We start from the raw sequence: 94,438 nt of genomic DNA, 5'->3' as shown, positions 1-94,438 counted from the left end.
AATTTGGCTGGTCTTCGTCACATGGCACTTAACATGCTGCGCGCCGAAACAACCAAGATCAGCGTGCCGATGAAGCAGAAACGCTGCATGATGAAAACCGACTTTCTGGAACGCGTGTTATTAGCCGCTTTTGCCTCTATGGCCAATTAATGCACACTCATGCGGATGCCCTGATCTTCCCCGTTTGTATCCTGTTGAGTCGACTGTTTCTGGGCTAAACCACTTCCCCAGGCTTGAGCACTCACTGAAAGTGCATTATGTTGTTGTTTTAATATGGCTGGCCTCATATATTTCATATATTTGGGCCTCATACATTTGGTTGTTTTAATATGGCTGGCCTCATACATTTGGCCTCATACATTTATCATACATTTCATGGCTGGCCTCATACATTTCATACATTCTCTGGAGTTTCGCCGCCAATACCGCGGCATCAGTGGCTGCTGGGATGCCAGGTGTTCCATGAAAGCCAAACACGGTGGCAAGTGGTGTCGTGGTAAACAACAGAGCCAAGCTCTGCACCCGCAGTAGTTAACCTCATTCTCGCCAACCTCTATCAGACCAAACTGCTGAATTTAACTCGGTGGGTAAGATGCATTCAGAAATCTTCTAACGGTGGCACAAAACACTCTTTATTACTCCCAATCCCTGTTCTGGGGAAATATCGGGTAAATGTGTCACAGTAAGAAGTACAGCACCCAGATTAGAATACTGTGAAACTATAAGTTAAGGCTATCTTCTTTATTGATTTACTCCTTATTTCTGCTACGGATTACTTAGTGAAAAATAAACTGTAGTTTATTATTTTGCATATTAGAATTGTTTGGGTGGTTAATGTGTGTGCATTTGTTGTTTATTTGTTGTTTATTTGTTTTTTTAGATGGGGTGTGTGATAGTTTGTTTCTCTGGTTATTTACTCAGTATTTAGCTATTATAAGAAGTAATGCAACTCTTTTAAAAATAAGCTTTTGCCTCCTCCGTATACCGTACAGGATGTTTTAATTTAGATGAAGATTTCAAAAATTTTTGGTGCAAGTGTGCTACTTGTTGCTGCTTTTTGGCTGTCAATTTTTAGTCAAACGGTAAGTGCATCAGTATTTCAACTGCCTAGCTCGAACAAGTCTACTAAGGTGATCAGCCAAAGTGATTCAAATGTAGACATTTTGGTACCAGCTCTAGGGAACAACGGAGTTTCATTCAATCTTTTCACTGATTTTAAAATTACAGGGAGAAAGCTTGTAATTTACAATGATTCCAGGAGGTTAGACTCCAGGGGGGAAAGTGAAATAGCAAGGGTCATTATAATTGAGTCGCCCAATATACAACTTTCAGAGCAAATTGAAATATTGGGTTCCCCGGCAGATATATTATTTGTCACAAGAGCAAGCAACAAGACACTCTCATGCAATGATTGCAGCTTTGGAAATGTGGGCCGCGTCACAATGGCGGTCGCTGGTTTCAATGTTGCATCGTCTATTGTAAGTGATGGGGTCGTTGGAAATTTAACCACATTACCCGGGGGGGTGATTGAAGTTAGCAATTTATCTGCTCCTGGAGCGCAATCATTGGAGTTTATTGGTGATTCGATTCTTACCTCTGGGAATATCGATATAAACCTTAGAGCAGATATTCATCAAAATGGCGGGTATATAGTCAGTCCCAAAGGGGCCAGCATCGTAGGAGCTGGTGGCATTAGCATATATAAAGGACGGATGTCTGTTCGCTACCAAGATCTTCAAGTTATTGATGTTGAGCCAACTACGGGCGAGTTGAGTATTGCGGGAAACCTGCGAGCGACAACGATAGGTATCGTGAGCTCAAATGCCATTAATATTGCAAAAAATGCTGGCTTGAGTACGCTTTCTGACATGATTGCAACCAGTAATAGAGAGTCGGGTCTGTATGTTCCTATTGAAGGCATATACATACAAACATTAAGCAGGGACACCAATAGTGGCCCAAGTGTGATTGTTAACGGAAAGTTGGCCTCTGATGGCAGCGTTTCAGTCAAGTCACTGAAAAATATAGATCTTCTATCTCCCGTGGTTACAAATGAACTTACTCTTATATCTAAGGGAGATATCCTCAATAAAGGGCATGTTCAAGCGGCACTGGTTGATATTTCGTCCAATAAACTGATTAATAATGGTGTGATTTCAGCAAGCAAGGTAAATGTTGATACGGATAAAAGTATCTTCAACAGTTTCGGTGGTCAGATTAAAGCGAATGATGTCGTACTCAAGTCCCGCAATGGTTTTGTAGTGAACGGCTCAAGAACTCAATACATGAGCTTTCCTGACTTACCAAGTGTCTTGCCAATTTCAACAAACATTACCTCCCTCACTCAAGGTGTATATTATGATTTAGCCGAATCAGGTTCTATCGGCAGTAATCTTTCTGCTCATATTTCCGCCAATCGCTTGTCAATAGATGCTAAGGCTTTTGAAAATATTAACCCATATTCTATTGTCAAACCTTCTTCGGCCGATTGGAGTTCGGGCATTATCGTAAACAACCAATTATCTAGCCAAGTCTCCATACAAGCTGAAAACAAACTTGAAATTAAAGCATCTAGCTACGTTCTTAATTCTTCCGCTATTATTGGGCTGAATCAAGGTGGAACCCTTGTGGTGAATTCACCTAAACTCAGTAATGAACGCTATCGGATGCAGATGGAGAGCTATGTATATAATCAGACTGTCATGAGTTCAAGCAAGAGTCGGGAATTTGATTCTGCCAAAGTAGGCACCACAACCAAGGTTATTGCATACTCCCCGCCAGCTAGATTTTATTCATTTGGCGAATTCAGGTTTAGCGATGGTAATGATGCAGATGTGATTGATGAGGAATTCATCAACGAACTATCTTATTTTGAGGTATTCGCTGATGCACATTTTCATCAAACCGAAATTAAGACTATTGGTTTGGAAGTTTCAGAGGAATATGACTATAGCAGTTTGTATGACGTACGAAATTGTTTAATGTATCGAACCTGTGATGGTGAACATGTCACAACACTGGCTGAGGCTGAAACGTTATTCTCCGTGAGTGGGAATGTATACGGACTGGATAAGAGTATTGCTTCTCAAACTGATCTTGAAGTGGCGAACATCAATGTTCGACAAGCCAAAGAGATCGAAGTCATTCAGCGATATCTTGCTCCATTTTTCTACCAGAATGATGACCATGATTATGGCACTGTCAAACATTCAGAGGTGCAGGGAGATATGCTGACCGGTGAACGTGTCATCTGCAAGAAGAAGGTTTATAAAGGATGGGGGGCGAACGCGGTATACAGTGATTGTGAAGTGAAAGCTTTTCAAGTCAGCATTACTTGGTTGCTGAGCGAAGAGGCTAAAGATCGTGAGCTCGGTAATACTGGATACACGCCGGCTCAATTCGACGAAGCGAGTAGAAAATATGTCGATTCACTGCCAACAAAAGCCGTCATTTGGACAGATCCGCAAAAGCAGTCTTTTTATAATGTAAGCAGTGTGCTTGAATATATATCTTATTCTGTCGATGGCTGTTACGTTGTCGTTGGTTACCAACAAGACAATACTTTTTATGGTTACAACCATGTACCTTATAGTTATACCGAGGCCAAAAGTTACAGTAGCCGAATACCAATAAACACGCTGATGGCATATCTGTCAGACGTACAAGAATCCAATGCTTGTTCATTAGAAACTGAGAATCCAGTCCCCAAAACCTATACTGACACTCAGTATAATGATGCCGCTAGGGTATATATTTCAACCTTGCCCGTGGATTCCAGTCTGTGGAGTATAAGCTTTAAGCAAGTAAAAAATGGTGATGTCGGTGGTACAACTTCAAACAAAATTACCTATATATCTTACTCGCTCAATGGTACTGAGGTGTTAGTTAATTATGAACAGGTTGATTATTATACCGTGAATATACCCTATGTTGGGACTCGGTCCTTTTCTGAACCCCATGCTTTAACCAAGCGCATTTCTGTTACTGAATTAATGAACTACTTGCCAAACTGAAGTGATAGGAAAAGATAATGAGTAATAAAGTTAAAGGTGATGCAGCCTACAGGGCACCATTTTGGCAAAGGGCTACAGCTTATTTAATGTCCTGTCTAATGTTGTTGCAGATTTGTCTGCCAACAACAGTGCAGGCTATTGAGTTGATTTCTGATGCATTTATTGCCTCGGAAATGAATTCGAGCGCGCAATTCGAGCGTGTTTATAATCATGAACGTCAGTTTGAAAAGGCATTCTTTGTAGAAGATGTAATAGGAGTCAATACTCAGACAATTGAATCATTCCATCAGAAGTTATTGGGTTTCAGAAAGAGTGCATTGCCTTCCCCTGTCATGATTCCTATCCTCAATGATGGTATCACGCTCTTCATTCCCTATTACCCATTAGAGAAACGCCTGGGCGATCAATATGTGCAGGCTCGTTTTGTAAGGTCTCAAATATTCAATTTGTTAAACAGGAGCTTGCTTAATGACTCCTATGCGACAGAAGCCGCGCAGATTAATGACCTATATAATAACGCCTATCAATTTAGTGCAACTTCGAGTGCTAAATTTGGCGACAGGCTCACCCGAGCACAAGTTAATACTTTCGGTCATAACTTAATCTGGCCAGAAACTTGGCTGGTCAATAATGAAGCCGTACTGGTGCCTGTGGTCCATCTGACCGATGCCACGGTTGCTGAGTTGCTGGTCAATGGCCATAGAGTGGAGTTTTCCGGTGCCGAAGCCAAGTTTAACAACATTACTGTTAATGCCGGTACTATCTATACGCGCAGAAATACCTTTCTCACTACTGCTGGTAACTTTACCGTAAACGAAGGCGCCAGTGTTATCGCACAAGGCGACTTAAACTTGTTGGTTGGTGGCACGCTGCAGAATATGTCGGGAAGACTATCTGCAAAGGACAACGTCAATATTATTGCCAAACAATACAGTCAGAAAACAATGGTTCACAGGTATGCGACCCGGTATGAACAAGGCTCGCGTCTTGGACAAATTGCCAGTGTCGATGCCCTCAATGGTAATGTGTCTATACGTACCTATGGCGACATAGTTGTTCAAGGTGGTACCGTTTCCGGCAATACCATAGTCTTGAGTGCCGATGGCAACATACAGCTGACGGCCCAGCAAACGACCTATGTGCATAATGAACGGGTAGGTGGTTTTGACATTGCCGAATCTATTCTTGAGCACGCAGCAACCACACTGACGGCACAAGACAGCATTTACCTAATGGCATCAGGCGCCATAGAACTCAACGCGGCCTCCTTGACTGCCGATCAAGGGGTAATTCAACTCCTGGCTGAACAGGGCATTTATATAGCCAATGCCTTTAATCAATTTCAATCATCCCGAAGCGGAAAAATTGGAAAAGTCACAGAGCAAGAGCAAGAATTCCAAACCATAGCCATACGTTCTGCCTTGGAAGCAGGTAAAGGTGTCCTCATTGCCTCTGATTTTGGCGACATTACCCTACAGGCTACCAGGATAAAGTCGGGGGAAGGGACTCAGATAAATGCGGCAAACGGCAAGGTCAATTTGTTGTTAGCTAAAGAGCAAGATCACTATTATCTGAATCGGGTCACGGAAGGCTTCTGGACGATAAAGACCGAGACCCAAACCGACCAGGAAGAAACTGCCGTCTATAACAGCATCATAGGTGGGTTGCAGGCTCATGCCACTCATGGTTTAACGGTCGAGTTTGCTCAGGAAGAAGGCGTCACACTGCAAGATAGTCTGGCCATGTTTGAGCAATCAGAAGATCTTGCTTGGATGGCAGAGTTCTATAACGATCCTGAATATGCCAGCAATATCGAAATTGCCTATCAGGAGCTGTTAAAGCTGCACGAGTATGACAAATCCAGCAGTTTGAGCCCGGCGGCCATGGCCATTATAGCCATAGCTATGGCCGTTGCCATGGGGCCAGCTGGTTTTGGTGCTATTGGCGGCAGTGCTGCAGGCACTATTGGCACTGGAACTATTGGTAGCACTATCGTCGGCATAGGTATTCCGGCGGCCAGCCTTCAGGCCGGAGCCTTGGCTCTTGCCACTCAGGCGGCTACCAGCTTAGCCTCTGGTAATAATGTCGGTGAAACACTGCAGGGTTTAACCTCAAAACAAAGTATTACCTCGTTAGCGACTTCGATGGTGACGGCGGGTGTGTTGTCCGAAGTAGGGAATTATGGATCCGATTTCTTTGGCTCAGTCGATCCCAATGCACCTCTGTTGAGTGCCGATACCATGACATCCATTGGTAATCAGGCGACCCAGGCCGTTATCAAGACTACCGTGTCTGCGGGTATTTCGACTGTCATCAACGGCGGTGATTTTTCGGAATTTACCGATGCTTTCACTGCATCCCTTAAACAGGCCGGCATCCAAGCCGTAGGCCAATATCTAGCGACTTCCATCGGGAAAGCTTATAAGAGCAATGAAGCGGGCGCCGCCAACGAAATCATCAGGTACCTTTCCCATGCGGGTGCGGGTTGTGTACTCGGTTTAGCGTCGGGCGCAGCAGGCCTTGCCAGTGGCAGTGATAAAGAAATCTGTGTCACAGGTGCCGGTGGCGCTGTTGTTGGTGAACTGGTAGCCGATGCCTATAAAGCGAATAAGCTTGACGAGTTATTTCAGCAACAACAAGCCTTTGTCAATGACTTGTACTCAGGTGGTGCGACACAGGAACAAATAACGGCGATCTTACTCTCCGATGCGTCGCAGAATTACTTCAATAATGAAGTCGCAAAGCTGACTGCCGCGGGGGTGGATTTAGCAAAATTCGCAGGAGGATTGTCGGCACTGGTTGCCGGTACGGATGTCAATCTGGCGGCCATGACGGCGGAAAACGCCGCCCAGAATAATTGCTTTTTCTTAATCCCGATCGCCTTGATGATGCTGAAAGCCATCGACATAAGCTTAACGGCGAAAGAGCTGTACGACATTTATGAAGTAATGCAGACAGATCCGGAAAAAGGCCAGGAACTCTTTAAAGATTGGATGTTTGAACAAGCCGTGGGCGGTGCCCTCACCAAGGTAATCCCCGGGTTTAAAACCTTCGACGAGCTGTTGGACTGGTTAAGGCGCAATGATGTGCTGTCACCAACCATGCTTAAGCAAATCCAGGAGAATATTCTCGCAGGCATGCACAATGCGCCATCCGGCAGCATTACAGTGCATAATGCCGTCACGACGCCCCTGGATTTAAAAGACGTTTCCGGCGAGTTCGGATTTATCGCCAAAGTAGACGGTCTGCACGACGCAGTAAAAAATGACGGCTTCTATGGCGAGCAGATTGCCGCTAAACTCTTCAAGGATTCGACCGGCTTCGAGTTTACCGACATAGTCAAGAACAAGTCCAACAATGGCGCCGATCTCTTGGGGGTCGATGACAAGAACAAGACCATCTGGCTAATCGAAGTCAAATCCAGCCAAAGGGACCGTTTCCCCAACCCCAATAGTTTGGATTTATCCAGGCGCGGTCAAGATTGGATAGATCAAGTCGCTACGGGCACACTCTGGGGGCAAGCGGTGACCCAGGAGGCCAAGGCTTACGCAACCAATCTGATAAATTTACAAAAGGCGGGTTATACCCTGAAGCCGCTGCTGGCCAAGGTCAGCGTACCGGCGCCGGGCCAAAGCGGCATAGCCACAGTCACAGTCACACCAGCGAGTTAAATCTATGAGCCAGATACTGGAAAAATTTTTACGCAAGCGCAAGCTTGCCAGGAATAACCCCGACAAGTACCAAGCGGTGTTCGATGACAACCAAACTGCATTAGAGTTTTATATCGACCATGGTAATACTCAGAGCCCAGTGACGCAGGATCCGGCGCTGAACTTCCTGCCTTGGGAATGGTTCGATAGCGAACTGGTGATAAATCAAAAGTACTGGGAGATGCAGTCGGAGCGGGAACTGATCCTGGAGGACAGGCTCAATACCGCCCTGCTGGCGCAGGCATTAGGCTACGGCTACTGCCATAGCGCCATCGCCTTCAAGCGCCAGTCCCTGTACCCGAGCCGTTTTGGCCGGGAGTTTGAAAATGGGGTAAGGCCTGAGTCCGTCTTCAATCTCTGTATCGCCGAGCTCCTCGGCTTGACGGCTCATGCGCAAAATCTCGGCCGCTTCTATCGCATCGGCTATCCGAGGAACTGGTTGCTGCGCTCCAAGAGTCACCTGAGTGATTTTGTGGTTCTGCTGCACTCAGCCTATGTGGGCGCCCCCTTGGCGCCCACAGTGGACAAGTTTGCCTATGCAGATATTGTGACCCACTGGGATACCCGGGATTTGGCCCAAGTACACGCTTTCCTGCAGCAAGTGTGCGACGACCAGATGCAGCAGGTGGTGTCACCTCCCAGCAAGTTTTTCGTTGAGCTGGGAAACATGAATTGGCAATTCATCCCCTATTCCGCCTTGCTGCTGCTTAAGCTGCGGCAGAACCGTGGCTTGGCCAATCCTGAGTTTGAGCATCCGGCCTTTGGTCTCATCAATCGCCTGTTGCCGCAGGAACCGCAGCCCCTGGTGGTGGATGAGACCCTGTCGGCCTGGCTCGCCCGGGCCCGTGAACAGGGTTTCGATGAAGATGCCTTGTTTTCATCCTGTGAGTAGCAGGTGTTCTGCAGCTACCATGATATTGGCAGGTAACGGCGCCATGGCAAGCCGTATGAATATAAAAGAGTACAAAATGCAAATGATGAATAGACTATTTATATTGGGATTGATGTTCTGCATCTCTGCCTGCACGGCGCCGAGTTACCAGGCTTATGGCTTGCGTGGTGGCTATCAGGACAAGTTTCTGGCAGCTGATACTTATCGCGTCACTTACAATGGCAATGGTAAGGTCAGCCTGGCCATGGCGCGGGACTTTGCATTGCTTCGCTGTGCCGTGCTGACCAAACAGCATGGCTATAGCCATTTTTGGATAAAAATGGACAGAGTCAGGGTATCCCGAACCACAGTTTCAGCAACGCCGTTACCCATTGAAAAGCCTTATGCTTTCATTGAAATACAGTTTGTTGACAGTGATTTTAATCCTAAATACCGGGTGCGTAATGCCGATGAGGTGATTGCTGCGAAACAGTCACAATATAAGCTCTCGGATAGGCAAATAGCCACAGGTAGCCGCGATTAGTAACTGGGCTGTGCGGGAAAGTCGTTGCAGATATGGATGATAAAGATGGGTCAGCCACATCTTTATGGATTGTGTCGTATTGGCTAGCCGGCACTGTTATAGAGCTTTACAGCATTAATATCATAATGGCTTTTGATCTGATGGTTTCTCTGCTTTAAGTCCGTTGGCTGGATGTTGTCGGGAAGATCACCTCTGTCACCACTTATAGTCATCGTAATACCATACTCGTTTCATTGAATTCACCGGGCACATTTGTTGCCGAGTGTAGCGATGGCTCAGTTTTCGCTGTGTCGCAGGGGCTGGAACCAGAGGCGAAGGCAAGAATATATGCCACATTATTGGCAGTGAAAACGACCGGCAATACTGTGCACTGTCTTACAATGATGTCGGTGGCAGTGAGTCATGGGATAGTAATCCGAGTGCATACAGAAGCATTGTAAGACTTAGAAGTTGAGGCATTATTTATGATGCAGTGATGCAGTGATGTTGGCTGTTAATGTAGAAATACTTCATCTGTATACCTACTCTGATATTCATGTCATAAAACACCAGGGTAATAACTATAATATATTGTATTCTAAGTGGTTTATTTTTCAACGGGAGAGCTACCATGAGGATAGTTAATAGATTATTTGTTTTAATGTTTTTTTGGATGGCATCATCTGCATTGGCTGCAGATATCGGTTGTACAGGAACAATAGCTTATGTGATGGCTGACCATGTAATTTGTAAAGATGCCACAGGAAAAAAACAGTTCGCCTTCAAACTGTCTGGTAGCAGTAATTGGATATGCAGTAACAGTGACTCGGCTTCATCTTTAGTTATAAGCGCCAAAGTCATGAAGGCTGAGGTAAGTGTGTATCTAAATGATGCGAATAATGCTACTTGCCAATCTCATATTAACTATATCAAGCCAAGTTATCTTATTATGATGTGAATTCAAATATATTAACTCAGTGTCGAGGAGCTAGGGAGGCCGCCTATGAGTTTAATTTTTATTTTTATGGTCCGACTGAGGAGGAAGAAAGTGAGAGTAGAGTTTAAGGCGGGGACAGTGTTTTTATTGATGCTGATGTGTTTTTCTATACCGCGGTTGCAAGCCGGTGAATTGGTGCGCAATGCCATAATTACAGAAATTGCCAGCAGTTCGAATAACCAAGATGTCTTCTATCTCAGCCTGTCGGGGGGTACTGGACCCTGTGCCAATGCCTCGATCTTGTTTCCTGCAGCCAAGTCTCAGTCCAAGGAGTCTTATGCACAGGCATTCGCGATTGCATTGGCCGCTGCTGCCTCGGGGAAAAAGATCCGTATTCACAACTATGAAAATGACAGCTGTGTCGGTGCCAACTTTATTGGCATGTCTACTAATTGAACGCTATTTTGGAAAGTTTGGTGGCGAAGGAGGCTTTTTCACCTCCATTGAATATAGCTTTAAACTACATGGATATTTGAATATTATGAATAGATTTTTTATTTTTTGCTCATCTTTTCTCTTAGTTTTGTGCAGCAACAGCACAGTTGCCGGTGGCGGTTTGCCGGCGAATAAGATCGATGCGGTGGCTTTTCAAACGGGTGGCTTCTTCTTGTATGCCAAGAACTGGCCCAACCCTAATGGTTGCAGTCGAAGCGATGCCGTGGTTTTATTGGATAGTGACAAAAATTATGACAAGGCGTATAGCCTGGTGCTCATGGCTTATGCTGCGGGTAAGAGCGTCAGCGGCTATTCAGATGGCTGTATAGAATTTGATGAACAAACTTACAATACTATCAGGGGCTTCAAATACTTGCAGGTGAGATGAACAGGGACATATTTGATTATTTAAAAGTCTATTCGTGACCTTGGTGTCGATTACGTGAGTATCGGCTGTGCTTGAATTTTATGGAGTGTAATTTTTATTATGAATATAATACCTAAATGGCTGGCGTTGCCATTATGTTTGATAGCCATGGTTTCATGTTTTAATGTATATGCCGCAGTGCCAACGTGCAGCAGTGCGTCCGGTGGTTATTGTGGTTACACGGGAAAGGTAAGAAGTCTTTATGTTAATGCGGGTGATATCATTCTCCTGTACTTCGATACCCCTATGGATCCGGCTAATGCCGGTGTCGCGGGCTTTACCGTGACCAATGGCGGCGCGGCGGCAATTAGCATTTCGGCCGATTCTGAGTTTGCCAAGCTGTTTTATTCGACTGCACTGGCTGCCCAGGCGAGCAACAGAGACGTCACCATTCAGATGCGCGGCAATATTGGCTCTTATCTCAAGATAGACAGGATATGGCTTGACGAGTAGCCACCTCCATGTATCTCCTGAAGGTGGTGTAAAAGCTTTTTACCGCGGATCAACGGCGACTATCTTAAGCTGAAAAAGGGTTAGCTAACGGTCAAAGGATAGTTGGATATACCAATGCTGGCTGTTCAGAAAAGATTATTAGTGTGCCTGTTTATGATGGTGGAGCAGCCTCACGGGGGACGCGTGGATTATGCTCATATATGCAATCTGAAAGATGAGTGTTTGGGTGTGGGCATTGCGACCCTTGCTTAAATTTAGGGCTAGATGGAGCAGCATCTTGCAATCAATAAACGGCACTGTTTAACGAACTTCTATTATGCAGGTGCTGGAAATTGTGCAAGGTGACCAACCTATGATGGGAGTCCTGCACCGTTTATATAGGGAATATAGAGTGAGCAAGTTTTCGGTGTTTTGTTCAAAATTACAGCTTACAAAAATACTTGTGAGTATGTTGGATGCCGCTATTGCTTCGGTAAAAAAATATCCAAGCATGAAGATTTTTAAAACAGGTTTCACACTATGTATTGTTTCAGCCTTTAGTATGCTGACGTCCTGTTCCTCTTTACCCGAAGGCGGGCGGGAGATAGCTGTGTCATATGAGGAGCCGGCCCGGCTCCAGTTTCAGGGCAAGGGAGCCGGTGCGGGTTTTGCGTTAATGTCAACTATGGGGGCCATGGGGATTGCATTGGGGGTCGCGATAGATGAGGGGATCGCCAAGGATATTCGCTCCGTGGTATTGAGCGATGGTTTTTCGCTTGATGGCTTAATCTCCAAGGCTTTGCGGCAGAAGTCGAAAGGGCGCCTTGTGGCCGTGTATGACAGGGAATTCCCGGCAGTTTCGATGCCAAGGTTGATTATCGAGCGATATGGCTTTAAAACCACGGGCGGCGAGAATGATGCCACTTCGGCCGACATACTCGTCTCTTTTGTTTTGCCTGATATCAAGCCCATACGTGTGCATTATCCTGATGACTTCAAAACTAATGAGGGTTTTACTCCGATGGCAGCGCCACTGGCAGCATTGAAACAAGATGGGGAGCGGGGGCGAACCTTGCTCGAGGCAGGCTTCAATTCTATTTTTGATGCTTTGGCTTTACGGCAGCCACAATATTTCTAATCATACTGATTTGGGTATGCATTATAAAATACGGCGTTGAAAGCTAAGGGGGCTGATGCTGAGTTATTTTTAACATTCTACATTTTTTTGGTACAGATTTTGCGAATAAATATGGGTATTATACTGCTCCCGTTATCTCTGCTGAGTTGTGGCAATAGTTTTGCGGCGCCAACCTGGCAGACTGGGTATATCACTTCGTTACAGGCTCATGGAACAGATCCTGTCATTCGCTTGACCGGCAACGCCTCCCCAGATAATTGCAACGGTGGCACCTATGGCTGGCTTTACTTTTCCGGGTCGGCCGAGGAGAAAAGCAGAGTTTATGCCAGCGCACTGGCATTGTCGTTAGCAGGCAAAGAGGTGACTGTATACACCAATGGTGATGGTGGGACCTGCAGGATTATAAATATTCAGGTGACCTCAGGTCTGAATTGAAACGTTGTTGAATTTTATTTCTTGGATGATTTTTTGGAGGCGGAATGTTAGGAAGCAGAATGTTGGATACCAGAGTGCCAGTTGTGAGAAAGTCAGCGGCGAGAGTGTTAGGTATGCTGGTGTTGTTATTGTTGCCATTCATGGCGCAATCTGCAATGGAGCAGACGGCCGTCACCAATGTGGTCAGGTTGATATCTTATAATCAATTTGGTTCAGGCGATGTGGTATTCACCGTAAAAAATCTTGGCAGTAATTGCATTGGATATTGGATTAATCGAGATGATGCAGGTTTTGAAGCAAACCTTAGCATGCTGCTTGCCGCTTATCATGCAAAAACTCGGGTTAAAGTGGCAGGTCTGGATGATCAGAAGTGGAGTGGCAGCAACAGTCTTTTTTGTAAGTTGTATGCGATTGAATATGCAGAATAGTTTTACGCTATTGGCCATGCTAGCTTGGTGTGGGCATATGGACGATGGTTCAGAAGTATTTTCCCATTGAGATCGCGGCTGCTTAATTTGAGATTGAGGGGGTTATGGTTGTCTAAATTAGTTATAGGTTTGATAGTATTTCTTTGGGGTATGTTGGTGGCGAATGCCAGCAGTCAGTCCGGCATAGTGACTTCAATTCAGGTGCGGGACGATGGCCTGCATTGGATCTATTTGAATGGCGCGCGCGATGAGAGGCCCGCATGCGCTAGCGGGCAGGTTTACTGGATGATAAAGGATGAAAACTCCCTCTATGGCAAGAGCCAATTCAGTCTCTTGCTAACAGCCTATGCGGCTAAATCACCCGTAAGCATTATAGGCAAGGGGAGTTGTACGCGTTGGGGCGATGGTGAAGATATAGGTACTGTGCAGTTGAGATAAGTTATTTTGGTTAGTGGAGCGTTATTTTTCAATGAAGCCACAGCTCACGCTGTGGCTTCATTGTTTTTAATTGACGGAGTTATCTAACAAATTGATGTGTAGTGATATTTACTTCATAACCCCAGAAGGTAAATTTAGCCAGATGTTTGAGGGTATCTATAGAGCGGACATCTAGGCCAACCGCCAGCAATAGGGTGAAACGGGTGGCAGATATGTATCTTGATGGGTTTTCTCTCCGGTCTCGGGATATTCGGGAATGCCATACTGCTGTTGTGCATATGTCTACTCAGGGTTGAAGCCGGCGACTTACTGCATCGGCGGTCTGCGAGTCCAACACTCGCCATCGGGGTGGTATAATGTGGCTCGCGGCGATATGCAGATGCTACCACTCTTGCCGCGGCCGGCCCTTCAATGCGTCACCCGCGTTAGTTTCTGCATTTTCCATGCACCCTTGCTATAATGCCGGCTCATTTTTTGGAGGCGAGAATGGACGTATCTACTTTACTGGACGGCCTGAACGATAAACAGCGCGAAGCCGTGGCGGCGCCGCAGTCGAGCATGCTGGTGTTGGCGGGCGCAGGCAGTGGCAAGACCCGGGTCTTGACCCATAGGATCGCCTGGCTGATGCAGGTCGAACAGCAGAGTCCCTATTCCATCCTGGCGGTGACCTTCACCAACAAGGCCGCGGCCGAGATGCGCGAGCGGGTCGAGAAAGTCGCCGGCAGCAACATGGGACGCATGTGGATAGGCACCTTCCATGGCCTGGCCCACCGCTTGCTGCGCACCCACTTCCAGGACGCCGGCCTGCCCCAGAGCTTCCAGATCATAGACTCGGACGATCAGCTGCGGCTGCTCAAACGTATCCTCAAGAGCCTGAACCTGGACGAGAAACAGTATCCACCGCGCCAGGCGGCGGGTTATATCAATGCCAAGAAAGATCAGGGCCTGAGACCCAAGCACATAGACGCCGGCGGCTTCCCCATAGAGCAGAACCTGCTGAAGATTTATCAGATCTACCAGGAGTCCTGCGATCGCGCCGGGCTGGTGGATTTTGCCGAAATTTTGCTGCGGGCCCACGAGCTGTGGCTCAACAAGCCGCACCTGCTGGCCCATTACCAGGACAGGTTCAAGCACATACTGGTGGACGAGTTCCAGGACACCAACGCCATCCAGTACGCCTGGATCCGGGTGCTGGCGGGCAACACGGCCAACGTCATGATAGTGGGCGACGACGATCAGTCCATCTACGGCTGGCGCGGTGCCCAGGTGGAGAACCTGCACAGATTCCTCAAGGACTTCCCTTCGGCCAGCACCATACGCCTGGAGCAGAACTACCGCTCAACCGGCAATATTCTCAAGGCTTCCAACGAGTTGATCGCCAACAACCCCGACCGTATGGGCAAGGAGCTGTGGACCGACGACAAGGATGGCGAGCCCATCTCCCTCTACTGCGCCTTCAACGAGATGGACGAGGCGCGCTTCATCGTCGGCCGCATCAACGACTGGCAGGACAAGGGCGGCGCCTTGAGCGACTGCGCCATCCTCTATCGTTCCAATGCCCAGTCGCGGGTGTTGGAAGAAGCCCTGCTGCATAAGGGCCTGGCCTATCGCATCTATGGCGGCCTGCGCTTCTTCGAGCGTCAGGAAATCAAGGACGCCATGGGCTATCTGCGCCTCATCAATAACAAGGATGACGACGCCGCCTTCGAGAGGGTGGTCAACACCCCGCCACGCGGCATAGGCGATCGCACCCTGGACATACTGCGCAGCACCGCCCGCCAGCAGGACCTGACCCTGTGGCAGGCCTGTTTGCGGCTGCTGGAAGAGAAAGTGCTCGCCGGCCGCGCGGCCAACGCGGTGCGCGGCTTCATGGACTTGATAGTCACACTGCGTCAGGACACCCAGGAGCTGCCTCTGTATCGCATGGCAGATTCTGTGATCCAGGCCTCCGGCCTCAAGGCCATGTACGAGGCGGAAAAAGGCGAGAAGGCCCACGCCCGTATTGAAAACCTCGAGGAATTGGTCACTGCGGCGCGCACCTTCGAGATGCCGGAGGAGCTGGAGGACATGGGCGAGCTCAACGCCTTCCTGTCCCACGCGGCGCTGGAAGCCGGCGAAGGCCAGGCCGACGCCTTCAGCGACGCGGTGCAGCTGATGACGCTGCATTCGGCCAAGGGACTGGAATTTCCCATGGTATTCATGGCCGGGGTGGAAGAGGGCATCTTCCCCAGCAAGATGGCGCTGGAAGAGGGCGACCGCCTCGATGAGGAACGCCGCCTCTGTTATGTGGGCATGACCCGCGCCATGCAGAAACTCTATATCACCTACGCCGAGTCGCGGCGCATCTATGGCCGCGAGGATTACGCCAGGCCATCGCGTTTCATCAAGGAGATCCCCGCCGAGTTTGTCGAGGAGATCCGCCTCAAGGCGCAGGTGTCTGTGCCCATGGCCAATAGCCGCTTCAGCAATCAGAGCAACGCCAGGAGTGCTGCCGGCAACGACACCGGGTTCAATGTCGGTCAGCGGGTGCGTCATCCCAAGTTCGGTGATGGCAAGGTCACCAATTTCGAGGGCAGCGGCGCCCAGGCCAGGGTGCAGGTGAGCTTCAGTGACTTCGGCAGCAAGTGGTTGATGGTGGCCTATGCCCGGCTGGAGGCCTGCTAGGCCCACGCCGCCGGCACGAAATCGACAGTAAGAAATCGACAGTAAGAAACTGGTGCTACTAGCTGATGTTTAGACAAGAAATATAATAAAGCCGCAGGGAGCCGAATGAATATGAATGCCAAGTTGAGCGCCAAACTGGACGCCTACGCCCGCCTGTCGCGCATCGACAGGCCCATAGGCACCTTGCTGCTGCTCTGGCCCTGCCTGATGGCGCTGCTGTTGGCGGCGGGCGGCATGCCGGATCTCAAGGTGTTGTTGATCTTTATCCTCGGCGTTTTCATCATGCGTGCCAATGGCTGCGTGATCAACGACTTTGCCGACCGTAACCTGGATGCCCATGTGGAGCGTACCAAATCGCGGCCATTGGCCAGCGGCGAAGTCGGCAGCAAGGAGGCGCTGCTATTGTTTCTGGTGCTCGGCCTGTTGGCACTGGGCCTGGTGTTGCTGCTCAACCCCCTGGTGCTCAAGTTGTCCGTGGTCGGCATCATACTCACCATAGCCTATCCCTTCACCAAGCGGGTGACCAGCATGCCGCAGATGTTCCTCGGCATTGTCTGGAGCTGGTCCATTCCCATGGCCTATGCGGCGCAGCTGGGCGAGGTGCCGCCCGAGGCCTGGTGGCTGTTTGCCGCCAACTGGTGCTGGACAGTGGCCTACGACACCATGTACGCCATAGTGGACCGGGATGATGACTTGAAGGTGGGCATCAAATCCACCGCCATACTGTTCGGCCGCTTCGACAGGCAGATCATCGGCGCCTTCCAGCTGGCCGCGCTCTTGTGCTTTGGCGCCGCAGGTTTCGCCGCCGACCGTGGCCTGACCTACGGCCTGGGATTGCTGGCCTTCACAGGCTTTGGCCTCTACCAGCAGCGGCTGATCTTCCGCCATGAGCGCGCCGCCTGCTTCAAGGCATTTCTGAATAACAACTGGGCCGGCATGGGGTTGTTTGTGGCGCTGGGCGCCGACTACCTCTTGGGCTGACAGCTGAGTCGGGTTCTGCATAAGCGGGTATGTGGCCTGAGAGTGTGTTTTCCAAACTGGATTTGGATAAAAAGCGCGGGCTTTCAGTGCTGGTTTTTAAAGAGCGTCGACCGAGAGGGGATCAGCCATCTCCTCTTGCCTCTTCGTTTACGTGAGTCCATATCGCCCAGACTAAGCTGTCTTCCCCGTACCTATGAGCACTGAGTCAGCGCTTATTGCTTCCCATCCCGGGTTTACCTGGGGATTACAGCGGCTGGTGACGAAAGACGCTGATGGCTATGACTTGTATTTGGAGCATGGTTGGACAGGTAAGCCAAGCCTTGAACTTCCCATTAAATTTAAGTAAAGGCTTGGAATTGAAGAAAGCCATGTAAAATGTGCTTAGGTAAGATAAACATAACAAGTTGCTTGCGATTGTTGCGAGTGTGAACTCATAAGGGAAAATAGTGAACAAACCTGATTACTCAACTTATTCGATGGAAGAGCTTCTCGACTGCCAGGAGATGATTGACAAAGAGGCGTGGCCTGAACGCTATCAAGAGATATTGGCTACAATCGAGTCAAAGGTTAGTGCAAGTCCATCGCAAGCCGCAGTGAATAAACGTATTCGCTTTGAGAATTTTTGTTATGAATTATCCAGAGAGTTATGCTGGAGCTTGAGTGATGAATTTTCATCTATTGCTTCACTCTTCTCTGCACATTACAGGAATAAGCTACCAAGTGTTTTAGCCTATGAACTGTGTCCAATTTGTAATGGGGCTATCTCCGGCAGCAAAGGGTTTATAGGCTGGAAGATTAAGTGTGATAATTGCAAAATTGTCGGTAGAGTTGCTCAAATCGTTCGAAGCTCACCTTCCACAACAGGGAGTGATTGTTAATGGCTGGCGGTCATATGAGTAATGGGAAAAGGTTAAGTTATTGATAGTGTAGTTATTTTTACTCCTTTGCTATTGAGTATTCTAACAAGCAATTCTATTTTTAAGCCAGTCCAAAAAACCGAAAGCGGTTTGGTTGTGCCTGCTTCTTTCGGGGATAATGCAGTAGTAATCAAGGCCTGTTAGGGTATTTGAAACTTCATCGAGTCCTTGTCGCAACCATCCTTGAGATAACGGCATTTTAACTAAAAGCTCACTAAGGATTGCAATGCCTTGTCCGGCAAGTGCCGCCTGTAAGATCTGATTTTCATCATTATAATATCGGATAGTAAAATGCTTGTTGTCAGGGACAACACCTTCTAGCAATTCTTGATAGTTTTGCTGGGTTAGCCTGGTATTTTTCCATTTTACACATAAAAACGTCCAGTCTTCTCGTTTGTTCAAATCCTGCCAATATCTTGGGGTTGCAAAACATCCCTGGGACTCGTTGATGAGTAATTCTGCCTCCGGCTGATTGGTGAATGTGCCATAGCGGATGACCATATCAATCCCTTTGTCAGCTTCTAGATTATTGAGCTCGTCATCGGCACGAATTTGGATATCAATCTTGGGCACCATATTGTGAAAATCCCCTAAATTAGGCACCAACCACATGGCCGCAAATGAATTTGTTGTGCTTATTCGTAATGTATCCGCTGTCTCTGTGATGACATTGACGGTAAGCATCAATTCTCGCAGTACTCTGGTTGCAGTATCTGCAAGTAGCTCACCCTCTGATGTCAGTGACACCGAACGCGTATGACGTAGAAATAGCTTTAAGTGCAATGCATCCTCAAGGCTTCTTATCTGATGAGAAATTGCTGTCGGTGATACATTCAGCTCTTCAGCTGCCAGCTTAAAGCTCTTCAACCTCGCCGAGGCCTCAAAAGCCTTGATACTGGTTAATGATGGGAGGTGCTTAAACATGTGAGATGACTATAGATGAATAAAATGAATCTATAGTAAAAATCTTATCCTTTGTCAATGGAGAGTAGTGAATAGACAATGCTCAATACCTTATGTTTAACAACAGAGAGCATGTATGAAAAACCTACTTAAAATAGATGCAAGCGCACGATGTTATGATAGCGATGAGAGACGTCATAATTCAATCTCAAAAGAACTTGGTCATTTGTTTGTTGATGAATGGATGAAAAATAATCATCAAGACAGGATTGGCCGGAGAGATTTAGGGTTAACTCCTCCAACCTTTATATCACAGAGCTGGATAGCGGCAGTGTTTACGCCTCTTGAAAAGCGAACATCAGAACAGCATGAGTTGTTGGCTGAATCTGATACTTATATTGATGAGGTTGCCCAGGCCGATGTCATCATCATAACGGCGCCTATGTATAACTACGGAATGCCAGCCGTACTCAAAGCTTGGTTTGATCAGATAATACGGGTCAACAAAACTTTTACCTTCGATCTGGCAAGAGGTGATTTCCCACTTGAGCCAATTATGTCGGGTAAAACACTCATTCTTTTGTCATCTTGCGGTGAGTTTGACTTTGGACCCGGTGGGATAAGAGAGCAGATGAACCATCTGGGTCCACACATACGTGTATTGAGCAAATATCTGGGAGTTGAACATTTCTATGAGATACGCTCTGAATATCAGGAGTTTGCCGATGAACGCCATGAACTATCGCTATTGAGCGCTAAAAATTCCATTATTGAACTCGTGGATAAGTTAAATGCGGAATGCCATCACAGGTATAAAGTTTCTTAGCCTCCTCCTATGTCGCCTTTGCTCAATACCGCAGTAGAGCAAAACAGGCACAGTTGCTTCAGTGGCCGTAGAGGCAATATCTTCTACATTTTTCTCCTGGACTCTAGGTTTTTCCAGAACTCTAGGTTTTCTCCGCGAACTGTGCCTCTTGGTACCATTATCTTCGGCGGGGCGTGTTCTCCCTTTGTATTCGGCAGATAAGCCGCAGCTTATTGGCCGTCTGGGCAGATTTATTCGCCTGGTATGGATTGGTGGAAGTTCAATCTGGATCCTATAGTGTGATGTCCGGGGCTGGGGCTTGGTCTGGCTCTTGGGAGTGCTCATTGGCATTTTACCGCCGATGAAAGTGTGAACATACCATAAGGAAATACAAATATGTCAGCTAGCGCAAAGTCCATGAACTACAAGCTTGAGCTTGATACCGGCGTCATCTCGGCTAAGATCTCGCTGCAACGGTATTCGACCGCTCAGCTATTGGTAGCGGGTAAGCCTGTTGAATCGGTTAAGCTGGATGCCCCTGCGACCAGTGTCGACTTCAGTGTCGAAGGGGGAGACTATGTCAGCGCCATAGTAGATGTGAATTATAATCTGAGTGGCGGCAAGACGACTCAGTCCCAATGCAACATTTGCTTTGTGATGGACCCGAGCAGTAGCTTTGTGTGGCAGGCCACAGGCGTCCCGGCACAGGGGGATAACCCCAGTATTTTTTTGCCCGGCACAGGGAGCAACGCCACTGAGCATAAAGTTGCCACAGTCAAGGTACGGGTGGCGACGCAGGCCAATCCGGATGTGCCTCCCAGCAGCGCCAAGGTATTGAGTCCTTCCCAGGTATTTCTGGTCGATTGGAATCCTGCCGATAAAAGCATTCTGGTACGCGGCAATGCTCCCTTGGGCCAGGAGCAGCCAGATGGCAGCCAGCCGATTGACTTCCTGAACTTACAATCGGCGATTGTTGAAGCCTGTGGGGCAGCAGGAGGGCCGACTCTGGCGGAGTTGGGTAACTATGTGCTGCACGATATCGCGCTGTTATCCGATGCCGAGGAATACATCTGGGGAGATGAGTTTATGTCCTTCAGTGGTAATACAGGCGCACCCAATGGGGCGACTCAAACCTGGTTCCCGGCAACGGCTACCGTCCTACCTGGGTTTGCGACAACCACACCCACTGGCAACATGGCTCGCTGGAACATAGAACCGGATAATGTAGGTACCTTGTTGGCCGACTTGGTGGACAAGTTACAGGGCTGGATGAACACTGCCGATGAGGTTTACCATATCTATTACATCCACTGTGCCAGCGGCCATGATCGCACCGGCATGGTGGCGGCGACCTACCTGGCGAATAAGAAATTGGGGTCCATAGTCCCAGGTGAGAGTGCTGCTCACCTGGTGGATAGTGCCTTTATCATGGGCACAACGCTGATGAAACAGTCCGTTAGCGGTGGTGACATAGTGGCCAGTTGTGTCGAACTGGGCACCCTGGCGACTATCAGTCCCAGCCGTTCCCGCTGCTTCCTGGCCGACGGTGATTATAATGATACCTTTCTCAAGGCCGTCGGTATTTTACAGCCGGCCAACACACCTTATGCATTGGGTGCGGATACAGGCCGTACCCCCAAGGCCTATGTGGCGACTCTCTATCCCTGGGAGGCAGCCTGTTAAGGCCGTTTGTCAGGCATAACCGCCGGGTCTTGGGGAAACTCCAGGCCTGGTGCTCATCCTGGTTCTTGCTATCTGGATTTGTATGCCGGCTCCCGCGACCAAGTTGTTTGGTGGGTGCAGTTCCTTCTGGGTACCGGAGAGGTACATGTTCGTGACTGGCTTTGTATTTTTAGCAGCATCAATTGAGTATTGATATTTTATGCCTGGGTCTATGCATCATATTGGCTGCACTTCCACCCTGTTGCGGCCGTTATTCTTGGCCTGATATAACAGGGCATCGGCCAGATGGATGGCATCAAATACATTGCGTTGCTGAGGCCGGTATTGCACCAGGCCAAAACTGGCGGTCATCTTCAATGCTTGTCCTTGAACATGGAAAGTCTCGGTTTCAATTACCGCCCTGAGATGATCTATCATGGCCGCGGCGCTTGGCAAATCCTCGGCTTGCAACACCAGGGCAAACTCCTCGCCGCCCAGCCGCCCGACCAGGTCCTGCTCTCTGGTATGCTGTTCCAGCACTCGAGCCACAGTTTTCAACGCCAGATCGCCGACTTCATGCCCATGGCTGTCGTTAATGGCTTTGAAGTGATCTATGTCGGCGACCGCAATGAAAGTTGTATCTGGCTGTTTTGCATTCTTGGACAAACGTCGACGAAAAGCCTCATTTAGCCCCCTGCGGTTCAACAGCTTAGTGAGATCATCCGTGTAAGCCAGCGAGCGCATCTTGGCTGCTAAATCGTCTGCCAGCATGAGTACAGAAAAAGCCCCCAAACCCGCGTAAGCCGCCGGCATGGTCAAATAATTAATCTTCTGATACAGCAAGGTATATGCTTGCTGCTGCTCGACACCATGCATCAAGGCGACACCGCAAACGGCCGTTTCTACCAGGGCAAACAGGCCCAGCATGGTGGCACAGCTCCATTCGGCGGGTCTTAACTTGCGCTGTGCCTGGCAGAGGGTATAGATGCAGGCGAGTGACATGAGCAGGGCACTGAAGGGCAACAAGGCGACCCGAATACCAAAATGGGGCTGCAAAACAGTGAAATAGAAGAGTACCACTTCTATGGTAAGCCCATATCCGAACAACCAGCCGGGGAAGGCCTTCCATCCTGCCCTCTGACGATAGCCGGCGAGGGCAAAGCCTTGTACCAGCAGCGACAGGCTGTTGACAAAGATCCAGTAGGTTTGATTGGAGCTGAACAACTCCCTTCCTGCATTGGTCAATACATTCAGTGTCGCCAGCCAAAAGGTAAGCGACCAGAGCAAGACATAGGTCTTGCGGGAGATAGACAGCCAAGACACAAGAAACACGCTGCCTAACATCAGATTCACCAACAACATGGTGACAAAAACATACTCGATTGCGGACATGAATAGCATTTTGCGGGCATTTCACAGGGTCCTCATCCTAGCATATAAACGCTGGCAGCGAGACTGAAGAATGGGCTTGCCGGCGCTTGTACGGCGGCACTCCTGGTGTTTATCCTCGGCGGACAGCTTAGCTGGTTGGCAGGTTTATCATGGCCGCAGGCCAATGGATAGCTACCGGATATGGCTAGGAGCCGTGTAGCTCAAAGGCAATAGGCTGGTTAACCCCATGCTGCTGGCCGTTTGCCTCATTCCTGTGGCCAAGATGCTGTACAGATCTGGCTTCGGCTGAAAGATTTGGCTATACATAAGCCTATGTAACCATTCATTTCCTCGACTGGTCTGCGGACTTTGGCTGGCACTCTAGTGATCTGCACCCTCCAGGTAGTACAATGCCGGGCGTGTTATTGGCTCATAGCTTTGTCGGCGGTCGGTTTGATCATAGCCTCTGTGAGTCGTGGAACTGTTGAATTAACAAGGAGTCGTTATGTATATTCCACCCGGTTATAGCTGTATTTCCCCCTATATGTTGGTCGAAGGTGCCGAGGGTTTGGTGGCTTTTCTAACCCAGGCCTTCGATGCGGTCGAGACCAGTCGTTCGCTGCGCGCCGACGGCAAGATTGCCAATGCCGAGATGCGCATAGGTGATTGCATCTTCATGCTGAGCGAGGCGACCGAGATCTGTGCCCCCATGCCGGCTTCCTATTATCTTTATGTCGAGAATGCCGATGCCAGCATGGCGAAGGCGTTGGCTGCCGGCGCGACCCAGATCCTGGGGGTGGCCGACAGGCCCTATGGTGACCGGCAGGGTGGGGTGCGGGACTGCTGCGGCAATCTCTGGTGGATCTCCCAGCACCTGCAGCCGGGTGCTTACTGACCCAACTTCAGGGCTTGGGACTGTCACGGCTATTGGCCAAGAGAAACGCGACGGCACGGACTCAGGCGTTGGCCAGGCCCGTAATAGGGAGATGAATCTATGATATTGCAGACATTGCTGGGGATAGAGCTCCCCATCATCCAGGCGCCCATGGCCGGGGTGCAGGGGGGAGCGCTGGCGTTGGCGGTTGCAAATGCAGGTGGCCTGGGGTCCTTGCCCTGCGCCATATTGTCCCCGGATGCGCTGAGGACGGCACTGGACCACTTTCGCGCCGCCACGGATAAGCCTTTGAATGTGAATTTCTTCTGCCATAGCATGCCCGAGGCTGATGAAACTCGGCTGTCGGCCTGGCGAGCGAGTCTGGCACCTTATTATCAGGAATTCGGTTTGGATGCTCAGGCTCGGGGCGGCGGCGCGCAGCGCCGTCCCTTCGATGCTCAAACCGCTGAGCTGCTGAGCGAGTATCGGCCCGAGGTGGTGAGTTTTCACTTCGGCCTGCCGTCGCTGGCACTCATGCTGCAGGTCAAGGCCTGGGGGGCCAAGGTGATGTCGACGGCCACCAGCGTCGCCGAGGCTTGCTGGCTCGAGGAGCATGGGGTGGATGTCATCATAGCCCAGGGATTGGAGGCCGGCGGCCATAGGGGGCACTTTCTGAGTGATGATCTCAGCGAGCAGAGCGGTATCTTCGCCCTGTTGCCGCAGATAAAGGCCGCCGTCTCTGTGCCTGTGGTCGCGGCCGGGGGCATATGTGACGCCGACTCAGTCAGGGCTGCCATGGCACTCGGCGCCGCCGGGGTGCAGGTCGGCACCGCATATCTCCTATGCCCTGAGGCCGACACCAGTGAGGTGCATAGACGGGCGCTGCAAAGCGAGGCCGCCCGCCATACGGCGCTGACAAGCCTATTCTCCGGCCGCCCCGCCCGCGGCATAGTCAATCGCCTGATGCGGGAGCTTGGGCATGGGCCTGAGGCAGTGCCGCCATTTCCCTTGGCCTCGGCCGCCTTGGCCCCCTTGAGGGCCGCGGCCGAAGCCAAGGGCAGGGGCGATTTCAGCCCCCTCTGGTGCGGTCAGAATGCCAGTGGCTGCAGGGCCATTGCCGCCGCCGATCTGACCCTGCAGCTGGCAGAAGGCTTGGTGGGTTGAGGTTGGTATGCGCCGGGTTTATCGTGTCCTGTGAATTCGGCTGTGCGCCCTTCTGTGGCATAGACTCAGGGGGCGAGACCATGGCGATGGCGGCGAATTGGGCTATGCTGTTTTAATCCTATTGTGACCAGGATGGATGGCAAATCATAACTAGAGTGGAATCTGTTTTTCTGCTTATCTTGATGTAATTTATGATTTTATGCGGATATGTTTTGTTTGAAACAGGAATAAGGAAATCCCATGAAAACAGCATTAACCTATACAGTGAATTCGGGTGACAGCATTTCCAATCTCGCCATGGCCCTGTCGGGCGCCGCGGGCGTGACGGTCGAGGAGGTGACGGCTGCCAATCCGGATATCAACCCCAATGCCTTGCAGATAGGCTCGGTATTGAGCATTCCGAGCCAGGGCGAGCGCCTCAACTATACAGTGCTGCACGGGGATACCCTTTCGGGTATTTGCGCCGGCTTAGCCGAATGCACGAATATGACGGCTGCGGCGATCGAGACCAGCAACCCGGCGGTGTCGCCGAACGCGATATTTCCCGGGCAGCAACTGAAGATCCCGCAAACCCATGGCGCAGCAGCCCCCATGCCGGTGACGGACGCCGAGTATCGGGGCTATTGGGCCTGGACCTACTCCCAGAGTGCGGTGCCGGCCAATGCCACCATGAGCATGGCGTTCAGTGGTTGGGCCGATGTGCAAACCGCATTACAGGACAGTGCACCCAAGCTGGCACATCTGGTGGGCACCAAGTTCCTCTGTGTCGGCGGTGGCAACCAGAGTGGCGCCTTTACCAGCGCAAACTTAACCGCCCTGACCGCGGCGATCCAGGCGGGGGAATGTGTGGGCTATGAGGGTATCGCCTACGACGTGGAAGAGGGCTACTCTGGGCTGGAGAGCCTGTTTACCGCTTCGTTCGCCACGGCGAAGAGCAAGGGTTTCAAGGTGCTGGTCACGGTCAGCCATTCGGCCCCTTACGGCATCACAGACAGTGCCGCGCTGATGAAGAGCTTCTTCGCCGATGCCAATATCGACTTTCTTTCGCCACAGCTCTATACCAGTGGCAAGGAAACCAGTAACGACTACAGCACCAGCCATGGTGTCAGTTGGTCCGACTATGCCGCTTGCAAGGCCAAAATAGTCCCCAGCCTAGTCAATGCCTCCATGTATGACGCCGCCAAAGACTATTTTGCCGGGCAAGGTGTCAGCATCCGAGGTTTCGTCCAGTGGGCCCAGAGCTAATGTGAGCCGGGGCTATTTGGCTCGGCTCCTGTCGACAGGGCTGGTATGCCGGCCCTGTCTTTGCGGCTTGCTGCCTTTATCCGGCTCGGTTAGCGGTTGAAGAAGCTAAATACCCTGGCCAGGCCCTCTGTGATTTGCGCCGGTTTCATACCGGCAAATCCCAGGCGAACATACCTGTTGCGATTGTTTTCTGGCTTGAGATGAAAATGGGCCTCTGCCAGCAAGTAGACATCCTGTGATTGACTGTATTGCTCCAGCTCGCTGGCATCCCGTTTCACATCCAGCCAGATTGCCATGCCGCCGGCGGGAATGTTGAAGTCGATATCCAGCCCACCTTGTTGGTATTGCTGCAGCTCGCTGACCAGGTGATCCCGGCGCTGCTGGTATAACTTGGTGGTCCTTCTCAGGTGGCGTTCAAATGCCCCCTCTTGCATCCAGCGGCCGATGGCCTCCTGCATCAATACATTCGGTTTATGGTTCATCACGCTGCGGTAGTTGATGAGCGCCGGGGCCAGCGAGGCATCCACGGCGATGAAGCCGATGCGACAGCCGGGAAACATGATTTTGGAGAAGGTCGACAGGTAAATCACCAGCCCGAGCGGATCGTCGGCGGCCAGGGGTGCCAGGGGCTGACTCGAATAGTGGAATTCATGATCATAGTCGTCTTCAACTATGGCCACATTATGCGCCGCCGCCAGGCGGTATATTCTGTTTCGCTCATGCACAGGCAGGGTCACAGTGGTGGGATATTGGTGCAGGGGGGTCAGGTAAATCAGCGAGATGCTGCGACTGCTGATGAGCTCAGTCAGGTGGTCCATGTCTATGCCGCCGGCGTGTTGCTTGATGGCGACCAGCTCGGCGCCTGCGGTCTCGAAGGCATTCCATGCCGGTCGATAGCCCAGGGATTCGACGGCCACCTTGGCCCCCGGCTGCAGCAGTACCCGGGAGATGATATACAGGGCTTCCTGGGAACCGTTGACGCTAATGATGTCTTTATTGGTGATGGAGCGGACCCGTCGCAGATAGGTCATTATCTGCTCTATGAACTTGGGGTTGCCGCTGTTGTTGCCATAGGACAGAGTTTTGGAGTCCGGTCGTGACAGGCAGTCACTCATGAAGGGCTTGAATTCATGGAAGGGAAAGGCGGCTATGTCCGGGTGACCACCGGCAAAATTGTATCGATATTCATGGGCCGCCTTGCCTGCCTTGGCTATGGCAGGCTGCGGAGCCAGTTGCCACTGGAATTTGGCCTGACTGACGGCGACAGGCGCCTGGGCATGACGACTCGACTCTATGGGGAAATGGTCGACGACCCGGTAGCCTTTGCGCTCCACGGATTCCAGCCAACCCTGCGCCACCAGCTCCTGGTAGGCCGCCATTATGGTATGGCGATTGACCTGCAACTGCCCTGCGAGTTGCCGGGCCGAAGGCAGCGGCTCTTTGGCCTTGAGCTGTCCCGTGTGGATGGCGGAGCGGATGGCCCGTGCAATCCGCAAGAATTGGGGTTTGAGTTGTGCATCCAAGGTCAGGGACAGGGTTTTCATTGCTGGTATAGGTACTTTTTGAAATCTGGAGGTTTAACTTATACCAGAAGCTGCAAGACTATCCCAGCAGAGAGCCCATGAATGCATCCCATCTGGGCGTCTCATTCGAGATTTCCATTCCCAAACTGTTGGAGCCATAAATTGAACCCCTTAACCCTTCCCTTCGACCCCCAACCCCTCAGCTTATCCACAGAGGATATCTGCTTGCGACCCCTAAGCCTGGATGATGCCGAAGGCTTCTATCATGCCGGCAATCATGCCTGCCTCTGGCAATGGGTCACGCCGAATCGTTGCCAGACTCTGGCAAGCGCCCAAGACTGGATTGAAGAGTCACTGGCGATGCAGCGTCAAGGTCTGCATCTGCCTTTCGTGATCCTGGATAATCCCAGTCAAGAGATCATCGGCAGTACCCGCTATTGCGCTACCAGAAAGGCCGACCGGATCATAGAGATTGGTTTCACCTTCATTACCCCAAAATTCCAGCGCACCCATGTGAATACCCAGGCCAAGTATCTGTTGCTGCAGCATGCTTTCGAGCGATTGGTGGCCGTCAGGGTCGAACTTAAAACCCACGAGAACAATCAACAATCGCGCCGCGCCATAGGCCGGATTGGCGGCCACTTCGAAGGCGTGTTGCGCAACTATCGCCTCCTGCCCGACGGCAGCAGCAGAAACACCGCCATGTTCAGCATCACGATGCAGGAATGGCCGCGGGTGAAGCTGGAATTGCAGGCAAAAATGGCGCCGGCCAGAGGCCAGGCCGAAGCATTACAGACACTTGAATAACGACAGAGGCTGCAATAGCGGCTAATAACATGAGGCATTAGCAGATGTATATTCCGGACGCAATGAAGATGGACTCCATGGAGAGCATTCACAACTTCATCGAAGAATTCAGTTTCGCCGCCTTGGTTTCAGACCGGCTCGAGGGGGAGCAGCTGCCCTTGCTGCTGAAGAAAACCGAGGGTGACCAAGGCACCCTCTATGGGCATTTTTCCAGGGCCAACAAGCACCTGAATTCCCTGGGTGGCAAGCAAGTGCTGGTGATATTCCAGGGGCCCCATGACTATATCTCTCCGCGCTGGTATGCATCCAGACCCGCGGTGCCCACCTGGAATTATGCGACCGCCCATGCGCTGGGGGAAATACACTTGTTATCCGCCGGGGAAACTGTGGCAGTCGTCGAAGAGGCGGTGCATCAATATGAGCCCTCGTTGACGGGGAACCAGGATATCATTCCGGATGAATACCGGGACATGTTAATCCGGGGGATTGTTGGTTTTAAAATTGTGATCACTCGGCTTGAGGGCAAACTGAAACTGGGCCAGCACAGGAAGGCTGCAGATCAGCTCGGTGTCGTCGACGGCCTGCAGGCATCCGCCTCGCCGCAGGCCAGGGCATTGCTCGGCTATATGCAAAAAATTGCCACCGGCATGGGGGGCTAGCGTGTGCGGCTCGGTTGGAAATGCTCAGGACAGCCTGACGGACAATCCTGAGCCGGGCAGGGCCTAGGCCTTGACCAATGGGCTGAGATCCGCCGGCCGATAGTAGACGGATTTCAGCACCTTGCCCTGGCGCACCGTCTTGCCGGCCATTTCCACGTCCCTGGCACACTTGGCTATGATGAAGTCGCCTTGTTTGCTGCCAACGATTTCCACCCCTTGTTTGGCGTAGAAGGCGACTGTCTCTGCCAGCTCGCTCTCGTTGCGGCATACCTTGCTCATGTTGCTCGAATGCACTTCATTCCAGCAGCCGATGAAGTCCAGGTCGCGGTTCCTGGCGACGCTCAACAGCAAGTCGACCAGGTAGCTGATTTCCAGTCTGTCGCCCACTCGCGCTGCGCCCAGGTGCACCAGGCGGCCCATCAGCACATAGACAGAGTCGACTATGGCATCTGCCTGTTCTATGCGGCTGTCGGCTTCGGCCAGCTCTGTCAGTTCTTCGATGATCAGCGAGCTGTGCAGGGTGTCGGCCCTGGCATCGAGCGAGTCCGGGTCATTCACCGGCAGATCGAAGGTGGTGCGGAATTCGCTGATGTCACGATAGAGGACGTCGTAGAGGGGTTGATCTAATACTGATAATTGCATCTGGCCTGACCTTGAGTCTTAGGAGTGTGGGGTGGATTGCTTTCGATTAGCGCCGGGCAATTTTAATGAAATGCCGCCAAGAATACAAAGCCGTCGCTGCCCGCCACCATTTCGCCCTCATCTTGGCTGTGCTGGGGCTCGCCCGACTCAGTCATTGCCCAGGCCTGCGGCCGTGCGCTGTTGCTGCCGCAGGGCCCGCATCTCAGTGATCAGACGCCTGAAGCCCGGGTCCTGCAGCATATGGGCGAAGCTCGGGTGCTTGAGGGTCAGCTCGACGGCTAACCAGCCCTGGTTTATCGCCTGAATGAGGTAGCGCCGGCTGGTTGCCGTCTCCCCCAGAGCGGCATAAATTTGTGCCAGTGCCCAACTGTCGCCGGGTTTGTCCGAGCCCTGACTTAGGGCGTTCAAGAAAGCCTTGGCCAGGGTTTGCACTTCAGCCTCGCCCGGCTCTGGCTGAGTGAGCAAGGCCAGCAGGGCCCCTTGGCGCACCGAATTGCTGTTGAGACTGCTGTTGAAACTGCTATTTAGACTGCCTGTGGCGGCACTGTCAGCGATAGCACTGTCAGCAATAGAACTGGCAGCGACAGCACTGGCAGAGGCGGCGTTGTGCAAGCCCAGGGCCAGGGCCCGGCTCTGCTGCAATCGCCCCAAATAGAAGAGGCTCTCGGCCAGCCCCAGGACGAACGCCGGCTGCTCGGGTTGTGCTGCCAAGAGCGTCTGATAGTGAGTGCCTGCTTCGGTGAATTTGCCCTGCCGCATATACCAGTGGCCCAAGGCCTCGTTGGCCAGCTGTGAGTCGGGCTGCAGCAACAGGGCCTTGTCGAGCAGGTCTCTGGCCCCAGGATAGTCGCCCAGGGCCGTCAGGGTTTGCGCCTTATGCACCATGCTGACGCTATAGTCTTTCTTGGCCTCAAGCGCCCTATTGGTCCAGTCGAGCGACAGTGCCAGCTGTCCCATTTCCCGATAGATATAGCCCAGGTTCGACATGGCCTCGTTGTAATCCGGCTGTTTCTGCAGCGCCCTGAGATTGGCGCTGGTGGCCTTGGCCAACCAGCCCTTGTTGTAGTAGGCCAGGCCCAGGGCCTTATAGCCCTGGGCGAGATCCGGCTCCAGCGAGATGGCCTTGTAGGCGCTGTCTATCGCCAGTTGCTGCCACTGCGGTGGGGCGTTGAATTGGAATACCCCCTGGCTGTAGGCATCGGCCAGGCCGGCATAAGCCCTGGCCATCTGTGGCTCTATCTCTATGGCGGAGTGAAACAAGTCTATGGCGTGGCGGTTATCCTCGGCCCTGTACCTGTGATAATACTCCAGGCCCTTGTCATACAGCTCATCGGCAAAGCTCTCACTCTGGAGCCGGGTGGTTTGCGTTGCCTTGGGCGGGGCGGCGAAATAACTGCTGAACAGGGCAATGGAGAGCATCAGCAGCAGCATGCCGAGCAACAGGGCCGAGGTGACGCGCCAATTGAGCGGATAGGCCCCGCCGCTGAGGTTGGGGATGTGGGAGTCTATCACCAGATCCAGGGGGCTGATGTTCTGCCCCTGGGCACGCTCCAGTGCCTGCGCCTGCACCTGTGGCAACATGCGATAGCCGCGGCCGCGGATCGCTTCCAGATATTTGGGCTCTGTGGCATTGTCGCCCAGGGACTTGCGCAACAACTTCACCCTCTGCTTGAGGGTCTCATCGCCTATCACAGCATCGGGCCAAACGGCTTCGATCAATTGCTGTTGGCTGACTATGGCCGGCGCCGCTTCGCATAAGACCCATAGCAGCCGATAGCTGAGCCATGGCAGTTTTATTTCTTCCCCGGTATTTCTGACCAGGGTGCCCAGACGCGTGTTGAGCACGAGATCGGCGAATTGGTAGCTGTAATTGATCTGCTTCATCCTGTTATTTTTTTGCTCTTCCTGTCGGGATCTCTATCCGCCTCAGACAAGCAGAACCACCCGTTTCACATTCACTTTACCGTCGATTCACCATTAAACAACTGCTTTCACCAAACTTCACCGACTATTACATGAGCTTTCACCGAAGCTTCAAGTAAGGCCGGCGCCTCGGGCGTAGCTTGAATGACTCAGGTTGTTGTCCTTAACCAGCCGCTGCGGTTAACGGGGACGGTCATTAGGCTTGGACCAAAACACTTAAGCCAAAACACTTAAACCAAAACACTTGGACTAAAACAATAACAAGAGGTTGATATGGAAAGCACAGTCACTATCCCAGACGTCATGGACTCGCCGGCGAGGGCCCACCCCAGAGGCCTGTACGTGTGTTTCTTCACCGAGATGTGGGAGCGTTTCAGCTTCTATGGTTTGAAGGCATTGTTGATCTTCTATCTGACGGAGCACTTCCTGTTCAGCGATACCCAGGCGACCAATATCTTCGGTAACTACTTCGCCCTTGTCTATGCCCTGCCCATAGTGGGTGGCGTGGTGGCCGACAAGTATCTGGGCAGCAAGCGGGCCGTGACCCTGGGGGCCATTTTGCTCTGTCTCGGGCATTTCGGCATGGCGTTCGAGGGGACGCCTGCCTACATAAATGCCGCAGGCGTCAAGGTAGAGAGTACGGGCCTGACGGCCTTCTACTTGTCCTTGTCGCTGATCATAGTGGGGGTCGGCCTGCTCAAGCCCAATATCTCCAGCATCGTCGGCAAGCTCTATGAGGTAAACGATCCGCGCAAAGATGCAGGCTTCACCATCTTCTACATGGGCATCAACCTGGGGGCCGCGCTGGCGGCGCTCCTCTGCGGCTATGTGGGCCAGACCTATGGCTGGCCCTATGGTTTCGGCTTGGCGGGTCTGGGGATGTTGCTCGGCCTGCTGGTGTTTCTCTCGGGCCAGTCCTGGTTGCAGGGCTATGCCGAAGCGCCGGACTCGGGGGCATTGAAGCTCAGAGTCTGGGTCTGCTTCACCCGCGAACAGCTCATCTATCTGGGTTGCCTGGTGATGGTCGGCCTGGTGTCGCTGATCATCGAAGATCATGCCCTGGTGGGAGGCTTGCTTGGGCTGACCTTCATAGGCATAGGACTCTGGCTGCTGTGGTATTGCCTGGCGGAAGTGTCCCAGTCGGTGAAGCAGAAACTGTATGCCGCCGTGAGCCTGACCCTGATGTCGACCGTGTTCTTCCTGTGTTTTCTGCAGTCCGGCAGTTCGATGAACCTGTTTGCCGACAGGATCACCGACAGGCTGGTGTTTGGCGTCGAAATTCCTGCGCCCATGCTGCAATCGCTCAATTCGATCTTCATCATCCTGCTGGCGCCGTTGTTCGCCAAGACCTGGCAGTGGCTCATTGCCCGGGGCAGGGCGCCGAGCACGCCGATGAAATTTAGCCTGGGGCTCTTGCAGGTGGGCCTGGGCTTCGCCGCCTTGGTGGCCGGGCTGCACTTTGCCAACGGCAACCAGCAGGTGGCGCTCGGCTGGTTGGTGCTCGCTTACTTGCTGCATACTTCGGGGGAGCTTTGCATCTCGCCCATAGGCTTATCCATGATCACCAAGCTGTCGCCGCCGCGGCTGGTGGGGCTGATGATGGGGCTCTGGTTTCTGGGATCGGCCATCGCCGAATATATCGCCGCGCTGCTCGCGGGCAATGCCGCCGCCAATGCCGCGCCGGCTGAGGTTGCCGCAGTCGGCGCGCCGCTGAGCCAACACCAGATTTTCATCTCCCTGTATCTGGACATAATGTGGATCGCCTTCGCCGGGGCGGCGCTGACCCTGGCGCTCACCCCCTTGCTGAAGCGCTGGATGCGGGATATCGACTAGGCCTGCAGCGGCCTGGGCCCGGATGTGGGTCCAGATCAGTCGTCGGCATGGCAAGCTTGGCTGTCATGCTGCTTGGCAGCTGCGCTGCGCTCTATGCTCAGTTGCCAAAACTGACTGGACAGCAGCTGCATCTCTGTGCTGAGACGGGACATGTGTTCGCCCCTGGATTCGGCATTGAGGGACAGCTCCAGGCTGTCGGAGGCCAGTTCGTTGATGGTTTGCAGGGAATGACTTATCTCATCCGCGACCAAGGCCTGCTCCCTCATGGCCAGCGCGCTATGCTCGCTCATGGTGTTGATGCTGTTGATCGTCTCCCGCAGCGCCTCGAATGCCTGTTCCGCCTGCTGGGCCAGCTCGACGGCCTTCTGGGCCTGGGATTGTCCTGCCCCCAGGGTGCTGGCGGCGCGGCTGGTGCTTTGCTGAAACTTGCGCACTATGGCTTCGATCTGGTTGGTGGACTCGCCGGTTCGCCCCGACAACTGGCGCACTTCATCTGCGACCACGGCGAAGCCCCGGCCGGACTCACCGGCCCTGGCGGCTTCTATGGCCGCATTGAGTGCCAGCAGGTTGGTCTGCTCGGCTATGGCGCTTATCACCTCGAGCACCTTGTTGATGGCTATGCTGTCCTCTTCTATCTCTTTGACCACGGCGGCGAAGTTGCCTACCTGGGTGTGCAGCGCATCTATGGCGCTGATCACCGCATCCAGGTGAGCGTATCCCGTCAGTGCCGCCGTCTGGCTGATTTCCACTTCGTTGGCCACGCTCTGTATGTTGCGACTGACGGCATTGAAGCTGGCCGTCATCTGTTCCACTGCGGCCGCCGCCTGGGCCGTCTGCTGGTGTTGGCTGTCGGTGCGATCCCGGGTGGCGGCTATGGCCCCCAGCAGGTTGCCGCTCTGGGTGGCTATGGTATTGGCCGAGTCCGCCATCCGCCCGACGACGCCGGCGGTCTCTGAGATCAGAAACTCCTGTGCCAGCCCTATGCTGCCCAGTTCATCCCGTCTGCCCGTGTATATGCCCTGGGCCAGGGGATCAGCCACTATCTCCCTGGCCCTGAGCCCGAGTAACCTCAGCGGCGCCAATGCCAGCCATAGGAGCCCGCCGCCAACCAGTCCCCCGGCCAGCCAGGCCAGCAGCGGCGACTGCTGCGACAGCGCCGCCGTCAGCGTGATGCCGCACACCAGGGGCAGCAGCAGCTTCTGGCCATAGCCTATGGGAAGGCGGAAGGTGCCGCCGGCTTTCTTGCCGGCATTGAGCCTGGCATAGGCGGCAGTGGCGTTGCGGACTTGGGCGCTGCTGCCCTTGCGGCGCACGGATTGGTACTCGTGGAGCACCCCCTGGCTATAGATGGGGGTGACATAGGCATTGACCCAGTAGTAGTCGCCGTTCTTGCAACGATTCTTCACCATGCCCATCCAGGGCTTGCCCTGTTTGAGTCGCTGCCACATGGCCTCGAAAGCGGCCGGGGGCATGTCAGGATGACGTATTATGTTATGGGGCTGACCTATGAGCTCCGCCTCGGTGAAGCCACAGATCTCACAGAAGTCGTCGTTGACGTATTTGATCCGTCCCCTAAGATCTGTGGTGGACAGCAGGATGGAATCTTCACGCAGGCGGATTTCATTGTCGGTAATAGGCAGATTGGTGCGCATAGGCTTGTGTTATCCAGTCCATTGAGTGGCGCAAGTCTGCCAGAAGCCTGAGCGGGTAAAATTGATTCAGTTCAATAAATGGGCTGAGTTTGGGTAAAATTGTTAAAAGTTTGCGCGACGTCAAATCTGTGCCGGCTTGTGCGCCTGGCTGCCGTTGCGGCAGCCAGGTCTGCATCCCCGAGGCCAGGCTAGTCTGTGGTTTTTTTGCCTGTGAACATGGCCTTGACCAGGTTCTCGTCATGGAGTTTGCTGGACACTAGGACTCCGGCGACATGGAGCAAGACCAGCAACAGGGTGAAGTTGGCGAAGAATTCGTGGATCTCTTCCCAGACACTCTCCTGCTTGTCTTCATGCCTGACGGTTTTTATCTCATGCGCGCCGGCCTGGGCTGACGCCTTGGGGATGGCGGGCGCGTCAGACTCGGCTTTGTTGAAGGCATTCTGGCCGATGAAAGCCAGTGGGCTGGGATTTTCCGTCGTGTACAGCAAGATGCCGCTGGCGGTGGTCATTGCCAGCGATCCCAGCAGGAGCACCACCATGAGGCCACCCAAGGGGTTATGGCCCAGATAGTGCGGCGGCTTCTTGCCAGCGCCGGAAACCAATGCCCGTGCATAGCGGATGATTTCCCTGGGTGGCTTGATGAAGTCGAGGAAGCGCGCATGTTTGCTGCCAACCAAGCCCCAAACCAGCCTGCATACCAGCAAGATCCCTATGTACCAGCCGGCGTAAAAGTGCAGCTGGTACTCGCCCTCGCTGAGGTAACTTGCGATGAAGGCCGCGACCAGGGTCCAATGAAAAAAACGGATGAAGAAATCCCAAACTTGGGTAGGTGAATGATTCATACATGTACTCCAAAACAGACTGTGCTAAGTTAGTGCCAGCGTATTGCACCTGGGGTTATGTATGAATGGGTATTCTGTCCTAACCTAGCAAATCCAGGGCAGTTTTTTAGTTTAGGACATTTGTCACTATGGCGTCGCGAACAGAGAAGATACTGCAATCTTGGTTGCCTGTAGGTTTTTTTATTTTGGTGGTGATGGCCAGTATCGCCGACATAGCAACGGATCTGAGCCAGGGGGCCAAGCTGCCTCATCTGCTGCAGGAAGCCATCATATTGCTCATGGCGCTGTTTATCCTGTATCGCCTGTATCTGGATGGGTTGAGGCATCGCAAACAGAATAAGCGATTGCGTGAGCAAGTCGCCGAGTATGCCGAGCTTTCCAAGCAAGCCTCGGCCGAGCTGAGCAGGGCCAAGAAAGAATTCGGCGAAGTGATTGCCAAGCAGTTTAGCGATTGGCAATTGACCGAGAGCGAGAAACAGGTCTCCTGGCTATTGCTCAAGGGGTTCAACAGCAAGGAAATTGCCAACTTACGGGAGCTATCCGATAAGACGGTGCGCAACCAACTCTCCAGCGTGTATAAGAAGTCGGCCTTGAGAGGCAAGCAGGCGTTCATCGCCTGGTTTATGGACGGCTTGTTTGAGTGAAGCATAAGCCCGGCATTCGACTCTGCACCATCCCTGGCGCAGCGGGCCTGCTCAGCGATACCCGCGCGTCCCGGCAAATGAGCTGGCATTCGGCACGGCTATTGAGATATGCCCAGCATGCGTTGGCCCGTCTGTTAGCCGAGCTGTTAGCTAACAGTCGATTAACCAACAGCCAGTTAACCACCAGCCTTAGCCGAGCAGCAGCGGGCTGTGGCTCTTGGCGATGATCAAGATGACGGCGAACAGGCCACAGGCGATACCGGCAAAAATATAGCGTTGTTTGGCCAGCGCATAGGGCTTGAAGGCCAGCATGGCGAAGCCGACATAGGCGGCCAGTAACAGGAGTTTCTCCGTGAGCCAGGCATCCGTTATCGGGTACTGGCCCACGGCAACGCATAGCGCCAGGGCACTGAGCAGCATCAGCAGGGTCACCAGCTTATGGGCCTTCAACGCAGGCACACTGGCGAGCATAGCCGAATGGGCCAGGCCCCAGTAAGTGCGCAGCAGGAAACTCAGGAAACAGAGCGATACCAGCCCCAGGTGCAGTTTGAGCAGAAGTGGGTACATATACATCCTCATGATATTAGTGTTAAAGGGTGTTTAAACGGCTGTTTAAATTAGCCGCTACCGGGGGGAGCTGCGTTGATCTGCATCAAGTGCGGGTCGGACACGGCGATTCGGCCATGGCGGTGCCATGGCGGTGCCATGGCGATGCGAAGTCTGGGGCGGTGCAAAGTCCGGGTCGTCCTGAGCCCAGGCAGACCGGGAACATGGCCGGCATGGCTCGGTTGCGATTTACTTATGCGCCCCTGGGCGGCTACACTGCTGTCAGGCTACTCGTCTTTAACTGCATGTTTTGAAAAACAACTCTCAAATGAGGCGCTTTCAATAGGGCCTTGTATAACAAGAAAAGGAGAACACCATGTCGGACCGTCTATTGCCCCTGCTGTTGCTGTCGGCCTCTGTGCTGACAGGGCTCAGCGCCTGCGGCGATCAATCCACCGAAGCCACAGGCGGCAAGCACGCCACCGCCAACCCGGAACAAGCCATGCCAAGCGCTGAGCCTGCCCAGGCCGGGATAGGCATCAATGTGGCGGGCATGAACCCAGCGGCCAAGCCGGGTGATGACTTCTATGCCTATGCCAACGGTCAGTGGATGAAGACCACAGAGATCCCCGCCGATCGCTCCAGCACAGGTGCCTTCCTGGTCGCATTCGAGGCGACCGAGAAACACAACAGGGAACTGATCGAAGATCTGCTGGCGTCGACTCACCCCGAAGGGTCGGATGAAGCCAGGATTGCCGACTTCTACAAGGCCTACATAGATGTCGCCGCCATAGATGCCGCCGGGATGCCGCCGGCCCAGGCGGATCTCGCCCGCTATGCGGCGATCAAGGACAAGCATGAGCTGTCGGCTGTGCTCGGCGCTAACCTGCGTGCCGATGTCGATCCCCTCAATGCCACCGACTTCTACACAGAGAACCTGTTCGGTATCTTCGTGACCCAAGGCCTGGCGACGCCCGGCACGGTATTGCCCTATATTCTCCAGGGCGGCCTCGGCATGCCGGAGCGGGAATACTATCTGTCAGACGATCCCAAGATGGTGGAGATCCGCACCCAGTACCGCGCCTTCATAGAGAAGCTGCTCGAGAGTGCAGGTATTGATGATGCCGCTGCCAAGGCAGAGCGTATCTTCGCCCTGGAAACCCAGATAGCCAAGGCCCACGCCAGCCGCGCCGACAGCGAGGATTTCTCCAAGTCGTCGGGCGTTTGGAGCCGTGAGGACCTGGAAGCCAAGGCGCCTGGCATAGACTGGGCATTATTCCTGGAGGCCGCGCACCTGGGGCAGCAGGATAAGTTTGCCGCCTACCATGCCAATGCCATCACAGGCCTGTCGGCATTGGTGGCCTCCGAGCCGCTGGACGCCTGGAAAGACTGGCTGGTGTTCCATCAGATCAACAGCCATGCCCATGTGCTGCCCTCCAAGGTGGATCAGACCGCCTTCGACTTCAACGGCACCACCTTGTCCGGAACCCCGGAGCAACGCAGTCGCGACAAGCGTGCCCTGAGCGCGCTGGATGAGTATCTGGGCGATGCCGTCGGCCGTGCCTATGTCGAGCACTATTTCCCGGCTTCGGCCAAGGCGGAAGTCAGCGCCATGGTCGATAACATAGTCACCGCCTTCGGCAAGCGCGTCGAAGCCATAGACTGGATGGCACCTGCGACCAAGAAGGAAGCCCTGGCCAAGGTCGATTCCATAGTGGTGGGAGTAGGTTATCCGGACAAGTGGCGTGACTACAGCAGCTATAGGGTCGACGCCCACAATGCCTACGCCAATGTAATCAACGGCGAGAAGGTTGAGTACGCCCATCAGCTCGCCAAGATAGGCAAGCCGATGGACAAGGGCGAGTGGTGGATGACGCCTCAGGTGGTCAACGCAGTGAACCTGCCGGTGCAGAATGCGCTCAACTTCCCCGCCGGCATACTGCAGCCGCCCTTCTTCGATGCCAAGTCGGATCCCGCCTATAACTATGGCGCCATAGGTGCCGTCATAGGCCATGAGATCAGCCACAGCTTCGACAACAATGGTGCGGCCTTCGATGCCACTGGTGCCATGCGCAACTGGTGGACGCCACAGGACTTCGCCCAGTTCGCCAAGCAGGGCGATGCCCTGGCGGCCCAGTTCGACGCCTATGCGCCTTTCCCCGACCTGCATGTCAACGGCAAGCTGACCCTGGGTGAAAACATCGCCGACGTCGCCGGCCTGTCGGCGGCCTATGATGCCTACCACGCCTCGCTCAATGGCAAACCTGCGCCTGTTATAGCTGGTTTCAGTGGCGATCAACGCTTCTTCATCGGCTTCGCCCAGACCTGGGCTACCAAGATGCGTGACGCGGCCCTGCGGGCCAGGGTCGCCACCGACGGCCATGCCCCCGGCATGTACCGTGCCCTGACGGTACGCAACCTGGATGCCTGGTATGAGGCGTTCAACGTCCAGCCAGGGGATAAGCTGTATCTGGCTCCCAATGAGCGGGTGAAGATCTGGTGATCTGCTATCAGCTCTAGCTGGCCCAAGGGGTGGGCCTAGATTCAACAGGCTCACCCCAAGGACTGGTTTCCAAACTAGGTTTGGGGTAAGACTTAACGTCGTGGGGCTTCAGCCCCTGATTTTAGATAGAGAGTCGACCAAGAGGAGGCACAAAGCCCCTCTTGGATCTCCCGTGCCCTCCCGAGCCGTCCCAGCGAAGTTACCTGCATTAGGTACTGGCCTCAGGCTTATGGATAAATTGCTAACGCTTTCGAAGTATGCGTCCATACACCTGCTAAAGCTAGTCAGCCATCCATGGCTGGGCTCGCACAATTTATTCCAACACCTTTTGGCAACTTCGAAGGGGATCCAGTAACCTGCGGCCGCGATTTTTATCGGCAAAATAGTTATGTCTGTTCTATTTTTCTGCCAATGAGCGGGTGAAGACCTGGTGATCTGCAATCACCTCTAAATGGCTGTTCCTGAATCCAGAGTACCAAGCCGACATCAAGCGCAGACACGCAGGCGCTTGATTTTAAAATCAGCCATCCATGGAGCTCCCCCGCGCCATCCATGGCGCGAAGGGTCTGCTTATTGAGGTCGGCTTGCTATGGTGGGGCAGCCTAACCTGGAACGCTTTTTTGCTTAGCCCTAGGGGGCAGCAGTTAATTAACCGGCTGCCCTTGGGGCTGATTTTCAAACTGCGTTTGGAAATGTTTGTGGGGGTAAAGATCACCTTAGATTTGCCTGCAATCCGCGGCCGAGCCGCAGGATTGCAGGGATAAGGTGAGGGATGTCGGCTTCTCAGGCTAAGCCGCCAGGTGACGGAAGGCCTCGCTGGCCAGAAACTGGCGGAACAGTTCCCTGTGTGCTGGGGGGACATCCGAGGCCCTCAGGGTGACGTCGAATTGCAGCCGTATGGCCTGGTAGAGCCAACTGGCTTGGGTGAAGTCCTCTTTGAGCAACAGCGCCATGAAATAGACGATAAAGGCCGTGGCATCTTGGGGTTGGGAGCGGGCATACTCCATGAAGGCGTCAAAGCTGCCACCCACATCGCCCAGTTCCAGCGCATTGATGGCGTAGTTCAGGGTCTGATAGGTCTGCAGGCCTCCGAGAGCGGCCAGACACAGTTTGTGCATACGTTGCATGTTGACGCTGTCCTTGCGGAAGTAATAGATATTGCGCCACAGACCGCAGCTGCTGACCGACTCGGTGGGCATGGCTTGCGACAGTTTGGCCAGCAGCTCGGGGTCCATTTCGTCCCGATTCTGACCGCTGTAACTGAAGATGTCGTTCAGCACTACCTGTTGCCGGCGCAGCGGCTTGGGCAACTTCTCGAGGAGCTGCAGTGCCTGCTTGTCATCTGTGTGCCTGCCCTGTCCCCAGGCGTCTAAAAAGGCCAACATGCCACTCTGGATCATCTCCTGGGTATTGTTCGTATAGGCGTCGAAATAGTCGCTGCTGCTGACTACAGTGTCCAAGCCACGCCAATCCAGCAGGCTGACATTGCCCATGGCGTCCCTTTGGTACTTGAACGCCAAGGTGTTGGGGCCCTCGTTGATGTAGCTGCTGAACAGCAGTTCATCGCCCCGTACCGCCTCAAAACGCCAGGCCTTGCTGCTGGCAAGGGCCTTGACAAAGCGGGCACGCATCAAGCGGAAATAGGCTTCATCCCTGGCCTCGGGCAGATCCGGATGACGCTTGTGGGCGTAGTCCAGCACGGCCTGACGCTCGAAGTGGGCCAGGATCTCATCCTGCTTCTTGTTATTGAAATTGCGGGCCAGGGTTTCCCCCAGGGCCGTCAGACCGGCCATGCGTGAGTGGCCGCTGTCGGGCTGACTCTTACCCGGGTTGGTTTGGGGCCTTGCGGCCTGTGAGTTCTGGGTGGATTGGCAACCGCCAAGCAGCACCAAGCCCAGCATCAGCGCAGTGGATATCTGTCTCATTGGTCGGCCTCCTTACGCACCTGTTCCAGGTAACTGAGTCCTGGATTGACCGGCTTGCTGAAGTCGCCGCTGAGGCTACCGTTGTAATACAAATCGTTGTCGATTTTGCGCAGTGTCTCAATAAAGTCGCGACTGCGTTCGGCTGCCACCACCCGTGACGGCAGGGTCAGCTCGTGGTGCCGGATCAGTTGTCCCTGGCTGTAGGACCCGGAGGAGCGATAGCTGATGTCTTGGGTCTCTATCTTGCTGTCTTCGCCGCTGAGCAGGAAGTTGATGTGTTCCGGGAAGGTTAAGCGCACCGTCTGCTCCACCTTGATGGGCCCCCGTGACAACAGAGGTTGGCTGCGGTTGATGATTTCGGGCAGTTCCACATAAGACTTGATATTGGTGGCAAACAGGCTGAAATCCAAACCATGGCCCGTGGACTTCCAGAAGTCACCTATGCGGTAATGCTCACGGATCAACATGCCTTCGCCGCTGTCGTTGTTATCGCGGATCAGTATGGATTCGGCCTGGTTGATGTCGTGATAAAACTTGGCGTAGTAGTTGAGATAGTGCTTCTCCACCTCCCAGTCGCTGGCACCGGCCAGCTGGAAGCGCATGTCCTCGGCCTGGCGACCGGCAAAACGGGTGGTGACGTACAGATCCACCGGGGCGTCGTAGTTGGCCGACACATAATGCATGTCGACGCTGATCCTGTCGGCCTCGGCGCTCGCCTGTGGCATGGGGCTCAGGGCCTGATTGCCGGGGCGCAGCACCAGGGCATTGCCGAAGTCGGCCTGTGACAGCTGCTGCAGCCCCTTGGCCTGGCTGTTGTTGGTGCCGTCGACCCAGTAATCCTGGCCGTCAAAACGCACCAGGTTTATTACATGGTCGAAGGCGATGGCGGCCGGGATGCGCTCCGGCAGGGCATCGCCAATGCGGCTGTTCACCAGTGCCGGATAGCTCTCCACGCCGATTTCGGCCAGCAGGTGTACCATCAGGGTCGCCTTGTCCTTGCAGTCGCCGTACCTGTGGTTGAAGACCTCATTGGGGCTGTGGGGCTGGTGGCTGTTCTGGCCGATTTCCACGCCGTAATAGCGGATGTCCTGTTGCACGAAGCGGATGATTTCCGCCAGCTGCTCAGACTTGCCGGTGTGCTGTTTGACCTCACGGACGAAGGCGGCCAGTTCGGGCGAGTCGGGCTGGTCGAATCGATACAGGGGCAGGGCCCAGTTCACTACATCGCCCCAGTTGGCGGCGCTGCTGTAATACAGGGTTGGTGCCCAAGTATAGCTCTGGGGGGCACCCTGTTCCCAAAGATATTTTGGCACAGCGCTCTGTTGCCACAGGTATTCATCGCCGAAGCGGTCATGACTCTGCACCGCCGGCGCCATTTGTTTGGGATCCAGATACAGCTTGCGGCCGCTGCTGTTGACCAGCCTCATGCTCAGGCTGTCGACGCCTTCGGTCCAGCCCATGCTGATGCCGGAGCTGAATTCCTTGCCGTAGACGGGATTGCGACCCTGGATGCTGAAGCTGTAGCTCAGGGTGTCACCTATGCGCACATCGTGGCTGATGACCACGGCCGTCGCCATCCCCTGGAACAGGTCGTTGCTGAGTTCAGGCTCTTCATTGATTATGTTGATCTTGGCGCCGGCAAGTCGATCGCTCCACTTGCCGTTGCGCTGCACTTCCAGGCTGTGGAGAACCAGGGTCTCGAATGCCGGGTTGAAGCTGAGTTCCAGCTTGGACAGCTGTTTCACCCCCTCCTGATTGAGGGCGATGGCGGCGAAACCCTGGAAGAAGCTGCTGCTGTCGGCTTCGATCCTGATTTGTCTGTCCAGCAGCCGGTAGTGGCTGGGACTGCGTTCCAATTGACCGGGCGCAGGCGGCATTGTTGTGGGCTTAACCCAGTTCGGGGCCGGTGCCAGCTCTATGCTGTAATCGCCGGAATTGATGGTCTTGGCCTGTGCCTGGCCGCCGAGCAGCAGACAACACAGGGCTAAAAAGTTAAAAGTTTTCAATCTTATGCTCCTTCCATAGACCCAGGCAGGTTAGCACGAAGGGAGGAGGCCGCAAAGCTTCAAGATAGTCGCAAGTGCAGTGGTTAACTGGCAGTCGCGACAGCCCTGTGGTAGCAATAAACCCGGTTGCCACCGATGGCCATGCCCTGACGGTACGCAACCTGGATGCCTGGTATGAGGCGTTCAACGTCCAGCCAGGGGATAAGCTGTATCTGGCTCCCAATGAGCGGGTGAAGATCTGGTGATCTGCTATCAACTCTAGCTGGCCCAAGGGGTGGGCCTTGATTCAACAGGCTCACCCCAAGGACTGGTTTCCAAACTAGGTTTGGGGTAAGACTTAACGTCGTGGGGCTTCAGCCCCTGATTTTAGATAGAGAGTCGACCAAGAGGGGGCTGGAGTGCAAGCCCTCTCTTACCCCTTTGTTAACAATAATCAGTGCCGTCGCACTAGAGTTGCAGTGAGCGCTCCTGAATCCAGTTCCTAATAGGGTTCAGTTAACCTGCGCCGAATTGGCGGCGATAAGGAATAATGACTCTGTTTCAACCTTAGTGAAACAAGAGTTCCAACAGACATAATAGGCAGCCGTCTGCCGGTCTACTATGACCCGGGTAGCAGATGGCCGTTTTTATTGAACCCTGTACGTCAGCTATTTGGAGAAATAGTAAATGAAAAAATGGATAAAAATACTGTTATTACTGCTGGTTTTGCTTTCGCTGACCCAGATAGATTTCAAAGGTTCCACAAATTTAAAAGAGGCGCATCCTATCATCTTCAAGACTGGTCTTAGTGTCGATGCAAACAGAGAATTTGCCGATAAGATTCTGAGTCTGGATAACGCATATATGGCCAAACGAATTAATCTTGAGGATAACACTAAATTAGCCGCTATTCAGATGTACCCAACTTCATTCGATAATGGAGAGGTTAAGTTTGTTGTGAAATTCAATATGAGCGAGTTTTCACGAGATGAAGTCGCGGAGCTTAAAAGAAGAATAGCTTATGAATTTGGTATTATGGCTAAGCTTCAGCTGGAAAAAACTGATGAATTGGCTGTTTATTTACAAGACAAGCTGAAGTTTGTAGAACAGTTGGTTGCAGGCGGCGAAGCACATGCGCTTTATGAGCAGCTGGATGATGCTACCAAGCAGAAGCTCACCTATGAAACTTTTTCCTCTGTCGCCGGAAAGACCCGGAATTCTTTGTCAGGCGCAATTTCTGTGGCACCGTTATACAGCCAGGCATATGAGAAATACAAAAATCTGCCAGACCATTACGATTTGTTCTACCGGGTTAACGCCGATGGGGAGCCTAAGCTGACAGTTAAATTGGTCGTTAATCCGGCAAATGGCAAGGTATTTGGCATTTTTTGATACCTGGTGTTGCTGCTTAATAGCCGGCATGTCTAGTGCCAACTGAGGGTAGGAATGGCACCCTATGTCATAGGGTGTTGCTTGCCAATATGAGCCGGCTGAAATTCAAATTGCAATGCTGGATATTGTGAATTAGGGATGAGATATGAAAAATTTCATTAAAGTGATAGATATCGGCAGGAAGTTCGATCCATACCACGAGATAGAGGGGCTGGTTGAAGGGGGGATCGATGAGGTTGCCAATGTATTCTCTGGGGCGTTAATTGGAAATTTAATGAAATATGACTGGTATACACAGCATAAGATCTCAAAAGATGTGGTTGCCATTGGATATGATGAAGTTGAGCGCTTTCCTTTAGATACATTATCTGTAGAAGACTATTTAGGTTTCTTAAATGATGTACTGGAGGCTGCCAGGGGAGTTAAAGAGAGACATTTAGCCATTTTTGAGCCTTCCACTGGTTATGTTATAGATCCAAGAAGAGTCGCCAGCATAAAAAAACTTGAAGAATATGGTGCTGCTGTGAGTGACACAGACAACATCTATGATGTGCTGATCGGTCTTCCGGAGGAGCATTCTGTCGAGGATGAAACCCAGTATTGGGAACCCAAGGAAGCGAAGAGTAAACCAACAGCAGCCAGGAAGTGGTGGCGGTTTTGGTGATGGCGTGACTTGCGTCTTGTTGAAACTGTAGGTTAATTTTGATTTGGATAGTTTGTCATCTTCGTATGGCATGAGTGCCGCTGAGGTGCACAAACAATAACCCGGCATTGGGGGTATTGTTTGTGGCTCATGCCTGTGCCCGCTTGCTATAGCGCCTCTGTGCCGGCACTTGGGACACTATTTCTTGTATGTCATGCCGGTGTTATGGTGCTCGCCCTTGTCCAGAACCTTGACCGTCAGCATGTCTTTCCCAGTGTCTGGTGATTTAACAATTTTGTACTCTGTCATATAGGTGTGGCCAGCCTTGGCTTCAATCGCAACATCGGCAGAATGCCAGCCAAGTCCGGATGGATTGATTTTCCTGAATTTCACCTTATGGTTGCCTGGTAATACATAGGCTTCAACGGCATAGCCCATGGCATCGGATGAGCTCTTATGATCTATCTCTGTTATCAGTAGCTCGGGGAAGTTCTCGCCGACATATTCGTGGTACCCGGATATCAGGGCGACGTTTTCCAGGGGTTCCTGTTGCTCATAGATTGTCACAGGGCCTGTACGCATGGCGCAAGCGGACAAAATGGTGGTGAGTGATGCGGCTAAGAGTAGTTTTTTATACACGAATATCTCCAGGGGTATAGAGCGCGAATTAAAGGGGGGCCTATCGGCGTTTACCCTATGTCGTGCCAGATGTCCATTTCTATTGGGTTGTTAATATAATGGTTTTAAGTTTGTTATTCAATGAGATATTTCCGGACATGCACACCTTCCCGGGTGTAGCTAAGCGGGCTTAGGTGCTTGCTGTGAGCCTGGGTATATGATGCCTTGCTGACAACACAGTGGTCAGTCTTAGTCGGCTACCACAAGCAGCGAGACTCGTAAAACAGCCACTGTTGCACCAATGACCTTCGACGAAAGGGATTTCGCCGCAGAGCATTCAGGGACGAACTTGCTGCGTGTCATTGGTGCAGCAGTGCGGGAGCCCACTCACCACTCACTATTCATCTCACACTCTCACACTCTCACAATCTCGCTCTGTACCTAAAGCGTTGAAAAAGGTGCGGTTCACCTAAACTTTGATCTGGATTAAGCGGCGGGCGCATCGGCTGATTTATGCTGTTACCCAGGTGTATTTCAAACATTTTGGCCTGTGGTGCATGTCTGGGGCGCCTCAGGGCGCAAATGACTGCCTGACAGTAGGGTAACGACAGATTTTATGGATAAATGCATAGTTGAACTGAGTCAGAGACTCAAGCATAGCGCCGGGGTGGAATACTTATCCGATCTCGTGCAATGGCTCAATAGCAGGCTCGATGCCTGTTATATCGCCATCTCTGTGGTGGACGAGGTGCTGCTGCAGGCAAAAGTGCTGGCAGGGGTGAGGCAAGGCCAGCCTATTGCCGAACTCGAGTACAGTTTGGTCGGCACCCCATGCGCCGTGGCCTTCGAGCACGAAGGCGTGTGCATCTTCCCGGAGCAGGTACAGGAGTTATTCCCCGACGACCCTGAACTGGTCACACTGGAGGCGAGCAGCTATTTGGGCTGCGCCATCTACAGCGAGCAAGGTCTGCGTCAGGGCCTGTTGACGCTGGTATTCACCCGGGAAGCATCGTTGCTCGAATTCCCCGAGTGGCGGCCCTTGATCGATTTTTGCGTCTTGCTGATCCGCAACGAACTCAGCCGGATCCGATCTGAGCAGCAACAACTTCAGGAGCGGGAGTTGCTGCTCGAGGCCCAGCGTCTGGGGAAGATGGGTAACTATCGCTGGGATCTGATCACCAACGAAGCCTATTGGTCGCCGCCCCTATGCCAGATTTTCGGGGTGGCGGAAACCTGCCAATTTAGCCATCAGGAATACAAGGCGCTGGTCCATCCCCAGGATTGGGAGAAAGTAGAGCGGGTGATAGCCGCTTGCCTGGCCAACCCGGGGCAGGCCCATGCGGTGCAGTACCGCATCCACACCCCGCAGGGAGAACTCAAGTACCTGAGCTCCAAAGGGGTGGTGACAGTGGATGGCAAGCAGCCGATCCGCATGGATGGGGTGACCCGGGACATCACGGATATTCAGCTGCAAAATGAACAGCTGGGACTCGCCAAGCTGGTGTTCGATAACACCTCTGAGTCGATACTCATCTGCGACAGACACAATAGGATCCTGGCGGTGAACCCGGCCTTCAGCGAACTCACTGGCTACAGCGAAGCTGAGGTGCTGGGAAAGAATCCGGCCATCCTGAGTTCGGGACGGCAATCGGCGAGCTTCTATCAGCAGATGTGGCAATGCATACGCCGGCAGGGGCATTGGTCGGGGGAGATCTGGAATAGGTGCAAGGATGGCGCCATCTATCCCGAGTTCCTGCGCATCAACATCATCTATGATGCGGACCACAACATAGACAAGTATGTGGCTATCTTTACCAACATCAGCAGCCAGAAAGAGGCCGAGGCCCAGATACGTTTTCAGGCCAGTTACGATGCCTTGACGGGTATCCCCAACCGCTTTCTGTTTCGGGACCGCTTGGGGCAGGCGATAGAGCAATGCCAGCGGCTGGAGCAGCATAGCGCCTTGTTTTTCATAGATCTCGATCTGTTCAAAGGGGTGAACGATTCCCTCGGCCACCTGCAAGGCGACAGCCTGCTGAAGGAAGTCGCCGCCCGTTTGAGCGGCTCGGTACGCCAGGGCGACACTGTGGCCAGGCTGGGCGGTGACGAGTTTGCCGTGATAGCCCATGGCATGCGGGATCATGACAGCGCCGGACTGATAGCCCATAAGATCCAGCAGGTGCTGAGCAAGCCCTTCGCGCTTGGGGAGCTGCGTTTGCATATGACCGCCAGCATAGGCATAGCCCTTTATCCGAATGACAGTGACACCACAGAAGGCCTGATGTCCCATGCGGATCAGGCATTGTATCTGGCCAAACACAGCGGCCGTAATACCTTTCGCTTCTTCACCCATAGCATGCAGCAAAGCGCAAACCGGCGTTTGCGGCTGAAGACGGCGCTGCATAAGGCCATAGACGAGCAAAAGATCGAGGTGCATTACCAGCCGATCGTCGACTGTCAAAGCGGCCGTATGGTCAAGTGTGAGGCCCTGGCGCGCTGGCATGACGAGGAGTTTGGCCAGGTGTCGCCGGCGGAGTTTATCGCAGTGGCGGAAGAGTTTGGCTTGATGCCCGAGTTGGGCAACCTCATCCTGCACAGGGCGTTGAACGATTGGAAGACACTGCAACAGCTGGGCTTTGGCGGCATAGGCCTGAGTATCAACCGTTCGACCCTGGAGTTCGTCAATGTCGAGTTCGGCGCCTTGAAAGTCCCTGAGTTGGTGTTGCTCTATGGCTTGGATCCCAAACTTATCACCATAGAGATCACCGAGTCGCTGTTGATGGAGGAGCATCAGGGCATGCGGCCGGCGCTGTATGAATTGAGCGAGCTGGGCATAGAGGTGGCGATCGATGATTTCGGCACAGGCTATTCATCCCTGTCCTACTTGCGCAACTTTCCGGTCAAGATATTGAAAATAGACAGATCCTTTGTCGATACCATGGTCGGGGAACTGGCCGACTATGCGCTGGTGCGTGGCATCATAGAGATGGCCAAGGCCCTGGGGATTGACGTGGTGGCAGAGGGAGTGGAAACCGAGCAGCAGTGGTCTCAGCTGCAGCAGCTGGGATGCCAGTATTGCCAGGGCTATTTATTTGCCAAGGCCATGAGCGTCGAGGACCTGCAGCTGCGGTTGGAGGCGGCCTGAGCTCGACAGGCACGATTCGACAAGCAAGGTCCGTTAAACATAGTTCGATAAATAGGGGGAATAAAAAATAGTCTTGGCTTGCTGTGACTATACTTTCAGGGACTTTTATAAAACAAAGGAATGATTATGAAAGCATCAACGTTTTTACTCAATCGATGGGCCTGCGCCGCTTTTTGGCTGACAGGCTCTTTCTGTTTTAGCTCCCCTGTATTGGCCGGCGACACCATAGAAGCCGGCTGTATGCAGGACTTGGCCGGTTTTGCTCTGAGTTGTACCGCCAATGATGTTGCCGTTGCCGGGGTCGCCACCAATCCGGACGGGACACCCCAGTTAACCATTCATGATGATGGCTGTGCTTATCAGGGAGACACGGTTAATTTCACTGCGACATTCGACCTGGAAGTGACGGCCAAGGAGCGTCATGACATAGGGATTTACTTCGTGACAGATGGCGATCTCAATGGGGATGGTGCCATATCGGGTGCCTGCAGCGTGTCGACCCTGGATTATCAACCGGATCCGCCCTGGTTGGATTTGGATGGCACCACAGATCCCTTTCCTGGCACCAATGTCATTTCCAACATCCAAGATACCTGCGGCGATATAGATAAACCCGGCCATAATCCATTACACCCAACCGTGACCCTGACCGCCGTATGTAAAGATGATGATAATGATGGTTTCTTGAACCTGCCCAATTGTACCAGTTGGCGACAAAGCGGTGCCAACGAGCTGTGTACTTCGCCGGAGAATGCGTTTCCCGGCTCCCCTTCCAAGTGTCGTTGTGATGATGGCTTCAATGTCCCCATCGCGGTACCGCCGGCGGAACTCAGGGTGGTAAAAACAGCCTCCCCAACGACCTTGGCTGAACCCGGAGGCACTGTGAATTTTTCTGTCAGTGTGACCAACATAGGGGTAGACCCCAATAATCCGGTAACACTGAATTCGCTGATAGACAGCATATACGGCGATATCAGCACGTCGGGCCATGACGGCATCATAAGTACCGGCTGCGTCGTACCGCAACAGATACCTGTGGACGATCAAAATGTCGGTGGCATAGATACTTACAGCTGCAGCTTCCAGGTGAGCCTGGTTGGCAACAGCGGTGACTCGGAAACGGATGTTGTCACCGCAACAGGTATCGATGTGCATAACAAAACCATCAGCGGTCAGGACGATGCGACTGTGACGCTCACGGATGTACTGCCGAGCATTGCGGTTACCAAAACCGCTTCGGCAACCGAAATCCTGGAGCCAGGGGCCGATGTCACCTTTGCCGTCACCATAGAGAACGTGAGTTTAGCCGACAGCGATCCCGTGGTTATCAGCAGTTTGCTGGATTCGGTTTACGGCGATCTGAATGGCAAGGGTGACTGTTCGGTGCCGCAAACCTTGCTGGCTGCCGAGAGTTACAGTTGCAGCTTTACCCAATTTGTCGCTGGCAATGCGGGCAGCAGCGAGACAGATATAGTCACGGCAACCGGGAGCGACGATGAAGGCAATGTGGTGAGTGATTCAGATTCGGCCACTGTGATGATCAACGATGTGCCTTCGAGCATCACCCTGACGAAAACCGCCAATCCCTCCATAGTGCCTGAGCCGGGTGGCAATGTGACCTTTACCCTGGTGGTGAATAATACCTCCACAGTGGACACTGTCACTATTTCCAGCCTGATGGATGATGTCCATGGCGATCTCGATGGCTTGGGCAGTTGCTCTATGCCCCAGACGCTGCAACCCGGACAGAGTTACAGCTGTAATTTCAATGTCTATGTTGCCGGGGATGCCAACGGTTCGGAAACGGATGTGGTCACAGCGTCCGGTACCGATGACGATGGGGATGCCTTGATGGCGGCGGATGATGCCACTGTCGATTTTGAGAATGTTGCCCCGGCGGCAACCTTGATCAAGACAGCCACCTCGGCCACAGTGGTTTACCAGGTGAGTGTCCGCAACGATTCATCGGCAGAAGCCTTGACACTCAGCCAGTTGAACGACGATCAATTCGGCGATATTACCCAGGTTCAGGGCCAGATAGTCAGTACTGACTGCGCCGTACCCCAAACTTTGGGAGTCAATAGCCAGGGCAGCGATACTTACGTTTGTACCTTCAGTGCGATCGTCTCCAGCAGCCCCCATACCAATCTGGTCACGGCAACAGTGACAGATAACGATGGCTCCTCGCCCGTGACGCCGACCGACAGCGCCACGGTAACCTTGGAGTAGCAGGCAAACCCGGGACGTCCCTGCGGACAAACTGCCGCGCCACCCAGCCATAAGCCAACCCCCGGGGTTGGCTTATTCATATGGGTTTAATCCGCCCCGGTTCTGATGCCAGGATTCCTGCGATGGGAATGCAATGGGAATGCGATGGGTTTGGCGATGGGCTTGGCTCGCCGGCATAAAAAAAGCCGGTGATGAAGGCCGGCTTTGGTGCAGTGGTGTATTACAAACAGCTTGAACTTACTCTTCTTCGTTTGGATTTTGGGTTTGAACCTCCTCTTCCTGGGTTTCCTTCTTGGGTTCGTGGGCTTGGCCACCACATCCGCCGCAACAACTCATATTATGCTCCTTCGCATCTCGGGTGAGTGGCGACAGAATACTTGATTAAATTACTCGGTTATTTGATCTCGATCAGATTTGGCAACATCTCCATGAGATGGCATCAAAGCCGCCCTGTCACTGTCACTGTCACTGTCACTGTCACTGTCACGGGCCTAGAACTCGTAAGTCAGCTTGGCCCAGGCATTGCGGCCCGGCTCATTGACCTGGAACATGGGTTCACTGCCGGGTAAATCGTTACCGCTGGCGGCCTTGCTTATGTGTTCGGCATAGGTGATATCGAACAGATTCTCTATGCCCAGAGTGAGACGCAGTTGCTCCTTATATGTCCAGGAGGCGTTGATGGCAAGGGTACCGAAACCACTGGAAGGGGCCAGATCCTGGCCGACTATGTTGCCCTGACCCAGGCTGATCTTGTCCTGCGCCGCGACCAGGCGCCACAGGATCCCCGCCGACCAGGCTTGGTGCGCATAATTGAGCGACAACTTGGACTCGAGCGGCGCGATTTGGCCAAGGTCGAGATGGTCGCTGTCATTTTTTCCGCGGGTATAGCTCAGGGTGACCTGGGCCGACCAGCTGTCATCCAAGTCATAATCTATGCTGGCTTCACCGCCGTAGAGACTGGCATCTATGTTGCGCGCCACAGTGCTTGGGCCCCTGGCATCGATCAGAATATAGTCGTTGAGCCGGCCATAGAATAGCGAGGTGGAAATCTCCACGCCATGGCTGTAGATCCAGCCGATATCCGCCTGGTTGGTTGCTTCCGGGGCAAGGTTGAAGGCCTTTTGACCTGGGCTTGTGTCGCTGGCCTTCATGATTTCCCAATAGTCTGCCATGCGTTCCGCATGCCCCATGCCGGCGTAGTATTGGCTGCTGCCATCCCGATATTCATAGCGCATGAAGCCGCTGAAGAGCTCATCCCTGCGGGTGCCTGTTTGCGCCACCGACAACTCTGTATCCCAGTTATCATAGCGCAGGCCGGCGTAGAGCTTGCTGTAGTCCAGGTGATAGACAGATTCGACGAACAGCCCCCAGTTGCGATAGCGCATGTCTTCCATGAAAGCCTTGTGCAACAAGTCATCCAGCCCCTTATCCTTGGCCTGGTTGATGAAGCGACCCTCGTGTTGGCTGCGCATCAGATCCACTCCCAGGCTGAGATCCCAGTTGGCCCCTGGGGTGAGTTCCAGCCAGAGGTGACCGCCACCGGTGCTGCGGCGCACGTCGGCGCCTGCGTTGACGCCGCGATCGAACTGATCCATCAGATGATCATTGTCATTGCTGTAGGCCTGCAATTCTATTTTGCTCAGCCAGTCCAATTCGAACTCATGCTGGACCAGCAGGCTATAGCTGTCGCTGTCTATCCGGCGGGCCTTATTCAGGCGATCGGCATACTCGGCTTCCCCCCTGGATTGACCCACGGCCAGCTCCACCACAGTGTTCTCCGCAGGGGTCCAGCCCAAGGCAAAGTTGGTGTTGTCGCGATCGTAACTTGACTGCACCTGGTTGTCATTGCCGTCTCGGTAGTGATCGCTGCTGGAGCTATTCATGTCGAAGTCGAGATAATAGTCGGCGTTGCCTGCGACCACTTCTATTATGCTGTCTCTCCTGTCGAAACTCCCGGCCGTCACACTGGCACGTCCCATGAGGCCGGCTTCGCTGAAACGATGGCGATCTTTCTCGAACAGCACGGTCCCCGCCGATCCCACTGGGCCATACTTCACCGTTTGCGGCCCCTTGATGACGGTTATTTCATCATAGGACTCGGGATAGATGTAGTTGGTCGGCGGGTCCATGCGTCCACCACAGGCACCGTAGAGCTGCTGGCCATCATCGACTATCGCCAGCCGTGACCCGCCCTGACCCCGAAATGTGGGGTCACCGCCCATGCCGCCCTTACGGGTCACGCTGAAACCTGGAATGGTTTTCAGAAAACCGGAGCCTTCGAAGGCGGGCAGGGGCAATCTGGGTTTCTTGGGATCGCTGACCACATTCACAGGCTCACGCATCACATCGCCCGTGACCACCAGATACTCGTTGCACTTTTCATTGTCACTGCAATTGAGTTGCGCCTGGGCGAATCCCGCCGGGTGTATGGCCAGGGCCAGGGCGCCAACCAACAGTTTCAATTTGAATGTCTTAGCTTGCATGAGATCACCTCTTAATTTGCTTACAGCCTTATTTTGGAGGCGATTCTTCACTTATGGCCCAAGTATTCAATGGGTTTATTCCGCTTTGCGACATTGTGTCGCACCCAAGGTAAGTTGCTGTAATTCAATGGCTAAAACTTTGATCTGGGTCGTGACTCTCGGGCTGCTATCCGGGGTAATATCGGCGAGCCTGTCACTTGTTCCCTGGTGGAACCCTGTCCCTTTTTCCCCTCAAACCTGCCGGGTAAGACTCTGCTCACATCCAGCGCCTTAGGCTTTCCCCGGCGTTTATGCGTGCCGGTCGCTGCCATGGCATTTGCTCCCAAGCGTATTTGCCGCGAGTCGTTTTGACGCGCAGGGGTCTTTTTGTGCGGCGTCATATGGACGCATTTCGGCGCTGCTGGCCGGGCAGAAGCCGGCTGCAGGGCGCATTCCTGCTGGTTTTTTGCGGGCGCAGTACGCCTGGCATGACTCTTGTTATAGCGGGTGTGAACCAAGAACAACGATACGGGAGATTTACATGAAATTAGCAAAACTAACCACAGGCATCCTGGCGTCTCTGGCACTGCTCGGCAGCCAGACGGCGGCCGCCAAGCTGGTCAGGGTCGAGATGTCGGTCGTCGAGAAGCAGGTGGTCGTGGATAACGCCGGCACCAAGAACAAGATGTGGACCTACGGCGGGACCATTCCCGGCCCTGTGGTGCGTGTCACCCAGGGGGATACAGTGGATTTCTCCTTGCTGAACGAGAAAGGCAATAAACAGTCCCACTCCATGGATTTCCATGCCGCGATAGTCGATGTGCTGGATGAGTTTCAAGGCGTGCGTCCCGGCAGGAAAAAAGACTTCAAGTTTGAGGCCAAATACCCAGGGGTATTCATCTATCACTGCGGCGCCGATGCCATGTCGGAACACATCTCCCGCGGCATGTATGGCGTCATCATAGTCGACCCCAAAGAAGGCTACAGCGACGCATTTCCCAAGCCGGATCGGGAATACGTGATAGTCGAAGGGGATTTGTTTGAAGACGATGCTACGCCCAGCGAAAGAACCAATAACGACAAATGGAAAGGGGCGTTAATCAACGGCAAGCAATTCCATTATGATCCTGTGCACGACCAGAATGCCTCCATGGTATTGGAATCCAAGCCGGGTGAGCGGGTGCGGATCTTCTTCGTCAATGCCAAAATCAACGAAAGCTCCGCCTTCCACCCCATTGCCGGGATCTGGGACAAGGTTTGGGACAATGGCAACCCCAAGAATGTCAGATACGGCATGCAAACCATCAATGTTGCCCCGGCTCACGGTGTCATAGCCGATCTGATAAGCCCTGAAGGTCGCTCCTCAAACAATGCCTTGGTCGACCATCAGATGAAGTCTGCACTCAATGGCGCCATCACTGTACTGATGAACAAACCCGATGCCGATCCCAAGAAAGGGAGAAACGGCAATCTGGTGCTGTAGACAATCTGATGCTGTAGCTCAGTTGTGAGCTCAGGCCGGATAGCTGCCGCGACGGGCAGAGTATCGGCATGTTGATATTTTCATAAGCAGGGACGCTTATCAAAATGGAGTAAATCTATGAAAGAGCCAAGCTTCAAACTGAAGTTGCTCACCTTGGCGCTGTTGCTGCCGTTTAACTTCGCCAGCCATGCCTCAGATGCGGGCCGGGACCTGTTCAATCAAAGTTGTGCTGCCTGCCATTCCATGCGGGACAACAGCAACATCAGCCTGAGTCAACGCCTGGAAGAGAAGGCGCCGACCCTCTTCTATGCGGGTAACAAATTCAATGCGCAGTGGTTGCAGAAGTGGTTGGTTACGCCCGGCAAAATCAGGGCCGGTGGCCACTTCTTCCTGAATAAGGTCAAGGTTACCGCTGATGGCGATGTGATAGATGAGAGTGCGGTGCCGCAACACCCGGCTGTGAATGCCGAGCAGGCGAAATTGCTGACCTCATACCTGATGCAGCAAAGACCCAAGTCTGAGCTGCTCGCCAGGGAGCATATGACCCCGGGGAAAATCAGCAAGACCTTGGGTGACAATGATTTTCACAAGTTCAAGGGCTGTGGCGCCTGTCACCAGGGCGGCGATGCTTACGGCGGCGTGTCGGGACCCGAATTGTACACTGCGATAGACAGATTGCAGCCCGGGTACATCTCCTCCTACATACGTTCGCCCGAGCTGTGGGACCCCAAGACCCTGATGCCCAATCGGCATTTGAATGACAGTTCAATCAAGAAGTTGCTGGACTATCTCAATACCATATCGCTCAACACCCTATCGGAGTGAAGAAGATGAAATTACTCAGTTTTACTGCGTTGTTCCTGGCCCTGTTCGGTGCGGCAAACACTCATGCCGCAGACGTCGGCAACGGCGCCTTGTTGTACCGGGCCTACTGTACCCAATGCCATGGCAAGAATGGCGACGGTTGGGGGGTTAATGCCGCCACCATGGACGTATTGCCTAAAGATCACACAGACACCCAGGAAATGATCACCCGCACGGATGCGGATATTTTCAAGGCCATCAAGGAAGGCGGTAAGGCGGTCAGCAAGTCCAATCTAATGCCGAACTGGGATGCCAATATGACGGACGAGGAAATTAAAGATCTTGTCGCCTATGTCAGAAGCGTTTGTTGCTCTAAGGAGGGCTCTTGATGAATAAAACACTGAAGATTGTTGGGCTGGCATTGGTCATGCTGGCGAGCCATGCGCCGAAGGCGGAAACCCTGAGCTTCCAGATGACCATAGATGAGATGGAAGTGGAGGTGGCGCCCGGCTTCAAGAATAAGGTCTGGGCCTTCAATGGCCAGGTGCCGGGGCCATTGATCCACGCCAGGCAAGGTGATCGCCTGTTGGTGACGGTGCAAAACAACACCACCCTGGCGCATACTGTGCATTGGCATGGCACCCATCAGATGAATAGCTGGAAGATGGATGGGGTGCCCAACGTCACCCAGTTGGCGATCCAGCCAGGCGAGTCCTTCGTATATGACTTCATTGCAGATAGGCCGGGCAGCTTATGGTATCACTGTCACGTCAATGTGCCCGAGCATGTGGGCCTGCGCGGCATGTGGGGGCCCATGGTGGTCGATCCCAAGGAACCGACTGAGATAGAGAAAGAAGTCACCAAGGAAGCCTTGTTGATGTTCTCCGGCTGGGACTCCAAGGTGGCGATGGAGTATGGCAAGGGCGGACATCCGACCGATAAGGATGACTACTATTCCATCAATGGCAAGTCGTTCCCCATCACCCAGCCATTGAGGGTGAAGGAAGGGGATGTGGTGCGGCTGCGCCTGTATGCGGTCAGTTCGGATGTCTCCTATCACATGCATGGTCACGATGTGCTGGTCACCCATAAGGATGGCTTGCCGTTGGACAGCCCCTATCTGGCCGATGTTGTGTATGTGCCTCAGGGGGGACGCATGGACGTCATCGCCCGCATGGACAACCCGGGGATCTGGATTAACCATGATCATATCGAGAGCCACACCTCCAATGCCGGCAAGATGCCGGGCGGTGCCGTGACCATCATAGAATATGAAGGGGTAAAACCCGAACCTTGGTATGCGTGGAAAGACAAGGAATACCAGCCGGACTTCTATATGAGCGAGAGCATGAAGCTGGGCTATGGGCTGCATAACATCGATGTGTTCAAGGCCCAGGCCCCGCTAGTCGAGCGCACCAAGAAGAGAAGGAAAAAACCCACAGCCGAATGAGGCTGCTACCAGGGTGCCGGCCGGCAAGCCTTTCCTGGCTAGTGCCGCCCGGCTTGGATGCAGTGCTAAGCACGCACTCGGGGTTGCTGTCTCAAGCCCCTTACCCGCCTCTATACCTTTAACCTACTCACGGTCGCATTCGGGTGGCCAAATATGCAACAGTTTTTTCGGCTTGTTATGCGCGGTTGCGGGCTTTTTCGGCCGCCCAGCTCTCGCCGCGGCAGGGGAAATTGAGCCAGATCAAACAAAGGCATCAATTGATGCCGAGTGTGACATTTTGTCGCACTCCCGGGCACTTGCAGCCAGTTACAATGCCGCCACACTCTCAAAGGTAATGCATTCCATGAATAAATTAGCTTCAGTATTAAGTCTTGCCTTGATGGCGACATCATCCCTCAGTCAGGCGCAGGATGGCGCCTCCCGGGATGATGCTCTCGACGATGCCCTGTTGGCCTCGTCGGCGACACTCGGCAGTGCGATGGAGCGCATCAGTATCACAGCGAATCGTAAGGCAAACGTGGATACAGAGCTGGCGATGTCGGTGCACAGTGTCGGCAAGGCCGAACTGGCGCTCGATAATGGCCAGCATCCGGCCGAGTCCTTGAATAGCCTGGCCGGGGTCTTGATAGAACAAATTGCCGGGGGCCAAGGGCATAAGACGGCCATTCGCATGCCGGTCAACACCAGCGGTTATTATCTGTATTTGCAGGATAATATCCCCATTCAATCACCGGCCTTCTTCAACCATAATGGCCTCTGGTGGTCCAGCTTTAATTCCAATGTTGGCCGCATGGAGGTGCTCAAGGGCGCAGGCACAGCCCTCTATGGTTCGGGCGCGGTCGCCGCCACTATCAATGTGATCTCCGAGGGTGTCGGCCAGGACACCAAGACGAATGCCGGCCTGGTCTTGGGGGAGGATGAATATCAGAAGTTGCAGCTCAGCTACTCGGACAGAGTCAATGCCGAGCATGGCTATCGGGTCTCAGGTTCAGTGTTTCGCAATGAGGGCTGGCGCCGGCATACCGCCTCAGAGCGGGCCGAGCTGAACCTGCGCCACGAGTATGAATTGAGTGACGACCAACGCCTGGTCACCCTGTTTAGCGCTTCCCAATTGGATCAGGAGATGGCCGCCGGCTTAACCGAGCAAGAGTATGCCTTGGACAGAAGCCACTCAGGGCTGTCGGATGAGGTCTTGGCAATAGACCCCAGGCGCAAGAGCCAATATGCCCGCCTGTCGAGCCAGTGGGATAAGTTGTCCGGTGACGATCGCTACTCACTGATAGGATACCTGCGCCACAACACCAATGACTATACCGCTACCTGGAATGCCAACATGCCCCAGGTTGCCACCGAAGTGAACTCTGTCGGGGTGCTGGCGCTGGCCAACTTCATGCACCCAGACGACAGCGAGACCACGGTCGGGGTCGATCTCGAATATTCCATCGGCGAGGAACATTCATATCAGCCTCTGGATGTCAGCATTCAGGGCCGGGGGGCGGACGAGTTTGTTGCCGGGGAACAATTCTATGATGACAGCACGGATTACCTGGGCGTGTCTCCCTACCTGCAGCACCAACGTCAGCTGACCCAGAGGTTGACCTTGACCCTGGGGGCGCGCTATGACCATGCCGCCTATGATTTCAACAACGACTTAGGGAGGTTCGGAGACATAGGTCATGGCAAGTTGAGCCTGCATGACCGCTCGGATAGCTTCAGTCACCTGAGCCCCAAGGCCAGCCTGAATTACCAGTTATTCGGGGATAGCAGCCTCTACCTGAGGTATGCCAACAGCTTTCGCCTACCCACGGCCAGCAGCCTGTACCATATCAGCACCAAAGACAGCGAGCAGGGGCTATCCAAGCTGAAGCCCGAGGTGTCTGACACCTATGAGCTGGGTTACAAGGCGAACTTCGAGACCTTAACCTTAGATCTGGCCCTGTATTACATGGATGTCGACGATGGCATAGTCAATGCGTTCGATGAGGATGCAGGTTTCCGCTATCTGGTGAATGCGACCCGAGTGATCCATAAGGGAGTCGAAGTCGCCAGCGACTGGCAGGCGAGTGAGTCCCTGAACTTCACTTTTGCCTATAGCAAGTCACGGCATGAGTTCGATGAGTATCAAGGTTTTTCCGGTAACGAAATGATGAATGCGCCGGCATACATAGTCGATGTCCGCGGCAGATATTCGCCCGCCTCTGTCCAGGGTTTGACCCTGATGGCCGAATGGCAAGCTACGGGAGACTATTGGATGGACGATGCCAACAGCCGCCGGGCCGAGGGTTATGAGGTCATCAATCTTAAGCTGCATTACAAGGCCAATGCCAAGCTGTCGTTCCATGCCAGGGTGCTGAACCTAACGGACAACGACTATGTGCAATCGGCGAGCCTGAGTTATGGCAAGGCCAACATCAACCCGGGTGCGCCACGCACCTTCTATGTCGGAGTGGACTATCAATGGTAAAACATCCGCTGCAGTTTGGTTGGCTGTTGGCCGGCGCCTTGTTGCTCAGCCAGAGCGGTTTCGCCGCCACTGGGCATGCACCTTCCCCGTCCCAGGAACCGCCGGGGAAGTGCCAGGCGATCGAGGCCAGGTGTGCCGCTACCATCACCAGTGCCTTCGATGCGCATGGCGTGCTGTGGCGCACCTGGACCCTGGGTGCCGGTCTCTATCTGGAGAAGTCGACGGATCTGGGGAAAACCTTCGCTCCCAAGATACGGGTCAACACAGTTGCCGAAGCCGTATCCACCCGGGGCGAGAACCGACCCAAACTCGGCTTCGATGGCCAGGATGGACTCTACCTGTCCTGGGCCACGCCCAGGGAGCAGCGCTACAGTGCCGACATCAGGTTCAGTTATTCCCTCGATGGCGGGAAACACTTCAGCCCGCCGGTCACAGTCAATGACGATAAGTTGCTGGCCGGTCATAGCTTCAACGAGATGCGCGTCGACGCCGGGGGCAGAGTCAGCCTGGTGTGGCTGGACAGCAGAGATAAGCTGCTGGCCCAAGGCGGCACTATGCCAACCGGCTCGGCCATCTATCTGGCGCAGGCGACGCCCGGAGACGGGGACACCGGCTTCGCCAACCGGCGCGTGGTCAGCGGCACCTGCCAGTGCTGTCGCCTGGCGCTGGGCGTCAATGCCAAGCAGGAGCTGGCCTTGTTGTGGCGACACCTCTATGACGACAATCTGCGCGAATTCGCCCTGAAGACGCTGAATGCGGCGGCGTTGCAAGCCGAAGACGAAGGCATCAAGCGGGTCTCCAGGGATCTATGGCGCATAGAGGGTTGCCCCCATCAGGGTGGCGCCTTGGACATAGATGAGCGCAACCGCTATCACCTGGTGTGGTTCAATGCGGGTGAGGCCGGCAAGGGGATCTTCTACGCCTACTCGGACGATCAGGGAGCAAGTATCAGTCAGCCCCAGGCCATGGGCAGCATGGTGCGGCAGGCGTCACATCCGCATCTGGCGGTGCATGGCGGCATAGTAGATCTTGTGTGGACCGAGTTTGACGGCCAACGCCATAGGCTGATGCACCAAAGATCCCTGGATGCAGGGCTACATTTCCTTGCGCCACAGCGCCTGGCCGAGTCGGACAGCGGCAGCGACAGGCCCTTCGTCATCACTCATGCCGACAGGGCCCTGGTTTCATGGCAACGCCCTGGGATTGGGCATTTCATCGGAGAATTGTTATGACGCTACGTTGGCTGCTTTCTCTGCTGCTCTTGGTCGCCGCCCCCTTGGCGGCCAAGACGGAACTGGCGGAAACGCGATTGGATGCCGCCGCCTTGGCACAGCTGAAACAGGCACACCTGGGGCAACGTTGGTTGGTGTTATGCTGGTCGCTCGATTGCCCTGCCTGTCTCAAAGAGCTGAGTCAGATAGCGGCGCTGCAACGCAGGTATGAAAACCTGGCGCTGGTCTTCATCAATACAGATGCCGACGATGAACTGGAGCCCGAGCGGCAGCAACGTTTGGCCCAGTTTGAGCTGAGTGGTTTCCGGCACCTGTATTTTGCCGATGGCCTGGCGGCGCAGAGTCGCTATGTACTCGATTCGGGCTGGTATGGTGAATTGCCCAGGAGTTACTTTGTCGATGAGCTGGGTCATTGGCGCGGCAGCAGCGGCCTGCTTGAGGCCGCACAGATCCGCCAATGGCTGGTGCCGGGCGGTGTCAATGATACTCATGTTGTACCTGCACCTGCGGCCGGGCAGGGTTAAGCGTCTGTCTCAATGGGATAGCCACTCGCTTGCCAGCTGCGGATGCCGGAATCGAGTGCTATGGCATGATTGAAGCCCATGTCCTTGAGTGTCGCCGCCGCCAGGGTGGATATTTTGCCGAACTCGCAATAGAGCAGGACGCGTTTGGTGGGATCCGGCAGCAGCTCGTTGACCCGCAATTCCAGCTGTCCCCTGGGAATGTTAATGGCGCCGGGAATATGGCCTGCATCGAAGGCCGCCCGCTCACGCACATCCAGCAGCAGCAGATCCGCCGTCGCCGACTGGATACGCTGCAACACCTCGGCCTGGGACATGAAGGAAATTTTCTGGGCCGCCTCGTTGATGAGTTGGTTGACCGTCTTGCCCCCACTGAGGTTGGTGCGCAGGGCTTCGGTGAGGTGGGTCGGCATCTTGAGATCCAGCGCCCGCATCTGGGCGACAAACTCATCGCGCTGTTTTTTCTGCAATCTGGGGTTGGTGGCGATTTCCTCGCCCAGGGTCGAATGGGTTCGTTCCGAGTAGATATGGGCCGGGTAGACAAGGAGCGCCGGATCCAGTTTGAGCAGGGCGTTGAACAGGCTGTCGTAGAGTTGCTCAGGGTTGCCGGTCGGCAGATCCGTCCTGCCTGTGCCGCCTATGAGCAAGGTGTCGCCGGTAAAGACCCTGTCTTCCATGATGACGCAGATGGAGTCCGCGGTATGGCCCGGGGTGTGCATTATCCTCAGCCTGAGATCCCCCACCAGGAGCATTTCTCCGTCGTCGACGCGGATGTCGACGAAGGGGGCCGGGCTGAGGTCATGCATGACCAGCGGTACCCCCAGCTTGGCCGCCATGCGCTTGCCGGCGGAGAAATGATCCGCATGGGTATGGGTATCTAGCAGGTACTTGAGTGTCAGCCCATCCTGGGACGCCAGCCCCTGGTAGTGCGCCAGCTGGCTGATCTCGGGATCTATTATGATGGCCGCACATTGCCGCGGGCAGCCCAGCATATAAGACTGGCAGCCTTGCTCGGTTCTTATTTGATGAAAAATCATCTCCATCTTTCGGCCTCTATCTCGTTGCGGACGACTTTATTCACTATAGCAACAGAAACGCCGAAGGATGCCGCCAGGCAGCTTATGGCATCTGGCGCCTTGATGTCGGCTGCATGCGGGCCGCATCCCCATGGCGGGCGCACTGCAATTATTTACTATTCCGCCATTCGTCTTGGGCGTTAGAATGGGATAAATGTCGTTATTTCATACTGCCATGCATACAGAACACATAGATTATTGGCACCACCCAGGGCTCGCCGGCATAGCGCTGAGCCAGGCCGATCTGCGGCAGTTCAGTTTCGATAAGCATGTGCATCTGGATTACCACCTTGGGGTGGTGACCCGCGGCGGTCAGGGCTTCATCCACAGAGGCTGCAGTTACCGGCTGGGGCAACAGGGAATATCGACCCTGAATCCGGATGAAACCCACGACGGTCAGAGCCTCGGGGAAGAGGGCTATCATGTCAAGGTGATGTCGCTCCCATACAGCATGATGCAGACGCTGAGTGGGGAGCTGGGCCTGGGCCGGGTCCATTTCGAGGCGCCCATGGTCGAAGACCCACAGCTGTATCAGTATTTCATTCGTTTGCATTGGCTCCTGACCCAGGGGCATAGCTCCAATCTGGCGGCGCAAACCCATCTGCTCAACTTCGTGCAACTGACATTGCAGCGCCACCTGGGCGGGCCACGGCGGCAGACATCCAAGGCATCGGGCTTATCCGAGTCGCAGCTCGCCCTGTGCAAACAGCAGTTCCATGATGAACCCTGGCAAAATTACCAGCTGGAGACGCTGGCGGCCGAGGTGGGTTTGAGTAAGTTTCAGTTTTTGCGCCAGTTCAAACACAGCACAGGGATCACGCCCCACGCCTACCTCAAACGTCTGAGGTTGGAATACGCCAAGAAGTCCCTGATGCAAGGAGACAGGGTGGGCCAGGTGGCCCAGCAGGTGGGGTTCTTCGATCAGAGTCACTTCAACAAGGCGTTCAAGCAGGCCTTTCTGGTCTCGCCCAGGCAGTTTCAGCAACGCATGCTGTGATTATGTCGCGCCGGCAGATGCGGTACATGGCTGCAATTTAATACAAGCCCGGTCGGCGCGTCTCTGGGATACTCGGTCTCATCCTGGATGCTGCACATGCTCGTGCTCGCTCAGCTGCACTATTGCCCCGCCATCCCTGGCCGGGATAACTAAATGAACCGGAGTCGTTATGGATTTGTCGTTATTGCTTACCCTGGGGGTGATCCACAGCCTCGCCCTGATAAGCCCCGGGCCGGACTTTGCCATCATGGTCAAGATTGCCACCCAGCAACTCAGGAGCACGGCGCTCGCGACCGCGGTCGGCATTTCCCTGGCTATCCTGGTGCATACTACCCTCAGCCTGACCGGGGTCAGCCTGCTGATCAAGAGCTCGCACTTCTTGTATCTGGCGGTGCAGCTGGGGGGAGCCTCTTATCTCGCCTGGATGGGCGTTGGCGCCTTGAGCTCTGTGGTGCGCCGGGTCTCATCTGCCGGGGTTAGGCCCGCCAATCCCGCGGCGGCTGAGCATGCCGCGCCGCCTGCGCCTCTCGCCCACGTCCGGCCCATGAGCCGCCGCCAGGGCTTCTTCGCCGGCCTCTATACCAACTTGCTCAATCCCAAGGCGCTGGTCTTCTTTTTAACCCTGTTTTCGGCCTTGATCACCCCAGAGGTCAAGGCCGATACCAAGATGGCGGCGGCGCTGCTGTTGTTGCTGTTGTCTCTGGCTTGGTTCGGTTTCCTGGCCCTGGTCTTGTCCAACCCCAGGGTGCAGTTGGGCCTGGAGAGGTTCATGCCTGTTATAGACGGCATCATAGGGGTCATCTTCATCACGGTCGCGGCGGCGATCATCTATGGCTTGCTGGGCTAAGGTTCACGGCGAGAGGCTTTCGCTAAGCGTACGCCTTGGCCTCTCTCTGCCGCACCTGAAGCCGCCCGGGATCAAACGTCTTCCGGCAGCTTATGGGCTATGCCTTGATGGCAGTCGATGCAGGTCTCTCCCCGCTCGGCCAGTCGCTTGGGATCGTGTTTCTTCCTGGCTTGTTTGGATTGGGTCTCCAGTGACATGGCGCTTAAGCTATGACAGTTGCGGCACTCCCTGGAGTCGGTGGCCTTCATGGTATCCCAGACATGCTGTGCCAGTTCGGCGCGTTTCGCCTCAAATTTCTCCGGCGTATTTATGGAGCCAAGCAACTTGTGATAGACCTCGTTGCTGGCGCGTATCTTCCTGGCGACCTTATGGATCCAGGGCCTGGGCACATGACAGTCGGGACAGGAGGCCTTGACGCCGGCATTGTTCTTGGCGTGTATCGTATCCTTGTACTCCTGATACACAGTATCTTCCATCTCATGGCAGCTGATACAGAAGGCCTCTGTGTTGGTCAGTTCCAGCACTGTATTGAAGCCGCCCCAGAAGATAATCCCGGCGCCAAACATCAGCAATGCCCCCAGGGGCAATCCCAACATCCATTTTTTGCGACTCACGACCCAGAGCCTTTGCCACTTAGTTCTGATTGTGCCCATGGCGGTTCCTTATCCGGCTTATGCCAGACTTTGCTGTTGGCTGATGTTCATTGTTGACTGGCGTAGTAATGCAGCAGGGCCTCGACCTCTTGGTCATCGAGTTGCTCCATCTTGACTTTCATCTTGTCGATCATCACACGTTCGCCGCTGCGGTAGAGCTTGAAGGCCTGCTTCAGGTAGGGCGTCCATTGCCCGGCCAGTATGCCGGCATCATCGTCAGCCGAGCTGCCGCCATCTTCATGGCACTTGGCGCACTTGAAGGTGTGGATCTTCTCTCCCTGGGCGGCCAATCCGGGATCGAATGGCTGCTTGGCCGCGATAAATTTCTGTTGCGAGAAATAACCGGCGATGTCGGCTATCTGCTCCTCGCTCAACTCCTTGGCGATTTTCTGCATATCGGTGGCGGGGCGGGAGGTATCGCCTTGACGGTATTTGGATTCGACGGCAATACGTTCCCCCTCGCGGTAGGCGAACAGTGAATCTGAAATGAACACATCCGATGCGCCGGCAATGGTCGGTACATCCGACTCGCTGCTGATCCCCTTATCGCCATGGCAGTCGGCACAGACGGCAATATGTTCGGGTAAATCGTTGGCCAGTACGTTGCAAGACAGCAGGACGAGCAGGGGGAGTAAGGTTTTCATCATGATTCCTCGGGTGTAGCCTCTAGGGCAATATTGGTTAAAATTTATAACCGACAGACACTAAGCCATAGCTGACATTATAGTTGTTGCTCGAGGTGCCGAAGGTGAGCAGGTTGGGCAGGCTGCCCGGTGCCACACCATCTATGGCGAAATCTGCGCTGTCGAAGGCCTGGTATTGGTAGCTGAAGCTCAGCTCTGTATGGGTGGAATATTGATAGAGCATTTTCAGCTCCCCATGACTCCAAAGGCTGGCGATCGTCGGCAAGGCATCGTTCCCTCCCGTCTGGTCGAGACGTATATAGGTATGGGCATCGGCGCGGTCGAAATTGATGAACAGGCTCAACTTGTCATCCAGCAACTTGCGCAGCGCCAGGCTGACACCATAGCTGGTGATCTTGTCCTGATTGCGTGCCTGCCAGCGCGGGCCGGAAAAGTCGTCGCTGCCGGCCAGGCGGGTCTTTATGTCTTCCTGCTGCAGAAAGAGGCTGATGTCGAAGGTCTCATTTGGGTGCCAGCTGAGATCCAGGTTGGCATTGTGCAGCTTATTGTCCTTCAGCCCCAACTCACTGGCGACATAGTCCTGGTGGGAATATTGCCCAGAGACAGTGGCGGATACTTGCTCGGATGGCGTGTAAAAGAGCTGCAGCCTGGCGCTGTCTTGCTGCCGATCGGCGACATTGAAGCGCCGCATCAGGGGATTCTCCTCGACCCCGAGGAAGTCCAGTCGCTCCGGGGTACTGCTGTCGCGATTGAGGCGCTCGCCACCGAGTTTCAGCATCCATTCGGGGGAAAAGGTTGCCGCATAGTTGGCGTTGAAGCCGGCTTCGTTGGTGTTATGCACGGCTTGCAGGTTACGCTCTTTTTCTTCGTTCTTATAACCCAAGTCCAGCAAATGCCCCGCCATCGGCCGGTATTCCAGGGTCGCACTGGCGGATCTCGTGCTGTAGTCGTAGGGCAGGGTCATGAGTGCGTCGGCGACATACACGTCCGAGATGACGGGGCGCAGCAACAGGGGAGCCGTCTTATTGTCACGTTCACGATAACGGTATTTTATTCTGACCGCCCAGGCACTATCCCATCTATGGTTGAGTTGTGCCGTCAGATCCGAGGTATTGACCTTACCCTCGAGATCCGTCTGTGGCAGGGCCGTGAGCAAGTTGGCATTGTCCGTGTAGGGCACGAAGGCCTGATCCTGGGTCAGCTTGCCAAAGACATAGTTGAGTTTGACGAAAGAGCCTCTGGCGTATCTGTATTGGCCGTGGAGAGTGAGTTTCAGGGCGTTGTTATCCGGCGCCAAGGCTAACCGGCCGCTGTCGGCACCTGTTGCCAGGGGCTCATAGGGGTTGGCGAACCTGAGGCTATCGAGCTCGTTGTCGAAGCGTGAAAATGCCGCCGAGAGGGACAACAACCAAGACTCCCTGTTATAGCTCATCGAAGCGCTTAAATCCTGGATGGTCTGATCCACGGGCAAGGGCAGGTAGCTGGCGTTTAGCAGCTGCGCCGCCGAATATTCCAGGGTACCCGTCTTATGCCAGCGTTGATAACGGCTGTCGAAACTGAAGTCGTCGTCTTCATTGAGGCTCAGTTCCAGTCCCAGGCGTTTCCAGTCAGTGCCCGTTGCCAGGGGCTGGTATAGGCTCAGATCCGCGAAGTCTCTGGCATCGGCACTCGTTGGCCAATCGCCGGGCAATTGTAATACGCCGCCTTTGTTGCTGTAGGGGGTCAGCTGATGCGCATACTTTCGGACGGGTATGGCCAGATAATCTACGCCGAGCCGGTAGCTGCCCTGTTTGCCATAGGCTGAGTCGAGCGCGAGTGAATCCAGTCCCAGATTGCGAAAATGTGTGCTCCAGTAGTGGCCATCCTCTGCCTGCATCCTGATATCGCCGCTGAAAAACAGCTGGGATTGCTGGTCCAGACCCGTGTAGTTGGCGAAGCGGTAAACCTCTTCGTCTGTTACCCCAAAATGGACCGCCAGACTCATGTCCCATTCTTCCGGCTTGGGGCAATATTCACATTGCCAATCCTCCAGCTTGACCTCGGCGCGCTTGTCGCCTTCGAACCCCAGCCCCTGGGCCCGGGCCTGGCTCAGGCAAGTGAGCATCAGCGCGCTCATGATTAACACTGTTATCTTGGGTATGCAGATTATTTTGTTCATAAAACCCTGCCTAATGAATGCTGCGTCATAGCGTCATCTATTACCGTTGAAATCGACTTCCCGAGGGGTGGTTGCTGCCGTGAATACTGCTATGGCAGTTGGTACAGCTCCTGCCCAGCAGCAATGCCGAGGAAGAAGCATAAGGCGTGCTCAACCTGCTGCTGTCCTGAGCCAGACTGGGGTGCCCCGCGGAACTGTGGCAGTTTTGACATAGGAAGGGCACCTTTTGGGTCAACATGGCCGGCTGATTGCTGCCATGGGGATTGTGGCATAGGGCACAGTTCTCACTGGCGGGTTCGTGTTCCCAGGCAAAGGGGCCGCGCTTCTCGGCATGACAGCCGAAGCAGGTATCGTTAATGGTGTCTGCCACCAGGAGTTTGTCAGCGTTCGAGCCGTGGGGGCTGTGGCAGTCGGTGCAGCCCATCTGGCCGTATTCAAGCGGGTGGGTAGAGAAACGTTTGCTCGCCAGTTTCTCGGCCTGGTGACAGCTGCCGCACACCTGAACTTGCAGTTGCTTGAGGCGGATGGGATCTTCTTTCACATGTATCTTATGACAATCGCTGCAGGCGACCTCGCCGGTCTGGTGACTGCTGCCCGCCCAATGGCGCTTATCCAGTTGCTCATGGCAGCTGGTACAGATGGCATTTTTTTCGGCAACGGAGATCTCATTGCCCCTGGTAAAGGTGATCATCGCCTCGCGGGTTTCACCTTTCCTGAGACGTTTCTTGCCATGCTCGCCCACGGGACCGTGGCAGCTCTCACATTGATATTGGGCCAGGGGGGAATGGGGATCTGTCCTGGAGCCATGCTTGGTCTTGAAAATGCTCAGCACGGGGAAAGCCGAGTCTTCGTCGTGGCAGCGCAGACAAGTGTCGGCCCCGTCCTTGGAGTAGTCGGCCGCCTGTTTCAGCTCCAGGGTCGATGCCGGGGACGCCTGTGGCTCCGCGGCATCCACTGTGGCGACAAGCGGCAGTTGGAGGCAACAGGAAAGCAACGCCAACCTGAGATACCTAAATGAATGCAATCTGTTATATGAAGACTTGACCATATCATCCCCTGAAATTCGGTTCGGGGCCATGGAGCAGCCCCGAACCTCTCCGTTTTAGTTATTGGATTTTATGTACGGTTTTGACATCCGCGATACCGCCGGCACCATGACAATATTGGCAGGTTTCGATCACGCTGAAATTATCTATATCCGCTTGGCTGGTATCGAAGGAGGCGCCGCCATTCTGGGTCATGTGCGCCTTGGCCAGGATGGAGTCATGGCAGGAGGAGCAGACTGCGGCGCTGGGGCTCACATTGACATCATCGCTGGGATCCGCCAGCAGTGGCCCTGTATCCAGGGTCGAAGCCAGCACGCCGGGTGCCAGCGGCAGCTTGTAAGCCTCGTCGACATGACAGGTCTCACAATTGCTGATGATACCGGGGAAGCGCACCTCACCAAAGTTGTGTACCGAGTTGCCAAAGCCGTAGACGATGAAGTCATTCTCGCGTTTGGCGGCGCCGTGTATGCCGTGGATCAGGCGTTTGAAGTCGATCGAGCGTTCCTTCAAGCCGTCGAGTGCCATGGCGGGATCGGCCGGACGTCTGCTGATATCCGTGTTATTGGGGTTGTGACACATGACGCAGAGTTGTACTTCGCCGTTGCGGGAGCCGCCATGCAGGCTGAGTTGCTGGTGGCAATTGTTGCATTTGGCGTTATCGACGCTTTGGCGTCTGGGGATCGCGGCCGAGTCTGTGATGGGGAAGAAGCTCACCTCGCTCTTCACCGGCAACCTGTCGCTGTAGACATTGTCGCCGTCGAAGTCGGCGGCGGGACGCCCCTCTATGGCGACAGCACCTGTGCCAACCGCCGTCGCCGGCAGGGCCACGGTCGAGGTGGCGCTGAAGCTGCCATCGGTGTTGGCCACAGCTGTCGTCAGGGCATTGAAGGAGATGACATTGGCCGCGCCGGAACCCGACCCCGTGTTGTGGTAATCCTTGGTATCCCAGGCCAGATCGATAGACAGACGGGCATCGCTCGAGAATGCCGGGTGGGTCTTGATATCATAGCTGGCGTTATCCTGGTTGGGGTTGACCACAGAGAAAGTCACGGTCGGGAAATTTCCCGGCGCCGTGTTGCTGACATTCAGGATATTCCATTTGAAATCTTTGGCTGCATCGGCATTCAGGGTCGCATGGGACGCGGCAATGCTGCCGGCGAAGCCTCCTTCCTTATGGCAGACGGTGCAATCGGCATTGTCTGTCATCACGCCGCCTGGATGGCCGCCGTCGACGCCCTTGGCGAAGTCGACGTCGTCATGGCAGGAGCCACAGGCCTGGATAGTTGGCCGCTCCTGCCAGCCTATGGCCTCCGGAGTCGCCGCATCACTGGCGTCATGGCATTTACTGCAATTGCGAATGTCCTGGGGTAAGGCCACGTCTGAATAGTCGTGTTTGGTATTCCTGTAACCATAGATGGCATATTCTCCCCCCTGGACGACGGAGGGAAGCGCTTCACCTCTGTGGATCTTATGGATCATCACCTTGAAATCGACAGTGTTGCCGCTGTTGGCATCCGTCGAACCCGGATTGTGACAGGTCACACACAGCTTGGTCTCTATGCGTCCACCACCGTGGAGCGCGAGCTTGCCGTGGCAGGAGTTGCAGTTTTCAATCTTGACGACTTCCCGGCTGTCCAGGCCCATGGTTTCGCCATCCGCAGGACGAAAGTCGAACACTGTGTTGGCGACGGGTTGATTGCTGCCGCTGAGTTGCATGCCCAGCCTGTGGGTCAGTTCAGGTTCATAGGCCACAGCCAGGGGGCTGGTGATCGCCGTGATGTCGGTGCCGAAGGTATAGGTGTAACTGCCATCCTGGTGGTTTTCCAGGGTGCCACCGCTGTCGGACGTGGCCTGTATGGTTTCCTGGGTGCCAGGGCCGACGCCGTTGGGTGCCTCTGTCCTGTTGATATAACTCTGCCAGGCACTGGAGTCACCATTCTTGCTCGGGAGCAGTTTCGCCAAGGTGAAGCTGATGGAGGGCAGGTCGACGTAGGGCAAGCCATCCTGATCGACCACATTGAACTCGACGACGGGCGCGCTGTTGATAGTGACAGAGGTGATAGTCGGCACCAAGGCGGTCGGATTTTTGGAGACTTCTATGGGAGGCGGTGCCGCCGGGCCCTCAGGGCCTGCTGGACCGGCAGGACCGGTTTTACCGTCACTGCAACCGAAGAGGACAAGCAAAGTGAGGAGAGCAGCTAGTCTGCCCATGGGTCCCAATAATAATGTGCGCTTCATGTTCCCGGCTCCCTTGGTAACGTCAGTCGTTCAATTATGATGGCTGGGCGATTTTGGTATCGCTCGATTCAGGCATCGGGCGGCTCGCCCAGACGGGCTGGGGTTCGAGCCATAGCTTTATTTATAGCTTGAACCATAGCTTGATCAAGAGCTTGGCCAAGATTCAGTTTAGTCAGTTTTTTTTTACATTGTTTTGATCTAGTGCATTAAATACACAAAATTAGTCAATCTGTGTGGGTATTTATGGCAGGGGCCATCCAGGGATCGAAGGGCCTCTCCCGGATCGGCAGCGGGCCGGGAATGGATGCAACAGCAGTCCGTTAGTGCACGGGCTGCTGTTGCCGGCTTCTCTTAACCTCAGGCGAGGATCAGTGGAATACTTCGTGGCTGAATCTCAAGTGCTTGGCGCCGCTGACTAGCTTAGAGAAGTCCTTGTGGCTTACGTGTACCAGATGGCTATGATCGCCGGCCTCAAAGTAGATGTCTTTGGACTGGAGCAGGAGATCGTCGTAGACGACATCCATGTTGTAGGCGGCAGCAACGGGGGGAATGGCCCCGTGTTCACAGTCGTCGAACATAGGGTAGACGGCTTGTTCCTTGGCCAGGTGCAGGCCGCGGTTGAGGCTGTCACTGAGTATGCTCAGGCTGATCTTGTTGATCGCCGGCAGCACGGCCATGAGCTTGCGGCCCTCGTGATCTTCCAGGATTACCGCCTTGGCGACCTGCATCGCAGGTACATCGGCGGCGATGGCCGAACTCAGGGAATTGAGGCAGTGAGTGTGCTGCACCAGTTCGTAATCCACCTTCTTATCTTTGAGGTAGTTAGTTAATCGTGTCGACATGCTCATAATTACACCTCATCAATCATGTTTGACTCTTAAATTATAGTTTATCCCTCCTCGACCGAGATGCTGCCGTGGGGGTTTGAGGTAAATTGCTGAGACGCTGGGGCCGGTATATTTGACTCTGAATAAGCCAAGGCCACCTGGCCCCACCTGTGTTTGGCCGTCATATTTTAAGTTTGTCATAAGAATTGGCTGCCATAATTAATCACTATATTTATGATGCCGAGGTTGTTGGCGCTTTATGGAAAATGTGTATCCCAAGCCTGCCATGTGGCAGAAAAATGTCTCCTTCAGTTGTGAGTGCCAGCCATCCTGGTTCGCCTTTCATCTGGGATTGCCCCTGATGGTATTTCTGCTGCTGCTGGCCTGGTTGGAAGTCTTTGGTTTGGATATGGCATTGTCCCAATGGTTATTCCGGCTCGAGGGTGGCGTGGCGCATTGGCCGCTGAGAAATGTCTGGTGGACAGATACCCTGATCCATACGGGTGGGCGGAATTTGGTGATCTTATTGGGGGTGACTGTGATTGCCAGCCTGATAGGCAGCTATTTCAGCGCAACCATGAGGCCGTTTCGGCGCGGCCTCTGGTATTTGCTCGCCAGTGTGGTGACGACTCTGGTGTTGGTTAGAATAGGAAAAAATCTGAGCCATATCAGTTGTCCCTGGGATCTGACCGATTTTGGCGGCAAGTTTGCCTATAGCAGCTTGTTTGAGCCGCTGGCGCCCGGTGCCGAATTCGGCCAGTGTTTTCCCGGCGGCCATTCCAGTGGCGGCTTCGCCTGGATTGCCTTGTACTATTTCGCCCTGGCCTGTGTGCCCAGGTTGCGCTGGCAGGGTTTTGCCCTTGGTTTGGGAATGGGGTTGGTATTCGCCATGGGGCAAGAATTGAGGGGGGCCCATTTCCTGTCCCACGATCTCACCAGCCTGGCCATCGCCTGGAGTGTCGCCAGCCTGCTCTATTATGTGATTTTCATCAGAGCCGCTCGGCTGTCATCGCGGGAGACCTTAAGTCTCGCATAGGGAAATACCAATAGGTGTTTTGCGTCTATGGCTTGAGATCGAGCCGGCCGTAACTGCGGCCAATGGAACTCATGCATAGATTTTTGAAATAAATTGATTTTTTTAGTAATGGGTGGCTCTGGAGTGAGTGTTTGTCGCCCCATCATGATCATATTGGGGGCGACAAGCGCGTCTTGCTCTTATCGCTGCAGCTGGTATTAAGCGACAGTTGTCGAGCTGATGATATCTGATACGTTGTGGGCTACTTCCAGGAGGGAAGGGTCGATCTTATCGGATAGATGCCCCAATAAATCATGGTTGAGCACAGATGTGATAGTATCGATTTCTTCAGTTTTGACTATGAAGTAGTAGTTGGTCATGGAGTAGATGTGTACGCCATTGATTTCAAAAGTAGTACCTTTCAAGTGAAACTCCTTGTTAAATAAAGGCGGCAAACGCCGCCGATTCACGCATGGGGGATTTAGCTTAGAGTCGAAACGCTGTTGGCTATGTCGCTGACAGTGCTGGCGGCCTGATGCGCGGCATCCAGTATGCTGGGGTCCAGCTTTTCGGCCAGTACGTTCATCAGATCGCTGTTGACTGCGGCAGTCAGATCGCCGATGGCTTTGGCATCATAGATGAGGACATAGTCGGTTAAGGCTACGAAGTTAACGCCCTGGGTTTCGAAGTTCATTTGCATGCTCTTGCTCCTGTTATGGGTTGATTAGCTAAGGGTAGAAACGCTGTTGGCTATGTCGCTGACAGTGCTGGCGGCTTGATGCGCGGCATCCAATATGCTGGGGTCCAGCTTTTCGGCCAGTACGTTCATCAGATCGCTGTTGACTGCGGCAGTCAGATCGCCGATGGCTTTGGCATCATAGATGAGGACATAGTCGGTTAAGGCAACGAAATTAACGCCCTGGGTCTCGAAGTTCATTTGCATGCTCTTGCTCCTGTTATGGGGTGATTAGCTAAGGGTAGAAACGCTGTTGGCTATGTCGCTGACAGTGCTGGCGGCTTGATGCGCTGCATCCAGTATGCTGGGGTCCAGCTTTTCGGCCAGTACGTTCATCAGATCGCTGTTGACTGCGGCAGTCAGATCGCCGATGGCTTGGGCATCATAGATGAGGACATAGTCGGTTAAGGCTACGAAGTTAACGCCCTGGCTTTCGAAGTTCATTTGCATGGTATTGCTCCTGTTATGGGTTGATTAGCTTAGGGTAGAAACGCTGTTGGCTATGTCGCTGACAGTGCTGGCGGCCTGATGCGCGGCATCCAGTATGCTGGGGTCCAGCTTTTCGGCCAGCACGTTCATCAGATCGCTGTTGACCGCGGCAGTCAGATCGCCGATGGCTTTGGCATCATAGATGAGGACATAGTCGGTTAAGGCTACGAAGTTAACGCCCTGGGTTTCGAAGTTCATTTGCATGGTATTGCTCCTTTGTTGATATAACTTATGTAAATTTACCGCTAGGTTTTACGACTCAGAATAATTAAGGTAATTGTCCTAAGGCCCATCATATTAGTGCTCATTGAATGTCAATTTATTCCAATTGATGCACTGGTCGATTTTTTTAATTGACGCTAGTACTGAATTCTCGAATTTGTGCTGATTCTCTTTGTGTTTTCCTTTCTCATCATGAAAATAACCCAGGTAGCTATCTTCTCTTCTCTGGGAATCGATAAAACTCTTGGTGTTGTTGACTATATGGCCTAGTCCCATGCTGTTAATTATTTCGCCCTCATTTTCAATGGAGTTAAATAATGCGAGTAATAAAGGCAAATTATACTCGGCAGCTAGCCTTTGCATGTGACCAAGCGAATTGAGTGTACCTAGGTCGAATATGCTTTCGTCAGCTGTTATGTCTGACAGTTGGTCGTTGATGATACGTAGGCACATGGCAGCAACCAGCATGGTGTGATAATTCTTTGCCCAATGATGGAACTTATCACCATGTAATGCCCTTACATCATCTCCTATACGGCCCACCGGCCCAGGGATCACATCGTCGTTTTCCATGGACTGAGTTATTGCCGAGAACACCAGCTCGATATGCCATTTCTTGCAGTGTCCAATCAAGGCCAGAGAAGCCAGCAATTCCAGAGATAAGTCTAAGTCTTTCTTGGCGATGTACTTCAGCAACAGGGCCTCCAGCACCTTGTTGACACCGTGGTCGAAATCAACATTCAGGGCTAGAAAATCCGCTCTTCTCTGCATGCCTGTCAGATAAAATATGTTGTGTGTCAGTGCATAAGCCTGTGATTCATCCGCCAGGATAGGATCTGGAAGGCGGTAATAATTGGACATCTTGCTAAGCTTGTTCACCGGGAATATGTGCTCTATGTCACCGAATATCTGGGCCGCAAACACATAATCCATCATCCTGAAAGGTACCAGTTCGAGAGAGCGGGAGTGCTGTGAGTTCAGTTCCTTGGTGAAGTATTCGCTTAGCGGTGGTGTAACACCATAGAGATGTTTAGCTATGGCGATGGGCAAGCCGAATGCCAGGAACAGTTCTCTGTGGCGCTTGGCTAGTTGAAGAAACCTGTCATCGTTCAGATGGTTCAGGAATTGTGTCTTCAGTGCATGACTCTTGTCTTTAATCTCGTGTTTATCGCACACATATAAGTAAAGTGAATATTCGCAGAATGATTTCCGGTAGAGGAAAGTCGTATCCTTATCGGAAATATTATATGGATTGAAGAATTCTTTGTGGTTGTCGAGCCATAGGTCTATGCCCTTAATCCTGTCATTGATGAAATTTTGATAGTGATTAACGCAAGTCATTTGCTTTCTCCAATTTTCAAGTGGCTCAATCATTCATTATTTTTTGATTTAGATTAACTGCAAAAAGTATCAGGTAGTCACTCGTCGTGTATTCTTCGTCAAATGTATCTGTTCTGATGCTTTTGGGTTTTCTAGAGTGAATTTGATTTAAGGGTGAGTTTCAAGAGGGAATTTATAAACCTGATAGATGTTGCAGTTTTTTTAAGTTTTCAATATTAGCTGGCAAATATAACAGTTAATTAACTTCAGGGATGAGATAGCATTTATTTTATTTGTCGAGGAAATGTGTATGCAAAAACATGATTTTGGGTGTCAGCAGGTGGCCAGGGACTATTTGGGGGAAAGAATAAGCAATATCAACCTATGGTTGGATGAGCATGTTGAATGCTTCACACCAACAGTGACAGACAGCCCCAAGGCGATTGACTATCGTCGCAAGGCCTTCGGTGAGGCTGGTTTATATCTCTATGTTGCAGATAAATATCCGGCTTTTTCTGGTCCGACTCTGCTCCAGCAACATTATTGGCAAGTCTTGTCGTCATCGGCTTATCTTGAGCTGGCTCACCGTAATCCGGCAACTTATGGCTTGTATGCTTTCCCCGTTGCGGTAGCTAAGTCACTTGGGAGAAGTAATAGCAAGCTGGATCAATACTTTGAAGGCACTTATCAATCCAGGCATTTACGGTCAATTGAAATGCCACCCTTCAGATTGTTGGATAATTTGTTTTTTGCCCGCATTTACGACTTGGCGAAAATGCCTTATGCGGCAGATGACGTCATGGCTCTTACCAATATACAGAGACTGCCGGATCTCATCATGGCCGATGAAACTCAGGCTTATGCCTTGACCCATAACATATTTTATTTGACGGGGATGCAACAAGGGCAGGATTTCCTGGGATTGAATCCCGAGTTTGATCGCTCACATCTACAGGCGTTGGAAGGCTTGTTTGTGCGCTATATGGCGAATAACAATCTGGATCTGGCCTTAGAGTTGCTGATGTGCCTGATACTTACTGGTTTATGCAAGAAGTGGCATCTGCAATACGCACTGGAACTGGTAGAGAAAAACTTACTCGATGGCTGCATAGTGCCGGGTCCCGGAACCCCGGATGGCTTCGAGCTGCTGCAGGAGTCTAGTCAGGGCTTTCAGACTTGGGTCAAGCATTACCACACCATGCTGGTTGCCGGAATGGCATTTAGGTTAGCGGCTGCACATCTACAGGATATCTGGCAGGAAGGGCCCAGTTTACAGCATTTTGCTGCTTACGGCTGTGGCCAGGTACTAAGATTGCTGCATGATTACAATCTGCCCTTGGCCTTGACCGTGCTCAAGACACTCGAACAGCATCTTCCCGATATCAAAGAGCTGGAGTTGGAGCATTTGCTGGGGCTATCCATAGATTTCATCGAGGAACAGAAACAAGCGGATGGCAGCATAGGCTTTTACTACGATGAATATTGCACCTTAAGTGCCAAGGGAAAGGATTGGCAGGCCGCCAAAGATGCGATTCAGCTGCCACTCAGTCAGGTGTATAGGCAGATCGATTGGCCAAAATTACAGTCTGTTATCGCTTGAGGAGGCAGTCATGGAATTATCAATTAAAGAGTTCAACCTACTCATAGCCACAGTCATAGCCTTGAGCTTTGCGACGCAGCTCGGTGCTTATTTTTTTCAATACTCGGGCATAGGGCTTTGGTTGTTGTTCGCTACTCTCTGGGTACCTGTCATAGCTTGCTTGCTCAACGGCGACACAGCCAGGCGCATCATGCGCAGGAGTCTGACTTCTTTGAGCCTGAAGTGGACCCTTTTGGGGCTGTTGTCGGGTCTTCTGTTGCTGGGCGCCGAGCAAGCCGTGTTGTATCTATGGGATCTTGGGCAGTTGAATGTACAGGCCTATTATTTTGACATAACAGCCAAAGAGGTATCGCCCTATGGTGTTGCATTGCTGCTGGGTAATGATCCTCAGGGATATCTACTGTTTACCATTAATATCATGTTGACCATGGTGATTGCCGGGATGTTGGCCAGTTTGATCTTTGTCGTAGGCTTTGAAGCCTGTTGGCGAGGCGTACTCTATCGTCAGCTGGCGGCGCTGATGGGCATACACAAGGCGCCGATTTTCATCGGCTTGCTCATAGGCATATGTTTCATTCCTCTGCATGTGACGGGTTACTATAATGTCGAGTCTCCCTACTTGACCGCATTTGTGTACTTTCCACTGATCTGTATTGGGGTCAGTTATGTCATGGCGGGGTTGGCGGTGGATAATATCAGTGTCTGGCCTACGGCCATTGCCTTGGGGGTGTATATTGCAGGCTCAGGCAATCTCTTCCTGGTGGCTGAGAATGCGGGTTCCAGCCTCGAAGCCAAGGCAATAGTCTTGACTATAGTGAGTCTATGGGTGCGCAGTGCCTTGATTAGTCGCTACCAAGACAATGAAGCCATGCAGCAGGAGTCGCTAATGAATGCGGAACCACTCTTGTTACCATTCAAGACAAGTTGATCACTGCGGGAGCCGTACGCCCGTTCCCGCTCTGACTCTGCTTATATGCACCGGCAGTTGCTTTAAGTTGCTATTCGGGAGGGGCTCCCTGCATGGAACGGGAAAGCCGTGTCGTTAGGAATGATGTTAATTAGTGCTGTTCCGCTGGGTACGGTTATGGTTAATGCCTGTTGCTCTCTTGAATGATATTACTCTGTTGCATATGGATGCTCGGATTAATAATTGTGCGTGGGATCTCATTCATTTAATTCAAGGCTTGGTAGTCTATTTCTTTATACTCATAAATAGGAGGTTTAATATTTATTTGGTTTTAAACTAGGGGCTGCAGTTTTGCGGTTTTTATGAGTGTTGTTGGTGCAGGGGTATAGTTGTAAGAGTGTGGGGGAGGGAGAGGCCAGACCAGCTTGACATAAGTGTTGGCCCCATATCCCTGGGAGGTTGGAGTACTAGTGGTGTTGGCCTATATTCAAATTGTCATCGACTTTTATCCACAACGCGACAGATTTTTCTATTCCTACTTGCATCGATTTTCCATCTCCCATTCTGCGCATTGTCACGCCCAAGTATTTCAATATTCTCTCACAAGCGACAGTGGTGACCAGTACATAGTCTGTGATGTTGTTTTCTATGGCGAAAGTGTAGAAGGAACGAACCAGGGATGCGGTATCTTCACTGGCAATGGCCATATTCTTGCCATCCCTGTTTTTACTTATGGCAAAGCGGCTGATTTCAAATATATTGCTGTCTTCCGGAGGTGTTTCCCCTCTCAATAATTGTGGGAATACATCTTTAAGCATGTATTTGTTTGTTGTCGGCAAGGCTCTCCAACAACCTATAAGGTTATTTTTGTTGTTGCTCATGGTAATATAGCTTGGAGTTTGTTTGTCAAAATTATCTTTCTCCAAACCATTTGATATTTTGACTTCCCATCCGAGTCTTTCGTTAAAAACTTCCCCTCTCAGTCTGAACATTTCTTCTAATAATAGAGCATTCTTGTTATCTGAAATGTTGTGGTCTTTGATTATTTGTATGTTTCTCATTGCTTGAGCCTCATTTGATTTTTGATGGACTCAAATCCTATTCAAAGAGCTCATGCTTGTTCAGCTATCAGATTTTACAGTCTGGGAATATGGCACCTTTAATTAGCTTAAAACTGAATTAATACAACTGTAAAAACTGACAGTTAATATCCGGTAACCAGTCATATCTGACAGTGATGCCTTCGTCATGCTCTGGCTATAATCTGCCAAGTGATTATCTTATTCGATGTGGTTTAGCATGATGATTGGAAAGCATGATGGGGTCGATCATTCCCATTACATGGCGCTGGTACTGGACAAGGCATCGAGCATATCGCCCAATGCCGGAGTCGGATGGATGTTGTGCCGTAATGGCCGGGTGCTGGCGATCAGAGGCAGTATGCACGGTGAAAGACTCGATGCCTTACTCGAGGATATTGACGTCTATGGCGAGGCGGCCGATCTCTATTTGTCATCCCCCCCCAATCCGCTGTTTGTCGATTCCCAGGTGTTGCTGGATGTGGCGATAAGAGGACAAATTAAGCAAATCCTGTTTCCGCAATTGGATGCGCACTTGTGTGCGCCCTTTGAGCCGCAACCCTTGTTGTCCCCAGCGACAGTTGACATAGTACCCTTGCCCAGCTGGTTGCTGGAGATCCGCTCTTACCTGACCTTGCAGACCTATATGCAGAAGCACCGTCCCTGGGTGACTTGTGTTACCTCTGCCGATCTATGTGGGCGGGAAAGCTCACTGGAGACCTTTGAGCATGAATTTGGGGCAATGGATTATCTGCGGAACTTGTTTCAGGGGGCACACTTCATTGCGACTCAGCCACACTCCATGCCCACGTCGCTGGACAAGCTCACCAATAACCTGGGGCATGATTTGCCCCCTTACTCTATGTCGCACTTGCACGAGGCCAAGACTCTGCTGAGCCAAGGTTACGCCAATAAGCAAACGAGCTGTGTCCTGGTGACCTCGGTGGCGTTCGCTGCCAGCCTGGTGAAAGAGGGTTTGGTGGATGAAATAGTGTATCACTTGAGCCTGGGCCGGGGATTGCCCAATGAGCAGCCCATAAGGCTGCTTTCCGATGAGTGGGAGATATTTTCCAGTGCTCAATTCAGTAATGGCATCAGATTAAATGCCCGCCGAAAAGGGCTGTATGTCTGTGATAACCTCAGTAAGTTAAAGCTGGGCAGGCTTAATTAAATATTGGGCTTAATCAGGTTTTTCTTTATCGCCAGTGCGACGGCATGTTGCCGGTTAACGGCGCCCAGTTTGGTGGTGGAATTGTTCAGATGAAAGAGGATGGTTCGCTCCGATATGCCCACTATTTGTGCTATCTCCCAGGCTGTTTTACCTTCGCATGCCCAAAACAAACACTCTAATTCCCGTTTGGTTAACTCGGTCTTGGCCGATGGGGTATTGCTTAGCTCTATCAGCAGGTAACGTTCGAATAAGTGAGTGGCAAAGGTATGGCAGAACATCTGGGCATTATCCAGTATGCTATTGGCATCGGTTCTTTTGCCTATGGCCATGCTGAATACGGCAATATTTTCTGAAGAAGATTTCAGCGGAATACTGATGCCATTGAATAAGCCATATTCGGCGGCATCTTTAAATACCTTTAATCCCGTAGCAGAATTAAAATTATCGGACGCAATTAATTTGTCCCAACGTATGGGAGACTGGTGCTGGATAATATATTTAACCACGGGGTCGGCCTGTTGCTTGCCTTCTTTGAAATAGCGTGCCAGCCACTCTTCCGGGTAGTTAGACAGTAGGCGTATGGTCGGTGCATAGGATGACTCCTGGCCTATGATACCGATCAGATAGTAGGGGATATCGGTTAACTGACAGAATAGTTCACAACAATCTTTAAGTTCATCAAAGCTGTTGCAAACAGCGAGTTTGTCGGTCAGTTCGTAAAATTGTGCTACCTGCATCGTTAATATCCTTGTTATGCCTATCCTTGTACTCGCGCTCCATGACAGCTACTGCCAGCCCCCATGGGGATCAACCTGAATGATGCGATTCAATTGATTAAGTTATCAAAATGTTAATGTAAATACAATCGATGCGACGAGAGGATGTACCAGTCATATGGGATAGCAGGCGGGATACTGTCATTTCTGCCAACTTAGCCGCTCCTTTGTTTCCATGTAGGTTAAGAGTCTCAATTGTGGTATGGGGCAATGATATGGAAGGTAATTCTCGCCGCGAAGAAGAACTCAGATTGGAAATTCATGGCTTGCATAAGGAATACGGCAACAATGTCGTTGCTTTGGCTCAAGCCAGCGCCGTGTTCAAACCCGGCATTACCGGGTTGGTGGGCTCCAATGGTGCGGGTAAGTCCACTCTGATTAGGTTACTTGCACAACTCGAACGCCCAAGCCGGGGGGCGATTACTCTGGGTCAGCGGAATGCCACGGTTGATCCAGGCATCATAAGGCGGACTCTGGGCCTGCTTCCCCAGCACTTTGGCGTATATGAACAGCTGACACCCAGGCAATTCCTGCGCTATCTAGCGGCGGTTAAGCGGGTCGAGAACAGGAAGATAGAATCAGAGATCGACGACTTGCTAGCGCGCCTGAATTTGACTCAGGTGCAGGATAGCCAACTCAAAACCTTCTCGGGAGGCATGCGTCAAAGGGTCGGCATAGCCCAGGCATTGCTGGGGACGCCGGATATAGTGATCCTCGACGAGCCGACGGTGGGGCTGGATCCTCTCGAACGGGTGAGTTTCCGTAAGCTGTTGACCGACCTGGCCCAAAGTAAAATTGTGATTCTTTCCAGCCATATAGTGTCCGACATCGCGTCTATGGCAGATCAGATTATGGTGTTGAATAAGGGGCATGTCTCCGCGTTCGACACCCCGGAAAAATTGCTTGGCGCTATGACGAACAAAGTCTGGTCAGTCCCCATTGCCGAGCAAGAGTTAGCCTCTTTCGAACGGGATTTCATGGTGTGCGATGTAGAGCGTCACAGTCTGGGGCTGACGCTAAGAGTGGTCGCCGACGTGCAACCTACGTCTGCAGCTAAGGCGGTTGCCCCCAATCTGGAAGATGCTTACTTGTGTTTCAGTCGTGCCGATGCACTCGAGGTGCATTGATATGTTGAGTCACATGCGTACTATTTTATGGTTGGACATGAGACATAGGCTACAGAGCCCCCACACCTGGTTGGTATTTTTGGGGGTGATTGCACTGACCTTGTTGCTCTTTCCCAGCCCCTATGCAGGTTATGCGGTAGTGGACATTCAAGGGGCCCGTGGCGTCTACAACTCGGCCTGGATGGGCGCCTCCCTGGCCTTGGTCGGTTCCGCTTTCATGTTCCTCATGGGCTACTACCTGGTCACAGGCACAGTGGAGCATGACAGACACCAGGGGCTACTGCCCTTGATGTTATCTTCGAGGCTCAGCATCAATGGTTATTTGCTGGTTAAATTTTTTTCACATCTATTACTGCTAAATTGCCTGGGAATTACCATGGTTTTGGTTGCCATGCTGCAACAGCTTGTCATGGCCGAGCAGGCTGGCCTGCGGATTGCGGATTATGTCCTACCCTATCTGGTATTGTTTGAACCAATACTTGTGCTCGTGGCCACCATAACCATCTTGTTTGAGGTTATCCCCAAGCTGGCGAGCCAGTACGGCAATCTCGGCTACTTTTTCCTCTGGGCCATGCTGAGTGTGGCCAACATGGGGGGCTTGTCTGCGCATTCGGCCATCACAACACAGATGGCAGCGGCAGTCGCTACGCCTGCCGATGTACCTCTGCAGGTATCGTTAGGTTTTTCAGCCCTGAAACAACAACAGCTGACGTTCGATTGGGGGGGCGCTGTCTATGACAGCAGCGTCTGGCTGCCCGTCATGCTGCAGCTGTTGCTGGCGGTTTGCATCATGCTGCTGGCCATGTATTTGGCCAATAATGGGTATCACTTGCTGTATCACGCCAGAGATGCGGAAACACCACGAAAGCGCTCAGCCGGGCGTCCAAATCAGTTGGCTTACCGCTGGTTCCTCCTGCTAACCCGGCGCCTCAATTGCGCCTTTGTGCTACGGGCCGAGCTGGAGCTCTTATTCGCCGGTCTGTCATCGAGTCTTTCGCTTATCTTGTTATCCTTGTCATTGGCGGCCCTGATATTGCCCCTGGCTGCTGTGCAGACAGTACTGCTGCCGTTGCTTGCCTTGTTGCCCATACTGACCCTTTCTCGATTCAGCGTCCGCGATGTGTTCTATGGCACCCGGGAGCTTATCGAGTCGAATTGCAGCAAGCTCACCCTTGCCCGGACACGCTGGCTGGCTGCTGTGCTGTTCTTGCTCATCTGCAGCTGTGGTTTGCTGCTGCGTTTCATTTTTGAGCGGGACTTGCTGGCGGTGTTGCACTTGCTGGCTTTTATCTTGCTGTTGCCCAGCATGTCTATGCTGCTGGCGGGTTGCTTCCATTGGCGTAAAGGCTTCGAGCTGTTATATCTGCTGTTGTGGGTGGTGGGGCCGATCAACAAGACGGGTGAGTTAGACTTTATCGGGGTGACCCAGGAACATCTGGCCTTAGGCAGCACCTGGTTGGTTGCAACTTGTTGTACTGTTTTGCTGTTGCTCGTAAAAGGTGAGCGGCTACCTTGGTTCCCTGCCGGGACAACAGGAAAGGCTAAGGCGTAATGAGCCGGTGGATTCCGCCGCTGCTATCTGCACTGCTAGTCAGATAATTTACCCACCATCTTGCCGGGGTCGACCCAGAGATCGAACTCCTCGGCGCTGACATAGCCCAGTGCCAGCGCCACTTCCTTCAGCGAACGCCCCTCCTTATAGGCCGTCTTGGCGATCTGCGCCGCCTTCTCATAACCTATGTGGGGATTGAGGCTGGTCACCAGCATCAGTGACTGCGCCAGATAATGCTCTATCCTGGGCAGATTGGGGCTGATGCCGGCGGCACATTGATCGTTGAAGCTTGCACAGGCATCGCCCAGTAATCTGGCGCTCTGCAGCACATTGGCGGCGATCAGCGGCTTGAAGACATTCAGCTGGAATTGGCCATTGCTGCCGGCGATGCCCACTGTGACATCGTTGCCCATTACCTGCGCCGCCACCATGGTCAGGGCCTCGCACTGGGTTGGGTTGACCTTGCCCGGCATTATGCTGGAGCCCGGCTCGTTGTCGGGAATGCATAGCTCGCCTATGCCACAGCGGGGACCGCTGGCGAGCATGCGGATGTCGTTGGCGATTTTCATCAAGCTAACCGCTAACCGGCGAAAGGCACCGCTGAGTTCGACCATGGCGTCGTGGGCAGACAGGGCCTCAAATTTATTCGGTGCTGTCACGAAGGGATAGCCTGTGAGTTCGGCGATTTGCTTGGCAACGGCTTCGGCATAGCCTTCGGGGGCATTGAGCCCTGTGCCCACAGCAGTGCCTCCCAGGGCCAGCTCGCTCACCATGACGAGGGCATGCTTGATGGCGCGGATGCCATTATCCAGTTGCTGCACATAGGCACTCAGCTCCTGCCCCAGGGTGAGCGGGGTCGCATCCATGAAGTGGGTGCGGCCTGTCTTGACTATCGTCATTGAGTCCCGTGATTTCTGTGCCAGGGTGTCGCGCAGCTTTTGCACCCCTGGCAGTGTGGTTTCGACCGTGACAGTGTAAGCGGCGATATGCATGGCGGTGGGAAAGGTGTCGTTGCTGCTTTGGCTCTGGTTGACGTCATCGTTGGGATTGAGTTTCTTCTCCTTGTCACCCAGTCGGCCACCACCGAGTTCCTGTGCCCGCCAGGCGATGACTTCGTTCAGATTCATATTGGTCTGGGTGCCGCTGCCCGTCTGCCAGATGACCAGGGGGAATTGCGCATCCAGCTTCCCGGCCAAAATCTCGTCGCATACCCGGGTGATGAGGTCGGTTTTCTCCCGGCTCAGGCCCCCAAGTTGGCAGTTGGTCAGGGCCGCCGCTTTCTTGAGTTGGGCGAAGGCGTAGATGATTTCAAGCGGCATGCTGGCACTCGGGCCTATGGGGAAATTGGTGCGGCTGCGCTCCGTTTGGGCCCCCCAATAGACGTCACTCGGAACTCGTACTTCCCCCATGGTATCGGTTTCGATTCTGTGTGCCATAAACTGGTTCCTTCTTGCGGTATGTGTGCCTGTGCCGGACTTTTCCTTCTTAGCTTAGCCGCGATCTTGGCCCCGGGAGCAGGAATTTGGCCAAGATTTGCCCGCGGTATTCCATCCCGTGGCCAACTAAGGTATAAGGGCGCTATGAAAACTCCTAAACGCATCCAACCTTTGGTTGATGAAGGCCTGGTCGATGAAGTCATCAGCCAGCTAATGAGCGGTAAAGAAGCGACCGTCTATGTCGTCCGTTGTGGCGAGGATATTCGCTGCGCCAAAGTCTATAAAGAGGCCAGCCAGCGTAGCTTTAAGCAGGCGGTACAGTATCAGGAAGGCCGCAAGGTGCGTAATAGCCGCCGGGCGAGGGCCATGGAGAAGGGCTCCAAGTTTGGCCGGGATCAGCAGGAAGAAGCCTGGCAAAATGCCGAGGTCGATGCCTTGTATCGCCTGGCTCACGCCGGGGTGCGGGTACCTCAGCCCTATGGCTGTTTCGACGGCGTGCTCCTGATGGAGTTGGTCACAGATGATGAAGGCAATGTGGCTCCCAGACTCAATGATGTCAGCATGTCGGCAGATACGGCGCGCCGGCATCATGCCCTGGTCATGGGTTATGTCACCCGCATGTTATGTGCCGGGCTGGTCCATGGCGATCTGTCTGAATTCAACGTGCTGGTCGACAGCGCCGGGCCCGTGATCATCGACCTGCCACAGGCTGTGGACGCGGCGGCCAACAACCATGCCAAATGGATGCTGGCGCGAGACGTGGACAACATGAGCCAGTATTACGGCAGATATGCCCCCGAGTTGTTGACGACCCAATATGCCAAAGAGATCTGGGCCTTATACGAAGCGGGCGAGCTGAAACCCGACACCCGCCTCACGGGTGAGTTTGAGGAGGTCCTGCTGGAAGCCGACGTGAACTCCGTGCTGGAAGAGATCCAGGCCGCCTTCGAAGAGGCCCAGGAGCGCAAGCTAAGGCTGCAGGAAGTGGAGCTGGAATAGCCGCGTTATTTTGCCGCCGGCCATCCCAGCATCGTTGGCGAGTGTCACGCCTTAGGCAGCGGGGCGCGCCTTCCGGTCGCTCCCCTTAACCGTTGGCATCCAGCGCCAGCATGCAGCGCCAACATCGTCAGCACCCATGGGCGGCATTCAGTTCATTGTTGAGTAAGCGGATTTTTTGCTGCAAATGGGCTATTTCTGTCAGCAGCGCCGCCTCTCTTTGCTTTGGCGCCTGCTCACTTTCCCTGACCCACAGGTACACTGTCTTGCTCGAGAGGCCGTACTGGCGGGCGACATCCGACAGTAGCCGGCCATCGGCCTTGACCGCTGCTATGACTTTGAGTCTGATATTGTTTTCTGTGCTCCCCATGGCGCTATTCCTTCTCTTAGGCTTGAAATCTATCTGCTTAAATCTGTCTGGCTGTCGGTAAAATGTCCCTCAGCGCTGTTCGACATCCCACTGGCTGTAACCCAGGCGGCTGAGGCTGAGCCATTGATGACGACAGGCGTTGAATAAAGAGATCAGATTTTTCATGACTTTCTCCCGGTGGCAAGTGGTTGTTCTGTGGCTTGGCTCAAGTACATAGGATTCGGATCTGCACTCGTGCAAAAAAACATATGGGAAACTATGTAAGAAGTGTGCCAACTTCCAGTTGCAAAGTTATTCATTTTAAAACATGAACTTACGATTTAACTTTGGAGCGAGGGATAGCCAGGGGATAGCAAAAATGGTGCATGCCGCACCGTTTTAGCACCCGAGCCAGCCAGTGGATAAGCTGTATCTATACTGAATTCGTGATGATTACCGCTCCGGATGGCCAACAAGCTATTGTGTGTGCGCCAATAACTTATATACTTCAGAGCTGATTGTGGCGGCGTATTTTGGCTATCTTATCCGCCCGTTAATCGGCCATCGGTTGGATGGCCAGAAGAAGAAACCTTGAGAGGTTCACATATGACGATGAAATTTCATAAAACGACCCTGATGACACTGTCCTTGGTGTCGGCTGCGTTGCTGGCTTCGGGCTGCAGCACAGTCAATCCTTATACCAATGAGCAGCAGACGGCGAAAGCCACCACTGGTGCCCTGATAGGTGCCGTTGCCGGTGCCGCAGTCGGCGTTGCTTCGTCCAGTAAGAAAGATCGCGGCAAGGGCGCCCTGATAGGTGCGGCATCCGGTGCCGCCGTCGGTGGCGGCATAGGTTATTACATGGATGTGCAGGAAACCAAGCTGCGTCAGCAGTTGGCGTCGACCGGTGTCAGCGTGACCCGAGATGGCGATAACATAGTGCTGAACATGCCTAACGAAGTGACCTTCGCCGTGGATAAGACAGACTTGAGCGAAGGGGCCAAGTCTGTGCTGCATTCTGTGGCCTTGGTGGCCAAGGAATACAGCAAGACTCAGCTGAATGTGTTGGGTTATACCGACAGTTCAGGTTCTGATTCCTATAACCTGCGCCTGTCTCAGGTGCGTGCCAACGAAGTCGGCAGCTATCTGATGCAGCAAGGCGTGGCGGCGAACAGGGTACGGACTCAGGGGATGGGCGAGAGCAATCCTATCGCCTCCAACGGTTCGGCCGCGGGTCGGGCACAGAATCGCAGGGTCGAGATAGTGCTGACACCTACGGGTTAAGCCGAGGCGTTATCCTGTAGCAGCAAGAATAAAACCACCCTGGGGTGGTTTTATTGTTTTCGGGCTTTATTTTTTCCTTAAATACCGGTCTTAAATACCTGGCTTAAATGCCGCACTTAAGCCAGGCAGGTTCGGGCTTGGCGACCAGGGTTAGTGCATCAGGAACAGGGTGGCGAGTCCGAGGAAGGCGAACAGGCCGATCACATCAGTGACAGTGGTCAGTACCATGCCACCCGCGAGTGCGGGATCTATGTTGAATTTCTTCAGCAGCAGCGGGATCCCGGCCCCGGCGAAGCCCGCGACCGTCATGTTGATCAACATGGCGCCGCCTATCAGGGCACCGAGGGCCATATCGTTTTTCCAGAGCCAGACGGCGACAAAGACCAGCAAAGACCACACCAAACCGTTTAACATGCCTATGGCCAATTCCTTGCCTATCAACCAACGGCTGTTGCTCTGACCGACATGGCCCAGGGCTATGCCGCGAATAACCAATGCCAGGGTCTGGTTGCCGGCAACGCCTCCCATGCTGGGGACTATGGTCATCAGAATGGCTATGGTGGCAAATTGCTCCAGGGTGCCCTCGAACAGGTTGCTGACCGAGGCGGCGAGCAGGGCGGCGAACAGGTTGATGGTCAACCAGAGCGAACGCCTCAGTGTGCTCTTGAGTACCGGGCCGAAGGTATCCGCATCGTCCTCCATCCCGGCCATGCCCATCATGGAATGATCGGCATTCTCACGGATCACATCCACCACATCGTCGATGGTGATGCGGCCAAGCAACTTGCCCTGTTCATCGACCACGGGGGCCGATACCCAGTCGTGGCGTTCGAACAGCTGCGCGACTTCGGTATCCCCCATGGCGACTGGAATGCGCTCGAGCTCGGGATCCATTATGCTGCGCACGCTGGCGGTGGGATCGCAGGTCAGGAGATCTGCCAGCCTGACGCCGCCCAGCACTCTATCCCGCTTATCGACCACATAGAGAGTGTCCGTGGTATCGGGCAAGGACCCACGTTGGCGCAAATAGCGCAGTATGACATCCAGGTTGACGTCCGGCCTCAGGGTCACAGTGTCTGTATTCATTATGCTGCCGGCGGTGTCATCCGGGTAGGACAGGGCCTGTTCAACCCTGAGCCTGTCCTGGCTGCTCATGGATTGGAGCACGCGCTTATATAAGGCATCTGGCAGGCTGCGCAGTATATAAGCCAGCTCGTCTGTGTCCATGCCCGCCGTCGCCTTGGCGACGCTTTCCGGACTCATCTGGCGAATGAGGTGATCTTTGAGATCTTCTCCCAAGGCTTCGAGGATTTCGCCCGTCTGTTGGGTGTCTATCAGTTGCCACAGCACCTGGCGGGTACGCGGTGGCGAGGATTCGAGAATGAGGGCTATGTCTGATGCCGCCATGTCATGGAGCATGTTGCGTACATGGACAAACATGCCGCTGCCAAGGGCCTGATTGAGGCGTGCCAGCCTCTGGGCTGTGACTTCAGCTTCTATTGTTTCGACAGGCATGGGTCCCTCGGTGGCTCAATGCGGCGCTATCTTAGGCCTGGTATCTTTGACTCGTAGGAAAGGTTAGCTGGCTTCGTCGAACTTGGCGTCTATCAGGGCGCAGATGGCGTCCAGTGCCGCCTCGGCATCTTTGCCTTCGGCCTTGATGGTAATGCGTTTCCCCATGCCGGTTTCCAGCATCAGGAGGCCGAGCACGCTGGCGGCCGAGGCCTGTTTATCCCCTTGAATGAGGGTGATGCTGGCATCGAAATCCGACGCCAAGATTGCAAGCTTGGTGGCGGCCCTGGCGTGCAGCCCCAGCTTATTGCAGATGGTGACCTGACGTTCAAGCTTTGGCATGACTCAGTTCCCTATGGCGGGCCTGCACCTTATGTTTACCGTTGGCGAAGCGTTTGGCCAGTTGTTCGGCAACATACACAGATCTGTGCTGGCCACCTGTGCAGCCTATGGCGATCGTCAGATAGCTGCGATTGTTGCGCTCCAGGTGCGGCAACCAGGTTTCCAGCAGGTTTTCTATCTGCCAGATGAACTTATTGACCAGGGGCTGACGGCTCAGGAAGTCCTGTACCGGCTCATCCAGGCCGGTGAGCGGCCGCAGTTCCGCTTCCCAGTGAGGGTTGGGCAGGAAACGTACATCGAACATGAAGTCGGCTTCGGTTGGCATGCCATGCTTGAAACCGAAGGATTCGAAGTTGATCACCAGCTCTTTGTCGACACTGCCGAGCAGGATCTGCCTGACCTGGTCGCTCAGTTCATAGATATTCAGGTTGGAGGTATCTATGTAGTGATCGACCAGCTTAGACACGGGCTCGAGCAACTTGCCTTCGAGCTTGATGGCTTCCTGCAGCGAGACCTTGCTCTTGGATAGGGGGTGCAATCTGCGGGTTTCACTGTAGCGTTTGAGCAATACCTTGTCGCTGGCATTGAGGTAGAAGCTGCTGAGTTCTGTCCCCTGCGGCAACCGGGCGAGCTGTTGTTCCAGCACCTTCTCCTGCTCCGGCATGTTGCGCACATCTATGCTGATGGCCACCAGATCGTTGCTGCCCTTGAACTGTTCCAGCAGGCTGCCGATGAGCTGCAGTGGCAGGTTATCGACACAGTAGTAGCCCAGATCTTCCAGTACCCGCAGGGCAACAGATTTTCCTGAGCCGGAGCGGCCCGAGACTATGACAAGCTTCATCCAGTGATTACCTGATAGAGTTCCGATTCATCGCAGGTCTTGCGCAGCTGTTTCAATATCAGCTTATTGCTGAGTTTTTCAGCCATGCAAGACAGGGTGCTCAAGTGCAGTTGACATTGATCTGCCGGGACCAGCAAGGCAAACAGCAGGTCTACCGGTTGTTTGTCTATGGCATCGAAGGCAATGGGTTCCTCACACTTGACCAACACGGCAATAGGTTGCTCTATGTCGGTCAAGCGCCCGTGTGGGATAGCGATACCATTGCCTATGCCAGTACTGCCCATTTTTTCTCGCGCCACCAGGCTTTCAAAGATCGCCTGAGATGAGAGGTTTGGGTACTGGGCCGCAACTAAGTCGCCTATGAGTTCCAGTACCTTTTTCTTACTGCCTGGAGTGGCGCAGGTGGTGCATTCCGGCCGCAGTATGCTACTAAGTTGCATTATTAGTGTTTTGTCAGCTTCTCTTTGTGTTTAATTACCTGACGGTCGAGTTTATCGATCAGGACGTCTATCGCGGCATACATATCGGCATGCTCCGAGGTGGCATACACCTCACCACCGGTAAGATGGATTTTGGCTTCGGCAATCTGTTGCGTTTTCTCAACATTGAGCACAACGTGCACATTATTGATCTGTTCGAAATGGCGTTCAAGTTTTGAAAATTTTTCTTGTACATAATCACGCAATGAATCTGTGATTTCTATGTGGTGCCCAGTCAGATTAATTTGCATATACCTCTTCCTCCAATGTCCTAAGTGTCTATAAACTCTTACGTTGATTTGAGGGGGGGATCAACATGGCTTCACGATATTTGGCTATGGTGCGCCGGGCAACATTGATCCCCTGTTCTGCCAGAAGTTGCGCCATTTTGCTGTCGCTCAGAGGCTTCTTCTGGTTTTCCGCCGCGACCAGCTTCTTGATGAAGGCGCGGATAGCGGTAGATGAGCACTCGCCACCATCGTCGGTACTGACGTGGCTGGAGAAAAAATATTTTAGTTCAAACAGGCCTCTTGGGGTATGCATATATTTCTGGGTGGTCACCCTGGAAATGGTGGACTCATGCATCTCGACGGCCTCGGCGATATCGTTGAGCACCATGGGCTTCATGGCTTCCTCGCCATACTCGAAAAAGCCCTGCTGGTACTGGACTATGCAGTTGGCTACCTTGAGCAGGGTGTCGTTGCGACTCTCCAGGCTCTTGATAAACCATTTGGCTTCCTGCAGATGTCCGCGGATGAACTGACTGTCGGCCTGGCTCTTGGTGCTGCGGGCCATGGCGGCATACTGTTGGTTGACACTGATCTTAGGCATGCAGTCCGGGTTGAGCTCGACCACCCAGCGTCCGCTTTTCTTCATGACAGAGACATCCGGGATCACATACTCATCATCGACAGGGGTGATGAGCAATCCCGGGCGCGGATTCAGCGTCTGGATCAGGGCTATGGCCTGCCTCAGCTCATCTTCCTTGAGCCGGGTCTTGCGCATCAGGGTGCGAAAATCGCGGCCGGCGATGAGTTCAAGGTGATCTTTAATCAGGAGCCGGGCATTGTCTATGTGGGGGGTATCGGCGGCAAATTGCGCCAGTTGGATCAGCAGGCATTCACTTAGGTCGCGGGCCGCGACTCCTATGGGATCGAAATGCTGAATGCGCTTGAGCACGGCTTCGACTTCATCCAGCTCTATCTCAGGGTTGCCCATGGCATCGAGTATCTCTTCCATGCTCTGGGTCAGGTAACCCTGTTCGTCTATGGCATCTATGATGGCCGTCGCTATCGCCAGGTCGGTTTCCGAGAAGGGGGTGAGATTCTTCTGCCATTCCAGATGCTCATACAAGCCATCGCTGGTTTCCCCCTGGAAGGGCATATCGTCCTCCCGCATGCCGCCGGAGCCGGAATTGGGCGAGGCGGTGAACACTTCATCCCAGGTGGTGTCCATGGGCAGCTCATCCGGCATGGACTCCTGGGTCAGAGATTCGGCGGTATCAACGGTCGAACTGTCCTTGTCCGTCGACACTTGGCTGTTGTCGCTGAAGTCGGTATCCGGCTGCGCCGGATTTTCGTTGGTGCCGGCAGCCTCATAGCTATCCTCCTCCTGCTCGAGAAGGGGATTGGAGTCTAGTGCTTGTTGGATCTCTTGTTGCAGTTCCAGTGACGAGAGTTGCAACAGACGTATCGCCTGTTGTAATTGGGGCGTCATGGTTAACTGCTGACCCAGTCTTAACTGGAGTGACGCTTTCATCTTACCGCTGATCCCTACTTATTATTCTTGAACACAATTGTTGGCTCATTGGTGTTGGCTCGCTGGTGTTGGTGATAGTGCCGACTGTCAACCCGCCATGGTCTGAAAGTGCCGGCCCATGCCTTAACTATAGCCTGAATTGTTCTCCTAAGTACACAGCCCTAACTTGCTGATTGTCTAGGATCTCTGCCGGCGTTCCTTCGGCAATAAGATTGCCGTGGCTGACGATATAGGCATGTTCACACACATCCAGAGTTTCGCGCACATTATGGTCCGTTATCAACACCCCCAAGCCGCGGATCTTCAGGTGTTCGATGATTTTTTTGATGTCGATGACGGAAATCGGGTCGACCCCAGCGAAGGGCTCATCCAGCAGGATAAACTTGGGGTTGGCCGCCAGTGCCCTGGCTATCTCGACCCGGCGGCGCTCGCCGCCGGAGAGGGACATGCCCTGACTGTCACGGATATGGGTGATATGGAATTCTTCCAGCAGGTTTTCCAGCTGTTCTTCCCGCTGCTGCGCCGTCAGTGACGAACGCGTCTGCAATACGGCCATGATGTTGTCATGGACTGTGAGCTTCCTGAAGATGCTGGCTTCCTG

At 53.4% G+C, this 94,438-nt stretch carries 82 protein-coding genes and 3 pseudogenes (1 of these 85 running past the window's edge); 48 read left to right on the top strand and 37 right to left on the bottom strand.

The features are described from left to right. The 16 genes and pseudogenes from LZP73_RS13305 to LZP73_RS13230 all read left to right on the top strand — a co-directional run. Window positions 1–150: pseudogene (locus tag LZP73_RS13305) on the top strand (ISAs1 family transposase); the annotation flags it as partial. A 258-nt stretch (window positions 151–408) separates the two neighbouring features. Continuing rightward, a pseudogene (locus LZP73_RS13300) lies at window positions 409–531 on the top strand (alpha-amylase family glycosyl hydrolase); the annotation flags it as partial. Between the two features lie 476 nt (window positions 532–1,007). After that, window positions 1,008–4,013 carry a hypothetical protein gene (locus LZP73_RS13295; protein WP_234235491.1) on the top strand — a complete coding sequence of 1,002 codons (3,006 nt, stop codon included), beginning with the start codon at window positions 1,008–1,010 and terminating at the stop codon, window positions 4,011–4,013. Window positions 4,014–4,030: 17 nt separating this feature from the next. Then, window positions 4,031–7,684 (top strand): DUF637 domain-containing protein, encoded by a 3,654-nt coding sequence (locus LZP73_RS13290; RefSeq protein WP_234235490.1) that lies wholly within the window; start codon window positions 4,031–4,033, stop codon window positions 7,682–7,684. Window positions 7,685–7,688: 4 nt separating this feature from the next. Next, window positions 7,689–8,615 (top strand): hypothetical protein, encoded by a 927-nt coding sequence (locus LZP73_RS13285; protein ID WP_234235489.1) that lies wholly within the window; start codon window positions 7,689–7,691, stop codon window positions 8,613–8,615. Between the two features lie 55 nt (window positions 8,616–8,670). Further along, window positions 8,671–9,138 carry a CC0125/CC1285 family lipoprotein gene (locus LZP73_RS13280; protein WP_234235488.1) on the top strand — a complete coding sequence of 156 codons (468 nt, stop codon included), beginning with the start codon at window positions 8,671–8,673 and terminating at the stop codon, window positions 9,136–9,138. A gap of 610 nt (window positions 9,139–9,748) precedes the next feature. Next, window positions 9,749–10,075, top strand: a complete 327-nt coding sequence (locus LZP73_RS13275) for a hypothetical protein (RefSeq protein ID WP_234235487.1) — start codon at window positions 9,749–9,751, stop codon at window positions 10,073–10,075. A 45-nt stretch (window positions 10,076–10,120) separates the two neighbouring features. After that, window positions 10,121–10,510: a DUF5992 family protein gene (locus LZP73_RS13270; RefSeq protein WP_234235486.1), complete on the top strand. Its 390-nt coding sequence runs from the start codon at window positions 10,121–10,123 to the stop codon at window positions 10,508–10,510. Continuing rightward, on the top strand, window positions 10,458–10,937 hold the full coding sequence (locus LZP73_RS13265; RefSeq protein WP_234235485.1) for a hypothetical protein: 480 nt from the start codon (window positions 10,458–10,460) through the stop codon (window positions 10,935–10,937). The genes LZP73_RS13270 and LZP73_RS13265 overlap by 53 nt, the downstream gene beginning before the upstream one ends. Before the next feature lie 285 nt (window positions 10,938–11,222). Next, window positions 11,223–11,429, top strand: a complete 207-nt coding sequence (locus tag LZP73_RS13260) for a hypothetical protein (protein ID WP_234235484.1) — start codon at window positions 11,223–11,225, stop codon at window positions 11,427–11,429. A gap of 391 nt (window positions 11,430–11,820) precedes the next feature. Then, entirely contained in the window at window positions 11,821–12,546 is a 726-nt protein-coding gene (locus LZP73_RS13255; protein ID WP_234235483.1) for a hypothetical protein, read from the top strand. Between the two features lie 494 nt (window positions 12,547–13,040). Next, window positions 13,041–13,409, top strand: coding sequence for a hypothetical protein (locus LZP73_RS13250; protein WP_234235482.1), 369 nt, complete (start codon window positions 13,041–13,043; stop codon window positions 13,407–13,409). A 108-nt stretch (window positions 13,410–13,517) separates the two neighbouring features. Beyond that, window positions 13,518–13,847, top strand: coding sequence for a hypothetical protein (locus LZP73_RS13245; RefSeq protein WP_234235481.1), 330 nt, complete (start codon window positions 13,518–13,520; stop codon window positions 13,845–13,847). A 486-nt stretch (window positions 13,848–14,333) separates the two neighbouring features. After that, a complete protein-coding gene (uvrD, locus tag LZP73_RS13240) occupies window positions 14,334–16,511 on the top strand; it encodes a DNA helicase II (protein WP_234235480.1) in 2,178 nt (725 codons plus the stop codon). A gap of 111 nt (window positions 16,512–16,622) precedes the next feature. Then, on the top strand, window positions 16,623–17,492 hold the full coding sequence (gene ubiA, locus LZP73_RS13235) for a 4-hydroxybenzoate octaprenyltransferase (RefSeq protein WP_234235503.1): 870 nt from the start codon (window positions 16,623–16,625) through the stop codon (window positions 17,490–17,492). A gap of 446 nt (window positions 17,493–17,938) precedes the next feature. Beyond that, entirely contained in the window at window positions 17,939–18,370 is a 432-nt protein-coding gene (locus LZP73_RS13230) for a hypothetical protein (RefSeq protein ID WP_234235479.1), read from the top strand. A gap of 81 nt (window positions 18,371–18,451) precedes the next feature. Here the strand turns inward: LZP73_RS13230 and LZP73_RS13225 are convergent, their stop codons facing one another. Further along, window positions 18,452–19,333, bottom strand: coding sequence for a LysR family transcriptional regulator (locus tag LZP73_RS13225; protein WP_234235478.1), 882 nt, complete (start codon window positions 19,331–19,333; stop codon window positions 18,452–18,454). A 115-nt stretch (window positions 19,334–19,448) separates the two neighbouring features. Between LZP73_RS13225 and LZP73_RS13220 the strand changes: the two genes are divergently transcribed. Both LZP73_RS13220 and LZP73_RS13215 read left to right on the top strand, forming a co-directional pair. Then, the gene (locus LZP73_RS13220; RefSeq protein WP_234235477.1) at window positions 19,449–20,138 is read left to right on the top strand and encodes an FMN-dependent NADH-azoreductase; all 690 of its coding nucleotides are present in this window, start codon (window positions 19,449–19,451) and stop codon (window positions 20,136–20,138) included. A gap of 375 nt (window positions 20,139–20,513) precedes the next feature. Then, complete coding sequence (locus tag LZP73_RS13215) at window positions 20,514–21,800, top strand: hypothetical protein (protein ID WP_234235476.1); 1,287 nt, start codon at window positions 20,514–20,516, stop codon at window positions 21,798–21,800. A 216-nt stretch (window positions 21,801–22,016) separates the two neighbouring features. Here the strand turns inward: LZP73_RS13215 and LZP73_RS13210 are convergent, their stop codons facing one another. Then, on the bottom strand, window positions 22,017–23,171 hold the full coding sequence (locus tag LZP73_RS13210; RefSeq protein ID WP_234235475.1) for a GGDEF domain-containing protein: 1,155 nt from the start codon (window positions 23,169–23,171) through the stop codon (window positions 22,017–22,019). Window positions 23,172–23,655: 484 nt separating this feature from the next. Between LZP73_RS13210 and LZP73_RS13205 the strand changes: the two genes are divergently transcribed. From LZP73_RS13205 to LZP73_RS13195, 3 genes are all read left to right on the top strand, one after another. Further along, window positions 23,656–24,045, top strand: a complete 390-nt coding sequence (locus LZP73_RS13205) for a VOC family protein (protein WP_234235474.1) — start codon at window positions 23,656–23,658, stop codon at window positions 24,043–24,045. Between the two features lie 99 nt (window positions 24,046–24,144). After that, window positions 24,145–25,188 (top strand): NAD(P)H-dependent flavin oxidoreductase, encoded by a 1,044-nt coding sequence (locus LZP73_RS13200; RefSeq protein ID WP_234235473.1) that lies wholly within the window; start codon window positions 24,145–24,147, stop codon window positions 25,186–25,188. A 240-nt stretch (window positions 25,189–25,428) separates the two neighbouring features. After that, window positions 25,429–26,433 (top strand): LysM peptidoglycan-binding domain-containing protein, encoded by a 1,005-nt coding sequence (locus LZP73_RS13195; protein WP_234235472.1) that lies wholly within the window; start codon window positions 25,429–25,431, stop codon window positions 26,431–26,433. An 89-nt stretch (window positions 26,434–26,522) separates the two neighbouring features. Here the strand turns inward: LZP73_RS13195 and pdxR are convergent, their stop codons facing one another. Next, window positions 26,523–27,977 (bottom strand): MocR-like pyridoxine biosynthesis transcription factor PdxR, encoded by a 1,455-nt coding sequence (gene pdxR, locus LZP73_RS13190; RefSeq protein WP_234235471.1) that lies wholly within the window; start codon window positions 27,975–27,977, stop codon window positions 26,523–26,525. A 204-nt stretch (window positions 27,978–28,181) separates the two neighbouring features. Here pdxR and LZP73_RS13185 point away from each other — a divergent pair, with 204 nt between their 5' ends. Both LZP73_RS13185 and LZP73_RS13180 read left to right on the top strand, forming a co-directional pair. After that, window positions 28,182–28,763: a GNAT family N-acetyltransferase gene (locus LZP73_RS13185; protein WP_234235470.1), complete on the top strand. Its 582-nt coding sequence runs from the start codon at window positions 28,182–28,184 to the stop codon at window positions 28,761–28,763. A 44-nt stretch (window positions 28,764–28,807) separates the two neighbouring features. Next, complete coding sequence (locus LZP73_RS13180) at window positions 28,808–29,422, top strand: FMN-binding negative transcriptional regulator (protein WP_234235469.1); 615 nt, start codon at window positions 28,808–28,810, stop codon at window positions 29,420–29,422. Window positions 29,423–29,485: 63 nt separating this feature from the next. Here LZP73_RS13180 and LZP73_RS13175 read toward each other — a convergent pair whose 3' ends face one another. The 3 genes and pseudogenes from LZP73_RS13175 to LZP73_RS21545 form a co-directional block, all read right to left on the bottom strand. Next, window positions 29,486–30,064, bottom strand: coding sequence for a nucleoside triphosphate pyrophosphohydrolase family protein (locus LZP73_RS13175; protein ID WP_234235468.1), 579 nt, complete (start codon window positions 30,062–30,064; stop codon window positions 29,486–29,488). Window positions 30,065–30,211: 147 nt separating this feature from the next. Beyond that, complete coding sequence (locus LZP73_RS21550) at window positions 30,212–31,114, bottom strand: tetratricopeptide repeat protein (protein WP_442800744.1); 903 nt, start codon at window positions 31,112–31,114, stop codon at window positions 30,212–30,214. 540 nt (window positions 31,115–31,654) lie between these two features. Further along, window positions 31,655–31,948: pseudogene (locus LZP73_RS21545) on the bottom strand (winged helix-turn-helix domain-containing protein); the annotation flags it as partial. Window positions 31,949–32,260: 312 nt separating this feature from the next. Here LZP73_RS21545 and LZP73_RS13165 point away from each other — a divergent pair. Continuing rightward, a complete protein-coding gene (locus LZP73_RS13165) occupies window positions 32,261–33,820 on the top strand; it encodes a peptide MFS transporter (RefSeq protein WP_234235466.1) in 1,560 nt (519 codons plus the stop codon). 35 nt (window positions 33,821–33,855) lie between these two features. Here the strand turns inward: LZP73_RS13165 and LZP73_RS13160 are convergent, their stop codons facing one another. Together LZP73_RS13160 and LZP73_RS13155 are read right to left on the bottom strand one after the other, a co-directional pair. Further along, on the bottom strand, window positions 33,856–35,472 hold the full coding sequence (locus tag LZP73_RS13160; protein ID WP_234235465.1) for a methyl-accepting chemotaxis protein: 1,617 nt from the start codon (window positions 35,470–35,472) through the stop codon (window positions 33,856–33,858). A gap of 188 nt (window positions 35,473–35,660) precedes the next feature. After that, the gene (locus LZP73_RS13155) at window positions 35,661–36,314 is read right to left on the bottom strand and encodes a cytochrome b/b6 domain-containing protein (RefSeq protein ID WP_234235464.1); all 654 of its coding nucleotides are present in this window, start codon (window positions 36,312–36,314) and stop codon (window positions 35,661–35,663) included. Window positions 36,315–36,442: 128 nt separating this feature from the next. On the opposite strand from LZP73_RS13155, the gene LZP73_RS13150 reads away from it, so the two are divergent. Further along, entirely contained in the window at window positions 36,443–36,958 is a 516-nt protein-coding gene (locus LZP73_RS13150) for a helix-turn-helix transcriptional regulator (RefSeq protein WP_234235463.1), read from the top strand. Between the two features lie 189 nt (window positions 36,959–37,147). Here LZP73_RS13150 and LZP73_RS13145 read toward each other — a convergent pair whose 3' ends face one another. Further along, on the bottom strand, window positions 37,148–37,525 hold the full coding sequence (locus tag LZP73_RS13145) for a SirB2 family protein (RefSeq protein ID WP_211164455.1): 378 nt from the start codon (window positions 37,523–37,525) through the stop codon (window positions 37,148–37,150). 355 nt (window positions 37,526–37,880) lie between these two features. Here LZP73_RS13145 and LZP73_RS13140 point away from each other — a divergent pair, with 355 nt between their 5' ends. Then, on the top strand, window positions 37,881–40,007 hold the full coding sequence (locus tag LZP73_RS13140) for a M13 family metallopeptidase (protein WP_234235462.1): 2,127 nt from the start codon (window positions 37,881–37,883) through the stop codon (window positions 40,005–40,007). A 788-nt stretch (window positions 40,008–40,795) separates the two neighbouring features. Here LZP73_RS13140 and LZP73_RS13135 read toward each other — a convergent pair. Next, entirely contained in the window at window positions 40,796–41,932 is a 1,137-nt protein-coding gene (locus LZP73_RS13135) for a hypothetical protein (RefSeq protein WP_234235461.1), read from the bottom strand. Beyond that, complete coding sequence (locus LZP73_RS13130; protein WP_234235460.1) at window positions 41,929–43,938, bottom strand: DUF3857 domain-containing transglutaminase family protein; 2,010 nt, start codon at window positions 43,936–43,938, stop codon at window positions 41,929–41,931. Before LZP73_RS13130 ends, LZP73_RS13135 begins: the two co-directional genes overlap by 4 nt. A gap of 74 nt (window positions 43,939–44,012) precedes the next feature. Between LZP73_RS13130 and LZP73_RS13125 the strand changes: the two genes are divergently transcribed. The 3 genes from LZP73_RS13125 to LZP73_RS13115 all read left to right on the top strand — a co-directional run bounded on the left by LZP73_RS13125 (window position 44,013) and on the right by LZP73_RS13115 (window position 45,973). After that, window positions 44,013–44,183 carry a hypothetical protein gene (locus tag LZP73_RS13125; protein WP_234235459.1) on the top strand — a complete coding sequence of 57 codons (171 nt, stop codon included), beginning with the start codon at window positions 44,013–44,015 and terminating at the stop codon, window positions 44,181–44,183. Window positions 44,184–44,604: 421 nt separating this feature from the next. Next, window positions 44,605–45,309: a hypothetical protein gene (locus LZP73_RS13120; protein WP_234235458.1), complete on the top strand. Its 705-nt coding sequence runs from the start codon at window positions 44,605–44,607 to the stop codon at window positions 45,307–45,309. Between the two features lie 145 nt (window positions 45,310–45,454). Next, window positions 45,455–45,973, top strand: coding sequence for a hypothetical protein (locus LZP73_RS13115; RefSeq protein WP_234235457.1), 519 nt, complete (start codon window positions 45,455–45,457; stop codon window positions 45,971–45,973). A gap of 177 nt (window positions 45,974–46,150) precedes the next feature. Here LZP73_RS13115 and LZP73_RS13110 read toward each other — a convergent pair whose 3' ends face one another. Then, window positions 46,151–46,591 (bottom strand): hypothetical protein, encoded by a 441-nt coding sequence (locus LZP73_RS13110; RefSeq protein ID WP_234235456.1) that lies wholly within the window; start codon window positions 46,589–46,591, stop codon window positions 46,151–46,153. Window positions 46,592–47,186: 595 nt separating this feature from the next. On the opposite strand from LZP73_RS13110, the gene LZP73_RS13105 reads away from it, so the two are divergent. Then, window positions 47,187–49,715: a putative bifunctional diguanylate cyclase/phosphodiesterase gene (locus LZP73_RS13105; RefSeq protein WP_234235455.1), complete on the top strand. Its 2,529-nt coding sequence runs from the start codon at window positions 47,187–47,189 to the stop codon at window positions 49,713–49,715. A gap of 126 nt (window positions 49,716–49,841) precedes the next feature. Further along, complete coding sequence (locus tag LZP73_RS13100; protein WP_234235454.1) at window positions 49,842–51,944, top strand: hypothetical protein; 2,103 nt, start codon at window positions 49,842–49,844, stop codon at window positions 51,942–51,944. A gap of 491 nt (window positions 51,945–52,435) precedes the next feature. Here the strand turns inward: LZP73_RS13100 and LZP73_RS13095 are convergent, their stop codons facing one another. Next, window positions 52,436–54,427 carry a TonB-dependent copper receptor gene (locus LZP73_RS13095; protein WP_234235453.1) on the bottom strand — a complete coding sequence of 664 codons (1,992 nt, stop codon included), beginning with the start codon at window positions 54,425–54,427 and terminating at the stop codon, window positions 52,436–52,438. A 520-nt stretch (window positions 54,428–54,947) separates the two neighbouring features. Here LZP73_RS13095 and LZP73_RS13090 point away from each other — a divergent pair. The 7 genes from LZP73_RS13090 (at window position 54,948) to LZP73_RS13060 (ending at window position 62,363) form a co-directional block, all read left to right on the top strand. After that, window positions 54,948–55,889: a multicopper oxidase domain-containing protein gene (locus tag LZP73_RS13090; protein ID WP_234235452.1), complete on the top strand. Its 942-nt coding sequence runs from the start codon at window positions 54,948–54,950 to the stop codon at window positions 55,887–55,889. Between the two features lie 117 nt (window positions 55,890–56,006). Further along, window positions 56,007–56,714: a c-type cytochrome gene (locus LZP73_RS13085; protein ID WP_234235451.1), complete on the top strand. Its 708-nt coding sequence runs from the start codon at window positions 56,007–56,009 to the stop codon at window positions 56,712–56,714. 5 nt (window positions 56,715–56,719) lie between these two features. After that, window positions 56,720–57,082 carry a c-type cytochrome gene (locus LZP73_RS13080; protein ID WP_234235450.1) on the top strand — a complete coding sequence of 121 codons (363 nt, stop codon included), beginning with the start codon at window positions 56,720–56,722 and terminating at the stop codon, window positions 57,080–57,082. Continuing rightward, window positions 57,082–58,143, top strand: coding sequence for a multicopper oxidase domain-containing protein (locus LZP73_RS13075; protein WP_234235449.1), 1,062 nt, complete (start codon window positions 57,082–57,084; stop codon window positions 58,141–58,143). The genes LZP73_RS13080 and LZP73_RS13075 overlap by 1 nt, the downstream gene beginning before the upstream one ends. A gap of 343 nt (window positions 58,144–58,486) precedes the next feature. After that, window positions 58,487–60,607 carry a TonB-dependent receptor gene (locus LZP73_RS13070; RefSeq protein WP_234235448.1) on the top strand — a complete coding sequence of 707 codons (2,121 nt, stop codon included), beginning with the start codon at window positions 58,487–58,489 and terminating at the stop codon, window positions 60,605–60,607. Continuing rightward, a complete protein-coding gene (locus LZP73_RS13065) occupies window positions 60,601–61,839 on the top strand; it encodes an exo-alpha-sialidase (RefSeq protein WP_234235447.1) in 1,239 nt (412 codons plus the stop codon). Before LZP73_RS13070 ends, LZP73_RS13065 begins: the two co-directional genes overlap by 7 nt. Further along, window positions 61,836–62,363, top strand: a complete 528-nt coding sequence (locus LZP73_RS13060) for a TlpA family protein disulfide reductase (protein WP_234235446.1) — start codon at window positions 61,836–61,838, stop codon at window positions 62,361–62,363. The genes LZP73_RS13065 and LZP73_RS13060 overlap by 4 nt, the downstream gene beginning before the upstream one ends. On the opposite strand, the gene LZP73_RS13055 is transcribed toward LZP73_RS13060, so the two are convergent. After that, complete coding sequence (locus tag LZP73_RS13055) at window positions 62,360–63,403, bottom strand: MBL fold metallo-hydrolase (RefSeq protein WP_234235445.1); 1,044 nt, start codon at window positions 63,401–63,403, stop codon at window positions 62,360–62,362. The genes LZP73_RS13060 and LZP73_RS13055 overlap by 4 nt on opposite strands. 187 nt (window positions 63,404–63,590) lie before the next feature. Here LZP73_RS13055 and LZP73_RS13050 point away from each other — a divergent pair, with 187 nt between their 5' ends. Further along, on the top strand, window positions 63,591–64,433 hold the full coding sequence (locus LZP73_RS13050; protein ID WP_234235444.1) for an AraC family transcriptional regulator: 843 nt from the start codon (window positions 63,591–63,593) through the stop codon (window positions 64,431–64,433). A 169-nt stretch (window positions 64,434–64,602) separates the two neighbouring features. Beyond that, window positions 64,603–65,280, top strand: coding sequence for a LysE family transporter (locus LZP73_RS13045; protein ID WP_234235443.1), 678 nt, complete (start codon window positions 64,603–64,605; stop codon window positions 65,278–65,280). 71 nt (window positions 65,281–65,351) lie between these two features. Here LZP73_RS13045 and LZP73_RS13040 read toward each other — a convergent pair whose 3' ends face one another. From LZP73_RS13040 to LZP73_RS13015, 6 genes are all read right to left on the bottom strand, one after another. Next, entirely contained in the window at window positions 65,352–65,924 is a 573-nt protein-coding gene (locus LZP73_RS13040; RefSeq protein ID WP_442800743.1) for a NapC/NirT family cytochrome c, read from the bottom strand. A 56-nt stretch (window positions 65,925–65,980) separates the two neighbouring features. Continuing rightward, window positions 65,981–66,580 carry a c-type cytochrome gene (locus LZP73_RS13035; RefSeq protein ID WP_234235442.1) on the bottom strand — a complete coding sequence of 200 codons (600 nt, stop codon included), beginning with the start codon at window positions 66,578–66,580 and terminating at the stop codon, window positions 65,981–65,983. 34 nt (window positions 66,581–66,614) lie between these two features. Beyond that, window positions 66,615–68,735, bottom strand: coding sequence for an MtrB/PioB family decaheme-associated outer membrane protein (locus tag LZP73_RS13030; RefSeq protein ID WP_234235441.1), 2,121 nt, complete (start codon window positions 68,733–68,735; stop codon window positions 66,615–66,617). A gap of 40 nt (window positions 68,736–68,775) precedes the next feature. After that, the gene (locus LZP73_RS13025) at window positions 68,776–69,783 is read right to left on the bottom strand and encodes a DmsE family decaheme c-type cytochrome (protein ID WP_234235440.1); all 1,008 of its coding nucleotides are present in this window, start codon (window positions 69,781–69,783) and stop codon (window positions 68,776–68,778) included. 58 nt (window positions 69,784–69,841) lie between these two features. Then, window positions 69,842–72,019 (bottom strand): OmcA/MtrC family decaheme c-type cytochrome, encoded by a 2,178-nt coding sequence (locus LZP73_RS13020; RefSeq protein WP_234235439.1) that lies wholly within the window; start codon window positions 72,017–72,019, stop codon window positions 69,842–69,844. A 368-nt stretch (window positions 72,020–72,387) separates the two neighbouring features. Then, a complete protein-coding gene (locus LZP73_RS13015) occupies window positions 72,388–72,867 on the bottom strand; it encodes an aminoacyl-tRNA deacylase (protein WP_234235438.1) in 480 nt (159 codons plus the stop codon). Between the two features lie 238 nt (window positions 72,868–73,105). Here LZP73_RS13015 and LZP73_RS13010 point away from each other — a divergent pair, with 238 nt between their 5' ends. Further along, window positions 73,106–73,882, top strand: coding sequence for a phosphatase PAP2 family protein (locus LZP73_RS13010; protein ID WP_234235437.1), 777 nt, complete (start codon window positions 73,106–73,108; stop codon window positions 73,880–73,882). Between the two features lie 197 nt (window positions 73,883–74,079). Here the strand turns inward: LZP73_RS13010 and LZP73_RS13005 are convergent, their stop codons facing one another. From LZP73_RS13005 to LZP73_RS12980, 6 genes are all read right to left on the bottom strand, one after another. Continuing rightward, window positions 74,080–74,286 (bottom strand): hypothetical protein, encoded by a 207-nt coding sequence (locus LZP73_RS13005; protein WP_234235436.1) that lies wholly within the window; start codon window positions 74,284–74,286, stop codon window positions 74,080–74,082. A gap of 56 nt (window positions 74,287–74,342) precedes the next feature. Further along, window positions 74,343–74,561, bottom strand: a complete 219-nt coding sequence (locus LZP73_RS13000; protein ID WP_169565386.1) for a hypothetical protein — start codon at window positions 74,559–74,561, stop codon at window positions 74,343–74,345. 24 nt (window positions 74,562–74,585) lie between these two features. Continuing rightward, window positions 74,586–74,804 carry a hypothetical protein gene (locus LZP73_RS12995; protein ID WP_169565386.1) on the bottom strand — a complete coding sequence of 73 codons (219 nt, stop codon included), beginning with the start codon at window positions 74,802–74,804 and terminating at the stop codon, window positions 74,586–74,588. Window positions 74,805–74,828: 24 nt separating this feature from the next. Continuing rightward, window positions 74,829–75,047, bottom strand: coding sequence for a hypothetical protein (locus LZP73_RS12990; protein WP_234235435.1), 219 nt, complete (start codon window positions 75,045–75,047; stop codon window positions 74,829–74,831). 24 nt (window positions 75,048–75,071) lie between these two features. Next, window positions 75,072–75,290 (bottom strand): hypothetical protein, encoded by a 219-nt coding sequence (locus LZP73_RS12985; protein WP_169565386.1) that lies wholly within the window; start codon window positions 75,288–75,290, stop codon window positions 75,072–75,074. A gap of 93 nt (window positions 75,291–75,383) precedes the next feature. Beyond that, the gene (locus LZP73_RS12980) at window positions 75,384–76,682 is read right to left on the bottom strand and encodes a DUF6895 family protein (RefSeq protein WP_234235434.1); all 1,299 of its coding nucleotides are present in this window, start codon (window positions 76,680–76,682) and stop codon (window positions 75,384–75,386) included. A 256-nt stretch (window positions 76,683–76,938) separates the two neighbouring features. Between LZP73_RS12980 and LZP73_RS12975 the strand changes: the two genes are divergently transcribed. Beyond that, a complete protein-coding gene (locus LZP73_RS12975) occupies window positions 76,939–78,228 on the top strand; it encodes a DUF6895 family protein (RefSeq protein WP_234235433.1) in 1,290 nt (429 codons plus the stop codon). 10 nt (window positions 78,229–78,238) lie between these two features. After that, the gene (locus LZP73_RS12970; RefSeq protein ID WP_234235432.1) at window positions 78,239–79,156 is read left to right on the top strand and encodes a hypothetical protein; all 918 of its coding nucleotides are present in this window, start codon (window positions 78,239–78,241) and stop codon (window positions 79,154–79,156) included. A gap of 446 nt (window positions 79,157–79,602) precedes the next feature. Here LZP73_RS12970 and LZP73_RS12965 read toward each other — a convergent pair whose 3' ends face one another. Further along, on the bottom strand, window positions 79,603–80,196 hold the full coding sequence (locus LZP73_RS12965) for an acyl-homoserine-lactone synthase (protein ID WP_234235431.1): 594 nt from the start codon (window positions 80,194–80,196) through the stop codon (window positions 79,603–79,605). Window positions 80,197–80,434: 238 nt separating this feature from the next. Here LZP73_RS12965 and LZP73_RS12960 point away from each other — a divergent pair, with 238 nt between their 5' ends. Beyond that, window positions 80,435–81,385, top strand: coding sequence for a hypothetical protein (locus tag LZP73_RS12960; RefSeq protein ID WP_234235430.1), 951 nt, complete (start codon window positions 80,435–80,437; stop codon window positions 81,383–81,385). Here LZP73_RS12960 and LZP73_RS12955 read toward each other — a convergent pair. After that, window positions 81,382–82,122 carry a LuxR family transcriptional regulator gene (locus LZP73_RS12955; RefSeq protein WP_234235429.1) on the bottom strand — a complete coding sequence of 247 codons (741 nt, stop codon included), beginning with the start codon at window positions 82,120–82,122 and terminating at the stop codon, window positions 81,382–81,384. The two genes, LZP73_RS12960 and LZP73_RS12955, sit on opposite strands and share 4 nt — an antisense overlap. 254 nt (window positions 82,123–82,376) lie before the next feature. Between LZP73_RS12955 and LZP73_RS12950 the strand changes: the two genes are divergently transcribed. Next, window positions 82,377–83,288, top strand: a complete 912-nt coding sequence (locus LZP73_RS12950; RefSeq protein WP_234235428.1) for an ATP-binding cassette domain-containing protein — start codon at window positions 82,377–82,379, stop codon at window positions 83,286–83,288. A 13-nt stretch (window positions 83,289–83,301) separates the two neighbouring features. Then, the gene (locus tag LZP73_RS12945) at window positions 83,302–84,840 is read left to right on the top strand and encodes a hypothetical protein (RefSeq protein WP_234235427.1); all 1,539 of its coding nucleotides are present in this window, start codon (window positions 83,302–83,304) and stop codon (window positions 84,838–84,840) included. A gap of 35 nt (window positions 84,841–84,875) precedes the next feature. Here LZP73_RS12945 and fumC read toward each other — a convergent pair whose 3' ends face one another. Further along, window positions 84,876–86,276 carry a class II fumarate hydratase gene (fumC, locus tag LZP73_RS12940; RefSeq protein ID WP_234235426.1) on the bottom strand — a complete coding sequence of 467 codons (1,401 nt, stop codon included), beginning with the start codon at window positions 86,274–86,276 and terminating at the stop codon, window positions 84,876–84,878. A 144-nt stretch (window positions 86,277–86,420) separates the two neighbouring features. On the opposite strand from fumC, the gene LZP73_RS12935 reads away from it, so the two are divergent. Further along, window positions 86,421–87,275, top strand: a complete 855-nt coding sequence (locus tag LZP73_RS12935; RefSeq protein WP_234235425.1) for a PA4780 family RIO1-like protein kinase — start codon at window positions 86,421–86,423, stop codon at window positions 87,273–87,275. A 127-nt stretch (window positions 87,276–87,402) separates the two neighbouring features. Here the strand turns inward: LZP73_RS12935 and LZP73_RS12930 are convergent, their stop codons facing one another. After that, entirely contained in the window at window positions 87,403–87,642 is a 240-nt protein-coding gene (locus LZP73_RS12930) for a transposase (RefSeq protein WP_234235424.1), read from the bottom strand. A 591-nt stretch (window positions 87,643–88,233) separates the two neighbouring features. On the opposite strand from LZP73_RS12930, the gene LZP73_RS12925 reads away from it, so the two are divergent. Continuing rightward, the gene (locus LZP73_RS12925) at window positions 88,234–88,905 is read left to right on the top strand and encodes an OmpA family lipoprotein (RefSeq protein ID WP_234235501.1); all 672 of its coding nucleotides are present in this window, start codon (window positions 88,234–88,236) and stop codon (window positions 88,903–88,905) included. Window positions 88,906–89,055: 150 nt separating this feature from the next. On the opposite strand, the gene mgtE is transcribed toward LZP73_RS12925, so the two are convergent. The 7 genes from mgtE to lptB all read right to left on the bottom strand — a co-directional run. Beyond that, complete coding sequence (mgtE, locus tag LZP73_RS12920; protein WP_234235423.1) at window positions 89,056–90,420, bottom strand: magnesium transporter; 1,365 nt, start codon at window positions 90,418–90,420, stop codon at window positions 89,056–89,058. Window positions 90,421–90,483: 63 nt separating this feature from the next. Then, window positions 90,484–90,759, bottom strand: coding sequence for an HPr family phosphocarrier protein (locus tag LZP73_RS12915; protein ID WP_169563960.1), 276 nt, complete (start codon window positions 90,757–90,759; stop codon window positions 90,484–90,486). Beyond that, window positions 90,746–91,600, bottom strand: a complete 855-nt coding sequence (gene rapZ / locus LZP73_RS12910) for an RNase adapter RapZ (RefSeq protein ID WP_234235422.1) — start codon at window positions 91,598–91,600, stop codon at window positions 90,746–90,748. Before rapZ ends, LZP73_RS12915 begins: the two co-directional genes overlap by 14 nt. Then, entirely contained in the window at window positions 91,597–92,040 is a 444-nt protein-coding gene (ptsN, locus tag LZP73_RS12905) for a PTS IIA-like nitrogen regulatory protein PtsN (RefSeq protein WP_169563962.1), read from the bottom strand. Before ptsN ends, rapZ begins: the two co-directional genes overlap by 4 nt. A gap of 2 nt (window positions 92,041–92,042) precedes the next feature. After that, a complete protein-coding gene (hpf, locus tag LZP73_RS12900; RefSeq protein WP_169563963.1) occupies window positions 92,043–92,330 on the bottom strand; it encodes a ribosome hibernation promoting factor in 288 nt (95 codons plus the stop codon). 28 nt (window positions 92,331–92,358) lie between these two features. Next, window positions 92,359–93,837 carry an RNA polymerase factor sigma-54 gene (locus LZP73_RS12895; protein WP_234235421.1) on the bottom strand — a complete coding sequence of 493 codons (1,479 nt, stop codon included), beginning with the start codon at window positions 93,835–93,837 and terminating at the stop codon, window positions 92,359–92,361. A 127-nt stretch (window positions 93,838–93,964) separates the two neighbouring features. Further along, on the bottom strand, window positions 93,965–94,438 hold the 3' portion of the coding sequence (gene lptB, locus LZP73_RS12890) for an LPS export ABC transporter ATP-binding protein (protein WP_234235420.1). The gene runs 258 nt beyond the window's last position; 474 of the gene's 732 nt are visible here — the last part of the coding sequence; its start codon lies beyond the right edge, outside the window; the stop codon is at window positions 93,965–93,967.

Origin of the sequence: Shewanella sp. AS16, from assembly GCF_021412365.1 — a bacterium.
Taxonomy (GTDB): Bacteria; Pseudomonadota; Gammaproteobacteria; order Enterobacterales; family Shewanellaceae; genus Shewanella; species Shewanella salipaludis.
The sequence above is the reverse complement of the archived record's forward strand: the minus strand, read 5'-3'. Positions and strand labels throughout refer to the sequence as shown.

Coding starts and splice junctions, on each gene's coding strand:
- LZP73_RS13295 (WP_234235491.1), top strand. CDS start 1,008: ATGAAGATTTCAAAAATTTTTGGTGCAAGTGTGCTACTTGTTGCTGCT.
- LZP73_RS13290 (WP_234235490.1), top strand. CDS start 4,031: ATGAGTAATAAAGTTAAAGGTGATGCAGCCTACAGGGCACCATTTTGG.
- LZP73_RS13285 (WP_234235489.1), top strand. CDS start 7,689: ATGAGCCAGATACTGGAAAAATTTTTACGCAAGCGCAAGCTTGCCAGG.
- LZP73_RS13280 (WP_234235488.1), top strand. CDS start 8,671: ATGAATATAAAAGAGTACAAAATGCAAATGATGAATAGACTATTTATA.
- LZP73_RS13275 (WP_234235487.1), top strand. CDS start 9,749: ATGAGGATAGTTAATAGATTATTTGTTTTAATGTTTTTTTGGATGGCA.
- LZP73_RS13270 (WP_234235486.1), top strand. CDS start 10,121: ATGAGTTTAATTTTTATTTTTATGGTCCGACTGAGGAGGAAGAAAGTG.
- LZP73_RS13265 (WP_234235485.1), top strand. CDS start 10,458: ATGAAAATGACAGCTGTGTCGGTGCCAACTTTATTGGCATGTCTACTA.
- LZP73_RS13260 (WP_234235484.1), top strand. CDS start 11,223: ATGGATCCGGCTAATGCCGGTGTCGCGGGCTTTACCGTGACCAATGGC.
- LZP73_RS13250 (WP_234235482.1), top strand. CDS start 13,041: ATGTTGGATACCAGAGTGCCAGTTGTGAGAAAGTCAGCGGCGAGAGTG.
- uvrD (WP_234235480.1), top strand. CDS start 14,334: ATGGACGTATCTACTTTACTGGACGGCCTGAACGATAAACAGCGCGAA.
- ubiA (WP_234235503.1), top strand. CDS start 16,623: ATGAATGCCAAGTTGAGCGCCAAACTGGACGCCTACGCCCGCCTGTCG.
- LZP73_RS13225 (WP_234235478.1), bottom strand. CDS start 19,333: ATGTTTAAGCACCTCCCATCATTAACCAGTATCAAGGCTTTTGAGGCC.
- LZP73_RS13220 (WP_234235477.1), top strand. CDS start 19,449: ATGAAAAACCTACTTAAAATAGATGCAAGCGCACGATGTTATGATAGC.
- LZP73_RS13215 (WP_234235476.1), top strand. CDS start 20,514: ATGTCAGCTAGCGCAAAGTCCATGAACTACAAGCTTGAGCTTGATACC.
- LZP73_RS13210 (WP_234235475.1), bottom strand. CDS start 23,171: ATGTCCGCAATCGAGTATGTTTTTGTCACCATGTTGTTGGTGAATCTG.
- LZP73_RS13205 (WP_234235474.1), top strand. CDS start 23,656: ATGTATATTCCACCCGGTTATAGCTGTATTTCCCCCTATATGTTGGTC.
- LZP73_RS13200 (WP_234235473.1), top strand. CDS start 24,145: ATGATATTGCAGACATTGCTGGGGATAGAGCTCCCCATCATCCAGGCG.
- LZP73_RS13195 (WP_234235472.1), top strand. CDS start 25,429: ATGAAAACAGCATTAACCTATACAGTGAATTCGGGTGACAGCATTTCC.
- pdxR (WP_234235471.1), bottom strand. CDS start 27,977: ATGAAAACCCTGTCCCTGACCTTGGATGCACAACTCAAACCCCAATTC.
- LZP73_RS13180 (WP_234235469.1), top strand. CDS start 28,808: ATGTATATTCCGGACGCAATGAAGATGGACTCCATGGAGAGCATTCAC.
- LZP73_RS13175 (WP_234235468.1), bottom strand. CDS start 30,064: ATGCAATTATCAGTATTAGATCAACCCCTCTACGACGTCCTCTATCGT.
- LZP73_RS13165 (WP_234235466.1), top strand. CDS start 32,261: ATGGAAAGCACAGTCACTATCCCAGACGTCATGGACTCGCCGGCGAGG.
- LZP73_RS13160 (WP_234235465.1), bottom strand. CDS start 35,472: ATGCGCACCAATCTGCCTATTACCGACAATGAAATCCGCCTGCGTGAA.
- LZP73_RS13155 (WP_234235464.1), bottom strand. CDS start 36,314: ATGAATCATTCACCTACCCAAGTTTGGGATTTCTTCATCCGTTTTTTT.
- LZP73_RS13150 (WP_234235463.1), top strand. CDS start 36,443: ATGGCGTCGCGAACAGAGAAGATACTGCAATCTTGGTTGCCTGTAGGT.
- LZP73_RS13145 (WP_211164455.1), bottom strand. CDS start 37,525: ATGTACCCACTTCTGCTCAAACTGCACCTGGGGCTGGTATCGCTCTGT.
- LZP73_RS13140 (WP_234235462.1), top strand. CDS start 37,881: ATGTCGGACCGTCTATTGCCCCTGCTGTTGCTGTCGGCCTCTGTGCTG.
- LZP73_RS13135 (WP_234235461.1), bottom strand. CDS start 41,932: ATGAGACAGATATCCACTGCGCTGATGCTGGGCTTGGTGCTGCTTGGC.
- LZP73_RS13120 (WP_234235458.1), top strand. CDS start 44,605: ATGAAAAAATGGATAAAAATACTGTTATTACTGCTGGTTTTGCTTTCG.
- LZP73_RS13115 (WP_234235457.1), top strand. CDS start 45,455: ATGAAAAATTTCATTAAAGTGATAGATATCGGCAGGAAGTTCGATCCA.
- LZP73_RS13105 (WP_234235455.1), top strand. CDS start 47,187: ATGGATAAATGCATAGTTGAACTGAGTCAGAGACTCAAGCATAGCGCC.
- LZP73_RS13100 (WP_234235454.1), top strand. CDS start 49,842: ATGAAAGCATCAACGTTTTTACTCAATCGATGGGCCTGCGCCGCTTTT.
- LZP73_RS13095 (WP_234235453.1), bottom strand. CDS start 54,427: ATGCAAGCTAAGACATTCAAATTGAAACTGTTGGTTGGCGCCCTGGCC.
- LZP73_RS13090 (WP_234235452.1), top strand. CDS start 54,948: ATGAAATTAGCAAAACTAACCACAGGCATCCTGGCGTCTCTGGCACTG.
- LZP73_RS13085 (WP_234235451.1), top strand. CDS start 56,007: ATGAAAGAGCCAAGCTTCAAACTGAAGTTGCTCACCTTGGCGCTGTTG.
- LZP73_RS13080 (WP_234235450.1), top strand. CDS start 56,720: ATGAAATTACTCAGTTTTACTGCGTTGTTCCTGGCCCTGTTCGGTGCG.
- LZP73_RS13075 (WP_234235449.1), top strand. CDS start 57,082: ATGAATAAAACACTGAAGATTGTTGGGCTGGCATTGGTCATGCTGGCG.
- LZP73_RS13070 (WP_234235448.1), top strand. CDS start 58,487: ATGAATAAATTAGCTTCAGTATTAAGTCTTGCCTTGATGGCGACATCA.
- LZP73_RS13065 (WP_234235447.1), top strand. CDS start 60,601: ATGGTAAAACATCCGCTGCAGTTTGGTTGGCTGTTGGCCGGCGCCTTG.
- LZP73_RS13060 (WP_234235446.1), top strand. CDS start 61,836: ATGACGCTACGTTGGCTGCTTTCTCTGCTGCTCTTGGTCGCCGCCCCC.
- LZP73_RS13055 (WP_234235445.1), bottom strand. CDS start 63,403: ATGGAGATGATTTTTCATCAAATAAGAACCGAGCAAGGCTGCCAGTCT.
- LZP73_RS13050 (WP_234235444.1), top strand. CDS start 63,591: ATGTCGTTATTTCATACTGCCATGCATACAGAACACATAGATTATTGG.
- LZP73_RS13045 (WP_234235443.1), top strand. CDS start 64,603: ATGGATTTGTCGTTATTGCTTACCCTGGGGGTGATCCACAGCCTCGCC.
- LZP73_RS13035 (WP_234235442.1), bottom strand. CDS start 66,580: ATGATGAAAACCTTACTCCCCCTGCTCGTCCTGCTGTCTTGCAACGTA.
- LZP73_RS13030 (WP_234235441.1), bottom strand. CDS start 68,735: ATGAACAAAATAATCTGCATACCCAAGATAACAGTGTTAATCATGAGC.
- LZP73_RS13025 (WP_234235440.1), bottom strand. CDS start 69,783: ATGGTCAAGTCTTCATATAACAGATTGCATTCATTTAGGTATCTCAGG.
- LZP73_RS13020 (WP_234235439.1), bottom strand. CDS start 72,019: ATGAAGCGCACATTATTATTGGGACCCATGGGCAGACTAGCTGCTCTC.
- LZP73_RS13015 (WP_234235438.1), bottom strand. CDS start 72,867: ATGAGCATGTCGACACGATTAACTAACTACCTCAAAGATAAGAAGGTG.
- LZP73_RS13010 (WP_234235437.1), top strand. CDS start 73,106: ATGGAAAATGTGTATCCCAAGCCTGCCATGTGGCAGAAAAATGTCTCC.
- LZP73_RS13000 (WP_169565386.1), bottom strand. CDS start 74,561: ATGCAAATGAACTTCGAAACCCAGGGCGTTAACTTCGTAGCCTTAACC.
- LZP73_RS12995 (WP_169565386.1), bottom strand. CDS start 74,804: ATGCAAATGAACTTCGAGACCCAGGGCGTTAATTTCGTTGCCTTAACC.
- LZP73_RS12990 (WP_234235435.1), bottom strand. CDS start 75,047: ATGCAAATGAACTTCGAAAGCCAGGGCGTTAACTTCGTAGCCTTAACC.
- LZP73_RS12985 (WP_169565386.1), bottom strand. CDS start 75,290: ATGCAAATGAACTTCGAAACCCAGGGCGTTAACTTCGTAGCCTTAACC.
- LZP73_RS12980 (WP_234235434.1), bottom strand. CDS start 76,682: ATGATTGAGCCACTTGAAAATTGGAGAAAGCAAATGACTTGCGTTAAT.
- LZP73_RS12975 (WP_234235433.1), top strand. CDS start 76,939: ATGCAAAAACATGATTTTGGGTGTCAGCAGGTGGCCAGGGACTATTTG.
- LZP73_RS12970 (WP_234235432.1), top strand. CDS start 78,239: ATGGAATTATCAATTAAAGAGTTCAACCTACTCATAGCCACAGTCATA.
- LZP73_RS12965 (WP_234235431.1), bottom strand. CDS start 80,196: ATGAGAAACATACAAATAATCAAAGACCACAACATTTCAGATAACAAG.
- LZP73_RS12960 (WP_234235430.1), top strand. CDS start 80,435: ATGATGATTGGAAAGCATGATGGGGTCGATCATTCCCATTACATGGCG.
- LZP73_RS12955 (WP_234235429.1), bottom strand. CDS start 82,122: ATGCAGGTAGCACAATTTTACGAACTGACCGACAAACTCGCTGTTTGC.
- LZP73_RS12950 (WP_234235428.1), top strand. CDS start 82,377: ATGGAAGGTAATTCTCGCCGCGAAGAAGAACTCAGATTGGAAATTCAT.
- LZP73_RS12945 (WP_234235427.1), top strand. CDS start 83,302: ATGCGTACTATTTTATGGTTGGACATGAGACATAGGCTACAGAGCCCC.
- fumC (WP_234235426.1), bottom strand. CDS start 86,276: ATGGCACACAGAATCGAAACCGATACCATGGGGGAAGTACGAGTTCCG.
- LZP73_RS12935 (WP_234235425.1), top strand. CDS start 86,421: ATGAAAACTCCTAAACGCATCCAACCTTTGGTTGATGAAGGCCTGGTC.
- LZP73_RS12930 (WP_234235424.1), bottom strand. CDS start 87,642: ATGGGGAGCACAGAAAACAATATCAGACTCAAAGTCATAGCAGCGGTC.
- LZP73_RS12925 (WP_234235501.1), top strand. CDS start 88,234: ATGAAATTTCATAAAACGACCCTGATGACACTGTCCTTGGTGTCGGCT.
- mgtE (WP_234235423.1), bottom strand. CDS start 90,420: ATGCCTGTCGAAACAATAGAAGCTGAAGTCACAGCCCAGAGGCTGGCA.
- LZP73_RS12915 (WP_169563960.1), bottom strand. CDS start 90,759: ATGCCAAAGCTTGAACGTCAGGTCACCATCTGCAATAAGCTGGGGCTG.
- rapZ (WP_234235422.1), bottom strand. CDS start 91,600: ATGAAGCTTGTCATAGTCTCGGGCCGCTCCGGCTCAGGAAAATCTGTT.
- ptsN (WP_169563962.1), bottom strand. CDS start 92,040: ATGCAACTTAGTAGCATACTGCGGCCGGAATGCACCACCTGCGCCACT.
- hpf (WP_169563963.1), bottom strand. CDS start 92,330: ATGCAAATTAATCTGACTGGGCACCACATAGAAATCACAGATTCATTG.
- LZP73_RS12895 (WP_234235421.1), bottom strand. CDS start 93,837: ATGAAAGCGTCACTCCAGTTAAGACTGGGTCAGCAGTTAACCATGACG.